Source organism: Micromonospora sp. CPCC 205739 (assembly GCF_036906795.1).
Taxonomy (GTDB): domain Bacteria; phylum Actinomycetota; class Actinomycetes; order Mycobacteriales; family Micromonosporaceae; genus Micromonospora.
Map to the genome: position 1 here is coordinate 109,575 of NZ_JBAKHS010000005.1, position 113,395 is coordinate 222,969.

103 protein-coding genes, 2 pseudogenes and 1 riboswitch (2 of these 106 only partly in view) are annotated in these 113,395 nt (G+C 72.4%); of the genes and pseudogenes, 66 read left to right on the forward strand and 39 right to left on the reverse strand.

What is annotated here, in order from left to right; all coding sequences use genetic code 11:
* From resB to V6U88_RS10860, 3 genes are all read left to right on the forward strand, one after another.
* A protein-coding gene (gene resB / locus V6U88_RS10850) for a cytochrome c biogenesis protein ResB (protein ID WP_334452072.1) crosses the window boundary here: on the forward strand, positions 1 to 1,610 show its 3' portion. It extends 73 nt beyond the left edge of the window; only the last 1,610 of its 1,683 coding nucleotides appear in the window; its start codon lies off the left edge, out of view; it ends in the stop codon at positions 1,608 to 1,610.
* Positions 1,610 to 2,587, forward strand: coding sequence for a c-type cytochrome biogenesis protein CcsB (ccsB, locus tag V6U88_RS10855; protein ID WP_334452073.1), 978 nt, complete (start codon positions 1,610 to 1,612; stop codon positions 2,585 to 2,587). The genes resB and ccsB overlap by 1 nt, the downstream gene beginning before the upstream one ends.
* 102 nt (positions 2,588 to 2,689) lie before the next feature.
* Positions 2,690 to 2,827: a DUF397 domain-containing protein gene (locus V6U88_RS10860; protein WP_442934612.1), complete on the forward strand. Its 138-nt coding sequence runs from the start codon at positions 2,690 to 2,692 to the stop codon at positions 2,825 to 2,827.
* A gap of 108 nt (positions 2,828 to 2,935) precedes the next feature.
* Here V6U88_RS10860 and V6U88_RS10865 read toward each other — a convergent pair whose 3' ends face one another.
* Positions 2,936 to 3,412: a MarR family winged helix-turn-helix transcriptional regulator gene (locus V6U88_RS10865; RefSeq protein WP_334452074.1), complete on the reverse strand. Its 477-nt coding sequence runs from the start codon at positions 3,410 to 3,412 to the stop codon at positions 2,936 to 2,938.
* A 117-nt stretch (positions 3,413 to 3,529) separates the two neighbouring features.
* On the opposite strand from V6U88_RS10865, the gene V6U88_RS10870 reads away from it, so the two are divergent.
* The gene (locus V6U88_RS10870; protein WP_334452075.1) at positions 3,530 to 4,093 is read left to right on the forward strand and encodes a carboxymuconolactone decarboxylase family protein; all 564 of its coding nucleotides are present in this window, start codon (positions 3,530 to 3,532) and stop codon (positions 4,091 to 4,093) included.
* A gap of 32 nt (positions 4,094 to 4,125) precedes the next feature.
* On the opposite strand, the gene V6U88_RS10875 is transcribed toward V6U88_RS10870, so the two are convergent.
* Positions 4,126 to 4,449, reverse strand: a complete 324-nt coding sequence (locus tag V6U88_RS10875; protein ID WP_334452076.1) for an ArsR/SmtB family transcription factor — start codon at positions 4,447 to 4,449, stop codon at positions 4,126 to 4,128.
* Between the two features lie 132 nt (positions 4,450 to 4,581).
* On the opposite strand from V6U88_RS10875, the gene V6U88_RS10880 reads away from it, so the two are divergent.
* From V6U88_RS10880 to mqnP, 3 genes are all read left to right on the forward strand, one after another.
* Positions 4,582 to 4,875, forward strand: a complete 294-nt coding sequence (locus tag V6U88_RS10880) for a DUF1330 domain-containing protein (RefSeq protein ID WP_334452077.1) — start codon at positions 4,582 to 4,584, stop codon at positions 4,873 to 4,875.
* 108 nt (positions 4,876 to 4,983) lie between these two features.
* Positions 4,984 to 6,444 carry a menaquinone biosynthesis decarboxylase gene (locus tag V6U88_RS10885; protein ID WP_334452078.1) on the forward strand — a complete coding sequence of 487 codons (1,461 nt, stop codon included), beginning with the start codon at positions 4,984 to 4,986 and terminating at the stop codon, positions 6,442 to 6,444.
* Positions 6,444 to 7,355: a menaquinone biosynthesis prenyltransferase MqnP gene (mqnP, locus tag V6U88_RS10890; protein WP_334452079.1), complete on the forward strand. Its 912-nt coding sequence runs from the start codon at positions 6,444 to 6,446 to the stop codon at positions 7,353 to 7,355. The genes V6U88_RS10885 and mqnP overlap by 1 nt, the downstream gene beginning before the upstream one ends.
* 32 nt (positions 7,356 to 7,387) lie before the next feature.
* Here mqnP and V6U88_RS10895 read toward each other — a convergent pair whose 3' ends face one another.
* On the reverse strand, positions 7,388 to 8,353 hold the full coding sequence (locus tag V6U88_RS10895; protein WP_334452080.1) for a terpene synthase family protein: 966 nt from the start codon (positions 8,351 to 8,353) through the stop codon (positions 7,388 to 7,390).
* A 166-nt stretch (positions 8,354 to 8,519) separates the two neighbouring features.
* Here V6U88_RS10895 and V6U88_RS10900 point away from each other — a divergent pair, with 166 nt between their 5' ends.
* The gene (locus V6U88_RS10900; protein WP_334452082.1) at positions 8,520 to 9,149 is read left to right on the forward strand and encodes a UbiX family flavin prenyltransferase; all 630 of its coding nucleotides are present in this window, start codon (positions 8,520 to 8,522) and stop codon (positions 9,147 to 9,149) included.
* A 74-nt stretch (positions 9,150 to 9,223) separates the two neighbouring features.
* Here the strand turns inward: V6U88_RS10900 and V6U88_RS10905 are convergent, their stop codons facing one another.
* On the reverse strand, positions 9,224 to 9,490 hold the full coding sequence (locus tag V6U88_RS10905; RefSeq protein ID WP_334452084.1) for a BldC family transcriptional regulator: 267 nt from the start codon (positions 9,488 to 9,490) through the stop codon (positions 9,224 to 9,226).
* A 268-nt stretch (positions 9,491 to 9,758) separates the two neighbouring features.
* Between V6U88_RS10905 and V6U88_RS10910 the strand changes: the two genes are divergently transcribed.
* Genes V6U88_RS10910 through V6U88_RS10920 form a run of 3 tightly spaced genes read left to right on the forward strand, consistent with a single transcriptional unit; the run spans position 9,759 to position 12,212 of the window.
* Positions 9,759 to 10,217, forward strand: a complete 459-nt coding sequence (locus tag V6U88_RS10910) for an Lrp/AsnC family transcriptional regulator (protein WP_334452085.1) — start codon at positions 9,759 to 9,761, stop codon at positions 10,215 to 10,217.
* A gap of 47 nt (positions 10,218 to 10,264) precedes the next feature.
* Positions 10,265 to 11,098 (forward strand): SDR family NAD(P)-dependent oxidoreductase, encoded by an 834-nt coding sequence (locus tag V6U88_RS10915; protein WP_334452086.1) that lies wholly within the window; start codon positions 10,265 to 10,267, stop codon positions 11,096 to 11,098.
* A 22-nt stretch (positions 11,099 to 11,120) separates the two neighbouring features.
* The gene (locus tag V6U88_RS10920) at positions 11,121 to 12,212 is read left to right on the forward strand and encodes a PLP-dependent cysteine synthase family protein (protein WP_334452088.1); all 1,092 of its coding nucleotides are present in this window, start codon (positions 11,121 to 11,123) and stop codon (positions 12,210 to 12,212) included.
* Between the two features lie 10 nt (positions 12,213 to 12,222).
* Here the strand turns inward: V6U88_RS10920 and V6U88_RS10925 are convergent, their stop codons facing one another.
* From V6U88_RS10925 to V6U88_RS10940, 4 genes are all read right to left on the reverse strand, one after another.
* The gene (locus V6U88_RS10925) at positions 12,223 to 12,843 is read right to left on the reverse strand and encodes a putative glycolipid-binding domain-containing protein (protein ID WP_334452090.1); all 621 of its coding nucleotides are present in this window, start codon (positions 12,841 to 12,843) and stop codon (positions 12,223 to 12,225) included.
* A 98-nt stretch (positions 12,844 to 12,941) separates the two neighbouring features.
* On the reverse strand, positions 12,942 to 14,885 hold the full coding sequence (locus V6U88_RS10930) for a DEAD/DEAH box helicase (RefSeq protein ID WP_442934613.1): 1,944 nt from the start codon (positions 14,883 to 14,885) through the stop codon (positions 12,942 to 12,944).
* 231 nt (positions 14,886 to 15,116) lie between these two features.
* Positions 15,117 to 16,685, reverse strand: a complete 1,569-nt coding sequence (locus V6U88_RS10935) for a hypothetical protein (protein WP_334452093.1) — start codon at positions 16,683 to 16,685, stop codon at positions 15,117 to 15,119.
* 125 nt (positions 16,686 to 16,810) lie between these two features.
* The gene (locus V6U88_RS10940) at positions 16,811 to 18,379 is read right to left on the reverse strand and encodes a C40 family peptidase (protein ID WP_334452095.1); all 1,569 of its coding nucleotides are present in this window, start codon (positions 18,377 to 18,379) and stop codon (positions 16,811 to 16,813) included.
* Between the two features lie 240 nt (positions 18,380 to 18,619).
* Here V6U88_RS10940 and mqnE point away from each other — a divergent pair, with 240 nt between their 5' ends.
* The 3 genes from mqnE to V6U88_RS10955 are packed head-to-tail and all read left to right on the forward strand — an operon-like array spanning position 18,620 to position 20,566.
* Entirely contained in the window at positions 18,620 to 19,789 is a 1,170-nt protein-coding gene (mqnE, locus tag V6U88_RS10945; RefSeq protein ID WP_334452096.1) for an aminofutalosine synthase MqnE, read from the forward strand.
* Positions 19,790 to 19,812: 23 nt separating this feature from the next.
* Positions 19,813 to 20,235 (forward strand): hypothetical protein, encoded by a 423-nt coding sequence (locus V6U88_RS10950; protein WP_334452098.1) that lies wholly within the window; start codon positions 19,813 to 19,815, stop codon positions 20,233 to 20,235.
* Between the two features lie 43 nt (positions 20,236 to 20,278).
* Complete coding sequence (locus V6U88_RS10955) at positions 20,279 to 20,566, forward strand: DUF4229 domain-containing protein (RefSeq protein WP_334452099.1); 288 nt, start codon at positions 20,279 to 20,281, stop codon at positions 20,564 to 20,566.
* 68 nt (positions 20,567 to 20,634) lie between these two features.
* On the opposite strand, the gene V6U88_RS10960 is transcribed toward V6U88_RS10955, so the two are convergent.
* Positions 20,635 to 21,975: a C39 family peptidase gene (locus V6U88_RS10960; protein ID WP_334452101.1), complete on the reverse strand. Its 1,341-nt coding sequence runs from the start codon at positions 21,973 to 21,975 to the stop codon at positions 20,635 to 20,637.
* A 204-nt stretch (positions 21,976 to 22,179) separates the two neighbouring features.
* On the opposite strand from V6U88_RS10960, the gene V6U88_RS10965 reads away from it, so the two are divergent.
* The 4 genes from V6U88_RS10965 to V6U88_RS10980 all read left to right on the forward strand — a co-directional run bounded on the left by V6U88_RS10965 (position 22,180) and on the right by V6U88_RS10980 (position 27,230).
* Positions 22,180 to 24,036 (forward strand): M14 family zinc carboxypeptidase, encoded by a 1,857-nt coding sequence (locus V6U88_RS10965; RefSeq protein ID WP_334452103.1) that lies wholly within the window; start codon positions 22,180 to 22,182, stop codon positions 24,034 to 24,036.
* Between the two features lie 55 nt (positions 24,037 to 24,091).
* Positions 24,092 to 24,231: riboswitch (cobalamin riboswitch) on the forward strand.
* Between the two features lie 86 nt (positions 24,232 to 24,317).
* Positions 24,318 to 25,256, forward strand: a complete 939-nt coding sequence (locus tag V6U88_RS10970; protein WP_334452105.1) for an ABC transporter substrate-binding protein — start codon at positions 24,318 to 24,320, stop codon at positions 25,254 to 25,256.
* A 142-nt stretch (positions 25,257 to 25,398) separates the two neighbouring features.
* Positions 25,399 to 26,457 (forward strand): FecCD family ABC transporter permease, encoded by a 1,059-nt coding sequence (locus V6U88_RS10975; RefSeq protein WP_334452366.1) that lies wholly within the window; start codon positions 25,399 to 25,401, stop codon positions 26,455 to 26,457.
* Complete coding sequence (locus V6U88_RS10980) at positions 26,454 to 27,230, forward strand: ABC transporter ATP-binding protein (protein ID WP_334452107.1); 777 nt, start codon at positions 26,454 to 26,456, stop codon at positions 27,228 to 27,230. Before V6U88_RS10975 ends, V6U88_RS10980 begins: the two co-directional genes overlap by 4 nt.
* An 18-nt stretch (positions 27,231 to 27,248) precedes the next feature.
* On the opposite strand, the gene V6U88_RS10985 is transcribed toward V6U88_RS10980, so the two are convergent.
* From V6U88_RS10985 to V6U88_RS11000, 4 genes are all read right to left on the reverse strand, one after another.
* A complete protein-coding gene (locus V6U88_RS10985) occupies positions 27,249 to 28,019 on the reverse strand; it encodes a VOC family protein (protein ID WP_334452108.1) in 771 nt (256 codons plus the stop codon).
* 95 nt (positions 28,020 to 28,114) lie between these two features.
* Complete coding sequence (locus V6U88_RS10990; RefSeq protein ID WP_334452110.1) at positions 28,115 to 28,852, reverse strand: ABC transporter permease; 738 nt, start codon at positions 28,850 to 28,852, stop codon at positions 28,115 to 28,117.
* Positions 28,853 to 28,863: 11 nt separating this feature from the next.
* Positions 28,864 to 29,760 carry an ABC transporter ATP-binding protein gene (locus V6U88_RS10995; protein WP_334452112.1) on the reverse strand — a complete coding sequence of 299 codons (897 nt, stop codon included), beginning with the start codon at positions 29,758 to 29,760 and terminating at the stop codon, positions 28,864 to 28,866.
* Between the two features lie 97 nt (positions 29,761 to 29,857).
* On the reverse strand, positions 29,858 to 31,978 hold the full coding sequence (locus V6U88_RS11000; RefSeq protein ID WP_334452113.1) for a HelD family protein: 2,121 nt from the start codon (positions 31,976 to 31,978) through the stop codon (positions 29,858 to 29,860).
* 532 nt (positions 31,979 to 32,510) lie between these two features.
* Between V6U88_RS11000 and V6U88_RS11005 the strand changes: the two genes are divergently transcribed.
* Genes V6U88_RS11005 through V6U88_RS11015 form a run of 3 tightly spaced genes read left to right on the forward strand, consistent with a single transcriptional unit; the run spans position 32,511 to position 35,310 of the window.
* The gene (locus V6U88_RS11005) at positions 32,511 to 33,095 is read left to right on the forward strand and encodes an ArsR/SmtB family transcription factor (RefSeq protein WP_334452114.1); all 585 of its coding nucleotides are present in this window, start codon (positions 32,511 to 32,513) and stop codon (positions 33,093 to 33,095) included.
* 40 nt (positions 33,096 to 33,135) lie between these two features.
* The gene (locus V6U88_RS11010; protein ID WP_334452116.1) at positions 33,136 to 34,425 is read left to right on the forward strand and encodes an MFS transporter; all 1,290 of its coding nucleotides are present in this window, start codon (positions 33,136 to 33,138) and stop codon (positions 34,423 to 34,425) included.
* A gap of 33 nt (positions 34,426 to 34,458) precedes the next feature.
* Positions 34,459 to 35,310: a menaquinone biosynthetic enzyme MqnA/MqnD family protein gene (locus V6U88_RS11015; RefSeq protein ID WP_334452117.1), complete on the forward strand. Its 852-nt coding sequence runs from the start codon at positions 34,459 to 34,461 to the stop codon at positions 35,308 to 35,310.
* Between the two features lie 17 nt (positions 35,311 to 35,327).
* On the opposite strand, the gene V6U88_RS11020 is transcribed toward V6U88_RS11015, so the two are convergent.
* Together V6U88_RS11020 and V6U88_RS11025 are read right to left on the reverse strand one after the other, a co-directional pair.
* Positions 35,328 to 36,263, reverse strand: a complete 936-nt coding sequence (locus tag V6U88_RS11020; RefSeq protein WP_334452119.1) for a hypothetical protein — start codon at positions 36,261 to 36,263, stop codon at positions 35,328 to 35,330.
* Entirely contained in the window at positions 36,263 to 37,270 is a 1,008-nt protein-coding gene (locus tag V6U88_RS11025; RefSeq protein ID WP_334452121.1) for a hypothetical protein, read from the reverse strand. The genes V6U88_RS11020 and V6U88_RS11025 overlap by 1 nt, the downstream gene beginning before the upstream one ends.
* 365 nt (positions 37,271 to 37,635) lie before the next feature.
* Between V6U88_RS11025 and paaA the strand changes: the two genes are divergently transcribed.
* From paaA to V6U88_RS11160, 27 genes are all read left to right on the forward strand, one after another.
* A complete protein-coding gene (paaA, locus tag V6U88_RS11030) occupies positions 37,636 to 38,703 on the forward strand; it encodes a 1,2-phenylacetyl-CoA epoxidase subunit PaaA (RefSeq protein WP_334452124.1) in 1,068 nt (355 codons plus the stop codon).
* Positions 38,700 to 38,987 (forward strand): 1,2-phenylacetyl-CoA epoxidase subunit PaaB, encoded by a 288-nt coding sequence (gene paaB / locus V6U88_RS11035; protein WP_334452126.1) that lies wholly within the window; start codon positions 38,700 to 38,702, stop codon positions 38,985 to 38,987. Before paaA ends, paaB begins: the two co-directional genes overlap by 4 nt.
* Positions 38,984 to 39,709: a 1,2-phenylacetyl-CoA epoxidase subunit PaaC gene (paaC, locus tag V6U88_RS11040; RefSeq protein WP_334452128.1), complete on the forward strand. Its 726-nt coding sequence runs from the start codon at positions 38,984 to 38,986 to the stop codon at positions 39,707 to 39,709. Before paaB ends, paaC begins: the two co-directional genes overlap by 4 nt.
* 46 nt (positions 39,710 to 39,755) lie before the next feature.
* Positions 39,756 to 40,232 carry a 1,2-phenylacetyl-CoA epoxidase subunit PaaD gene (paaD, locus tag V6U88_RS11045; RefSeq protein WP_334452130.1) on the forward strand — a complete coding sequence of 159 codons (477 nt, stop codon included), beginning with the start codon at positions 39,756 to 39,758 and terminating at the stop codon, positions 40,230 to 40,232.
* Positions 40,229 to 41,338 carry a 1,2-phenylacetyl-CoA epoxidase subunit PaaE gene (gene paaE, locus V6U88_RS11050; protein ID WP_334452132.1) on the forward strand — a complete coding sequence of 370 codons (1,110 nt, stop codon included), beginning with the start codon at positions 40,229 to 40,231 and terminating at the stop codon, positions 41,336 to 41,338. The genes paaD and paaE overlap by 4 nt, the downstream gene beginning before the upstream one ends.
* Before the next feature lie 76 nt (positions 41,339 to 41,414).
* Positions 41,415 to 41,930: a hypothetical protein gene (locus V6U88_RS11055; RefSeq protein ID WP_334452134.1), complete on the forward strand. Its 516-nt coding sequence runs from the start codon at positions 41,415 to 41,417 to the stop codon at positions 41,928 to 41,930.
* Positions 41,931 to 42,026: 96 nt separating this feature from the next.
* A complete protein-coding gene (mqnC, locus tag V6U88_RS11060) occupies positions 42,027 to 43,217 on the forward strand; it encodes a cyclic dehypoxanthinyl futalosine synthase (RefSeq protein ID WP_334452136.1) in 1,191 nt (396 codons plus the stop codon).
* Between the two features lie 158 nt (positions 43,218 to 43,375).
* On the forward strand, positions 43,376 to 44,569 hold the full coding sequence (locus V6U88_RS11065; protein ID WP_334452138.1) for a hypothetical protein: 1,194 nt from the start codon (positions 43,376 to 43,378) through the stop codon (positions 44,567 to 44,569).
* A gap of 561 nt (positions 44,570 to 45,130) precedes the next feature.
* Positions 45,131 to 46,360 (forward strand): LPXTG cell wall anchor domain-containing protein, encoded by a 1,230-nt coding sequence (locus V6U88_RS11070; protein WP_334452140.1) that lies wholly within the window; start codon positions 45,131 to 45,133, stop codon positions 46,358 to 46,360.
* A 104-nt stretch (positions 46,361 to 46,464) separates the two neighbouring features.
* Complete coding sequence (locus V6U88_RS11075; protein ID WP_334452142.1) at positions 46,465 to 47,175, forward strand: demethylmenaquinone methyltransferase; 711 nt, start codon at positions 46,465 to 46,467, stop codon at positions 47,173 to 47,175.
* An 86-nt stretch (positions 47,176 to 47,261) separates the two neighbouring features.
* Complete coding sequence (locus V6U88_RS11080; protein WP_334452143.1) at positions 47,262 to 47,486, forward strand: hypothetical protein; 225 nt, start codon at positions 47,262 to 47,264, stop codon at positions 47,484 to 47,486.
* Between the two features lie 134 nt (positions 47,487 to 47,620).
* Positions 47,621 to 48,898 (forward strand): geranylgeranyl reductase family protein, encoded by a 1,278-nt coding sequence (locus V6U88_RS11085; protein WP_334452145.1) that lies wholly within the window; start codon positions 47,621 to 47,623, stop codon positions 48,896 to 48,898.
* Positions 48,899 to 49,031: 133 nt separating this feature from the next.
* Positions 49,032 to 49,397 (forward strand): NADH-quinone oxidoreductase subunit A, encoded by a 366-nt coding sequence (locus V6U88_RS11090; protein WP_088977004.1) that lies wholly within the window; start codon positions 49,032 to 49,034, stop codon positions 49,395 to 49,397.
* Positions 49,398 to 49,411: 14 nt separating this feature from the next.
* Positions 49,412 to 50,089, forward strand: a complete 678-nt coding sequence (locus tag V6U88_RS11095; RefSeq protein ID WP_334452151.1) for a NuoB/complex I 20 kDa subunit family protein — start codon at positions 49,412 to 49,414, stop codon at positions 50,087 to 50,089.
* A complete protein-coding gene (locus tag V6U88_RS11100) occupies positions 50,086 to 50,823 on the forward strand; it encodes an NADH-quinone oxidoreductase subunit C (protein ID WP_334452153.1) in 738 nt (245 codons plus the stop codon). The genes V6U88_RS11095 and V6U88_RS11100 overlap by 4 nt, the downstream gene beginning before the upstream one ends.
* Positions 50,820 to 52,145, forward strand: coding sequence for an NADH-quinone oxidoreductase subunit D (locus V6U88_RS11105; protein ID WP_334452155.1), 1,326 nt, complete (start codon positions 50,820 to 50,822; stop codon positions 52,143 to 52,145). The genes V6U88_RS11100 and V6U88_RS11105 overlap by 4 nt, the downstream gene beginning before the upstream one ends.
* Positions 52,142 to 53,281, forward strand: a complete 1,140-nt coding sequence (nuoE, locus tag V6U88_RS11110) for an NADH-quinone oxidoreductase subunit NuoE (protein WP_334452158.1) — start codon at positions 52,142 to 52,144, stop codon at positions 53,279 to 53,281. Before V6U88_RS11105 ends, nuoE begins: the two co-directional genes overlap by 4 nt.
* Entirely contained in the window at positions 53,278 to 54,594 is a 1,317-nt protein-coding gene (nuoF, locus tag V6U88_RS11115; protein WP_334452160.1) for an NADH-quinone oxidoreductase subunit NuoF, read from the forward strand. Before nuoE ends, nuoF begins: the two co-directional genes overlap by 4 nt.
* A 55-nt stretch (positions 54,595 to 54,649) precedes the next feature.
* Entirely contained in the window at positions 54,650 to 57,166 is a 2,517-nt protein-coding gene (locus tag V6U88_RS11120; RefSeq protein ID WP_334452162.1) for an NADH-quinone oxidoreductase subunit G, read from the forward strand.
* The gene (gene nuoH / locus V6U88_RS11125) at positions 57,163 to 58,512 is read left to right on the forward strand and encodes an NADH-quinone oxidoreductase subunit NuoH (protein WP_334452164.1); all 1,350 of its coding nucleotides are present in this window, start codon (positions 57,163 to 57,165) and stop codon (positions 58,510 to 58,512) included. Before V6U88_RS11120 ends, nuoH begins: the two co-directional genes overlap by 4 nt.
* 1 nt (position 58,513) lies before the next feature.
* Positions 58,514 to 59,170, forward strand: a complete 657-nt coding sequence (gene nuoI / locus V6U88_RS11130) for an NADH-quinone oxidoreductase subunit NuoI (protein WP_334452166.1) — start codon at positions 58,514 to 58,516, stop codon at positions 59,168 to 59,170.
* Positions 59,167 to 59,937 (forward strand): NADH-quinone oxidoreductase subunit J, encoded by a 771-nt coding sequence (locus tag V6U88_RS11135; protein ID WP_334452168.1) that lies wholly within the window; start codon positions 59,167 to 59,169, stop codon positions 59,935 to 59,937. Before nuoI ends, V6U88_RS11135 begins: the two co-directional genes overlap by 4 nt.
* Entirely contained in the window at positions 59,934 to 60,233 is a 300-nt protein-coding gene (nuoK, locus tag V6U88_RS11140; RefSeq protein WP_088959269.1) for an NADH-quinone oxidoreductase subunit NuoK, read from the forward strand. Before V6U88_RS11135 ends, nuoK begins: the two co-directional genes overlap by 4 nt.
* Before the next feature lie 10 nt (positions 60,234 to 60,243).
* A complete protein-coding gene (gene nuoL, locus V6U88_RS11145) occupies positions 60,244 to 62,169 on the forward strand; it encodes an NADH-quinone oxidoreductase subunit L (protein ID WP_334452175.1) in 1,926 nt (641 codons plus the stop codon).
* A 61-nt stretch (positions 62,170 to 62,230) separates the two neighbouring features.
* A complete protein-coding gene (locus tag V6U88_RS11150) occupies positions 62,231 to 63,763 on the forward strand; it encodes an NADH-quinone oxidoreductase subunit M (RefSeq protein ID WP_334452177.1) in 1,533 nt (510 codons plus the stop codon).
* Complete coding sequence (gene nuoN, locus V6U88_RS11155) at positions 63,760 to 65,313, forward strand: NADH-quinone oxidoreductase subunit NuoN (RefSeq protein WP_334452179.1); 1,554 nt, start codon at positions 63,760 to 63,762, stop codon at positions 65,311 to 65,313. The genes V6U88_RS11150 and nuoN overlap by 4 nt, the downstream gene beginning before the upstream one ends.
* 91 nt (positions 65,314 to 65,404) lie before the next feature.
* On the forward strand, positions 65,405 to 66,490 hold the full coding sequence (locus V6U88_RS11160; protein WP_334452181.1) for a polyprenyl synthetase family protein: 1,086 nt from the start codon (positions 65,405 to 65,407) through the stop codon (positions 66,488 to 66,490).
* A gap of 120 nt (positions 66,491 to 66,610) precedes the next feature.
* Here the strand turns inward: V6U88_RS11160 and V6U88_RS11165 are convergent, their stop codons facing one another.
* Positions 66,611 to 67,795, reverse strand: a complete 1,185-nt coding sequence (locus V6U88_RS11165) for an MFS transporter (RefSeq protein WP_334452183.1) — start codon at positions 67,793 to 67,795, stop codon at positions 66,611 to 66,613.
* Positions 67,796 to 67,952: 157 nt separating this feature from the next.
* Between V6U88_RS11165 and V6U88_RS11170 the strand changes: the two genes are divergently transcribed.
* Entirely contained in the window at positions 67,953 to 68,735 is a 783-nt protein-coding gene (locus tag V6U88_RS11170) for an IclR family transcriptional regulator (protein ID WP_334452185.1), read from the forward strand.
* A 213-nt stretch (positions 68,736 to 68,948) separates the two neighbouring features.
* Here V6U88_RS11170 and V6U88_RS11175 read toward each other — a convergent pair whose 3' ends face one another.
* A complete protein-coding gene (locus tag V6U88_RS11175) occupies positions 68,949 to 71,057 on the reverse strand; it encodes a PhoX family protein (RefSeq protein WP_334452187.1) in 2,109 nt (702 codons plus the stop codon).
* A 236-nt stretch (positions 71,058 to 71,293) separates the two neighbouring features.
* Between V6U88_RS11175 and V6U88_RS11180 the strand changes: the two genes are divergently transcribed.
* Positions 71,294 to 71,788, forward strand: coding sequence for a sigma-70 family RNA polymerase sigma factor (locus tag V6U88_RS11180; RefSeq protein WP_088959261.1), 495 nt, complete (start codon positions 71,294 to 71,296; stop codon positions 71,786 to 71,788).
* On the forward strand, positions 71,785 to 72,483 hold the full coding sequence (locus V6U88_RS11185; RefSeq protein ID WP_334452189.1) for an anti-sigma factor family protein: 699 nt from the start codon (positions 71,785 to 71,787) through the stop codon (positions 72,481 to 72,483). The genes V6U88_RS11180 and V6U88_RS11185 overlap by 4 nt, the downstream gene beginning before the upstream one ends.
* Before the next feature lie 7 nt (positions 72,484 to 72,490).
* On the opposite strand, the gene rarD is transcribed toward V6U88_RS11185, so the two are convergent.
* From rarD to eccE, 4 genes are all read right to left on the reverse strand, one after another.
* Positions 72,491 to 73,414, reverse strand: a complete 924-nt coding sequence (gene rarD / locus V6U88_RS11190; protein WP_334452191.1) for an EamA family transporter RarD — start codon at positions 73,412 to 73,414, stop codon at positions 72,491 to 72,493.
* Entirely contained in the window at positions 73,411 to 73,896 is a 486-nt protein-coding gene (locus V6U88_RS11195) for a GNAT family N-acetyltransferase (RefSeq protein WP_334452194.1), read from the reverse strand. Before V6U88_RS11195 ends, rarD begins: the two co-directional genes overlap by 4 nt.
* A gap of 112 nt (positions 73,897 to 74,008) precedes the next feature.
* Positions 74,009 to 74,395 carry a phage holin family protein gene (locus tag V6U88_RS11200; protein WP_334452196.1) on the reverse strand — a complete coding sequence of 129 codons (387 nt, stop codon included), beginning with the start codon at positions 74,393 to 74,395 and terminating at the stop codon, positions 74,009 to 74,011.
* A gap of 55 nt (positions 74,396 to 74,450) precedes the next feature.
* Positions 74,451 to 76,388 carry a type VII secretion protein EccE gene (eccE, locus tag V6U88_RS11205; RefSeq protein ID WP_442934614.1) on the reverse strand — a complete coding sequence of 646 codons (1,938 nt, stop codon included), beginning with the start codon at positions 76,386 to 76,388 and terminating at the stop codon, positions 74,451 to 74,453.
* A gap of 148 nt (positions 76,389 to 76,536) precedes the next feature.
* On the opposite strand from eccE, the gene V6U88_RS11210 reads away from it, so the two are divergent.
* Together V6U88_RS11210 and V6U88_RS11215 are read left to right on the forward strand one after the other, a co-directional pair.
* A complete protein-coding gene (locus V6U88_RS11210) occupies positions 76,537 to 76,854 on the forward strand; it encodes a WXG100 family type VII secretion target (protein ID WP_334452200.1) in 318 nt (105 codons plus the stop codon).
* A gap of 25 nt (positions 76,855 to 76,879) precedes the next feature.
* Positions 76,880 to 77,173, forward strand: a complete 294-nt coding sequence (locus tag V6U88_RS11215; RefSeq protein WP_334452202.1) for a WXG100 family type VII secretion target — start codon at positions 76,880 to 76,882, stop codon at positions 77,171 to 77,173.
* A gap of 69 nt (positions 77,174 to 77,242) precedes the next feature.
* Here the strand turns inward: V6U88_RS11215 and mycP are convergent, their stop codons facing one another.
* On the reverse strand, positions 77,243 to 78,466 hold the full coding sequence (gene mycP / locus V6U88_RS11220; protein WP_334452205.1) for a type VII secretion-associated serine protease mycosin: 1,224 nt from the start codon (positions 78,464 to 78,466) through the stop codon (positions 77,243 to 77,245).
* 141 nt (positions 78,467 to 78,607) lie between these two features.
* Here mycP and V6U88_RS11225 point away from each other — a divergent pair, with 141 nt between their 5' ends.
* Entirely contained in the window at positions 78,608 to 81,862 is a 3,255-nt protein-coding gene (locus V6U88_RS11225; RefSeq protein WP_334452207.1) for an SseB family protein, read from the forward strand.
* On the forward strand, positions 81,859 to 82,224 hold the full coding sequence (locus tag V6U88_RS11230) for a hypothetical protein (RefSeq protein WP_334452209.1): 366 nt from the start codon (positions 81,859 to 81,861) through the stop codon (positions 82,222 to 82,224). Before V6U88_RS11225 ends, V6U88_RS11230 begins: the two co-directional genes overlap by 4 nt.
* A gap of 4 nt (positions 82,225 to 82,228) precedes the next feature.
* Here V6U88_RS11230 and V6U88_RS11235 read toward each other — a convergent pair whose 3' ends face one another.
* The 6 genes from V6U88_RS11235 to acs form a co-directional block, all read right to left on the reverse strand.
* Positions 82,229 to 83,161 carry an alpha/beta fold hydrolase gene (locus tag V6U88_RS11235; protein ID WP_334452211.1) on the reverse strand — a complete coding sequence of 311 codons (933 nt, stop codon included), beginning with the start codon at positions 83,159 to 83,161 and terminating at the stop codon, positions 82,229 to 82,231.
* A 76-nt stretch (positions 83,162 to 83,237) separates the two neighbouring features.
* The gene (locus tag V6U88_RS11240; protein ID WP_334452213.1) at positions 83,238 to 83,651 is read right to left on the reverse strand and encodes a hypothetical protein; all 414 of its coding nucleotides are present in this window, start codon (positions 83,649 to 83,651) and stop codon (positions 83,238 to 83,240) included.
* 259 nt (positions 83,652 to 83,910) lie between these two features.
* Positions 83,911 to 86,298: an immune inhibitor A domain-containing protein gene (locus V6U88_RS11245; protein WP_334452368.1), complete on the reverse strand. Its 2,388-nt coding sequence runs from the start codon at positions 86,296 to 86,298 to the stop codon at positions 83,911 to 83,913.
* A 321-nt stretch (positions 86,299 to 86,619) separates the two neighbouring features.
* Positions 86,620 to 88,926 carry an immune inhibitor A domain-containing protein gene (locus V6U88_RS11250; RefSeq protein ID WP_334452215.1) on the reverse strand — a complete coding sequence of 769 codons (2,307 nt, stop codon included), beginning with the start codon at positions 88,924 to 88,926 and terminating at the stop codon, positions 86,620 to 86,622.
* A 370-nt stretch (positions 88,927 to 89,296) separates the two neighbouring features.
* Positions 89,297 to 92,080, reverse strand: a complete 2,784-nt coding sequence (locus tag V6U88_RS11255) for an immune inhibitor A domain-containing protein (protein ID WP_334452217.1) — start codon at positions 92,078 to 92,080, stop codon at positions 89,297 to 89,299.
* Between the two features lie 270 nt (positions 92,081 to 92,350).
* Positions 92,351 to 94,315 carry an acetate--CoA ligase gene (acs, locus tag V6U88_RS11260; RefSeq protein WP_334452219.1) on the reverse strand — a complete coding sequence of 655 codons (1,965 nt, stop codon included), beginning with the start codon at positions 94,313 to 94,315 and terminating at the stop codon, positions 92,351 to 92,353.
* A 320-nt stretch (positions 94,316 to 94,635) separates the two neighbouring features.
* On the opposite strand from acs, the gene V6U88_RS11265 reads away from it, so the two are divergent.
* The gene (locus tag V6U88_RS11265) at positions 94,636 to 95,382 is read left to right on the forward strand and encodes an oxidoreductase (RefSeq protein ID WP_334452221.1); all 747 of its coding nucleotides are present in this window, start codon (positions 94,636 to 94,638) and stop codon (positions 95,380 to 95,382) included.
* A gap of 72 nt (positions 95,383 to 95,454) precedes the next feature.
* On the opposite strand, the gene V6U88_RS11270 is transcribed toward V6U88_RS11265, so the two are convergent.
* Complete coding sequence (locus tag V6U88_RS11270) at positions 95,455 to 96,258, reverse strand: HAD family hydrolase (protein WP_334452223.1); 804 nt, start codon at positions 96,256 to 96,258, stop codon at positions 95,455 to 95,457.
* A gap of 358 nt (positions 96,259 to 96,616) precedes the next feature.
* Complete coding sequence (locus V6U88_RS11275) at positions 96,617 to 96,889, reverse strand: tyrosine-type recombinase/integrase (RefSeq protein WP_334452225.1); 273 nt, start codon at positions 96,887 to 96,889, stop codon at positions 96,617 to 96,619.
* 355 nt (positions 96,890 to 97,244) lie between these two features.
* Here V6U88_RS11275 and V6U88_RS11280 point away from each other — a divergent pair, with 355 nt between their 5' ends.
* The gene (locus V6U88_RS11280; protein ID WP_334452227.1) at positions 97,245 to 98,048 is read left to right on the forward strand and encodes a protein phosphatase 2C domain-containing protein; all 804 of its coding nucleotides are present in this window, start codon (positions 97,245 to 97,247) and stop codon (positions 98,046 to 98,048) included.
* A 75-nt stretch (positions 98,049 to 98,123) separates the two neighbouring features.
* Here V6U88_RS11280 and V6U88_RS11285 read toward each other — a convergent pair whose 3' ends face one another.
* From V6U88_RS11285 to V6U88_RS11295, 4 genes and pseudogenes are all read right to left on the reverse strand, one after another.
* Positions 98,124 to 98,627, reverse strand: a complete 504-nt coding sequence (locus V6U88_RS11285) for a hypothetical protein (protein ID WP_334452229.1) — start codon at positions 98,625 to 98,627, stop codon at positions 98,124 to 98,126.
* Positions 98,628 to 98,751: 124 nt separating this feature from the next.
* The gene (locus V6U88_RS30250) at positions 98,752 to 99,642 is read right to left on the reverse strand and encodes a transposase (RefSeq protein WP_442934616.1); all 891 of its coding nucleotides are present in this window, start codon (positions 99,640 to 99,642) and stop codon (positions 98,752 to 98,754) included.
* Between the two features lie 85 nt (positions 99,643 to 99,727).
* A pseudogene (locus V6U88_RS30255) lies at positions 99,728 to 99,907 on the reverse strand (IS110 family transposase); the annotation flags it as partial.
* Entirely contained in the window at positions 99,873 to 100,019 is a 147-nt protein-coding gene (locus V6U88_RS11295) for a hypothetical protein (RefSeq protein ID WP_334452231.1), read from the reverse strand. The pseudogene V6U88_RS30255 and the gene V6U88_RS11295, both read right to left, overlap by 35 nt.
* A gap of 672 nt (positions 100,020 to 100,691) precedes the next feature.
* Here V6U88_RS11295 and V6U88_RS11300 point away from each other — a divergent pair.
* Positions 100,692 to 101,417, forward strand: coding sequence for a pentapeptide repeat-containing protein (locus V6U88_RS11300; protein WP_334452233.1), 726 nt, complete (start codon positions 100,692 to 100,694; stop codon positions 101,415 to 101,417).
* A 1,408-nt stretch (positions 101,418 to 102,825) separates the two neighbouring features.
* Here the strand turns inward: V6U88_RS11300 and V6U88_RS11305 are convergent.
* Positions 102,826 to 104,007 (reverse strand): low temperature requirement protein A, encoded by a 1,182-nt coding sequence (locus tag V6U88_RS11305; RefSeq protein ID WP_334452235.1) that lies wholly within the window; start codon positions 104,005 to 104,007, stop codon positions 102,826 to 102,828.
* Between the two features lie 174 nt (positions 104,008 to 104,181).
* On the opposite strand from V6U88_RS11305, the gene V6U88_RS11310 reads away from it, so the two are divergent.
* Positions 104,182 to 104,529, forward strand: coding sequence for a hypothetical protein (locus V6U88_RS11310; protein WP_334452237.1), 348 nt, complete (start codon positions 104,182 to 104,184; stop codon positions 104,527 to 104,529).
* Between the two features lie 42 nt (positions 104,530 to 104,571).
* On the opposite strand, the gene V6U88_RS11315 is transcribed toward V6U88_RS11310, so the two are convergent.
* A complete protein-coding gene (locus V6U88_RS11315; RefSeq protein ID WP_334452239.1) occupies positions 104,572 to 105,384 on the reverse strand; it encodes a VHL beta domain-containing protein in 813 nt (270 codons plus the stop codon).
* Between the two features lie 399 nt (positions 105,385 to 105,783).
* Between V6U88_RS11315 and ssd the strand changes: the two genes are divergently transcribed.
* The 7 genes and pseudogenes from ssd (at position 105,784) to V6U88_RS11350 (ending at position 111,101) form a co-directional block, all read left to right on the forward strand.
* Positions 105,784 to 106,887 carry a septum site-determining protein Ssd gene (gene ssd / locus V6U88_RS11320; RefSeq protein ID WP_334452241.1) on the forward strand — a complete coding sequence of 368 codons (1,104 nt, stop codon included), beginning with the start codon at positions 105,784 to 105,786 and terminating at the stop codon, positions 106,885 to 106,887.
* Positions 106,884 to 108,089, forward strand: a complete 1,206-nt coding sequence (locus tag V6U88_RS11325) for a TadA family conjugal transfer-associated ATPase (protein ID WP_334452243.1) — start codon at positions 106,884 to 106,886, stop codon at positions 108,087 to 108,089. The genes ssd and V6U88_RS11325 overlap by 4 nt, the downstream gene beginning before the upstream one ends.
* A gap of 401 nt (positions 108,090 to 108,490) precedes the next feature.
* Positions 108,491 to 109,315 (forward strand): annotated as a pseudogene (locus tag V6U88_RS11330) (hypothetical protein); the annotation flags it as partial.
* Entirely contained in the window at positions 109,312 to 110,049 is a 738-nt protein-coding gene (locus V6U88_RS11335) for a type II secretion system F family protein (RefSeq protein WP_334452245.1), read from the forward strand. The pseudogene V6U88_RS11330 and the gene V6U88_RS11335, both read left to right, overlap by 4 nt.
* A gap of 64 nt (positions 110,050 to 110,113) precedes the next feature.
* On the forward strand, positions 110,114 to 110,242 hold the full coding sequence (locus V6U88_RS11340; protein WP_208418639.1) for a DUF4244 domain-containing protein: 129 nt from the start codon (positions 110,114 to 110,116) through the stop codon (positions 110,240 to 110,242).
* A complete protein-coding gene (locus V6U88_RS11345) occupies positions 110,239 to 110,607 on the forward strand; it encodes a TadE family type IV pilus minor pilin (RefSeq protein WP_334452260.1) in 369 nt (122 codons plus the stop codon). The genes V6U88_RS11340 and V6U88_RS11345 overlap by 4 nt, the downstream gene beginning before the upstream one ends.
* Before the next feature lie 134 nt (positions 110,608 to 110,741).
* A complete protein-coding gene (locus tag V6U88_RS11350; RefSeq protein WP_334452369.1) occupies positions 110,742 to 111,101 on the forward strand; it encodes an Rv3654c family TadE-like protein in 360 nt (119 codons plus the stop codon).
* A 114-nt stretch (positions 111,102 to 111,215) separates the two neighbouring features.
* Here the strand turns inward: V6U88_RS11350 and V6U88_RS11355 are convergent, their stop codons facing one another.
* From V6U88_RS11355 to V6U88_RS11365, 3 genes are all read right to left on the reverse strand, one after another.
* Entirely contained in the window at positions 111,216 to 111,794 is a 579-nt protein-coding gene (locus V6U88_RS11355) for a hypothetical protein (protein WP_334452262.1), read from the reverse strand.
* 47 nt (positions 111,795 to 111,841) lie between these two features.
* A complete protein-coding gene (locus tag V6U88_RS11360; RefSeq protein ID WP_334452264.1) occupies positions 111,842 to 112,048 on the reverse strand; it encodes a hypothetical protein in 207 nt (68 codons plus the stop codon).
* 158 nt (positions 112,049 to 112,206) lie between these two features.
* Positions 112,207 to 113,395, reverse strand: the 3' end of a protein-coding gene (locus V6U88_RS11365) for a DEAD/DEAH box helicase (protein ID WP_334452266.1). The gene runs 1,286 nt beyond the window's last position; only the last 1,189 of its 2,475 coding nucleotides appear in the window; the start codon falls outside the window, past its right edge; it ends in the stop codon at positions 112,207 to 112,209.

Below are 113,395 nucleotides of genomic sequence, written 5' to 3' on the forward strand. Positions count from 1 at the left end.
CCCTGCTGCGCAACTCGTGGCGGCAGCTCACCAGCATGCGTACCGCCCTGGTGCTGCTCTTCCTGCTCGCGGTCGCCGCCATCCCCGGCTCGGTGCTGCCCCAGCGCGGCGTCAACCCGGAGGACGTGCGGGACTACTTCACCGCGCACCCCGACCTGGCCCCGGTGCTCGACCGGATCGGCGCCTTCGAGGCGTTCGGCTCGGTCTGGTTCTCCGCGATCTACCTGCTGCTCTTCACCTCGCTGATCGGGTGCATCACCCCCCGGCTGCGCGACCACTTCCGGGCGCTGCGGTCGAAGCCGCCGGCCGCGCCGAAGCGGCTGGACCGGCTGCCGCAGCACACGGTGTTGCCGTCGCACGCGCCCACCGATCCGGCGGCGATCGCCGCCGTGCTGCGTCGGCGTCGCTGGCGGGTCGAGGTACGCGGCAACGAGGTCTCCGCCGAGAAGGGCTACCTCAAGGAGACCGGCAACCTGCTCTTCCACAGCTCGATGGTGGTCGTGCTGGTCGGCGTCGCGCTCGGGTCCTGGTACGGCTGGAACGGCAACCGGCTGCTCGTGGCCGGCGAGGAGAACGCGTTCTGCAACACCCGCCAGCAGTACGCCGAGGCCAAGCTCGGCCCGCGGGTGGGCAGCGAGGACCTGCCCGGCTTCTGCATGCGACTCGACGAGTTCCAGGCCCGGTTCCTGGAGTCCGGGCAACCGGAGTACTTCAACGCCACGGTGACCGTGGACGAGCCCGGCGGCGAGGGGCGGCAGGCCGACTTCTCGGTCAATTCCCCGCTGCGCATCGACGGCGCCAGCGTCTACCTGCTCGGCCACGGCTACGCCCCGGTGATCCGGTACACCGACCGGTACGGCCGCAGCCAGACCAGCACCGTGCCGTTCCTGACCACCGGCGACGCCGGGCTGACCAGCGAGGGCCTGGCCGCCTTCCCGGACGCCAACGTCGACCCGGCCACCGGCCGACGCGACCCGGACCTCCAGATGGCGTTCACCGGCCTCTACCTGCCGACCGCCCCGCAGACGGCCCCCTTCGTGCGGTCCGAGTACCCGACCGAGCGCAACCCGGCGCTCAACCTGACGGCCTACCGGGGCAACCTGGGGCTGGACGCCGGCATCCCCGGCTCCGTCTACCAGCTGGACCAGCGGCAGGTGCGCGCCGGCAAGCTCAAGGAGGCCGGGACCAAGCTGCTGAAGCAGGGCGAGACCTGGACGCTGGACGACGGCACCAAGCTCGAGTTCCTCGGCACCGAGCCGTACATCACCCTCTCCGTGCGGTACGACCCCGGCCAGGCGCTGTTGCTGGTCAGTTCCGGATTCCTGCTGGTCGGGCTGATGGGTTCGCTGTTCGGCCGACGCCGTCGGGTCTTCTTCCGGGTGCTCCCGGCGGGTGCCGGCGACGCGCCCGCGGCCGGTGCCGCCGACCCCGCGGGTGGATCTCCGACGAGCGGTAGTAGCTTGGTTGAGGCTGGTGGGTTGCCGCGCACCGACCATCCAGGGTTCGCCGACGAGTTCGCGCAGCTCGTCGCCGCGGTCAGTGGTGACGGGCGGGCCGACCGGGAGCGCGAGGAAAGCGACCCGGCCGGAGCGCGAGAAGGAGCCGAGTGATGTCCGCACTCTCCGACCAGCTGGTCACGTTCACGATCCTGGCGTACCTGGTCGCGATGATCAGCCACGCCGTCGAGTACGCGCTCGGTAACGCCCGCGCCCGCATCGTGGCGGCCCCCGCCCGGGAGCTGGTCGGCGCCGGAGTCGGCGGGTCCGGGGGCCTGGCCCCGCAGCCACCGGCGGCGACCGGTGCGGCGGCGGCCGAACGCACCGCCCGGCGCGCCCGGCTGGCCGGTCTGACCGCCGTCGTCGCCACCGCGCTCGGCGCCCTGCTGCACCTCGGCGCCCTGGTCACGCACGGCATCGCCGCCGACCGGATGCCCTGGGGCAACATGTACGAGTTCGTGCTGACGGTCTCGTTCATCGGCGTTGCGGCCTGGCTGGTGGTGCTGGTGAAGCGGCCGTCACTGCGCCGCCTCGGGCTCTTCCTGACCCTGGTGATGGTGCTGCTGGTGGCGACCGCCGAGCTGGTGCTCTACGTGCCGATCGTGCCCCTGGTCCCCGCGCTCAACTCGTACTGGTTCATCGTCCACGTCTCGACGATCGTCTTCTCCTCGGGCATCTTCCTGCTGGGCGTGGTGCCGGCGGTGGCGTACCTGATGCGGGCCGGCCACGAGCAGGGCAAGCGGAGCTTCCCGTACACCCTGGCGAAGCGGATGCCTGCGGCGGCGGCCCTGGAACGACTGACCTTCGTGCTGCACGCCTTCGCGTTCCCGATCTTCACCTTCGCGGTGATCGCCGGGGCGATCTGGGCCGAGGCGGCCTGGGGCCGGCCCTGGGGCTGGGACCCGAAGGAGACCTGGGCGTTCATCTCCTGGGTGGTCTACGCCGGCTACCTGCACGCACGGGCCACGCCGAGCGTGAAGCGCAACGTGGTGGCCTGGCTCGCCGTGCTGGGCTTCCTCACCGTGCTGATGAACCTGTTCGGGGTGAACATCTTCTTCGAGGGCCTGCACTCCTACGGCGGCCTCGACTGACCATCGAGCGCCAGTGTGACTAGGGAGTACGGCGCCACTCCTCCACAGAATGTAGAACCACACTTCTAAGAACTGTGGTTCTACGAAATGCGCGCGCCGGCTATGCAGGTACCTCGGCGTGAGAGGCGACGCCTGCCCGGCCGGGTGCACGTCCGGGATTCCAAGGATCGTGACGGCGGGGTGTTGACCTTCTCGGCGAGTGCCTGGCGGGATTTCGTGGAACTGGCCCGCAGCCGCTGACCATCCGTCACCCGCGCGACACGCCCTCCATGATCGTCAGCAATCGTCCGGCGGTCCCGCCGGTGTTCCAGAGCGGAAAAGGGCAGAGGATCAACAGTGGCGGGCCGGTCAGCCGCCGAACCAGCCGGGGACGTCGAGGCGGAAGAAGTGGGCCGGGGTGACCCGCCGTAGGTCGTCCTCCATCGCGTCGACCCGGTCCGCGCCGAGGGTGGCCGCCCAGCGTGCGCGCAGCTGGTCGAAGACCGCCGCCGAGCGGCGCAGCCCGTCGACGCCCCGCTCGGTCGTCCGGACCAGCTTCCGCCGCGCGTCGCGCGGGTCGTCGGCGCGTTCCAGGTAGCCGAGGGCGACCAGCCGGTCCACCGTCTTGCCGGCGGCCTGCTTGGAGATGCCGAGCCGCTGGCCCAGCTCGGTGGCGGTGGTGCCGTCGGCGCCGACGGCCTGGAGGACGAAGCCGTGCAGGGGCCGCAGGTCCGGGTGCCCCTGCCGAGCCAGTTCGGCGTGCAGGTCGTCGATGAGCGTACGGAAGCCGGCCAGCAGCAGCAGGGGCAGCAGGAAGCCGGGCCGTTCCGACTCAGGCGTTGCCACGTTCGACAACCAGGTTTACGATTTGGACAACCACGTTGACGATCGTACGTCACGCCGATGCCCGGTCGCGCGCCGCCGCTCGGGCGCGCCCCGACCCGACCAGGAAGCAGGTTCCCCGTGTCCCGACGGGTCTTCACCGCCCACACTGCTGACACCGCGCCCGCCGCCGCCCGACCGACCGTGGCGGGAGTGCAGAAGAGGTTCGGCTACCTGCCCGCGCCGGTCGCCCTGATGGCCGAGTCCCCGCAACTGCTCCAGGGCTTCCTCTCCGCGAACAGCATCTTCGAGTCCGGCAGCCTCGACCCGCTGGAGCGCGAGGTCGTGGTGCTGACCGTCGCGACCCGGAACGAGTGCCACGTCTGCGTCGCGATGCACACCCCCACGCTCGCCCGGCACGGCGGCACGCCGGAACTGGTCGAGGCGTTGCGGGCGGCCGCGCCGCTGCCCGATCCGCGGCTGGAGGCGTTGCGCCGCTTCACCCTGGCCGTGCTCGACCACGCCGGCGCCGTCCCCGACGACGAGCTGCACGCCTTCCTCGACGCGGGCTACCAGCCACGACACGCCCTGGACGTGGTGCTCGGGGTCGGGACGTACACCATCTCCACCTTCGCCAACCGGCTCACCGACGCGCCGCTCGACCCGCCCCTGGCCGCGTACGCCTGGGGGCCGGCCGCCGCCTGAGGGCTCGCGGCAGGTCGCGACGTCCGGTGCGGTCAGCGGGTGGGCGCCGGACTGTCGGGCACGGCCGCGAGGACCGAGTCCAGGAGGCCGGGGAACCGGGCGTCGAGGTCTTCCCGGCGCAGGGTGTGCAGGATGATGCGGCCCTCCCGCCGGGCCCAGAGCACGCCGCCCTCGCGCAGGACCCGCCAGTGGTGGCTGGCGGTCGAGGGGGATACGTCCGGCAGGGTCGTGGAGCAGGTGAGTTCCTCGCCGCCGGCCAGCCGCTTGATGATCCGGAGGCGGATCGGGTTGGCCAGCGCCTCCAGCACCGAGTCGATGCGGAGGTCCTCGCGCGCCGGGTGAACGAAGCCCTTCATGCTTCGACTGTACGCGAACCGGGAGACAATCGAACTGTCGTGACCCAGGTCATCGTCCGACCGGTTGCCGGATCGCTCTCGACAATTCTAATGTTCACGAAGTAACGAACAATAGCCAGAGGGAGTCGAGCAGTGAGCGCTTACATGATCATCAGCGTCACCCCGGAGGACGCGGAGAAGATGGCGGACTACGAGGAGCGGACGCTGGCGGTGGTGGCCCGGTACGGCGGCCGCCCGGTGGCCCGGGACACCGACCCCGTCGTGCTGGAGAGTGACCACAAGCCCGCCATCGCGGTGGTCCTCGAATTCCCCGACAAGCAGGCGGTGCTGGACTTCTACCACTCGCCGGAGTACGCGCCGCTCAAGGAGTTCCGGCACACCTTCGCCCGGGCCAGTGCCCTGGTGATGGACGTGGCCGTCGCCTGAGGCCCGGGCTTGCGGGCAGCGGGCGTGAGCCGGGGCGTCAGGCGCCGATGCCCCGGCTCACACCACCCGGAGTCGTCGTCGCCGCACCCGGTGCGGGAGACTGGCCGCATGGCGGCTCGTGGCTTCCCGTACACCGATCTCAAGGACTTCCTCGCGGCGCTGGAGCGCGCGGGCGAGCTGCGGCGGGTCAAGGTCCCGGTCGACCCCACGCTGGAGATCAGCGAGGTGGTCACCCGGACCGTCCGCGCGGGCGGCCCCGCGCTGCTCTTCGAGCGGCCCACCCGGGGCGAGATGCCGGTGGCGATCAACCTCTTCGGCACCGAGAAGCGGATGGCGATGGCGCTCGGCGTCGAGTCGCTGGACGAGATCGGCGACCGGATCGGCGCGCTGGTCAAGCCGGAGCTGCCGGTCGGCTGGTCCGGCATCCGCGAGGGCCTCGGCAAGGTCATGCAGCTCAAGTCGGTGCCGCCGCGCAAGGTGAAGACCGCCCCCTGCCAGCAGGTGGTCTACCGCGGCGACGACGTCGACCTGAACCGGCTGCCCGGTCTCCAGGTCTGGCCCGGCGACGGCGGGATCTTCCACAACTACGGGCTGACCCACACCAAGCACCCGGAGACCGGCAAGCGCAACCTCGGCCTCTACCGCCTTCAGCAGCACAGCCGCAACACGCTGGGCATGCACTGGCAGATCCACAAGGACTCGACCGCGCACCACGCCGTCGCCGAGCGGCTCGGGCAGCGGCTGCCGGTGGCCGTCGCCATCGGCTGCGACCCGGTGGTCAGCTACGCGGCGAGCGCCCCGCTCCCCGGCGACATCGACGAGTACCTGTTCGCCGGCTTCCTGCGCGGCGAGCGGGTCGAGATGGTCGACTGCCTCACCGTGCCGTTGCAGGTGCCCGCGCACGCGCAGGTGGTGCTGGAGGGCTACCTGGAGCCCGGCGAGCGGCTGCCCGAGGGGCCGTTCGGCGACCACACCGGCTACTACACCCCGGTCGAGCCGTTCCCGGTGCTGCACATCGAGACGATGACCATGCAGCGTGACCCGGTCTACCACTCGATCGTCACCTCCAAGCCCCCGCAGGAGGACCACGGCCTGGGCAAGGCCACCGAACGGATCTTCCAGCCGCTGCTCAAGCTGCTGATCCCGGACATCGTCGACTACGACCTGCCGGCCGCCGGGGTCTTCCACAACTGCGCCATCGTGTCGATCCGCAAGCGCTACCCGAAGCACGCGCAGAAGGTGATGAACGCGATCTGGGGCGCGCACCTGATGTCGCTGACCAAGCTGATCGTGATCGTCGACGAGGACTGCGACGTGCACGACTACAACGAGGTCGCCTTCCGCGCCTTCGGCAACGTCGACTACGCCCGGGACCTGCTGCTCACCGAGGGCCCGGTGGACCACCTGGACCACTCGTCGTACCAGCAGTTCTGGGGCGGCAAGGCGGGCGTCGACGCGACCCGCAAGCTGCCCGCCGAGGGCTACACCCGGGGCTGGCCGGAGGAGATGACCATGTCGCCGGAGGTCGCCTCGCTGGTCGACAAGCGCTGGAAGGAGTACGGGATCTGATGGCGGTCCTCGACGCGCCGGCCGAGAAGCCGGGCCGGATCAAGTCGTTCCTCAAGCTCGTCGCCATCGAGCACTCCGTCTTCGCGCTGCCGTTCGCGTACCTGTCGGCGCTGACCGCGATGCAGGTCGACGGCGGGCGGGTGCGCTGGCTCGACCTGCTGCTGATCACCGTGGCGATGGTCGGGGCGCGGACCTTCGCGATGGCCGCCAACCGGATCCTCGACCGGCGGATCGACGCCCGGAACCCGCGTACCGCGAACCGGGAACTGGTCACCGGGGCGGTGAGCGTACGCACGGCCTGGACCGGCGCGGCCGTCGCGCTGGTGGTCTTCCTGGCCGCCGCCGCGCTGCTCAACCCGCTCTGCCTGGTGCTCGCGCCGCTGGCCGTGATCCCGCTGGTCGTCTACCCGTACGGCAAGCGGTTCACGAACTGGCCGCACGCCATCCTGGCGATCGCCCAGGCGGTCGGCCCGGTGGGCGCCTGGCTCGCGGTCACCGGCACCCTGGACGGCTCCTGGCCGGCCTGGCTGCTCGGCGCGGCGGTGGGGCTCTGGATCGGCGGTTTCGACCTGATCTACGCCTGCCAGGACGCCGACGTCGACCGGGAGATCGGGGTGCACAGCGTCCCGGCCCGGTACGGCCTGCGCTTCGCGCTGCACGCCTCCACCGTGGCGCACGTGATCACCTTCGCGCTCTTCATCTGGTTCGGCGCGCTGATCGGCTTCGGCTGGCTCTGGTGGATCGGCCTGGCCCTGACCGCCGTCGCCTTCGGCTACCAGCACGTGGTGGTCAGCCCCACCGACCTGAGCAAGGTCAACCGGGCCTTCTTCACCGCGAACGGCTTCGTCGGCATCGCCCTCTTCCTCTTCGCCCTCCTCGACCTCACCATCCGCCTCAACCTCCACCCCTGACGCCGGCTTTCCCGCCGCCAACGCGACGGGGGTCAGCTGGTGTGGGGGGTGGGGTAGCGGGCGCTTTCGAGGGTCCAGTCGAGGGTGCCGCGGACGGCGTCGGCGATGCCGTCGAGGTGGGTGGTGACCGCCGCGTCGAGGGCGGGGCCGAACGACGGCGCCTCCGCGCGCAGGGCCACGAAGAGGTCCATCGTCGCCCGCCACCGCTCGGCGACCAGGTCCACGGCGGTGTCCAGCGGCACCTTCCGCTCGGCGGCCACCGCCAGCACCAGGTTGTGCCCGCCCGAGGTGGCCCGGTCCCGCTCCAGCGACGCGAGGTCGTTGTACCAGGAGAGCAGGTCGTTGCCGAGGTCACCGATCCGGCGCAGCGACGGGTGGTGGTAGACCGGGTCCGGCAACGGCCGTCCGGTCGCGAACTCGATCAGCGGGTACGAGACGTACGCCGCCGACGTGGCCCGGCGCAGCTCGACGTACTCGGCCACCGAGGGCTGCCGGCCGAGGTCCTTGGCGACCGACTCCCGCCACGTGCCGTCCAGGTGGTGGCCGACCGCGTCGGCGAAGCGCAGCCGCCAGCGGGCCGGCATCCGGCGGCGGGGCACCCGCCAGGCCTCCACCAGCAGCCGGCGCAGCGGCCCGCCGAACCCGGGGTGCCGCCCGCGCGGGCCCTCCCGCAGCAGGCTCAACGCCCCGGCCCGCAGCGCCCTGATCTGGTCCGGGCTGAGCCGGTCCGGCCCGTCGCAGGCGTCGTCGACCAGGAAGAACCAGGTGAAGAGGGTGGCCAGGGTACGTAGGTCCGGCTCGGTGGCGTCCGGGTAGAGCCGGCCCGCGTACCGGGCGAAGCCGGCCCGGTTCAGCCGCTTGCGGGCCGCGTCGTCCAGCGGCAGACCCAGCCGGGGCAGCCGGTCCAGCAGCCAGCCCTGCACCTGGTCCGCGTGCGGCGAGAGCCGGGGCGGGATCGGGCACGCGGCCCGCAGCGACCGGAGAACCTCCTCGATCATGGTTTTCGATCCCTCCCGTACGGCGTGGATCGCCGACGGCAGCATGGCAGGTCCGCTCCACCGCCGTCGTCCCGGCGGACAGCGGGGCACCCCGGCGACACGCTGTGCGGTGGTGGGACGGGGGTCGCCGGGCGGGGCGCTAAGGCGACCAGGCAGGCTGGACGACATGCGCGAACCATGGGTGGTCGGGGTCTCCGGCGCGTCGGGCACGCCGTACGCGGCGGCGGTCGTCAACGGGCTGCTCGACGCCGGCGAGCCGGTGGACCTGATCGTCTCCCGGGCCGCCCGGCTGACCGTGCTCGACGAGACCGGCCGCCCGTTCCGGGACGGCCACTGGGCCGAGGATCTGGCCGCCTGGCTGGGCCGTGACCTCGCCGACGCCGACGTGCGGCACTGGCCGGCGGGGGACATCGCCGCCGGCCCCAGCAGCGGCTCCTACCGGGTACGCGGGATGGCGGTGGTGCCGGCGAGCACGGCGGCCTGCGCGGGCATCGCGATCGGGCTCTCCAAGGATCTGTTGCAGCGCGCGGCCGAGGTCAACCTCAAGGAGCGCCGGCCGGTGGTGGTGGTACCCAGGGAGACGCCGGTGACCCGTAGCCACCTGGAGCACCTGATCGCGCTGCACGACGCCGGTGCGGTGGTGCTGCCGGCCAGTCCGGGCTTCTACGGCTCCGGGGCCGCGGCCACCGCGCAGCAGTTGGTCGACTTCGTGGCCGGCAAGGTGTTGGACGCCCTCGGCGTGCCGCACACGTTGTTCCGGCGGTGGTCGGGGCAACTGGCCGCCGACCGGTCGTAGCGAAAGCGGAAACTCACCTCAGACGGGGCGCGGACCGGACCTGTCGGCCGGCCCGCGTATCCGTCTCGCACCATTCAGTACATGCCGGCGTTGGCCGGGCCCGGTCCGGTCGAGGCGGCGGGACCGACATTTCGCGGCTTGCCCATGTCTTCCGCCTCGTCCAGCATGCCCTCCCCTTCCAGCAGGGCCCGCACCTCGGATTCCCGAAACCGGCGATGCCCGCCTGGAGTCCGGATGCTGCCGATCCGGCCGGCCGCCGCCCAACGCGTCACAGTCTTCGGGTCAACCCGAAACAACGCAGCGACCTCACCCGGTGTCAGCAGGCGATCTCCAGTGTCCACAGCCCCCTCCTCGCGTCGACGAAGCCCCCGGCTGAACACACTGCCCCCGGCCGGTGCGAGCCCAGAGCCGTCATGAGGGACGTATGGCAATTACAGCACCAGCGACATGGCCTGTCCGCCAAACGCGAAAAACGCACTGAGTGGGAAGTTAGTAAATGGTACCGGTGCGGAGCCCCTTTCACCGCATGTCTGCGAACTGTGACGCGCTGTCATGTTCAACGGGTGCCGGCCGTCCGACGTTACGCCCGGCCAGCTAGGGTCACACTCCGTGGACGCCATCGACCTCAGCCTCGTCGACCTGCTGCGCGGCAACGCCCGCCTGTCGTACGCCGAACTCGCCCGGCAGGTCGGCCTCTCCGCCCCGGCCGTGCACGAGCGGGTCGGCAAGCTGGAGTCCGGCGGGGTGATCCGGGCGTACCGGGCGGAAGTGGAGCCGGAGGCGGTCGGGCTCGGGGTGACCGCGCTGATCGGCATCGTCGAGGACTCCGGCGGGGACGCCGAGGACGTGCTGGAGGCGTTCCGGCAGATGCCCGAGATCGAGTCCTGCTACTTCATGGCCGGTGTCGAGTCCTTCCTGCTCAAGGCGCGGGTCGGCACCATCGCGGAGCTGGAGCAGCTGATCGTGCGGCTCAACCGCACCCCGGGCGTGGCGTCCACCCGGACCGGCATCGCCCTGTCGACCAAGTGGGAGAACCGCCCGCAGCCGCTCGGTCCCCCCGGCACCTGACCGTCGGGGGTCTGGCGCCGCCCGCCCGACGGCGATACCTTGCGCCGATGACGACCCCCGTACGCGGCACCGCCGTGGTCACCGGCGCTGCCGGTGGACTGGGCCGGGCCATCGCCGCCACGCTGCACGCCGACGGCTGGGCCGTACTCCTGACCGACCTGGACGCCGGTGCGGCCGCCACCGCCGCCGCGCCGCTCGGGGGCTGGTCCCGGGCGCTGGACGTGCGCGACGAGGCCGCCTGCGCCGAGGTCGCCGCCGAGGCGGCCGGCGCGAGCGCCGACGGGCTCGGGCTCTGGGTCAACAACGCCGGCATCCTGGTCACCGGGCCGTCGTGGGAGCACGACGCGGCGACCCGACGCCGGGTGGTCGAGGTGAACGCGCTCGGCGCGATGACCGGCACCCTCGCCGCGCTGGCCGTGATGCGCGCTCAGGGGCACGGGCACGTGCTCAACGTCGTCTCCCTCGCCGGCCTGATCGCCGCGCCCGGCGAGACCGTCTACGCGGCCAGCAAGCACGCGCTGCTGGCGTTCAGTCTCGGTACCCTGGCCGACCTGCGGATGGCCGGCCTGGCCGACGTACACGTGTCGTGCCTCTGCCCGGACGGGATCTGGACGCCGATGCTGCACGACCGGCTCGACGACCCGGAGGCGGTGGCCTCCTTCACCGGGACGATGCTGACGCCGGAGCGGGTCGCGGCCCGGGCCGCCCGGCTGGCCCGCCGCCCCCGCCCGGTGGTCAGCCTGCCGCGCTGGCGCGGCGCGCAGGTACGACTGCTGGACGCGCTGCCCCGGCTGGCGCTCGCGCTGACCCCGGTGATCCGGGCGACCGGCCGGGCCGGGCAGCGCCGGCAGCGGCACCGGGCCGGGCCGGACGGGAGCTGAGCTCGCTTGTAACGTTGCCGGCGTGACTCATCTCGACCGGTGCGACGAGGCCAGCCGGACGTGGGTGACCGAGGCGATCGCCACGGTCGAGGCGGACGCCAACCGCTCCGCCGACACCCACCTGCTGCCCTTCCCGCTGCCCCGGGCGTGGGGGATCGACCTCTACCTCAAGGACGAGTCGGTCCACCCCACCGGCTCCCTCAAGCACCGGCTGGCCCGCTCGCTCTTCCTCTACGGGCTCTGCAACGGCTGGATCGGCCCGGAGACCACGATCATCGAGGCGTCCTCCGGCTCCACGGCGGTCTCCGAGGCGTACTTCGCCCGGATGCTGGAGCTGCCCTTCGTCGCGGTGATGCCCGCCTCCACCTCGCCCGAGAAGATCGCCCAGATCGAGTTCCACGGCGGGCGCTGCCACCTGGTCGAGGACCCGGCCAAGGTGGTGATCGAGGCGCGCTGGCTGGCCGAGGACAGCGGCGGGCACTACATGGACCAGTTCACCTACGCCGAGCGGGCCACCGACTGGCGGGGCAACAACAACATCGCCGAGTCGATCTACGCGCAGCTCTCGCTGGAGCGGCACCCGATCCCGGCGTGGGTCGTGGTGGGCGCCGGCACCGGCGGCACCAGCGCCACCATCGGCCGGTACGCCCGTTACCGGCGGCTGCCCACCAAGCTCTGCGTGGTCGACCCGGAGAACTCGGCGTTCTACCCGGCCTGGCAGGCCGCCGACTGGTCGGTGCGCACCGGTCGCGGCTCGCGGATCGAGGGGATCGGCCGGCCGACGGTCGAGGCGTCCTTCCTGCCCTCGGTGGTGGACCGGATGACCCAGGTCCCCGACGCCGCCTCGCTGGCCGCCATGCGCGCCGGCTCGGCCGTGCTCGGCCGCCGGGTGGGTGGCTCCACCGGCACCAACCTCTGGGGCGCCTTCGGGCTGATCGCCGAGATGCTCGCCGCCGGGCGGACCGGCTCGGTGGTCACCCTGATCTGCGACGCCGGAGAGCGGTACGCCCACACCTACTACGACGACGGCTGGGTGGCGGCGCAGGGGCTGGACCTCGCCCCGCACCTGGCCACCATCGAACGGTTCCTGACCAGCGGCGCGTGGCCGGCCTGAGCCGGGCGACTCAGCGGGCGTCGGCCCGCTCGGCCAGCCCGGGATAGCGCAGCACCAGGCCGTCGGCGTCGAGCACGATGTCGGCGCGGAAGGTGTCGCTGGCGAACCGGATTCGCCCCGGCCCGAGCGGGGTGTAGACCTGCTCGGCGGGGACCACCTCCAGGCTGGGCGTCCGCACCCAGGCGACGGTCACCGTGTGCGCGAGGTCCGGCGCCCCCGTGGCCAGCCCCAACCGCCGGATCGGCAGCGTGTTGAAGAGCGGCGACCCGCTCAGGTCGACGTCGAGGGCGTCGTGCAGCCGGTCCGGGTCCTCGGCGCCGGGCAGCCCGGCCGGCGGGTGCCCGGCGGCCCGCAGCGCCGCGTCCAGGTCGCCCTGCTCGGCCGTGGTCACCCGCCAACCGTCCGCGCGGCGCTCCAGCCGTACGTTGCGCGACCAGCCCGCCCCCTCGACCGCCACGTGCAGCGAGGTGGTGGCCCCGTCCGCGCCGGCCGTCAGCTGGTAGCGGCACGTCCAGGGGACGGGTTCGACGGCGACCTGGGTGCCGTGCGCGACGAAACCGGGGCCGTCGTCGAGGACGGTGTGCTCGGCGCCCGCGACGTCCGTCCGGCTCCAGAAGAGTGACCTCGGCATGATGCGGACGTTACGCCAGCCGGCCGAGGTCGGCAGCGCATGCGGAAACGCCGCCGCGGAGCGCGAGCTCCGCGGCGGCGTGCCGGGTGGTCGGTGGATCAGTGGGTACGCGCCGGCGGCCGGCCGCCGAAGCCACGCCGCTCGTCGCGCGGCCGCTCGTCCCGGCCCCGCCCCTCGGAGCGGAACCCGCCCCGGCGGTCGGTGCCGCGCTGCTCGCCGCCGAAGCGCCGCTCGCCCTGCGGCCGGTCGCCGAAGCGAGGCTCGCCCCGGTCGCCGGCGCGCTCGCCCCGGTCGCCGTAGCGGTGCTCGCCGGTCGGGCGGTCGGTGCGGTCGCCGAAGCCCCGCTGGCCGCGCTCGCCGAACGAGCGGTCGCCGGCCGGCCGGTCGCCACGGCCGTCGAAGCGCCGCTCACCCCGGTCGCCGAAGCTCCGCTCGCCGGTCGGGCGGTCACCGAAGCGCTCGCCGCGCCCGTCGTAGCGGCGCTCGCTCTGGGGGCGGTCGGAGTGGCCGCGGTCGCCGAAGGAACGCTCGCCCGCCGGGCGGTCGCTGCGGCCGTCGAAGCGGCGCTCACCGAAGCGCTCGCCGCGTGCCTCGCGGTCGCCGAACCGGCGCTCGCCGGTCGGCCGATCGCCGTAGCGCTCGCCGGTGGGGCGGTCGCCGTAGCGCCGCTCGCCGGTCGGCCGGTCACCGTAGCGGCGCTCGCCCCGGTCCGGGCGGTCGCCGAAGCGGCGCTCCCCGGTCGGGCGGTCGCCGTAGCGGCGCTGCCCGCCGGAACGGCGCGGCTCGGGCTCCTCGCGCACCGGGACGCCGCTCGGCTCGCGGGCACCGGTCAGCTCGGCCAGCGTCGGGTCACCGGCGCGTACCCGGGTCTCGGCCGGCGCGACGCCGGCCTTCTCCATCATGGCCAGGGTGGTGCGGCGCTGCTTCGGCAGCACCAGGGTCGCCACCGCGCCGGACTCGCCGGCCCGAGCGGTACGCCCCGCGCGGTGCAGGTAGTCCTTCGGGTCCTTCGGCGGGTCGATGTGCAGCACCAGGGTGACCCCGTCGACGTGGATGCCCCGGGCGGCCACGTCCGTGGCGACCAGGACGTTCATCCGGCCCTCGCGGAACTCGGCGAGCGTCTTGGTGCGCATCCGCTGGGTCTTGCCGCCGTGCAGGCCACCGGCCCGTACGCCCACCGCGGCGAGCTGCTCCACCAGCCGGTCCACCCCGAGCTGGGTACGCGCGAAGAGCATGGTCCGGCCGGACCGGGCCGCGATCGACGCCGCCACCGCGAACTTGTCGTGCGGCGGGATCAGCAGCATGTGGTGGTCCATGGTGGACACCGAGGCGGTCGACGGGGCGGTCGAGTGGGTCACCGGGTCGGACATGAACCGCTTGACGAGCGAGTCCACGTCGCCGTCCAGGGTGGCCGAGAAGAGCAGCCGCTGGCCGCCCGCCGGCGTCTTCGCCAGCAGCTCGGTCACCTCGGGCAGGAAGCCCATGTCGGCCATCTGGTCGGCTTCGTCGAGGACGGTCACCTCGACGTCGTCCAGGTGGCAGACGCCCCGGTTGATCAGGTCGCCGAGCCGGCCCGGGGTGGCCACGACGATCTCCACGCCACGGCGCAGCGCGTCGATCTGCCGGTCGTACGGGACACCGCCGACGGCGGTCTTCAGGAAGATGCCGACGGCCTTGCCCAGCGGCATCAGGGCGTCGTTCACCTGCATGGCGAGTTCCCGGGTGGGGACCAGCACCAGGGCCCGGGGGTGCAGCGGACGGGCCCGGTTGCGGTCGGCGAGCCGGGCGATCAGCGGCAGCCCGAAGGCGAGGGTCTTGCCGGAGCCGGTCTGGCCCCGGCCGAGCACGTCCCGGCCGGCGAGGGCGTCGGGCATGGTGGCGCGCTGGATCTCGAACGGGGTGGTGATGCCCTGTCGGGCGAGCGCCTCGACCAGCGGCCGGGGCAGGCCCAGGTCGGCGAAGGTCACGTCGGCGACGGGGGCGTCGCCTTCGGTCTGGTCGAGGACGGACGGAGTGGTGCCGGGGTCAGCGGAGATGGTCAAGAAATGCCTTTCGAGCGGGGCGCATCTTCGCGATGGCCCGCTGCGGCTGCACGCCGCCGAATCGCCCGCAAGATCGCCCATGGGCGCGCACCACGCGCGCCAGGTCAATGATCTCTACCAGTGTACGGCGGCCCGGCGAGGCCGCCAGTCGATCGCGAGGGGGTAGTGGGCGGGCTCACCCTCGCCCGGCGTACGACCCGCCCGGCGGGAGGGGCGCGCCCCCGCTCCGGCTCACTTGTTCAGGATGCTGCCCACCAGCCCGTCCATGGCGTCGTTGGCGAGCAGGACGACCAGCACACTGATCGCCACCAGCAGCCCCAGGGAGGCGGCCAGGACGACCACCACCCGGGCCGTACGGGACCGTTCGGTCGGCGTGTCGGCCCAGCCCTGGGCCAGGATGTGGCCGGTCAGCGAGCCGGAGTTCTCGAGCGGGTTGCCGGCCGGGAAGGAGACCGTCGCGAAGCCGGGCCCCTCGGTGCCGCCGTAGACGGTGCTGGCCAGGTCCGGCCCGCCCCGGTAGGGCGTACCGGGCCGGGCGGAGCCCCCGGCGGCCGGGGTGCCCCAGGCGGGCCGCTGGACGGCCGGCGGGACCGGTGTGGCGGGTGGGGCCGAGGCGGGCGCCGCGGCCCGGGCGGGCGGTGCGGAGACCGGCGCGGCGGCCCGGAACGACGGCGAGGCGGGCGGGGCTGCGGCCGGCGGCGTGGAGATCGGCGGGACGGTGAAGGAGGGCGTCGAGGCCGGCGGAGCGGAGAACGGTGGGGCCGAGGCCGGCGGGGCGGTGGCGGGTGGTGCGGAGACCGGTGCCGTGGCGCGGGCCGACGACGTGCCTGCGCCCGGCATGGCCGGCGGCGGCGGGAACGGCGGGGCCGGCATCGGGCCCGGCGGGGGCGGGGGCGGCGGCACCGGGGGCCCGGGCGGAGGTACCGGCGGGCCGGGCACGGGCGGGATCGGACCGGGCGGGGTCGGGCGCGGCCCCGGCGGGGTCGGGCTCGGCAGCGGCGGCACCGGCGAGGGGAACGGCCCGGGGGCGGGCGGCTCCGGGATCGGCGCGGGCGCGGGCGGGGTCGGGCCGGGCGGGGCAGGGCTCGGGGCGGGCTCCGGCTCCGGCGTCGGCGGGGTGGGCGGCTGGGCCGGCTCCGGAGGCTGGGCGGGCTCGGGCGGCTCCGGGTTGACCGGGGTCGACCGGTAGACCGTGGCGGCGCCACCACCGGCCCGGGCGACCGCACCGGCGGCGGCGTCCTCGGCCGAGATCCGGCTCAGCCCCGGCACGGAGGCGCTGGCCCGGGTGCCCGGCGTCGAGCCGCCGGCCCGCTGCCCCGGTACGGACGCGGCCCCGACGACCGGCGCGGCGGCGGCCGGCATGCCCGCCGGCCGGGCGGCCTCGGCCCGTTCGACGGAGCTCTCCGCACCGGCAGGGGAAGCGACGGCCGGGCTCTCCTCGCCGACGGGGTCCGGTGCGCCGCCCCGGTAGGTGGTGCCGGCGGCGGGCGGCGTCGGCAGGTGGCCGTCCTGCGGTGGCGCGGCCACGGTGGCGACGCTGGCCCGGGCGCGGGCCGGCGCGGCGGACGACTCCGCCGTGGCCGGCGACGGGTCCACGCTCGCGCGGCCGGCCGGGCCGTCCCCGGGCGGCGAGGCGTCGGTCGCGGCAGGCGAGCCGTCGGTCGCGGTCGGGGTGGCGTCCGTGCCCGGGTGCGGGGCGTCGACACCGGACGGTCCGGTCGGCGCGGAGCCGGTCGTGGTGGCCGGTTCGGGCACGGATCCGCGGTCGACGGTCTCCGCCGGAATCTGTCGCTCGCCCATGCTCGCCCTCCGCGCCGCGCTCGCACCCGTACCCGTGACACCGGACCGGATGTGCCTGGGTGTCACGGTGCCACATTCCACCCCGCCGGCACAGCCGGAGCGGCGTACCGCAGTGTGCCGTCCGGTCAGGCGCCGGTGCTCGCCGAGGCCGAGGCCGGGGCGCTGCTCGCCGGAGCGCTGGTGGCCGGGGCCAGGCTGCTCGGCGCGGTGCTCGGCTCCGCGCCGCCGGTCGGGCTCGGCGCAGCGGAGCTCGTCGCGCTCGCCGTCGGCGACGGGCTCTGCGACGGCGACGGCGAGGGCGACGGCGACGTCGGCGGGGTGGTCGGGCGCGTCGGCGGCCTGGTGGGCGCCTTGGTGGCGGTGGGCGAGGGGTTCGGCGCCGGGGTGGTCGGCTTCGGCGACGTCGAGCCCGTCGGCTTGGGGGCCGGCGTGGTGGGTGCCGGCGGCGGGGTGGCCGGCGCGGGCACCGCACCGACGACCCGGGTGGCGGCGTAGAGGCCGGACCACCGGACGGTGGAGATCTTGACCACGTCGCCGGTGGAGGGGGCCTGCACCATCTTGCCGCCGCCGATGTACATCCCGACGTGGTGGATGGTCGTCCAGCTGCTGCCCGAGGCGAAGAAGAGCAGGTCGCCGGGGAGCAGGGCGCTGCGGTCCACGGAGCGGGCCCGGGTGGCGTAGTACTGGTCCCGGGAGACGCGGGGCAGGTCGTAGTAGCCGGCCGACCGGTACGCGGCCCACATCAGGCCGGAGCAGTCGAACCGGTCCGGCCCCTCGGCCGACCACAGGTACGGGTCGCCGAGCTGCGCCAGCGCGTAGCGGACGGCGGCGAGGGCCTGCGGGCTGGCGATCAGGCCGGTGGCGCTCTGCCCCTCGACGTAGCCGGCCCCGAGCTTCTGTTCGGCGGCCTCCTGCTGCCGTTCCAGCTCGATCAGCTGGGCCTGGTTGTCCGCGCGGAGCTTGACCAGCTTGCGCTCGTTCTCCCGCAGCGCCCTCTCCACCGCGGTGAACTGCTCCTCCGCCCGGCGGACCCGGTCCCGCGTGGCGGCGGCGGCCTGGGTGGCGACCTGCTCGGCCGTACGGGCCCGGGAGAGTTCACCGGCCGCGGCGGTGGTGGAGCCCTCGGCCTGCTCGCCGCGGGAGATCCGCGACAGGTCGCTGAGCCCCCGCAGGTCCTCGGCGATCTGGCCGGGTGGCAGGGCGGCGGCGGCCTTGAAGGCGTCGGCGGCGACGGCGTCGGCGCGCTGCTGGGCGGCGGCCAGGGCGTCGCGGGCGCGGGCCAGCTCGCCCTCGGCGGCGGTGAGCTGCGTCCGGGCGTCGTCGCGCTGCTGGCGGAGCCCGAGCAGCTGGTCGCCGAGCTGGCCGTTCTGCGTCTCCAGGGCGGTGATCTGGGTCAGCAGCGGGCTGGTGACGACGCCACCGACCGGCAGGGTCGGCCCCGCGGTGGGCAGGCCGGTCACGCCGCCGGAGAGGCCGGGTGCCGCGCCGGGCAGCCGCAGGCCGCCGGTGGCGACCGGGCGGGAGCCGGTGTCGGGCACGGCGTTGGGCAGCGCGGGATCGGCGTACGCGGGGGTGGCCAGGGCCATCGCGGCGACGGCGCCGAGCAGGGCCGACCAGAGCGCGGGGCGCAGCACCGGCGAGATCACCGGGCTCCTGCGTCGTCGCTGCCGTCGCCCGTGCCCGCTGTCGACCATTCCGCTCCCCGTCCGGCGCGCTCGTGCCGCGCACGGTGGGCGCGGCGACCGGGACGCTACCAGTGTGTGTCGCGCCCCACCCTGTCTTACCGCACCGAGGCAGCGATGTCGATGCGTGGCCCGGTCACGGGAACCTGAGAGTCCGGTGAAGTACGTCGCGGGCGGTGCCCGTGCTGCCGGGTCGTCGGCGGGCCGACGTAGGCTCGACGCGGACCGTAGCTGGAAGGGACGTGGCTTTCGATGGACGCCGGACTCAAGCGCGAGCTCGAAGCGAAGGTGTACGCCGGTGAGCGGCTGACCCGGGAGGACGGGATCGCGCTCTACGACAGCGACGACCTGGCCTGGCTGGGGCGGCTGGCCCACCACCGCCGCACCGAGCTCAACGGCGACCGGGTGATGTTCAACGTCAACCGGCACCTGAACCTGACCAACGTCTGTTCCGCCTCGTGCGCGTACTGCTCGTTCCAGCGCAAGCCGGGCGAGAAGGACGCGTACACGATGCGCATCGACGAGGCCGTGCGCAAGGCCAAGGAGATGGAGGACGAGCAGCTCACCGAGCTGCACATCGTCAACGGTCTGCACCCGACCCTGCCGTGGCGCTACTACCCGAAGGTGCTGCGTGAGCTGAAGGCGGCGCTGCCGAACGTCAAGCTCAAGTGCTTCACCGCCACCGAGGTGCAGTGGTTCGAGAAGATCAGCGGGCTGAGCGCCGACGAGATCCTCGACGAGCTGATGGACGCCGGCCTGGAGTCGCTGACCGGCGGCGGCGCGGAGATCTTCGACTGGGAGGTCCGGCAGCACATCGTCGACCACGAGTGCCACTGGGAGGACTGGTCGCGGATCCACCGGCTGGCCCACTCGAAGGGCATGAAGACCCCGTCGACGATGCTCTACGGCCACATCGAGGAGCCCCGGCACCGGGTCGACCACGTGCTGCGGCTGCGCGAGCTGCAGGACGAGACGGGTGGCTTCGCGGTCTTCATCCCGCTGCGCTACCAGCACGACTTCGTCGACTCGGCGGACGGCAAGATCCGTAACCGGATCCAGGCCCGCACCACGATGGCGTCGCCGGCCGAGTCGCTGAAGACCTTCGCGGTCTCCCGGCTGCTCTTCGACAACGTCCCGCACGTGAAGTGCTTCTGGGTGATGCACGGCCTCTCGGTGGCCCAGCTCTCGCTCAACTTCGGCGTGGACGACCTGGACGGCTCGGTCGTGGAATACAAGATCACCCACGACGCCGACTCGTACGGCACCCCGAACACCATGCACCGGGACGACCTGCTGCACCTGATCTGGGACGCCGGCTTCCAGCCCGTCGAGCGGGACACCCGCTACAACGTGGTCCGGGAGTACGACAAGGCCCCGTCGCTGGCCGAGCGGCGTTCCGAGCCGCAGCAGGTCTGGGCCTGAGCCGGCCGTATCCTCGTAACACGATGACCGAGCAGCGGAGCGGGTTCCCCCGGCGCGACGCCGAGGGGCGCGTCCTCACCCTGGGCGACCTGCTCGGGGTCAGCCTCGCCGGGTGGGTCATCGGGGTGCTGGCGCTGGTGCTCTTCGACTGGGCCTTCGCGTCGATCGGCGCGGGGGAGTTCGGGCGCACCAACGGCTGGCTGGCGGTGATCCTGCCCGCGTGGCTGTTCTGGGACGACTTCCGGGCCTGGGAGTTCGGCGCCGCCCGGGTGGTGGCGGCGCTGTTCGCCGCCGTCGTCGCGGTGGTCGGCGGGCTGCTGGTCGCCGGGGTGGCCGACGGCCTGGCGCCGCTGCTCACCGGCGGCCTGGCCGCCCTCGCGTTCACCCTGGTGTACGCGGTGCTCTGGTTCCATGGCGTGCACTGGCTGGCCCGACGCACGGGCTGAACCCCGCCCGGGTCATGCCGGCGGCGGAGAACGGAGTGGGAACGTGAGCGCGGCGGTCAAGTACACGCTGGGCCGGATCGGGCTGTTCGTCGTGGTCGTGCTGGCCCTCTGGCCGGTCGAGATGAACGTCTTCCTCAAGCTGATGCTGGCGCTGGTGTTCTCCGCCGCCGCCTCGTTCTTCCTGCTGAAGGGCTGGCGCGACGAGATGGCCGAGGAGATGGCCGTGGCCGCCGAGCGGCGGCGCGCGGAGAAGGAGCGGCTGCGCTCGGCGCTGGCCGGCGAGGACCAGCCGACCGAGGGCGAGCCCGGCGACCGGCGCGCGGACGGCTAGCACCGACGATCCGGCGGGCGGGCCGGCACGGTCCATCAGGAGCGTGCCGGCCCGTTCCGTCGGAGCGGTTACCAGTTGGTGGAGCCCGGCACCGTCGGCCACGGCCGATCCGCCGGCTTGATCAGGTACGCGATGCCGCCGGAGCCGCCGGCCACCGTGCCGTTTGCCCGGTAGCGCTTGGTGCGCAGCCAGATCTGCTCGAACTGCTCCCGCTTGTAGACGTTGCGCACCTCCGCGTTCGACGAGGAGGCCGGGTCGTTGACGATCACGTCACCGTCGGCGGTGAAGCCCACCACCACGAAGAGGTGGCCCGAGGTGCCGTAGTTGGAACCGTCCAGTTCGGTGCCGAGGAAGGACTGCGAGGTGACGACGGGGATGCCGGCGGCGATGAAGCGCTCCACCTCGTCCAGCGAGTGCAGCCGGGTCACCCGCGCGTCGATCCCGGGGAAGCCGGCCGCGTACGCGGTGTTGTAGGGCCAGTTGCCGGCGCCCGCGTACTCGTAGTCCCAGGTCATCCGCGCGGCGTGGGCGACCTGCGGGTCGGTGTAGCCGGGGGTGACCCAGGACAGGTCCGCGGCCGACGGGCCGCGGCCGTAGTACTCCAGCACCATCGTGGTCGAGGTGGGGCTGCACCAGACCTGCCCGCCGCCGCCCCACTCGGGGTAGTTGCCCCGGTGGATCATCTGGGAGCGGGCCGGCACGGGCAGTTCGGTGCCCCAGGCGATGCCGCCCTTGCTGGGGGTGACGGTGAACCGGTCCGGCACGTGCGAGCTCATCGCGCCGAGCATCCGGACCCGGGGCGACGCCGTCTGGCCGGGTGCCCGGTAGAGGTTGAGCCGCAACTGGTACGACTCCAGCAGCACCCCGGCCTTGGCGTCGTCGATCGAGAAGGTGTCGGTCCAGATGGTCGACCAGGGGTCACCCTGACCGTCCAGGGTGGCCCGCTTTATGTCCTGGTCGCCGGAGGCCCAGCGCCCCATCACGTACCAGGGGGTCGCGGTGCCGGTGTTGTAGGTGCCCTGGAGCTCCACCTGGATCCAGGTGCCGGCCGGGGTGTCGGCGTTCCAGGAGGCGACCAGCTCCGTGGCGGCGAAGCCGATCTCGGTACGCGGCGAGGTCCAGGTGGCGTACTCCCAGGTGCGGGTGGCGCCGCCGTGGGGGTCGGTGACCGTGGTGGTCCCGACGGGCCGGTCGATGGTGATGCCGGTGCGGTGGCCCGGCACGGCGTAGGTGCCCTGGTGGGTGCCGGAGCGCCAGTCGGGGTGACTGGACCACTCCTGGAAGGTGATCTGCTCGTCGTGCGCGACGACGGGCAGGTTGTTGTCGGCCTGGGCCGGGACCGTGGTGCCGACGAGGGTGAGCGCGGCGACGCCGGCGAGGGCGACGGCGCGCAGGGATGTGCTGGCCATGGCAACTCCGCGAGGTGGGGAATCGTTGCCGTTCACTGTCCCGCTTGGAGGGAACTTCCGCCAGATGTGAAGACATGGAAAATAATTGCCGACGGGAGGATGCGGCCGGGATGGACCATGACAATGATGAACGTTGATATGACCATGTGACTCCTGGTGAAGTGTGCGGACAGCGGGATCTCCCGTACTCCGAGGAGGTTGTCCATGGCCCTCCGCACGTCCCCACTCCGCCGCCGGCTGGCGCTGGCCGTCGCCGTCGGGCTCGGCTTCGTCACCGTCGCCGCCGGGCCGGTCTCCGCCCGACCCGCCCCCGACCCGGAACCGGCCGCCGCCAGCTACCGGGTGCTCGGCCCGCGCACGGTGGCCGACCGGAACGCCGTCGCCCGCACCGGCGCGGCGATCGACTACTCCGAACACGGCGTGCTGCACGTCTCGGCCACCCGGGCCGAGGCGGCGGCGATCACCCGGCTGGGCTTCCGGCTGGAGTCCGACCCCACCCCGACTCCCCACGACCATGCCGGCACCCTCGCCTTCCCGCCGGCCGACTCCAACTACCACGACTACGCGGAGCTGACCGCCGTCGTGAACCAGGCGGTCGCGGACCATCCGGCCATCGCCCGCAAGATCAGCATCGGTACGTCGTACGAGGGCCGCGACCTGATGGCGGTGAAGATCTCCGACAACGTCGGCACCGACGAGAACGAGCCGGAGATCCTCTTCAACGCCCAGCAGCACGCCCGGGAGCACCTGACCGTCGAGATGGCGATCTACCTGCTCAACCTCTTCACCGACAGCTACGGCAGCGACTCCCGGATCAGCAACATCGTCAACTCCCGGGAGATCTGGATCGTGCCGACGGTCAACCCCGACGGCAGCGAGTACGACATCGCCACCGGCTCGTACCGCTCCTGGCGCAAGAACCGGCAGCCCAACAGCGGCTCCACCGCCGTCGGCACCGACCTGAACCGGAACTGGTCGTACCAGTGGGGCTGCTGCGGCGGCTCGTCCGGCACCACCTCGTCGGACACCTACCGCGGCCCGTCCGCCTTCTCCGCCCCGGAGACCCAGGCCCTGCGCAACTTCGTCAACAGCCGGGTGGTCGGCGGGACGCAGCAGATCAAGGCCAACATCGACTTCCACACCTACTCGCAGCTGGTGCTCTGGCCGTTCGGCTACACCACCGCGAACACCCCCACCGGGATGAGCGCCGACCAGTACAACACCTTCGCCACCATCGGCCAGCAGATGGCGAACACCAACGGCTACACCCCGGAACAGTCCAGCGACCTCTACGTCGCCGACGGCACCAGCATCGACTGGATGTGGGGCGCACACGGCATCTGGGCGTACACCTTCGAGATGTACCCGGGCTCGGCCACCGGCGGCGGTTTCTACCCGCCGGACGAGGTGATCCCCGCGCAGACCTCCCGCAACCGCGACGCCGTGCTGCTGCTCTCCGAGTACGCCGACTGCCCGTACCGGGCGATCGGCAAGCAGGCGCAGTACTGCGGCGGGGGCGGCGGGACCACGGTCTGGTCGGACACCTTCGAGACGGCCACCGGCTGGACCATCAACCCGGCCGGCACGGACACCGCCACCACCGGGGCGTGGGAGCGGGGCGCCGCCCAGGCGACCAACTCCTCCGGGGCCAAGCAGCTCGTCCCGTACGCGGGCGCCAACGACCTGGTCACCGGTCGGCTCGCCGGCACGGCGGCGGGTGACTACGACGTCGACGGCGGGGTGACCAGCGCCCGTTCCCCGGCGGTGACCCTCCCGGCCACCGGCACGCTCACCCTCTCGCTCGCCTGGTACCTGGCGCACGGGTCGAACGCCTCGTCGGCGGACTACCTGCGGGTCAGCGTGGTGCACAACGGCGGCACCACCACCCTGCTCAACCAGGCGGGTGCGGCCACCGACCGGGACGCCGCCTGGGCGGTGGCGAACCTCAACCTGACGCCGTACGCCGGGCAGTCGGTGCGGATCGTGGTGGAAGCCGCGGACGCCTCCGGCGCGAGTCTGGTCGAGGCGGCTGTGGACAACGTCACCATCACCAGTTCCTGATGCCCGGGTGGGGCCCCGTTCCGCCCCCGACGGGGCCCCACCCGCCCCTCCCGTCCGGACGATCTCCGCTGGTCGTGCGCTACCGTGGCGTCGACCAACCGCAGCGAAGCCGGTGTGAAACCGGCGCTGTCCCGCAACTGTGATGCCCCGCCCGTCGGGGACGAGCCAGGTCGCCTGCGTCAGTGGTCGCGACACGCGCTCTCGAGGAAGGGCGCCTCGCGGACGGGTACGCAAGGTCCCTGTCGGCGAAGCACCAGGCTCCTCGACCGACAGGAGGACAGATGTCCGGACGTACCCCCCGGCTGCTCGCCGCGACCCTCGCGGTGGCGGCGCTGACCCTCGGCGCCTGCGCCGAGAAGACCTCGAACGACACCCCCGCCGCAGGCAGCAGCGGCTCGGCGGCCACCTTTCCCGTCACGGTCGGCAAGCTGACGCTGGAGAAGCGCCCCGAGAAGATCGTCTCGCTCTCGCCGAGCGCGACCGAGATGCTCTTCGCCATCGGCGCCGGCAAGCAGGTCACCGCCGTCGACGACAACTCCAACTACCCGCCGGAGGCGCCGAAGAGCGACCTCTCCGGCTTCCAGCCCAACGCCGAGGCGATCGCGGCGAAGACGCCCGACCTGGTGGTGCTCTCCAACGACACCAACAAGATCGTCGACCAGCTCACCACGCTGAAGATCCCGGTGCTGCTCACCCCGGCGGCGGCCACGCTGGACGACTCGTACCGGCAGATCACCGACCTGGGCGCGCTGACCGGGCACCCGGCCGAGGCCGCCGACGTCACCAGGCGGATGAAGGACGACATCGCCAAGCTGGTCAAGGACCTGCCGCAGCGGTCGGAGAAGCTGACCTACTACCACGAGCTGGGCCCGGAGCTGTACACCGCGACCAGCAAGACCTTCATCGGCTCGATCTACGCCCTGGCCGGCCTGGAGAACATCGCCGACGCCTCCGACGCCGACGGCAAGAGCGGCGGCTACCCGCAGCTCTCCCAGGAAGTGATCGTCAAGGCCGACCCGGACTTCGTCTTCCTGGCCGACACCAAGTGCTGCCAGCAGACGCCGGAGACGGTCAAGGCGCGCAGCGGCTGGGCCGGGATCACCGCCGTGAAGAACAACCAGGTGGTCGTCCTCGACGACGACATCGCCTCGCGCTGGGGCCCGCGGGTGGTCGACCAGCTCCGCACGGTCGTCGACGCGGTCGCCAAGGTGCCGGCGTGACCGTCCCCCGCCCGTGACCGTACGACCCACGCAACCCCGACCGGCCGGGACGCCCGAGGCGTCCCGGCCGGCCGGCGTGCCCGCCGCCCGCGACCCCGCCCCGGCTCCGGACCAGCCGGGCGACCCGTCGGCGGCGCGGCCGGTGACCGTCGGTACGGCCCGACCGGCCGGGCTGCGCCGACGCTGGCTGGCCGCCGGGCTGGGCGCGGTGCTGGTCGCCCTGATCACCGGGGTGTCGCTCGGCCCGGTCAGCCTGCCGCCCGGCAGCGTCGCCGCTGAGCTGCTGAACCTGCTGCCCGGGGTGCACCTGGACAGCGGCCTGACCGCCGGCGAGATCGCCATCGTCACCGAGCTGCGGCTGCCCCGGGTGGTGCTCGGCCTGCTGGTCGGTGCGCTGCTCGCCCTGGCCGGCGGCGCGTACCAGGGGGTGTTCCGCAACCCGCTGGCCGACCCGTACCTGCTGGGCGTGGCGGCCGGGGCGGGGCTGGCGGTCACCGCGGTGATCGCCCTCGGCGCGGCTGGTACGGCGCTGACCGGGCTGCCGCTGACCGTGCCGCTCGCCGCGTTCGCCGGCTCCCTCGGCGCGGTGGCGATGACGTACCTGCTGGGGGTGGCCGGCGCGCGCGGCCGGTCCCCGGCGACGCTGATCCTGGCCGGGGTGGCGGTCTCGGCGTTCCTCTCGGCCGGGCAGACGTACCTGCTGCAACGGCACTCGGACAGCATCCAGCTGGTCTACTCGTGGCTGCTCGGCCGGCTCGCCACCGCCGGCTGGCACGACGTGCTGCTGGTCCTGCCGTACTTCGCGCTGACCGCGGTCGTGGTCCTGCTGCACCGTCGCGAGCTGGACGTGCTGTCGCTCGGCGACGACGAGGCCAGCAGCCTCGGGCTGCACCCGCAGCGCTCCCGCTACCTGCTGATCGCCGCCGCCTCGCTCGGCACCGCGGCGGCGGTCTCCGCCTCCGGGCTGATCGGCTTCGTCGGCATCATCGTCCCGCACACCGTGCGGCTGCTCGCCGGCTCCAGCTACCGGGTGATCCTGCCGCTCTCCATGCTCTTCGGCGGCGCGTTCCTGGCGCTGACCGACGTGGCGGCCCGGACCGTCGCCGCCCCGGCCGAGATCCCGATCGGCGTGGTCACCGCGCTGCTCGGCGGCCCGTTCTTCGTCCTGGTGCTGCGCACCTCCCGGCGGGTGCTCTCGTGACACCCGCGGTCGAGGTGCGCGACCTGCACGTCAAGCTCGGCGGCGTGCCGATCCTGGCCGGGGTCGACCTGACCGTCGCGCCCGGCGAGTGGGTCACCGTGATCGGTCCGAACGGCGCCGGCAAGTCGACCCTGCTGCGCGCCGTCGGCGGCCTGCTGCCCGCACCGCACGCCGTCTCCCTCTTCGGTACGCCGCTGCGGGCCCTGCGTCCCCGCGAGCGGGCCCGGGTGGTGGCCACCGTCGCCCAGTCCCCGACCGTGCCGGCCGGGATGTCGGTGCTCGACTACGTCCTGCTCGGCCGCACCCCGTACATCCCGCCGCTGGGGCGCGAGTCCGCCGCCGACCTGGCGGCCGTGCACGAGGTGCTGGACCGGCTGGACCTGGCCGCGTTCCACGGCCGCGAACTGGCCACCCTCTCCGGCGGTGAGCGGCAGCGGGTCTTCCTGGCCCGGGCGCTCGCCCAGGGTGCCACCCTGCTGCTGCTGGACGAGCCGACCAGCGCGCTGGACATCGGCCACCAGCAGGAGGTGCTGGAGCTGGTCGACCAGTTGCGTCGGGCGCACGGGCTGACCGTCTTCGCCACCATGCACGACCTCTCCGTCGCCGGCGAGTACGCCGACCGGCTGGTGCTGCTCGCCGACGGGCGGGTGGTGGCGGCCGGCCCGCCCCGCGAGGTCCTCACCCAGGAGCTGCTCGCCACGCACTACCGTGCGCACGTCCGGGTCATCGACGGCGACCACGGCCCGCTGGTGGTCCCCATCCGCCCCCACTGACCCGGCCCTGCGGCCGGATCACGCCGGGGCGGACAGGGTGATGACGGAGAAGAGGGCGCCCTGGGGGTCGCGGAGGGCGGCCAGCCGGCCCTGCGGGACGTCCCGGGGCGGAACGAGGATGCTGCCGCCCATCTCGGCGGCCCGGGCGGCGGTGGCGTCGGTGTCCGCCACCGCGAAGTAGACCGACCAGTAGGCCGGCATGTCGGCGGGGAAGTCGTCGCCGAGCGGCGGCATCATGCCGGCCACGATCCGCGCCCCGCACCGCCAGCCGGTGTAGGTGATCGGCCCCATCGGCTGGTCCTCCGGATGCCAGCCGAAGACCAGCTCGTAGAAGGCCTTCGCGCCCTCCGGGTCCGGGGTGACCAGCTCGTTCCAGCTCATCGCGCCGGGGACGTTGAACAGCTCCGCCCCGGTCATCGCCATCGGCTGCCAGACGCTGAACACCGCGCCGGCCGGGTCCGCGAAGACCCCCATCCGCCCCTGGTCGAAGACGTCGAACGGGGGGACCAGCACCTGCCCACCCGCCGAGGAGACCCGGGTGGCAGCCAGGTCGGCGTCGTCGGTGGCGACGTAGGTGGACCAGATCGGCACCTGGTCCGGGGTGGCCGGCGGCCCCGCTCCCGCCACCGCCCGGCCGTCCTTGAGGAAGATGGTGTAGCCGCCCGCCTCCGGCTGCGGCGAGACCCGGCCGGTCCAGCCGAACAGCTCCGGGTAGAAGCGCTTCGCGCCCTCCAGGTCGGGGGCGGCCAGGTCGGTCCAGCAGGGCGTGCCGGGCTCGACACCGCTCACGGTGGCCCCTTCCGCCGGTGGCGGCCGCCGACGGCACGCCCTGCGGGCATCCTGGCACCGTCCCGCCGTCGGGTGCGGGGGAAACGGACGAAAGGTCAGCCGTACCGGCGACCCTCGTCCCGCCGGTACGCCCAGCCGGCGATCGCCGCCAGCGCCACCACCCAGACGCCCAGCGAGACCAGCGCCCGCGGGTCCGGCGACCAGTCGGTGACCGCCGCCCACATCAGCTCCACCGCACCCCGGGTGGGCAGGTACGGGGCGATCGCCCGGATGAAGCCGGGCGCGGTGTCGGGGCCGGAGAGCAGCCCGCCGCCGAAGGCCAGCGGGAAGAAGACCACCTGCGCGACCACGATCGCCGCCTTGCTCGGCAGTGCGTACCCGATGGCCAGGCCCATCAGCGTGAACGGCACCGAGATCACGGCCACCGTGGCGGCGCCGAGGAGGAACTGCGCCGCGCCGACCCGGGCCGAGGTGGCCACCGCCGCGATCACCACCACCGGCAGCATGGACAGGTACGTCAGCACCAGGCCGGCCAGCACCCGCCCGGCGAAGCGCGCCGCCGGACCGGTCGGCAGCGTCCGGGTGTACGGGTTCCACGGCAGCGCGCGGTCCTCGGAGACCCCGACGCCGTACTGGAAGATGTTGGCGGTGAGCACCGAGAAGGTGACCATCGCGGCGGTGGCGTAGGTGGCGGCGGTCGGGTCGTCCCCGGTGAACGGCACCACGAAGAAGAGCATCGCGGCGGCGGGGAAGAACGCGCTGCCCACCACCGCGACCGGGATCCGCATGATCTCCAGCAGCTGGTAGCGGGCGTGGACCAGGGCGAGCTGCACGGGTGCCCCTCTCAGACCGTGGTGGGTTGGGCGGGGGCCGACCCGTCGTCGGCGGTGATGGCCAGGAACGCCTCCTCCAGCGAGGTGGGGCGCACCTCCAGGTCGCGGAAGGCCACCCCGGCGGTGACCAGGTCGCGCACCAGCTGGTCGGCGTCCGTGGTGAGCAGGTGGGTACGCCCGTCGGTGTGGGTGGTGCCGACCACGCCGGGCAGCGCGGGCAACGCCTCGGCGACCAGGCTGACCCGTCGTACGCCGACGATGCCGCGGATCGCCGCCACCGTGTCGTCGGCGAGCACTCGGCCCCGGCCCATCACCACCACCCGGTGTGCCAGCGCCTCCACCTCCTCCAGGTAGTGGCTGCTCAGCAGCACCGTCCCGCCGTCGGCGTGGAAGGCCCGGATCGCCTCCCAGAGGGTGTGCCGCGCCTCGACGTCCAGCCCGGTGGTCGGCTCGTCGAGCACCACCAGCCGGGGCCGGCCGAGGAAGGCCAGCGCGACGGCGAGCCGCCGGCGCTGGCCGCCGGAGAGGCCGCCGGTCTGTCGTTTCACCTGCGCGGTGAGGCCGAAGCGGTCCAGCAGTTCGGCCTTGGGCACCGGGTCGGGGAAGTGCGCGGCGACGAAGTCGACCACCTCGCCGACGCGCAGCGTGCCGGGCAGGCCCGTCTCCTGCGGAGTGACGCCGAGGTGCCGGCGGGACGCCGGGTCGCGGGGGTCGCCGCCGAAGAGTTCCACCCGGCCCGCGGTGGGGCGGCGCAGCCCGACCAGCAGGTTGATCAGGGTGCTCTTGCCGGCGCCGTTCGGCCCGAGCAGGCCGACCAGTTCGCCGGCGCGTACCTCCAGGTCGAGCCGGTCGAGGGCGAGCACGTCGCCGTACCGGCGGGTGGCCTGTTCGGCGCGGGCCAGGATCATCGGGGCTCCTCGCGGTTGCGGACCCGGACGGACGTACCGACTCCCGTTGTACCCCTCGGGTGCCAGCCCGCCGCCCCGCGCGCCCGCGTCGGCCCGCTCAGCCGGCCGGGTTGGTCAGCGGGGCGGGCAGCGGCGCGGTGTGCAGTACGGCGAGCCGGGAGACCGCGCGGGTCAGCACCACGTAGAGGCGGTGCAGGCCGCGCGGCTCGGCGGCCACGATCGCGGCCGGCTCGACGACCACCACGTGGTCGTACTCCAGGCCCTTGACCAGCGTCGCGGGGACCACGGTGACCCGCGCCGCGGTGTCGACGTCGTCGGCGGTCGCGGTCTGGACCCCGGCGGCGGCCAGCGCCGCGCGCAGCCGCTCCACCGCGTCGTCGGCGGCGATCACGCCGACGGAACCGTCGTGCGGGAGCGCCGCCCGCACCTCGGCCACCGTCGCCGCGTCCAGGTCGGCCACGGTACGCACGTCCAGCGTGCCGTCGCGCCGCAGCGACCGCGCCGGGGGTACGTCGACGGCGAGCGCGGGCAGCAGCCGGTTGGCGAACGCCACCACCACCGCGGGCACCCGGAAGCCGACGCTCAGCGGCACCACCGCCGCGTCCGGCTTGCCCAGGTGGGTCAGGGACTCCCGCCAGTCGGTGGCGGCCCACGGGGCGGTGCCCTGGGCCAGGTCGCCGAGGAGGGTGATCGAGCCGTGTTCGCTGCGCCGGGCGATGGCCCGGCACTGCATGGGGGAGAGGTCCTGCGCCTCGTCCACCACCACGTGTCCGAAGCCGCCGGGCCGCTCGATCAGCCCGGCCGCCTCGTCGATCAGCACCGCGTCGGCGGCGGTCCACCGCGTCGCCTTCGGGGTGCGCGCCAGTTTCGTCCCGGTCCGCGCGGTGGCGCCGGCGCCGATCAGCAGCGCCTGTTCCTCGGCGGTGAGCAGCCCGTCGGCGGCGGCGGCGAGCACCTGCGGGTCGCCGAGCAGCGTGTGCACCAGGCCCTCCGGGGTGAGCGCCGGCCAGACCGCGTCCAGGAAGGCGGCGACCGGCCGGGCCTTGCCCGTCCGGCGCAGCCAGGCGTCGCTCGGCGACTCGGCCCGGCGCGCCTCGGCCTGGCGTTGCAGCAGCCCCACCACCCGGGCCCGGACGCGCTCCCGGCCGGTGGCGTACGGCAGCCCCTCCCGGCGGGTCTCCTCGACCACCCGGTGCAGCGGGTCGAGGCCGATCCGCCAGCGGAACGAGCCGTCCGACACCATGATCGGCTCGGTGGGCGCGCCGATGTGCGCGTCGACGGCCCGGCGCAGCACCTCGGCCATCCGGACGTCGTGCTTGAGGGTGGCGACGGCGGGGTCGTCGACCGCGCGCACCGGCACCCGGGTGACCAGGTCCTCGACCGTGGCCTGTTCGACCTCGACCTCGCCGAGCGCCGGCAGCACCGCCGCGATGTACGACAGGAACGCCCGGTTCGGTCCGACGATCAGCACGCCGGAGCGGCGCAGTCGTTCCCGGTGCAGGTAGAGCAGGTACGCGGCCCGGTGCAGCCCGACGGCGGTCTTGCCGGTGCCCGGCGCGCCCTGGACGCAGATCGAGTCGGCCAGGTCGGCCCGGACCAGCTCGTCCTGCTCGGGCTGGATGGTGGCGACGATGTCGCGCATCGGGCCGACGCGGGGGCGCTCGATCTCGGCGGTGAGGATCCGGCTGGCCGTGCCCAGCTCCTCACCCCGGTCCAGGTGTTCGTCCTCGAAGCTGGTCAGCGCCCCGCCGCTGAACCCGAAGCGCCGCCGGACGGCGACGCCCTGCGGGTCGCGGGCGCTGGCCCGGTAGAACGACCGGGAGACCGGGGCCCGCCAGTCCAGCACCAGCGGTTCGCCCCGCTCGTCGGTGACGTGCCGCCGGCCGACGTGGTACTCGCGCCCGGCATGGTCAGGATCCGTGTGGCCGAAGTCGAGCCGGCCGAAGAAGAGCGGGGTGGTCGGGTCGTCGGCCAGCTCCTTGACCCGCCGGGCCATGTGCCGGCCGAGCTGCTCGGCGGTGTATGCGTCCCCGGCGACCCTGTCGCCGGTGGCGAAGAGCGCCTCGGCGCGCTCGCGCATCCGGCGCAGCGCGGCGCGGGAGGTGTCCAGGTGGGCCCGCTCGGCGGTGAGCTGCGCGTCGAGGGCGTCGGCCGGGTCGGGGTCGGCGGCTTCTGGCAGTCGGTCGGGGTCGGCGGTGGGCGTGGCGGCACGGGTCATCCGAGGCGACCTTCCGGTGGCGTTCGTGTGATCGGTTGACCTGGGCCGCCCGGCGCTCCGTCAGACGCGGTACCGGCTGTGCCCGGTGAAGAGAGGCGCGCGGTCCGCGCGCGGCGCTCCACGTTACGCCTCACCGTCGGTGGCGGCCACGCATTTCCCCCGACCCCCCGGGTCGCACCTGCCACGCCCGCCGGTCCGGCGCCTGCGCCCGAGCTGCCGGCCGGCGTCCGGAGCCGGGCGGCAGCCGGGCCCTCGGGCGGCAGCCGGGCCCTCGGGAGGTTGCGGTGCTCTACACGTCGCTGTGGAGTTGATGTCGCAAACGATTCGGTCCTGGGGCACGGCCTTGGCATCGCACATCGCGGGCGACAGTCGTGACGGCACCCGGTCCGGTGAATCGTTTGCATCATCAGGTCCACAGCGTGCTGCGAGGACCCAGCCGGTGGGTGCGGGCAGGCGGCAGAGGTGCGGGCGGCAGTGTCGGGCGGACGAACGGCGCTGGTCGCGCCGGCCGTCGGGGCGGGATCATGGGGGGATGACGGAGGCGCGGCCCGAGCAGCGCCGGATGACGATCAGCGACCCGCAGGTGATGCGGGCGCTGGCCCATCCGGCCCGAATCGCGATCATGGAGTACCTGAGTACCCGGGAGGGCGGCGCGACCGCCACCGAGTGCGCCGAGCTCGTCGGCATGTCACCGAGCGCGACCAGCTACCACCTGCGGGCGCTGGCGAAGTCCGGCCTGGTCGAGCAGGCGCCCAGCCGGGGCGACGCGCGGGAGCGGCTCTGGCGCACGTTCAGCCAGAACTGGTTCGTCGACCCGGGCCAGGACGCGGGCCCCGAGGCCCGCGCCGCCGAGCAGGCGCTGGTGGAGGCGCACGCCGCCCGGGACATGGAGCGGACCCGGGACTGGTTGCGGCGCGCCGGGGGCGAGCCTCCCGAGTGGTACGACGTGGCGTTGTTCAGCGACAGCATGCTGCTGCTCACCGCCGCTGAGCTGGCCGAGCTGAACGAGGCGGTGCTGGCCCTGCTCCGGCCGTACCGGCAACGGAACCGGCAGGCCGATCCGCCTGCCGGGGCGCGGTCGGTGGCGGTGCAGTACAAGGTGGTGCCGTTGGCGTAGGGGGTTGAGTCGATCAGGTGTGAAGGATTATTTTCGAAGTATGTCCTTCACATCTGACGGTTCACGGTGGTCCGACGTCTGGTTGGCCGCCGGGGCGCGCGGCACCACCATCTGCGGTGACTTCCTCGCTGCCACCGCGCTCGCGCTCGCCCTCCAGGCCGCCGGCGCCAGCGGTCTGGCCGTCTCCGGGCTGCTGCTGGCGGCCACCCTGCCCCTGGTGGTGCTCGCCCCGCTCGCCGGGCGGCTCGCCGATCGGGTGGACAGCCGCCGGCTGCTCGTCACCGTCGGGCTGGTGCAGGCCGCGCTCTGCGCCCTGCTCGCCTTCGCCGAGCATCCGGTCCTGGTGATCGGGCTGGTCGGGCTGCTCGCCTGCGGGCTCGCGGTCACCCAGCCCTGCCTGGCCGCGCTGCTGCCGGCGATGGTGCGCCCCGGTGACCTGCCCCGGGCCAGCGCGATCAGCCAGACCGCGGTCTCCCTCGGCGCGCTCGGCGGGCCGGTGCTCGCCGGGCTGCTGGTCGGGCAGTTCGGCACCCGCGTACCGCTGCTGCTGGACGCCGCGAGCTACCTCGCGCTGGTCGCCGCCGGCCTGCTGCTGCGGACCCGCCGGGGTGGCCGGCGGACCGCGACCGCCACGGCCGCGACCGCGCCGCCGGCCGCGCCGGCCTGGCGGCTGCGGCGCGACCCGCTGCTGCTGGCCATGGTGGTCACCACGGCGGCGGTGATCGCCGCGATCGGCGGCATCAACGTGATCGAGGTGTTCTTCATCCGCGACACGCTGGACGGGTCGGCCACCGTATACGGCCTGGTCGGCGCGGCCTGGATGGCCGGCATGCTGCCGGGGAGCTGGCTCGCCGCCCGGCTGGCCCGCCGGCTCACCGACGACGGCGCCCTGGTGTACGGCGTGCTGGCCACCCTCGGCGGCTGCTGCCTGATGGTGGTCCTCGCGTCGGCCGTGCCGTCGGCCGGGCTGCTGGTCCCGCTCTGGCTGGTGGCGGGCGCGGCGAACGGCGGCGAGAACGTCTTCGCCAACGTGCTGACCGCCCGGCGGGCCCCCGAGGCGCTGCGCGCCCGGGCGTACGCCGCCTACGGCGCGGCCGTCCAGGGCGGCTCGATGGCCGGGTACCTGGTCGGCGGGGCGCTGCTGGCGGTGCTGCCGCCGCGACCGTTGATCGCGCTGGCCGGGGGCGCGGGCCTGCTGGTCGTCCTCGCGTTCGTGCCCGTCGTCGTCCGCGCCGTCCGGCACGACGCCGCCGGCCCGGTCGAGCCGGCAGCGGCGGCCGGCGACCGGATCCCGGCTGCGGAGTTGGCCACTCCGGGGCCGGGCCGCTGAGCCGGCCGGGGAGCACGGGGATACCGTCGGGTCATGGTTGAACGCGTGGCGCGCCCCCGGGTCGGACACATCCAGTTCCTCAACTGTCTGCCCATCTACTGGGGGCTGATGCGCTCCGGCGCGCTGCTCGACGTCGACCTGCACAAGGACTCCCCGGACCGGCTGAGCGCCGCGCTGGTCGCCGGTGACCTGGACATCGGGCCCATCTCGCACGTGGAGTACCTGCGCCACGCCGACGAGCTGCTGCTCCTGCCCGACCTGGCGGTCGGCAGTGACGGGCCCGTGCTCTCGGTCAACGTGGTCTCCACGAAGCCGCTGGCCGAGCTGGACGGCGGCCGGGTCGCGCTCGGCTCCACCTCGCGTACCGGGGTGCTGCTCGCCCAGCTCCTGCTCGCCGATCGGTACGGCGTCCGCCCGGACTACTTCCGCTGCCCGCCGGACCTGACCCAGATGCTGCTGGAGGCCGACGCGGGCGTGCTCATCGGCGACGTGGCGCTGCGCGCGCTCTACGAGGCGCCGCGTCGGGGGCTGGAGGTCACCGACCTCGGGCAGGCCTGGCGGGAGTGGACGGGGCTGCCGATGGTCTTCGCCGTCTGGGCGGTACGCCGTGACTTCGCCGCCGCCCATCCGGGCCTGGTCAAGGAGGTGCACGAGGCGTTCCTGCGCTCCCGTGACCTGTGCCTGGCCGAGCTGGACCAGGTGGCCGAGGCGGCCGCCCGCTGGGAGCCGTTCGACGCGGCGACGCTGGCCACGTACTTCCGTGCCCTCGACTTCTCGCTCGGCGACCGGCAGGTGGCCGGGCTGCGGGAGTTCGCCCGGCGGGCCGCGGCGATCGGCGAGGCCCCGGCGCTGCCGGACGGCGGCCCCGAGTTCTTCGCCGGCTGACCGCGCCCGGGGCGCGGTCAGGTGGCCGGGCGGAGCACCGCCTCGGTGATCTTCTGGCAGTTCTTCATGCCGTACTCGTAGCCCATGCCGATCGGGTAGCGGACCATTACGCCCATCGTCCAGGTGTCGCCGATGGCGAGGCAGTTGACGTGCATCTCCTGCTCGCGGGTCCGGTCGACCCAGCCGTTCTTGATGGCGATGGTCTTCCGCTCGGCGGCCGGGAACGCCTTGCGGATGCCGAAGTCGCCCGTGCCGCGCACCAGCCGCATCTCGCCCAGCAGCCACTTGGTCCACTTCGGACCGGCGGCGCGGCCGTCGGCGATGCACGCGCCCAGGCGGGCGGTGTCCCGGGGGGAGAGGTTGGTCCGGCTCCAGCCGCCGTCGGCGGCCGGGCTGCTGTCGGTGGTCTCGCAGATGGAGATCAGCCGCTTGATGGACGCGGACCGGCCGATGCTGGTGTAGAACTTCTCGGCCCGGATGTTGTCGCTGTCCCGGATGATGCGGGTGGCGTCGGCGAGCTTGGCGTCGCTCGGGGTCTGCCCGTCCTCGGCGGCCTTGCGCAGGTAGTCGGCGACGATCCAGGACTTGATCAGCGACGCGGTGGTGCTGGTCTCGGCCATGTTCTCCGAGCCGATGATCTTTCCGGTCCGGGTGTCCAGGACGCTCCAGGCGTACCAGCCCTTGAGGTCGAGGTCGATCTGCTCGTCGGAGAAGGGCAGCGGCTCCGGCGCTGGGGTCGGCTTCGGCTTCGGACGGTTGCTGCGGTCGGTGGGCTCGGCGGTGGAGCGATCCGTCGTGGGGGGCTCGCCCCAGTGCGAGGCGGCGGTTGACGCCAGCGGTGAGCCGGGCAGCAGCCGCAGCGACACCAGCACCAGGCCGATCAGGATGGCGGCGAAGGCGGCCAGCTTCAGCGGCGCGGCGTCCCGCCGGTCACCGCGGCGGCTGCCAGCCATCAGAGCTCACCGGCCGGCTGGGGCGGCAGCCCTGGCCCCTGGTTCAGCTGCTGGGGCACCTTCAGCGCCGCGCCGGGCTGCGGCGACACCAACTGGGTGGCGACGCTGCCGCAGACCTTGGCGCCGTAGTCCAGCTTGCTGCTCTGCGGGTAGCGCAGCATCACCGCGAGGCTCCACTTGTCCGTGACGGCGAGGCAGCTCACGTGCCAGTTGCCGTCGTAGTTGAGGGGGGTCCAGCCGTTCTTGATGGCGACCGGGCCCTGCGCCTTGATCGCGGCGGGCAGGCCGTCGACGATGCCCCACTTGCCGCCGCCGGACCTGGCCTGCTGGGACTTGACGCTGCCGCGGACCTTGCTCATCTCGTCCAGCACCCACTTGGTCCACCTGCGGCCGGCCGCCTTGCCGTCGGCGATGCAGTCGCCGAGCCGGGCGGCGTCCTGGGGGGACATCCGGGTGAAGCTCCAGTAGCCCTCGTAGCCGGCCACGTTGCCGCGCTTGGTGTCGGTGAGGCCGCAGATGCTGATCGCCCGCTTGATCACCGGGCCCGGCTGACCGCCGGCGGGCACCTTGTAGGAGCCACCCGCCGCGGCGTAGACCTGGTTGGCCGCGGTGTCGTTGCTGTCCCGGATGGCCAGGCTGGCGGCCTTCTTGAGCGCCGCCGTCGGCTGCTTGTCGCCGAGCTGGCGCAGGTAGTCGGCGACGATCCACGCCTTGATCATCGACTCGGTCGAGCTGGTCGACGCCATGTTCTTCGAGCCGGCGATCTTGCCCGTCCGCCGGTCCATCAGGGCCCAGCCGAAGAACTCGCCCTTGAAGTTCACCGACACCGGGCCGGCGGAGAGCGTCGGCGGCGGGGGCGCGGTGGGGGTCGGGACGGGGACCTGTTCCGCGCCGCCACCGAGGCCGCCACCGTCAGCGGCCAGCTTCGCGTACGCGGTCGGCACCAGCAGGCCGGCGCCGAGCAGGACCGCCAGGACGGCGAGCACCATGGTCACGCGAGATCGCATGAGTGGGTGAACTCCAGATGTCAGGGCCGGGGGGCCGGTGTTTCCGCGTGGTCGACTCGACCGCCGAGGCCGGGGGAGTGGCCGTCGTCGTGGTGCGATCGTCAGCAGCCGATCGGTGTGACCGGGGGAAGTCTACGTCCGGACCGGCGACTCGCCAGAACCCGACGCTCGGCAACTTGCCGTTAAGCCGTGATAAAGAGCCGGTATGCCGCTCTTAGGGGGATTCATCTTCTGCAAGTGACGCATGTCATAGCCGTGCCCGGGCGCAGGTGTCGACGGAGAGCGGCTGTCCGGTGACGCAAAGCCCTCTCGGAATCCTGTTACACCCTCTGGTGTCGCAGGGGTCGAGCTGTAACACTTGGGCCATGTATGGCAACGACTTCGCCGCCGAGGGGGACGCCCCCGGCGGTGACCTGCTCGGTCAGGTCGAGGCGGCCGAGGCCGCGCTGCGGGAGGCCGCGGCGCGCGGCCGGCGTGGCGCGCCGGAGCCCGGTGCGGACCTGGCGGCCTACTTCGCCGAGGTCATCGACGCGGACCAGAAGATCGAGCCGCGCGACTGGATGCCCGAGGCGTACCGCAGGACGCTGATCCGGCAGATCGCCCAGCACGCGCACTCCGAGATCATCGGCATGCAGCCCGAGGGGAACTGGATCAGCCGGGCCCCGTCGCTCAAGCGCAAGGCGATCCTGCTGGCCAAGGTGCAGGACGAGGCCGGCCACGGGCTCTACCTCTACGCGGCGGCGGAGACCCTCGGCATCAGCCGGGACGAGCTGGTCGAGATGCTGCTCAACGGGCGGCAGAAGTACAGCTCGATCTTCAACTACCCCACCCTGACCTGGGCCGACGTGGGCGCCATCGGCTGGCTGGTGGACGGCGCCGCGATCGTCAACCAGGTGCCGCTCTGCCGCTGCTCGTACGGGCCGTACGCGCGGGCGATGATCCGGGTCTGCAAGGAGGAGTCGTTCCACCAGCGGCAGGGCTACGAGATCCTGCACACGCTGGCGCACGGCACCCCGGCGCAGAAGGCGATGGCCCAGGACGCCGTCGACCGCTGGTGGTACCCGTCGCTGGCGATGTTCGGCCCGCCGGACGGGGACTCGACCCACTCCGCGCAGTCGATGGCCTGGAAGATCAAGCGCTTCTCCAACGACGAGCTGCGCCAGCGCTTCGTGGACATGTGCGTGCAGCAGGCCGAGATCCTCGGCCTCACCCTGCCCGACCCCGACCTGCGCTGGAACGACGAACGGCAGTCGTACGACTACACCCAGCCGGACTACGACGAGCTGATGCGGGTGATCAAGGGCGAGGGCCCGTGCAACCGGCAGCGGATGGAACACCGCCGCCGCGCCCACGACGAGGGCGCCTGGGTACGCGAGGCCGCCGCGGCGTACGCCGCCAAGCGGGCGCAGCAGAGGGAGAAGGTGGCCGCATGAGCAGGGAATCCTCGCCGCTGTGGGAGGTCTTCGTCCGGGCCCGGCGCGGGCTGTCGCACACCCACGTCGGCAGCCTGCACGCCCCGGACGCCGAGCTGGCCCTGCACAACGCCCGCGACCTCTACACCCGCCGCCAGGAGGGGGTGTCGATCTGGGTGGTGCCGGCGAGCGCCATCACCGCGTCCAGCCCGGACGAGAAGGACGCCTTCTTCGACCCGGCCGCCGACAAGGTCTACCGCCACCCCACCTTCTACGAGGTGCCGGACGGGGTGGCGCACCTGTGAACGGCCCCTTCGACTTCACCCTCGCGCTCGCCGACGACGCCCTGGTCGCCGCGCAGCGGCTCGGCGAGTGGGCCACCCGCGCGCCGGAGATGGAAGAGGACATCGCGCTGGCCAACATCGCCCTCGACCAGCTCGGCGCGGCCCGCCTGCTGCTGTCGTACGCGGGCGAGCTGGAGGGCGCCGGCCGGGACGAGGACGCGCTGGCGTACCTGCGCGACGACCGCGAGTTCCGCAACTGTCTGCTGGTGGAGCTGCCCAACGGCGACTTCGCGGTGACCATGGTGAAGCTGCTGCTGCTCTCGGCGTACCAGCTGCCGCTCTACACCGCGCTGGCCGGCTGCGCCGACGAGCGGCTCGCCGCGATTGGGGCGAAGGCGCGCAAGGAGTCGGCGTACCACCTGGACCACAGCTCGCTGTGGGTGAAGCGGCTCGGCGACGGCACCGAGGAGTCGCACCGGCGGGCCCAGGCCGCGCTGGATCAGGTCTGGCCGTACCACCACGAGTTCTTCACGGCGAACCCGGCGGCGCCGGTCGACCCGGCCACCCTGCGGGCCGACTTCGACGCCGTCGTGTCCGCCGTGCTCGACGAGGCGACGCTGACCCGGCCGCAGACCGGCTGGGCGCCGGCCGGCGGGCGCGACGGCGTGCACACCGAGCACCTGTCGTACCTGCTCGCCGAGATGCAGGTGCTGCACCGCGCGCATCCGGGGGCGAAGTGGTGAGCGCGGCGCGGCGGAGCTTCGCGGCCGCGGACGGACGGTGGCACCGGTGACCGACCCCAGGGCGGCCGTGGCGGCGGTGGTGGACCCGGAGATCCGGGTGATCACCATCGACGAGCTCGGCATCCTGCGGGCGGTCGACGAGGAACCGGCCACCGGCCGGGTCGTGGTCACCATCACCCCCACCTACACCGGCTGCCCGGCGATGGACGTGATCCGCGCCGACATCCGCCGGGCGCTGGCCGCCGCCGGCCACCCCGACGCCGAGGTGCGCACGGTCTACAGCCCGGCCTGGAGCACGGACTGGATCTCCGAGCGCGGCCGGGCGAAGCTGGCCGCCGCCGGCATCGCCCCGCCGGCCCCGGTACGCGCGGGTAACCTGGTTCCCCTGTCGCTGTCCGTGCGCTGCCCGCGCTGCGGCTCCCCGGAGACCGAGCAGGTCAGCCGGTTCGGCTCCACCGCGTGCAAGGCCCTGTGGCGCTGCCGCTCCTGCTCCGAACCCTTCGACCACCTGAAGGCGCTGTGACTGTCACCATCACCCGACCGGTCCGCCGCCGGCCGGCCTTCCACCCGCTGCACGTCGCCGCCGTCGACCGGCTCACCGAGGACTCCGTGGCGATCACCTTCGCCGTGCCCGAGGAGCTGCGGGAGGCCTTCGCGTTCTCCGCCGGCCAGCACCTCACCGTGCGCCGGGTGGGTGCGGACGGCGCGGACGTGCGGCGGTCGTACTCGATCTGCTCCACCCCCGACGACCTGGCCCGGCACGGCCGGTTGCGGGTCGGCGTGCGGGAGATCCCCGGTGGGGCGTTCTCCGCGTTCGCCTGCGGGGCGCTGCGCAGCGGCGACACCGTCGAAGTGCTGCCCCCGCTGGGGCACTTCACCACGGCGTTCGCGCCGGACCGGGTCCGGCACTACGGCGCGGTGGTTGCCGGTTCCGGCATCACCCCGGTGCTCTCGCTGGTCGCGACCGCCCTGGCCGTCGAGCCCGCCAGCACCTTCACCCTGGTGTACGGCAACCGCACGGCCAACACGGTGATGTTCGCCGAGGAACTGGCCGACCTGAAGGACCGTTACCCGACCCGGCTGCACCTGGTGCACGTGCTCTCCCGCGAGCAGGGCGAGTCGCCGCTGCTGTCCGGGCGGATCGACGCCGAGCGGCTGGGCCGGCTGCTGGAGACGATCGTGCCGGGCGACGCCATCGAGGAGTGGTTCCTCTGCGGCCCGTACGGCATGGTGGTCGCCGCCCGCGAGCTGCTGACCGGCCGTGGCCTGCCGGAGTCGGCCGTGCACACCGAGTTGTTCCACGTCGACGCCCCGCCGGAGCCGGTGCGCCGCCCCGGCGACGAGCCGGGTGCCGGGGCGGAGGTGACGATCCTGCTCGACGGCCGCTCGTCGCGCTTCACGATGGGACGCGACGAGCGGGTGCTGGACGCGGCGCTCAAGGTCCGCGGCGAGCTGCCGTACGCCTGCAAGGGCGGCGTCTGCTCGACCTGCAAGGCCAAGGTCGTGGACGGGGCGGTGACGATGGCCCGCAACTACGCCCTGGAACCCGACGAGGTGGCCGCCGGGTACGTCCTGACCTGCCAGTCCAGCCCGACCACCGACAAGCTCACGGTCGACTACGACGCCTGACGACCCCGCGCCGCCGCCCGCTGACGCATCGACGGTGATAGCTGGGTGGCACCCGCTCGGCGTGCCATGATGGGCCATGGCCCGCCCGTCCGGATCGATCGTCGTCGCGGTGGCCCTGGTGGTTGCCGCGCTGGCGGTGCTGGTGGTGATCAACCTGCCGACGGGCGCCGCACCGCCCGAGGGCCGCCCGACGGGTGCCGGGCCGACTGCGCCCGCCGGCTGGGTACGGGTGGGCGGCGGCGAGCGGCTCACCCTGGCCGACGGGCAGAGCTTCCACCTCGGCGACGGGGTCGCGGGCGGCGAGCTGGCACCCGGCGCCGATCTGCTGCTCTCCCAGCGGGCCGACCGGCTGGGCGTCCGTGAGCCCGGTGAGCTGGCCGTCGTCGTGCCCGGGGCGGGCCACGAGGTGCGGCGGTGCCTGGAGGCCGACACCTGGGACGACACGATCGACGGCGTACACGGGCCGACGGCCGGAGCGGATCTCTGCGTACGGACCGCGGACGGTCGCTGCGCGATGCTCACCGTGGAGAGCCCGCCGGACGCCGTGACGCGCGTCCTCACCTTCCGCTACACGCTGTGGGAGCGCCGCTGAGCCGGGCGCGCCGACCCGCTCGCCGCTCGTGGGGCGCGGGTCACCGGGGGCGGTGCCCGGTGCGGTGCCGCCGCAGCCCGACGTAGGCTCGGGGGCGTGACGGTGAGCCGGGAGATCGACGACATCCTGCAGCGCGGCGCGGACGGCGGGCGGATCACGCCCGAGGAGGCCCTGCTGCTCTACACCGAGGCGCCCTTCCACGCGCTGGGCGAGGCGGCGGACGCGGTGCGCCGGCGGCGCTACCCCGACAACATCGTCACGTACCTGATCGACCGCAACATCAACTACACCAACGTCTGCGTGACGGCGTGCAAGTTCTGCGCGTTCTACCGGGCCCCCAAGCACAAGGAGGGCTGGACCCACCCGACCGAGGAGATCCTGCGCCGCTGCGGCGAGGCGGTCGAGCTGGGCGCCACCCAGGTGATGCTCCAGGGTGGCCACCACCCGGACTACGGCGTCGAGTACTACGAGGAGCTCTTCTCCTCGGTCAAGCAGGCGTACCCGCAGCTCGCCATCCACTCGATCGGGCCGAGCGAGATCCTGCACATGGCGAAGGTCTCCGGCGTGAGCCTGGACGAGGCCATCGCCCGGATCAAGGCCGCCGGGCTGGACTCGATCGCCGGCGCCGGCGCGGAGATGCTGCCCGACCGGCCGCGCAAGGCCATCGCCCCGCTCAAGGAGTCCGGCGCGCGCTGGCTCGAGGTCATGGAGCTGGCCCACCGGCAGGGCATCGAGTCGACCGCGACGATGATGATGGGCACCGGCGAGACCAACGCCGAGCGGATCGAGCACCTGCGGATGATCCGCGACGTGCAGGACCGCACGCGGGGCTTCCGGGCGTTCATCCCGTGGACGTACCAGCCGGAGAACAACCACCTCAAGGGGCGCACCCAGGCCACCACCCTGGAGTACCTGCGGCTGGTCGCGGTCTCCCGGCTCTTCTTCGAGACCGTGCCGCACCTGCAGGCGTCCTGGCTCACCACCGGCAAGGACGTCGGGCAGCTCGCGCTGCACATGGGCGTGGACGACCTGGGCTCGATCATGCTGGAGGAGAACGTCATCTCCTCGGCCGGCGCGCGGCACCGCTCCAACCTGCACGAGCTGATCGGCATGATCCGCTCGGCGGGCCGGATCCCCGCGCAGCGGGACACCCTCTACCACCGCCTCGCGGTGCACCACACCCCGGCGGACGACCCGACCGACGAGCGGGTGGTCTCGCACTTCTCCTCGATCGCCATGCCGGGCGGCGGCGCCGGGAAGTCCCTGCCGCTGGTCGACGCCCGCTGACGCTCGCGGCGACCCGAGCTGACCCCACGGGGTACGGAAGGGGCGCGGGCACGGGCGGCCGTCGGGATGGCGACTGGACGGCGTACGGGGCAGCGCGGCGGATGATCCGCCGCTAACCTGCGCCGTACCTGTCGTCTTCCCACGGGGGGAACCCTTCCATGATCTTCCGTAACCGGCCGCTGGCGCGGCTGGGCGCCGCCGCGCTGCTCGCCTCCGGCGCGTTCACCGTCCTCGGCACCCCGGCGTACGCCGCCAACCCGGCCACCGACCTGTCGCTGGACGTCGCGGGCACCCGCGTCGCGGCGGGCACCCACGGCAAGATGGCCTTCGTCAAGCTCTCCAACAAGGGTGAGAACACGCCGACCGAGGTCGTGCTCGCCGTCGACGTGTCCAAGCTGGACCCGACCAAGGTGGAGGTCGCACCCCTGCTCGAGCAGTGCGAGGAGGACACGGTCGAGGGGCGGCGCACCTGGCTGTGCCCGCTGACCGAGCAGGAGATCCCGACGCCGGGCGCGACCCTCGAGCTGCCGGTGATCGTGTTCAAGGCCACCGACGCCATCAAGGGCGAACACGCGGCGCCCGTCACGTTCCGCGTCCTCTCGGCCAACGACACCGACACCGGGAACAACTCCCGGACCACCCAGGTGGAGTTCACCACCGAGAACGGCGTCGACCTGCTGGTGCTGGCGCCGGACGTCCGTGCCCAGGTCGTCTGGCGGGCAGACGGCGAGCCGGACGTGAAGAAGCCGACCCTGAACCCGGGCGACGAGACGACCGTCTTCGCGCTCATCGTCAACCAGGGCGACATGATCGCCGACGGGGTCGACCTGAAGATGTCCCTGCCCAAGGGCGTCACCTTCAGCAAGGACCTGAAGGAGTGCAAGTACACCGCCGACCGGCGTACCGCCGACTGCGAGAGTGGTCTCACCCGGCTCAAGCCAGGCGGCGACCTGTACGGCTTCTTCCCGGTGAAGGTGGCGGCCGACGTCGACGCTCCGGTCAGCCTGACCGGCGGCGCCGTCGAGGTCAGCTCCCGGGGTGCCCTGCCGGCCACCGAGCGGAGCCTGGCCAACACCCCCAGCGAGCTGCCCTCGTTCCTCACCACGACCGCGCCGGCCGGGCTGGCGAAGGACGTGGACCCGAGCGACAACAGCGACAACTTCGCCGTGATCGTGGCCGCCCCGGCCGGCGGCGAGGGTGGCGGCGGTGGTCTGCCGGTGACCGGCCCGCAGGCGGGCCTGATCGGTGGCGTCGGCGTGGCGGTGCTGGCCGCCGGTGGCGCGCTGTTCGTGCTGGCGCGTCGTCGCCGGGTGGTCCTGGTGACCCCGGGAGACGAGAAGCCGGCCGCCTGACCGGCGGGAGTGGACTGACCGGCCCGCGACGCGGCCGGTAGTGGTGGACGCGGGGTGGGACGGGCGACCGTCCCACCCCGCGCCGCGCCAGGGGGCTTCCCGTCGCGGCCGATCGGAAGTCCTGCTCGCGGCGGTCGGAAGGACATCCATGGCGACCGTTCGGACGACGGCTTGCGGGTGAGCATCCGGCACAAGCCCGGTGATCCGGACAATCGCCTGGTGGCGGCTGGGGCACAGCTCGGAAACGATCGGCGCACGGGGATGGCGGGGCCCCGCCGGCGAGGGCTAACGTGCGGCCGGCGCACCTGCTGTTCGTCGGGATTCGCCGGCGGCGGGAAGCGGGCAGGCCGGGGGTACGTCCTCCATCGGCCCATGAGGGCCGTTCACATATAACGCACGGCAGTGGGGGCGGGATGGGCGACCATCCCGCCCCCACTGTTTCGTCCGTCCGGACACCGATGGACGCGAATCGCATGGCTGCGCTGGCGTACGTGCGTCGATCTCCGATACCGTCCGCTCGGTCCGCAACCCATTCCACCGTCCCTAATCCCCGGGGGATCGATGACACTGCTCCACCGCTCCGCCCTGGCACGCGCCGGCGCCGTGGTCCTGCTCGCCGCCGGTGGCCTGGCCACCGTCGCCGCCCCGGCGCACGCCGCCGACCAGGCGGATCTCGCCCTCGTCCCGGTCAGCTCCCAGTTGGCCAAAGGCGTCAAGGAGGCGAAGGCGAAGCCGTTCAAGTTCGCCGTCCACAACCTGGCTCCGGCGGTCGACGCCAAGGCGGTCGTCGTCACCGTCGACACCGCGGGTCTGGACCCGAAGAAGGTCGGCTTCGTCAAGCCGGCCGGCTGCGACATGAAGGGTACGAGCTTCACCTGCCTGCTGGGCGACCTGCGCGGCGGCACCAGCGAGGACTTCGGCATTCCGCTGTTCAGCACCGGGGGCAGGGGCAAGGCGGGCACGTTGCAGGTGTCCATCAGCTCTGCCACCGGCGACCCCGACAAGGACAACAACCAGGCTGACGTGGACGTCCGGGTCACCCGGCCCGGCTACGACCTGACCGCCTGGGTGCAGGACGTGCAGGCCAACGTCGTCGTCGACGGCGCGGCCGGCGACGAGCCCGACCTGAAGCCGGTTCCGCGTGGCGCGACGGTGCCGCTGGACTGGGCGGTCTACAACGACGGCAGCCGCAGGGCGACGGGCATCTTCTACGGTCTGGCCCTGCCGGCCGGGGTGCGCTTCGCGCAGAAGCCGGAGGGCTGCCTCGAGCAGGTGTTCCAGGGCAAGGCCCAGCTCTTCTGCGAGGACGCCGGGGCGGTCGTCAAGCCCGGGCAGTACTACACGGCGGACGTGCGGGTGACCGTCGGCGAGGACGTGACCCAGCCGGTGCTCCGCGAGGGCGACCTGTTCGCCATGGGCCTCGACGGCGTCGAGGGGCAGCCGGAGGAGGAGCCGGAGGTCGCCACCCAGGCGCAGCGCAAGGCCTTCACCGAGGCCGACGAGCTGGACAACCACACGACCTTCGAGGCCTTCGTCGACCTGATGGCGCAGCCGACGCCCACCCCGACCGCCACGCCGAGCGGCCAGCCGACCGCGACCCCGACCGCGACCCCGACCTCCGGGGGCGGCAGCGGTGGCGGTGACGGCGGGCTGCCGGTGACCGGCGTGCAGGTCGGCGTGATCGGTGGGATCGGTGCCGGCGTGCTGCTCGCGGGCGGGGCGCTGCTGGTGCTCTCCCGCCGGCGCAAGGTGGTGCTGGTGGCCCCAAGCGACGAGAAGTCCGAGAACTGATCCGACGCGAAGGGCGGGGTGGGCGACCACCCCGCCCTTCTGCGTACCAGTGGACGGGCCGACCCTGCGACCACCGGGCGGAGCCCGGCTGGCAGAGTGGAGGGGTGAGCCGTACCCCGCAGGGCCAGCGCGCCAGCCTGGACAAGCAGCCGCACGAGGTCGCCGCGATGTTCGACGACGTGGCCGCCCGCTACGACCTGACCAACACCGTGCTCTCCTTCGGGCAGGACCGGTCCTGGCGGCGGGCGACCCGGGCCGCGCTCGACCTGCGGCCGGGGGAGCGGGTGCTGGACGTGGGCGCGGGCACCGGCGTCTCGACCGAGGAGCTGGCCCAGTCCGGGGCGTACGCGGTGGGCGCCGACCTGTCGCTGGGCATGCTGCACGCCGGCAAGCGGACCCGGCCGGGAGTGCCGCTACTGGCCGGGGACGCGCTGAAGCTGCCCTTCGCCGACGCGAGCTTCGACGCGGTGACGATCTCCTTCGCGCTGCGCAACGTCAACGACACCGACGCGGCCCTGCGTGAGCTGGCCCGGGTGACGAAGCCGGGTGGCCGCCTCGTGGTCTGCGAGTTCAGCACGCCGGTCAACCCGGCCTTCCGCACGGTCTACCTGTCGTACCTGATGCGGTCGCTGCCGGCGGTGGCGCGCGCGGTGTCCAGCAACCCCGACGCGTACGTCTATCTCGCCGAGTCGATCCGGGCCTGGCCGGACCAGGCCGCGCTCGCCGCGCGGGTCGGCGCGGCCGGCTGGGGGCGGGTGGCCTGGCGCAACCTGACCGGCGGCGTGGTGGCGCTGCACCGGGCGGTCCGCGACTGAGTCGGTCGGCGGCCCACAACCCGGCCGTCCCGGCTTCTTTCGTGAATATCCGATTTTGCTCCACTTTGCCCCGTAGGCTCGCCTCCATGACGGGACCAGACCAGGTGGGCGGAGCCACCGACGACGACGCCGCCGAACTCATCGCGCAGCTCAAGGAGCTGGCCGGCGCGGATCCCGCGGACGTCCGTCAGGTGGTCGCCGAGGTGCTCGCCGCGCTGGACCGCGCCGCCGGCGGGGCGCTGCGCGAACACCTGCCCGAGGCCATCCGCGTCGATGCCGGCCTGGACACCGCCGCACCGGCCCGTCACTGACCCCGAAGTGGACGCCGACCGGCGAATTTCCGGCAAGTTAGGTACCCCTCATCCGGCACGGGTGTAACGCCGGTCATAGACTCCAACCCGATCGGCTTGTGAAGCATTTCACGAGCATGCGGGAGGAGGCGCAGATGACCGCGGTGGAGAACGACGCCGACGTGATCGTCGTGGGCGCCGGTCCCGGAGGATCGGCGACCGCGTACCACCTGGCGCGGCACGGCGTGCGCGTGCTGCTGCTGGAGAAGACCGAGTTCCCTCGGGAGAAGGTCTGCGGCGACGGGCTGACCCCGCGGGCCGTGCGGCAGCTCATCCGGATGGGCGTGGACACCTCGCCCGAGGCGGGCTGGCTGCACAACAAGGGCCTGCGCGTGATCGGCGGCGGGGTCCGCCTCGAACTGGACTGGCCCGACCTGGCCAGCTTCCCCAACTACGGCCTGGTCCGCACCCGGCTGGACTTCGACGACCTGCTCGCGCAACGCGCGATCGCGGCCGGCGCCAAGCTGCGCACCAGCGTCAACGTGGTCGGCCCGGTGCTCGACGCCGACGACCGGGTGATCGGCGTGCAGGCTGAGGTCGGCCCGGACAAGGAGCCGGCCACCTTCCACGCGCCGCTGGTGGTGGCCGCCGACGGGGTCTCCGGTCGGTTCCCGCTCGCCCTCGGGCTGGCCAAGCGCGAGGACCGGCCGATCGGCGTGGCCGTCCGGCGCTACTACCGCTCGCCGGCCAAGCACGACGACAACTACCTGGAGTCGTGGCTGGAGCTGCGCAGCAAGGACAGCGGCGACAACCTGCTGCCCGGCTACGGCTGGATCTTCGGCCTCGGCGACGGCCGGGTCAACGTCGGCCTGGGCGTGCTCAACTCCTCCTCGGCCTTCGGCAAGACCAACTACCGCCGGCTGCTGACCGACTGGCTGGCCAACACCCCCGAGGACTGGGGGATGACCGACGAGGCGAACGCCGAGGGGCCGATCCTCGGCGCGGCGCTGCCGATGGGCTTCAACCGGGTCCCGCACTACACCCGGGGCGTGCTGCTGGTCGGCGACTCCGGCGGCATGGTCAACCCGTTCAACGGCGAGGGCATCGCGTACGCGATGGAGTCCGGCGAGCTGGCCGCGGAGGTCGTGGTGCAGGCGCTGGCCCGGCCGGCCGGCCCGGAGCGGGAGCGCGCGCTGGCGGCGTACCCGACGGAGCTGAAGGCGCGCTTCGGCGGCTACTACCGGCTCGGCGGGATCTTCGTGAAGCTGATCGGCCGGCCGGAGATCATGCGCATCGCCACCAAGCACGGCATGCCGCACCCGACGCTGATGCGGTTCGTGCTCAAGCTGCTGGCCAACCTGACCGACCCGCGGGGCGGGGACGCGATGGACCGGGTCATCAACGCGATGACCAAGGCGGCGCCGGCCGTCTGAAAGACCAGGTCCGAGCCGGTGTCGGCCCGGACGGGGACAAAGATCGACCCCCGCTGAAGAAGCCGGCGAGGGACGTGAATAGTGTGATTTTCGTCAAGCACCAGGGGCAGGGGAAGGACGAGCAGGAGAAAAGATGTCGCTCTCGCCTTACGCACCGATCATCGGGCTGTTCGCCCTCGCCGCGGGGTTCTCGCTGTTCTCCGTGGCCGCCGCCCGCTTCGCCGGTCCCCGGCGCTTCAACAAGGCCAAGCTCGAGGCGTACGAGTGCGGCATCGAGCCGAGCCCGCAGCCGGTCGGCGGCGGTCGGTTCCCGATCAAGTTCTACCTGACGGCGATGCTCTTCATCGTCTTCGACATCGAGATCATCTTCCTCTACCCGTGGGCGGTCTCGTTCGACGCCCTGCCGATCTTCGGCTTCGTGGAGATGGTCCTGTTCATCGTCGCGGTCTTCGTCGCGTACGCCTACGTGTGGCGGCGCGGCGGCCTGGACTGGGACTGAGGGAGGTACGTCAGATGGGCATCGAGGAGAAGCTCCCCGCCGGCGTCCTGCTCACCTCCGTGGAGAAGCTGGTCAACTGGTCGCGGAAGTCGTCCGTCTGGGGCGCCACCTTCGGCCTGGCCTGCTGCGCCATCGAGATGATGGCCGCCGGTGGCCCGCACTACGACATGGGCCGCTGGGGCATGGAGGTCTTCCGGGCCTCGCCGCGCCAGGCCGACCTGATGATCGTGGCCGGCCGGGTGAGCCAGAAGATGGCTCCGGTGCTGCGCCAGATCTACGACCAGATGGCGGAGCCCCGCTGGGTGCTCTCCATGGGCGTCTGCGCCAGCAGCGGCGGCATGTTCAACAACTACGCGATCGTCCAGGGCGTCGACCACGTGGTGCCGGTGGACATGTACCTCCCCGGCTGCCCGCCCCGGCCCGAGATGCTCATCGACGCGATCCTCAAGCTCCGCGAGAAGATCATGTACGAGCCGCTGGGCCCGAACGGCCGCAAGATGCTCCAGGCCCGCCAGGAGCGCGGCGACGTCCCGGTCGTGCCGTACGGCTCGATGCCGTCCTCGTACCGCAACGACAAGGCCCGGCGTGCCGAGTGGACGAAGGCCGTCCGCGAGGGGCGCGAGGAGCAGCTGCGGATCGAGAACTGGATGAACGCCCAGAACCACCTCCAGCCGCACGGGGGCCCGAAGTGACCGCACCGAACGACAGGAACGACGACGGCGGGGTGCCGGTACCGGTGACCCCGGCGGGGGCCAGCAGTGGCGCCCCGGCGGAGTACCCGCCGTCCAGCCCCGCCGGCCGTGGCATGTTCGGCATCCAGGGCAGCGGCGACGTCTCCGGCTTCGGTGGCCTGGTCCGCCAGCGCCGGCCGATCGAGGAGACCCCCCGGCCGTACGGCGGGTACTTCGACGAGGTCCGCGACGCGCTGGAGGAGGCGTACCCGGCCTTCGGCGAGGCGATCGAGAAGGTCGTCGTCGACCGCGGCGAGCTGACCCTGCACGTGCGCCCGGAGCGGATCGTCGAGGTCTGCCAGGTGATGCGGGACGACCTCGCGCTGCGCTTCGAGCTCTGCTCCTCGGTCTCCGGGGTGGACTACCTGGGCGCCGACGACCGGCGGCTGCACGTGGTCTACCAGCTCACCTCGATGACCTACCGGCGTCGGGTCCGGCTGGAGGCCGCCGTCTCCGCCGAGCACCCTCACCTGCCGAGCGTCACCGCTGTCTACCCGACCGCCGACTGGCAGGAGCGGGAGGCGTACGACATGTTCGGCATCGTCTTCGACGGTCACCCCAACCTCACCCGGATCCTCATGCCGGACGACTGGGAGGGGCACCCGCAGCGCAAGGACTACCCGCTCGGCGGCGTGCCCGTCGAGTACAAGGGCGCGGAAATCCCCCCGCCGGACCGTAGGAGGTCCTACCAGTGACCACGTCCAACTACGCGACCGAGCGCGAGACCACCGAGGGCAGGGTCTTCACCGTCACCGGTGGGGACTGGGACCAGGTCGTCTCCGGCACCGACCCGATCAACGACGAGCGGATCATCGTCAACATGGGTCCGCAGCACCCGTCCACGCACGGCGTGCTCCGGTTGATCCTGGAGCTGGAGGGCGAGACGGTCCGCGAGGCCCGCTCGGTCGTCGGCTACCTGCACACCGGCATCGAGAAGAACCTCGAATACCGCAACTGGGTCCAGGGCTCGACCTTCGTGACCCGGATGGACTACCTCTCCCCGCTGTTCAACGAGACGGCGTACAGCCTGGCGGTGGAGAAGCTGCTGGGCATCGAGGAGCAGATCACCGAGCGGGCCACCACCATCCGGGTCCTGATGATGGAGCTGAACCGGATCTCCTCGCACCTGGTCTGGCTGGCGACCACCGGCATGGAGCTGGGCGCGATCTCGATCATGCTGTACGGCTTCCGCGAGCGGGAGTACATCCTCGACATCTTCGAGACCATCACCGGCCTGCGGATGAACCACGCGTACGTCCGGCCGGGCGGCGTCGCGCAGGACGTGCCGGACGAGGCGATCGGCAAGATCCGCGACTTCCTGAAGATGATGCCGAAGAAGCTCAAGGAGTACGAGGACCTCCTCTCCGGACAGCCGATCTGGACCGAGCGGACCCAGGGTGTGGCGGTCCTCGACGTGACCGGCTGCGTCGCGCTCGGCGTGACCGGCCCGGTGCTCCGCTCCGCCGGCCTGGCCTGGGACCTGCGCAAGACCATGCCGTACTGCGGGTACGAGACGTACGAGTTCGACGTCCCGACCCACCCGGACGGCGACGTGTGGGGCCGCTACCAGGTCCGGCTCGCCGAGATCCGCGAGTCGCTCAAGCTGGTCGAGCAGGCGCTGGACCGGTTGCGGCCGGGCCCGGTGATGGTCGCCGACCGCAAGATCGCCTGGCCGGCGCAGCTGGCCATCGGCGTGGACGGCATGGGCAACTCGCTGGAGCACGTCGCCAAGATCATGGGTCAGTCGATGGAGTCGCTGATCCACCACTTCAAGCTGGTCACCGAGGGCTTCCGGGTTCCTCCGGGCCAGGTGTACGTCGCCGTCGAGTCGCCCCGCGGCGAGCTGGGCGTGCACGCGGTCTCCGACGGCGGCACCCGCCCCTACCGGGTGCACTACCGGGAGCCGAGCTTCGTCAACCTCCAGGCCCTCCCGGCGATGGCCGAGGGCGGCCTGATCGCCGACGTGATCGCCGGTGGCGCCTCGCTGGACCCCGTGATGGGTGGATGTGACCGATGAGCGTTTTCACTGAGCAGACCCGGGAGCGGGCGCGGGAGATCATCGCCCGGTACCCGGCGGACCGGTCCCGGTCCGCGCTGCTGCCGCTGCTGCACCTGGTGCAGTCCGAGGAGGGCTACGTCTCCCCGGCCGGCGTCGAGTTCTGCGCCGAGGTGCTGGGCCTGAACAAGGCCCAGGTCGGTGCGGTGGCGACCTTCTACACCATGTACAAGCGCAAGCCGACCGGCGACTACCTGGTCAGCGTCTGCACCAACACCATGTGCAACGTGCTCGGTGGCCAGGAGGTCTACGACACCCTGGCCGAGCACCTGGGCGTGGGACACGACGAGACCACCGCCGACGGGAAGATCACCCTGGAGCACGCCGAGTGCCTCGCGGCCTGCGACTACGGCCCGGTGATGACCGTCAACTACGACTTCTTCGACGGCGTCGACCCGCAGGGCGCGCTCGGGGTGGTCGAGGAGCTGCGCGCCGGCGGACGGCCGATGCCGACCCGGGGCGCCCGGCTCTGCACTCTGAAGGAGATGGCGGTGCAGCTCGCCGGCTTCGCCGACGAGCGGGAGGGCGCGGTCGCCGACGGCGGCCCGGGTGAGCCGACCCTGCGTGGCCTGCGCCTGGCCCAGCAGCACGGCATCTCGGTACCGGGCTTCGACCCGAACACCCCGATCCGGAGCAAGGCCGAGGCCGACAAGGCCACGGAGCAGGCCAAGGCCGCCCAGGCGGCCAAGCCGGCGCCCGCCCCGGCCGCGACCGGCAACGGCGCCAAGCCGGGTACGCCCGGCAACGCCGGCACCGGCGAGCCGGCTCCCGCCGCGGCGGCGACCGGCAGCACCGCCCCGGACGTGAAGGCGCCGGACGACAAGTCGCCGCAGGTGCGTACCGCCGAGACCCGGCAGCCGGACGCGCAGACCGCCGTGCCGGACGCCCCGGGCACCAAGGTCCCGACGGACACCACCGCGCCGGCGCCGCGCGACGCGCAGAAGGCGGCGGCCGCCGGTGCGGCGGCCAACCCGCCGGCCGGCGACGGCAAGCCCGCCGGCGACGCCACCGGTGCGCAGGAGCGCAACCTCAAGGAAGCGGAGGCGGGAGCCAACGCGGGCCCCGCCGTCGCGAGCGAAACGGGGGGCCAGAAGTGACCACGCCTCGGCCGGAGACGCTGGCCAAGCTGACGCCGGTGCTCACCAAGCGCTGGCTGTCGCCGGACGCCTGGCGGATCGGCACCTACGAGAAGCTCGACGGCTACGCGGCGCTGCGCAAGGCGCTCAAGGCGCACCCGGACGACCTGATCCAGCTGATCAAGGACTCCGGCCTGCGCGGTCGCGGCGGCGCCGGCTTCCCCACCGGTCTCAAGTGGGGCTTCATCCCGCAGGGCGACGGCAAGCCGCACTACCTGGTGGTCAACGCCGACGAGGGCGAGCCGGGCACCTGCAAGGACCTGCCGCTGATGACGCACGACCCGCACTCGCTGGTCGAGGGCGTGATCATCGCGTCGTACGCGATCCGGGCCAACCGCGCCTACATCTACATCCGCGGCGAGGCGGTGCACGCCGCCCGGCGGCTGCGCAACGCCGTGCAGGAGGCGTACGCCAAGGGCTACCTCGGCCGGAACATCCGGGGCAGCGGCTTCGACCTCGACCTGGTGGTCCACTCCGGCGCCGGGGCGTACATCTGCGGTGAGGAGACCGCGCTGCTGGACTCGCTGGAGGGCTTCCGGGGCCAGCCCCGGCTGCGCCCGCCGTTCCCGGCGACCCACGGCCTGTACGCCAGCCCGACCGTGGTCAACAACGTCGGCACCATCGCCAGCGTGCCGTACATCGTGCTGGGCGGCGCGGACTGGTGGAAGACCATGGGCACGGAGAAGTCCTCCGGCCCGATGATCTACTCGCTCTCCGGCCGGATCGCCAACCCGGGGCAGTTCGAATGCTCGATGGGGATCACCCTGCGCGAGCTGATCGAGCTGGCCGGCGGCATGCAGCCCGGGCACAACCTGCGGTTCTGGACGCCGGGCGGCTCGTCGACCCCGCTGCTGACCGCCGAGCACCTGGACGTGCCGCTGGACTTCGAGGGGGTGGCGGCGGCCGGCTCGATCCTGGGCACCACGGCCACCCAGATCTTCTCCGACCAGGACTGCCCGGTCTACGCGACCTACCGGTGGCTGGAGTTCTACCACCACGAGTCGTGCGGCAAGTGCACCCCGTGCCGGGAGGGCAACTACTGGATGGTCCGGGTCTACCGGCGCATCCTGGCCGGTCAGGGCACCCACGAGGACCTGGACACCCTGCTCGACACCTGCGACAACATCCTGGGCCGCTCGTTCTGCGGCCTCGGCGACGGTGCGACCAGCCCGGTGACCTCGTCGCTGAAGTACTTCAAGCAGGACTACCTCGACTACATCGAGGGACGTACCGCGCCGAAGCTCTCCGACAAGCAGTTGGTGGGGGCTCACTGATGAGCGCGAGGAATGAGCTTGCGAGTCCCGCAGTCGCGAATGAAAGGCGGCTCTGATGACGGACGTAGCCAAGCAGACCGAGACGGTCACGCTCACCATCGACGGCGTCGAGGTCACCGCCCCCAAGGGCGCGCTGCTGATCCGGGTCGCCGAGCAGCTGGGCACCGAGATCCCCCGGTTCTGCGACCACCCGCTGCTGGCCCCGGCCGGCGCCTGCCGGCAGTGCCTGGTCGAGGTGGAGGGGCAGCGCAAGCCGGTCGCTTCCTGCACCCAGACCGTCGCCGACGGCATGGTGGTGCGCACCCAGCTCACCTCCCCGGTCGCCAAGAAGGCGCAGGAGGGGGTCATGGAGCTGCTGCTGCTCAACCACCCCCTCGACTGCCCGATGTGCGACAAGGGCGGCGAGTGCCCGCTGCAGAACCAGGCCATGTCCACCGGCCGCACCGACTCCCGGTTCCACGAGCACAAGCGGGAGTACGAGAAGCCGATGCCGATCAGCACCCAGGTGCTGCTCGACCGCGAGCGGTGCGTGCTCTGCCAGCGCTGCACCCGGTTCTCGGAGGAGATCGCCGGCGACAAGTTCATCGACCTGATGGGCCGGTCGTCCGCCGAGGAGATCAACATCTACCGGGACGACGCGTACGGCGCGGAGAGCGGGGACGACAGCGGCGACGTGCCGTTCAACTCCTACTTCTCCGGCAACACCGTGCAGATCTGCCCGGTGGGCGCGCTGACCGGCGCGCAGTACCGGTTCCGGGCCCGCCCGTTCGACCTGGTCTCCAGCCCGAGCGTCTGCGAGCACTGCTCGGCCGGCTGCGCCCAGCGCACCGACTGGCGGCGGGGCAAGGTGCTGCGCCGGCTGGCCGGCGACGACCCCGCGGTGAACGAGGAGTGGAACTGCGACAAGGGGCGGTGGGGCTTCCAGTACACCCGCGCCTTCGACCGGCTCACCACCCCGCTGGTCCGCGACGAGCGCAGCGGTGAGCTGCGCGAGGCGTCCTGGAGCGAGGCGCTGACCCGGGCCGCCGAAGGGCTGCGCGCGGCCCGCGACTCCGGCCAGGGCACCGCGGTGCTCACCGGCGGCCGGCTGACCGTCGAGGACGCCTACGCGTACGCGAAGTTCGCCCGGGTGGCGCTGCGTACCAACGACATCGACTTCCGGGCCCGGCCGGTCTCCCGCGAGGAGTCCGACTTCCTGGCCAGCACGGTCGCCGGGGTCACCGAGGTGACCTACGCCGACGTGGAGAAGGCGCCGGCGGTGGTGCTGGTCGGCCTGGAGCCGGAGGAGGAGTGCCCGATCCTCTTCCTGCGGCTGCGCAAGGCGTACCTGAAGAAGAAGCTGACGGTCTACGCGATCGCCCCGTTCGCCACCCGCGGCCTGGAGAAGCTCGGCGCCAAGCTGGCCCGGGTGGTGCCGGGCGAGGAGGCGAGCGTGCTCGCCGAGCACGACACGGTGGCCGAGGCGCTCAGCGCCGAGGGGGCGATCCTCTTCGTCGGTGAGCGGCTGGCCGGCGTGCCCGGTGCGCTCTCCGCCGCGGCGGACGTCGCCCGGCGTACCGGTGCGCGGCTGGCCTGGGTGCCGCGGCGCGCGGGCGACCGGGGTGCGGTCGACGCGGGCTGCCTGCCCAACCTGCTCCCCGGCGGGCGTCCGGTCACCGAGCCGGCCGCCCGCGCCGAGCTGGGCGAGACCTGGGACATCCCGGCCGGGGTGATCCCCAGCCAGGCCGGGCGGGACACCGACCAGATCGTCGCGGCGGCCGCCAACGGCCAGCTCGGCGCCCTGGTGGTGGCCGGTGTGGACCCGGCCGACCTGGCCGACCCGCGCCTGGCCGAGCAGGCCCTGGACGCGGTGCCGTTCCTGGTCAGCCTGGAGCTGCGCAACTCGGCGGTGGCCCGCCGGGCGGACGTGGTCTTCCCGGTCGCCCCGGTGGTGGAGAAGGCCGGCAGCTTCCTGGACTGGGAGGGCCGGCTGCGCACCTTCGAGGCGGTGCTGCACACCGCTGCGATGACCGACGGCCGGGTGCTGGACGCCCTCGCCGCGCAACTCGACGTCCGGCTGGGCACGGGTGACGTGCCGAGCGTCCGCCGCGAGCTGGGCGGCCTGCCGCCGACCCGGGTCGAGCGCCCGGCCGCGCCGTCCGTCGCGCCGGCCGCGGTGCCGCAGCCCGGCGCCGGCGAGGCGGTGCTCGCCACCTGGCACCAGCTGATCGACCTGGGCAGCCTGACCGACGGCGACGAGCACCTCGCCGGCACCGCCCGCCCGCCGGTGGCCCGGCTGGGCAAGGGCACCGCGGAGGCGCTCGGCGTCGCCGACGGCGACCCGGTGACGGTGGGCACCGACCGGGGGGCGCTGACCCTGCCGGCGGAGATCACCGAGATGCCGGACGGCGTCGTCTGGCTGCCGACCAACTCACCCGGTTCGACCGTCCGGCGCAGCCTCGGCGCGACGTCCGGCGCGGTCGTACGGCTCTCCGTCCCCGCCGCGACCGGCGCGGCCATCCCGGCCGGACGGATCGCGGCGGACGAGGCCGGTCGCCCGGGTCCGCTCCTCAACTCCGGGGGTGTCGCATGACCTTCCTCGCGCAGGACCCGACGCTGGCCGACTTCGGCAGGGACCCGTGGTGGCTGGTCCTCGGCAAGATCGTGTTCGCCTTCGTCTTCGGCCTGCTGGCCACGCTGCTCGGCGTCTGGTTCGAGCGGCGGGTCGTCGGCTACATGCAGGTCCGGCCCGGCCCCAACCAGGTCGGCCCGTTCGGCCTGCTGCAGACCCTCGCCGACGGTCTGAAGATGGCCTTCAAGGAGGACATCCTCCCGCGGGCCGCCGACAAGGTCGTCTACTTCTTCGCGCCGACCATCTCGGTGATCTGCGCGGTCACCGCGCTGTCGGTGGTGCCGTTCGGCCCGATGGTGAGCATCTTCGGCCACTGGACGCCGCTGCAGGTCACCGACGTGCCGGTGGCGGTGCTGGTGCTGCTGGCCTGCTCGTCGATGGGCATCTACGGCATCGTGCTCGGCGGTTGGGCCTCCGGCTCGACGTACCCGCTGCTGGGCGGCCTGCGCTCCAGCGCCCAGATGATCTCGTACGAGGTCGCGATGGGGCTGAGCATCGTGGCGGTGTTCATGACCGCCGGCACGATGTCGACCAGCGGGATCGTCGCCGCCCAGGCGAACGGCACCCAGCTCAGCATCGGCGGCTTCGACCTCCCGGCCCCCGGCTGGTACGCGATCCTGCTGCTGCCGAGCTTCATCATCTTCTTCATCTCCACCGTCGGTGAGACCAACCGGGCGCCGTTCGACCTGCCCGAGGCGGAGTCCGAGCTGGTCGCGGGCTTCATGACCGAGTACAGCTCGCTGAAGTTCGCGCTCTTCATGCTCTCCGAGTACGTGTCGATGGTGACCATGTCCGCGGTCACCACGACGCTCTTCCTCGGCGGCTGGCGGGCACCCGCGCCGATCACCACCTTCTGGGCCGGGGCCAACTCCGGCTGGTGGCCGATGCTCTGGTTCTTCGGCAAGGTGCTGATCCTGGTCTTCGTCTTCGTCTGGCTCCGGGGCACGCTGCCCCGGCTGCGCTACGACCAGTTCATGCGCTTCGGCTGGAAGGTCCTGCTCCCGATCAACCTGGTCTGGATCCTGGTGCTCTCCGGGCTGCGCTCGATCGAGGACTGGCAGTCGCGCGACCGGCTGCTCGCCACCGCCATCGGGGCGGGCGTGCTGCTGCTGGTGACGCTCTTCTGGCCCAGCCGCCGGCCGGAGCCGAAGCAGACCGTGCAGGAACAGGTCAACAGTCGGCCGCACGGCAGCTTCCCGCTGCCACCGATGGACCTTCAGGTACCACCGAGCCCGCGCACCAAGCGCGTGGTCGCCGAGCGGGAGCCGGCCAACATCGCCACCGGCTCGGACTCCAGGGAGGTGTGACGTGGGCGCGATCACCGGAACGTTCAAGGGCTTCGGGGTCACCTTCTCGCACATGTTCAGGAAGGTCGTCACCACCGACTACCCGTTCAAGCCGCCGGTGTCGGCGCCGCGCTACCACGGGCGGCACATCCTCAACCGGCACCCGGACGGCCTGGAGAAGTGCATCGGCTGTGAGCTGTGTGCCTGGGCCTGCCCGGCGGACGCGATCTTCGTCGAGGGTGGCGACAACACCGACGAGCAGCGCTTCTCGCCGGGTGAGCGGTACGCCAGCGTCTACCAGATCAACTACGCCCGGTGCATCTTCTGCGGGCTCTGCATCGAGGCCTGCCCGACCCGTTCGCTGACCATGAGCAACGAGTACGAGCTGGCCCGGGACAACCGGCAGGACCTGATCTTCACCAAGGAGCAGCTGCTCGCGCCGCTGCTGCCGGGGATGGAGCAGCCGCCGCACCCGATGCGGCTGGGCGACAGCGAGAAGGACTACTACGTCGGCGCACTGGAGAACCCGGGCACCTCGGCCGGTGCCGAGCACGCGGCCAACAACCCGGGCCGGTACCAGGTGGAGGAGCACCCCGGGGTGACCTTCCCCGGCGCCGAGCAGCACGCCCAGCGGGCCGCCGCCGACGGGTCCGCGGCAGGCAAGGGAGCGGGAGCATGACCACGCAGACGGTGCTCGCCGCGGCGAGCCAGGTGTCCGGGGGTGAGGAGGTCACCTTCTGGATCCTCGCCCCGCTGGCGCTGATCGGCGCGATCGGCATGGTGTGGGCCCGCAACGCCGTGCACTCGGCGCTCTGGCTGGTGCTGACCATGCTCTGCCTGGGTGTGTTCTACGTGCTCCAGGCGGGCCCGTTCATCGGCATGGTGCAGATCATCGTCTACACCGGCGCGATCATGATGCTCTTCCTCTTCGTGCTGATGCTGGTCGGCCGGGACGCCTCCGACTCGCTGATCGAGACGCTGCGCGGCCAGCGGGTCGCCGCGGTGCTGCTCGGGCTCGGCTTCGCCGGCCTGGTCGGCACCGGCCTGTCCCGGGCGCTCGACGGGGTCACCGCGGTCGGCCTGGAGCAGGCCAACGCCGAGGGGAACGTCCAGGGCATCGCCCGGCTGCTCTTCACCAAGTACGTCTTCGCCTTCGAGCTGACCTCCGCGCTGCTGATCACGGCGGCGGTGGGCGCGATGGTGCTGGCGCACATCGAGCGCAACCGCGAGGACAAGCTGGACCAGGTCGCCACCATGAAGGCGCGGTTCCGGCCCGGCAACTACCCCGGCCCGAAGCCCGGGCCCGGTGTCTTCGCCACCTCCTCGTCGGTGGCCACCCCGGCCCGCCTGCCCGACGGCCGGCTGACCGACCGCAGCACCCCGGCGATCCTGCCGCAGCGCGAGATGACCGCCGAGGAGACCACGTTGAAGGGGACGGACAAGTGACCCCGGACTACTACCTGATCCTCGCCGCGGTGCTCTTTACCATCGGCGCCGTCGGCGTGCTCGTCCGGCGGAACGCGATCGTGCTGTTCATGTGCGTCGAGCTGATGCTCAACGCGGCCAACCTGACGCTGGTCACCTTCAGCCGGATCAACGGTGACCTCAACGGCCAGATCATGGCGTTCTTCGTGATGGTGGTGGCCGCGGCCGAGGTCGTGGTCGGGCTCGCGATCATCATGTCGATCTTCCGGACTCGGCGCTCCGCGAGCGTCGACGACGCCAACCTGCTGAAGTACTAGAGGGGTCCCGGTGGAAGAGACCGTTCGATACGCCGAAGCCTCGGGGCTCCTCGGCAGCGTCTGGCTGCTGGTGGCGATCCCGCTGGTCAGCGCGGCGATCCTGCTGCTGCTCGGCCGGCGGGCCGACCGCTGGGGGCACTGGCTCGGCGTGGCGGCGATCGGCGCCGCGTTCGTGCTCGGGCTCAGCTACTTCTTCCAGCTCCGCGGCCTGGACAACAAGTCCGTCGAGCTGAGCCTGTGGGACTTCATCACGGTCGGCAACCTGAAGGTGGACTTCGGTCTGCTCTTCGACCCGCTGGCCGCGGTCTTCGTCCTGCTGATCACCGGGGTGGGTTTCCTGATCCACCTCTACGCGGTCGAGTACATGGCGCACGACGAGGGCCGGCGACGGTTCTTCGGGTACTTCAACCTCTTCGTCGCCGCGATGCTGCTGCTGGTGCTCGGCAACAACTACGTGATGCTCTACTTCGGCTGGGAGGGCGTCGGTCTGGCGTCGTACCTGCTGATCTCCTTCTGGTACGGGCGGCCGAGCGCGGCCACCGCCGGCAAGAAGGCGTTCCTGATGAACCGGGTCGGCGACGCCGGCCTGGCGATCGGCATCTTCATCATGTTCGCCACCCTCGGCACCACCCAGTACGACGAGGTCTTCAACGGCGTCGGCGCGCTCCAGGCCGGCACCGTGCTGGCGCTGGGCCTGCTGCTGCTGCTCGGCGCGGCCGGCAAGTCCGGTCAGTTCCCGCTCCAGGCCTGGCTGCCGGACGCGATGGAGGGCCCGACCCCGGTGTCGGCGCTCATCCATGCCGCCACCATGGTCACCGCGGGCGTCTACCTGATCGCCCGCTCCAACCCGATCTTCTCGGCCAATGCCACGCTCCAGCTCGTCGTGGTGAGCGTCGGCGCGCTGACCCTGCTGATGGGCTGCGTCATCGGCGCCGCCAAGGACGACATCAAGCGGGTGCTGGCCTGGTCGACGGTGAGCCAGATCGGCTACATGTTCCTCGGCGTCGGCCTGGGCGGCGCGGCGTACGCGCTGGCCATCGTGCACCTGCTGGCGCACGGCTTCTTCAAGGCCAACATGTTCCTCGGCGCCGGCTCGGTCATGCACGGCATGAACGACCAGGTGGACATCCGGCGCTTCGGCGGCCTGTCGAAGTACATGAAGGTCACCTGGATCACCTTCATGATGGGCTGGCTCGCCATCATCGGCATGTTCCCCTTCTCCGGCTTCTTCTCCAAGGAGCCGATCATCGTGGCCGCCTTCGAGCGGGAGGGCTGGACGGCCTGGCTCTTCGGTGGCGCCGCGCTGCTCGGCGCCGGGCTGACCGCCTTCTACATGACGCGGCTCTTCGTGCTCACCTTCCACGGGCCGAAGCGGTGGACCGAGGAGATCGAGCACCCGCACGAGTCGCCGAAGCTGATGACCATCCCGCTGATCCTGTTGGCGATCGGCTCGGTCGGGGCCGGCTTCCTGATGGCCACCTCGGTGCCGGACTGGCTGGAGGCCACCGCCGGTCTCGGCGGCCAGGAGGAGGGCCACCACGCGGTGCTGTCGCACGGCGTGATCACCGCGCTGTCGCTGCTGATCACCGTGCTCGGCGCCGGGCTGGCCTGGATGCTGTTCCGCAACGGCACGGCCACCGCCCCGCAGCCGGCCGGCGTGCTGGTCACCGCGGCCCGGCGCAACCTCTACACCGACGCCTTCAACGAGGCGGTCTTCGAGAAGCCGGGCATCTTCCTCACCCGGGCGTTGGTCTTCCTCGACAACCGGGGCGTCGACGGTCTGGTCAACGGCCTCGCCGCGGCGGTCGGCGGTGGCTCGGGCCGGCTCCGGCGGCTGCAGACCGGCTTCGTCCGGTCGTACGCGACGTCCATCCTCACCGGCGCGCTGCTCGTGATGGCGGCATTCCTGGCCGTGCAGGCGGGGTGGCTGTCGTGATCGACCTCTTCCCGGCCGCCGCCGGCGGACCACGCAGTGACGACGGAGGTAAGGCCGAATAATGTCCAACTTCCCGTTCCTCTCGGTGCTGACCGTGGCACCGCTGGTCGGCGCCCTGGTGGTGGCCTTCCTGCCGCGTCGCCGGCCGGAGCTGGCCAAGCAGGTGGCGTTCGGCTGGTCGCTGCTGGTGCTGGTGCTCTCCGTGGTCATGTGGATCTCGTTCCAGACCGGCGGCGACCGGCTCCAGTTCCGTGAGTCGTACCCGTGGATCCCGAACTGGGGCGTCAACTTCACCTTCGCCGCCGACGGCATCGCGCTGGTCATGCTGATGCTGATCGCGGTGCTGGTGCCGCTGGTGATCCTGGCGTCCTGGCACGACGCCGAGGCGTCGAAGCGGTCGGTGCCGGTCTACTTCGCCCTGCTGCTCATCCTCGAGAGCACGATGATCGGCGTCTTCGCCGCCGCCGACGTCTTCCTGTTCTACGTGTTCTTCGAGGTCATGCTGGTGCCGATGTACTTCCTGATCGGCAGCTACGGCGGCCACCAGCGGCAGTACGCGGCGGTGAAGTTCTTCCTCTACTCGCTCGTCGGCGGTCTGTTCATGCTCGCCGCGGTGATCGGCCTCTGGGTGGTCGGCGGGAAGACCTTCGACTGGCAGGCGCTGACCCAGGTGGACATCTCCACCGGCACCGAGCGCTGGCTCTTCCTCGGCTTCTTCCTGGCCTTCGCCATCAAGGCGCCGTTCTTCCCGTTCCACACCTGGCTGCCGGACGCCGGTGGCGCCGCCCCGGCCGGGGCGGCCGCCCTGCTGGTCGGCGTGCTCGACAAGGTCGGGACGTTCGGCATCCTGCGCTACTGCCTGCCGCTCTTCCCCGAGGCGTCGAAGTGGTTCGCCCCCTGGGCGCTGGCGCTGGGCCTGATCGGCATCATCTACGCGGCGCTGCTGGCGGTCGGCCAGTCCGACCTGAAGCGGCTGGTGTCGTACACCTCGATCGCGCACTTCGGCTTCATCGGCGTCGGCATCTTCGCCTTCACCACCCAGGCCGGCACCGGTGCGGTGCTCTACATGCTCAACCACGGGCTCGCCACCGGCCTGCTCTTCCTGGTGGTGGGCATGCTGATCGCCCGCCGCGGCTCGGCCCTGATCAAGGACTTCGGCGGGGCGGGCAAGCTGGTGCCGCTGCTGGCCGGGGTGCTCTTCTTCGCCGGTCTGGCCTCGCTGGCGCTGCCCGGCACCGCGCCGTTCGTCTCCGAGTTCCTGGTGCTGATCGGCACCTTCACGGTGAACAAGCCGGTCGCGGTGATCGCCACGCTCGGCATCATCCTGGCCGCCGCGTACGTGCTCTGGATGGTGCAGCGCACCACGCAGGGCACGCTCAACCCGGAGCTGACCGAGGTCGAGGCCATGCGCCGTGACCTCAGCCTGCGCGAGAAGGTCGTGGTCGCACCCCTGATCGCCCTGATCGTGCTGCTCGGCTTCTACCCCAAGCCGGTCACCGACGTCATCAACCCCGCCATCCAGGCGACCATGAACGACGTCGGCCGGACCGATCCCGCCCCGACGGTCGGCAGCGTCCAGGAGGCCGCAAAATGACCGAGCTGAAGTTGCCGTCGATCGACTACGCGGCGCTCGCTCCGATCCTGATCATGCTGGGCGCCGCCCTGCTCGGCGTGCTGGTGGAGGCCTTCGTGCCGCGCCGCCGCCGGCACGTGGTGCAGCTGTCGCTCGCCCTGCTGGCGGTGCTCGCCGCGCTGGTGATGGTGGTGCTCAACGCCGACGACCGGCTGCTCACCGCCGGCGGGGCGATCGCGGTGGACGGCCCCACCCTCTTCCTCCAGGGCGCCATCCTGGTGCTCGCCGCGATGGCGCTGCTGCTGATCGGCGACCGCACGGTGGAGCGCGGCGGGGCGTTCGTCGCCCAGGCCGCGGTCACCGCCGAGTCGGCCGACGACCGGCGGCAGGCCGAGGGGAGCAACGGCGCCACCGAGGTGTACCCGCTGACCACCTTCGCGATCGGCGGCATGCTGATCTTCGTGGCGGCGAACGACCTGCTGACCATGTTCATCGCGCTGGAGGTCTTCTCCCTGCCGCTCTACCTGCTCTGCGCGCTGGCCCGTCGCCGGCGGCTGCTGAGCCAGGAAGCGGCGATGAAGTACTTCCTGCTCGGGGCGTACGCGTCGGCGTTCTTCCTGTTCGGCGTGGCGCTGATCTACGGCTTCACCGCCGGGATGCCGGGCCGGTCGGCCGGCGTCGACTTCGCCACCGTGCACGCCGCGGTGAAGGAGTCGCCCGCCAGCCCGGTGCTGCTCTTCGCCGGCATGGCCCTGCTCTCCATCGGCCTGCTCTTCAAGGCCGCCGCGGCGCCGTTCCACGTCTGGACCCCCGACGTCTACCAGGGCGCCCCGACGCCGGTCACCGGCTTCATGGCGGCCTGCACCAAGGTGGCCGCCTTCGGTGCGCTGCTGCGGGTGTTCCACGTGGCGTTCGCCGACGCGGCCTGGGACTTCACCCCGGTCCTCGGGGCGGTCGCGGTGCTCACCATGTTGGTCGGCGCGGTGCTGGCGGTCACCCAGACCGACATCAAGCGGCTGCTGGCGTACTCCTCGATCGCCAACGCCGGCTACCTGCTGGTCGGGGTGCTCGCCCCGACCGGTGAGGGCGTCTCCGGCACGATGTTCTACCTGGCCGCATACGGCTTCTCGGTGCTCGCCGCGTTCGCCGTGGTGACCCTGGTCCGGGACGCGGACGGGGAGGCCACCCACCTGTCCCGCTGGGCGGGGCTGGGCCGCCGGTCGCCGTTCTACGCCGGCATCTTCACCTTCATCCTGCTGGCCTTCGCCGGTATCCCGCTCACCAGCGGCTTCACCAGCAAGTTCGCGGTCTTCGGCCCGGCGCTGGAGAGCGGCCACGCCTGGCTGGTGGTGGCCGGTGTGCTGACCAGCATGGTGCTGGCCTTCCCGTACCTGCGGGTCGTGGTGATGATGTGGCTCTCCGAGCCGGGCGAGACCACCCCGACCGTGGCGGTGCCGGGCGGGCTGACCGCGACGGCGCTCATGATCGGCGTGGTGGCCACCCTGGTCCTGGGCGTGGCCCCGGCCCCGCTGCTCGACCTGGCCACGGACGCCGCCGCGTTCGTACGGTGAGACGCCTGCGTGACGATGCGGGGCCGGTGCGCGGTGGCGCGCCGGCCCCGCGCCTGTATCCCCGCCCCGGAGCAGGTCGAACGGGTGTGGCATGGTTGATGGCGTGGTGATTCCGGCTGGCGAGCGTTCAGGCGTCGTCGGCTCCGGCGGTCGTCGGAGCCGGGCGGGCACGAGTCAGGTCGGCGCGCTCGGCGTCTATCTCGCCGATCCGCGCGTCGAGGCCTCCGTGCTGGGCCTGCTCGACTCCGTCGAGGCCGAGCTGCGGGCCAGTGTGGCCAGCGCCGACCCCTTCGTCACCGAGGCCGCCCGGCACCTGGTGGAGGCCGGCGGCAAGCGGTTCCGGCCGCTGCTGGTGGCGCTGGGCGCCCAGTTCGGTGACCCGGAGGGCCCGCAGGTCGTCCCGGCCGCGGTGGTGATGGAGCTCACCCACCTGGCGACGCTCTACCACGACGACGTGATGGACGAGGCGGCCGTGCGGCGGGGCGCTCCGAGCGCCAACTCCCGCTGGACCAACTCGGTGGCGATCCTGGTCGGCGACTACCTCTTCGCCCGGGCCGCGGACATCGCCGCCGACCTGGGCACCGAGGCCGTCCGGCTGCAGGCGCGCACCTTCGCCCGGCTGGTGCACGGGCAGATCGCCGAGACCGTCGGCCCGCGGGCCGGCGAGGACCCGGTCGCGCACTACCTGCACGTGATCGCCGAGAAGACCGGCTCGCTGATCGCCACCTCCGCCCGCTTCGGCGGCATGTTCGGCGGGGCGTCGGCCGAGCACACCGAGGCCCTCGCGGGCTACGGCGAGACCATCGGGGTGGCCTTCCAGCTCTCCGACGACCTGCTCGACATCGCCAGCGAGTCGGTGCAGTCGGGCAAGACGCCCGGCACCGACCTGCGCGAGGGTGTGCCGACGCTGCCGGTGCTCTACGCCCGGGCCGCCGACGACTCCGACGCCGCCTCGGTGCGGCTGCGCGAGATCCTGGCCACCGGCCCGCTGGTCGACGACGCGCTGCACGCCGAGGCGCTCGGCCTGCTCCGCGAGTCTCCGGCGCTCAAGCGCGCGCGGGAGACCGTCCGCAGCTACGCCGAGGACGCCCGCTCGCAGCTCGCCCCGCTCCCGCAGGGCCCGGCCCGCCGCGCCCTCGAATCCCTCTGCGACTACATCGCCGACCGCACCAGCTAACCCCCCCCGGGACCCCCCCGCGCGCTCATCCTCCGCGTCGATCATGAAGTTGGCGGCACTCTTCGCGATCCACTTCGCCGTCAACTTCATGATCAACGGACAGGATCGGGGGCGGGTCAGTCAGCGGGGGTGGGTGAGCATGCGGCTGCCTAGGAGCATGAGGGCGGCGGCGGCCAGCATCGCGGCGGCGGCGGTCAGCCACATGGTGGGGTAGCCGGCGGTGGCGGCGGTTGCGCCGAGGGCGAGCGGGCCGAGGCAGCCGCCCGCGTACACCCCGGTCTGGGTGATCGAGGTGGCGGCGGCCGGCGCCTGCGGGTGCAGCTTGACCACCGCGAAGTTCATCAGCCCCGGCCAGGCCCAGCCGAGGCCGAAGCCGAGCACCACGCCGACCATGAGCGGCACCGCGCCGGTCAGGGCGAGCAGCCCCAGCCCGCCCGCGCCCACCACCAGCATCCCGGCGATCACGGCCACGTGCCCCTCGGCCCGCCGGTCGGCGAGCCAACCCGCCCCGACCCGGGCGGTGACGCAGACCGCGCTGCCCAGGGTGAGGGTCAGCCCGGCCAGCCCCGGCGCCAGACCGCGCGCCACCGACGAGTCCACCACGAAGGTGCCCAGGGCGTTGGCCGCCGCCGCGGCGAGGGTCGCGGCCACCCCGACCACCACCAGGGCCGCGGTGGCCCGCCCGCCGCGCGCTGCGGCGGCCTTCCGGGCCGGTCCGGCCTCCCCCGGGGGTACGGCGGGCAGGGCGGCCAGCGCGGCGCCGGCCGCCGCCACGAACGCCCAGCGCCAGCCGGCGGTGAGGGCGATGGTGGGCACCGCGGCGCCGGCCAGCAGGGTGGAGACCGGGATGGCCGCCTGCTTCACCCCGAACGACAGGCCCTGCCGCCGGGCCGGCACGTGCCGGGCCAGCGCCGCGTTGCTGGCGAGCTGCCCGAGCGCGTTCGCGGCGGCGCTCAACCCGAGCAGGGCGACCAGCACCGGGTACGACCGGGCGCCCACCGCGATGGCGAGCAGGCAGCCGGCCGCCAGCAGGATGCCGGCGCGGGCCACCACCGCCGGGCCGTACCGCTCGACGAGGCGGCCGGACGGCACCGAGGCCAGCGCGCTGATGCCGAAGTAGACCGACACGGCCAGGCCCAGACCGGCGGGGGAGAAACCGAGGTCGTCACCCATCTGCACGGCCAGGCCGCCGACGAGGAAGACCGGCAGGACCGAGGCGATGGTGGTGGCGATGGCGCCGGCACCGGCCCGCAGCGGGGGTACGGCCGGCCGGCGGGGCGAGGGGGTGAGCGCGGTGTCGGTCATCGTCCGGCCAACCTACGTGAGCCCAGCTCACGGGGGCTCGGCGTGTCGCAGCGATACACGCCACATGCGACCAGATCCGGAATCCTCGACCCGAACGGGCGTTCCGTCCCCGGGCGGTTTTTCATATGGTGTAAGTCCCCCGGCTGCGGAGGTGGTTGTGCGCGACCCCCTGGCGGAGCCTTCGGATCTCATCCGGAGCGTCTCCCGCGCGCTACGCGTTCTCGAGTCGGTCGGTCGCGCCCCCAAGGGACTGACCGTCAAGCAGATCGCCCGGCGCTGCGAGCTGACCGTGGCCACCACCTACCACCTGGTCCGCACCCTGGCCTACGAGGGCTACGTGATCCGGCGCGAGGACGGCACGTACATCGTGGGTCTGGAGATCGCCGACCGGTACCGGGAACTGGTCACCGCCTTCCGGGGGCCGCCAGCGGTCGGGGAGACGCTGCGCCGGGCCGCCGCCGACACCGGCTGGAGCCACTACCTGGGCCGATTCGTCGGCGGCCAGGTGGCGGTCACGGCGGTCGCCGAGGGGCCGCGCTCGCCGCACCTGGAGGATCTGGTCCCCGGCTTCGACGAGGGGGCGCACGCCACCGCCCTCGGCAAGAGCCTGCTCGCCACCCTCACCGCCGAGCAGCGCTTCCGCTACCTGCGCGAGTACGGCATGCGCCCGTTCACCACGGCCACCCTGACCAGTGTCGAGGCGTTCGAGGCCGACCTGGCCGCCGGGGACCGGCGCGGCATGCAGCTGGAGCTGGGGCAGTTCCGGCAGGGAGTGGCATGCGCCTCGGTGCTGGTCACCCCGGACAAGGACATGGAACGCCGGGTCGTGCTCGCCTGCGCGCTGCCGGCCAGCGAGATGATGACCTCCGCCCGGGTGGTCCGGGCCAAGCTGCTCACCGTCGCCCGCGCCGTAGCCGACGGCATCGCCGCCGACGTCTGACCTTCCCACGCCCCCGCCACTGCCCCGCGCCGTGCTGCTCCGCGCCGTGCGCGCCCCGTTTGCGGCGTGTCGGGGTGACCGACGGCCGGGACACCCCGACACGCCGCAAAGCGGGGGCGGCGGGGGTGGCAGGCCCGGGGCGAACGCCGAAGGGCCCCTCCGCACCGGAGGGGCCTTTCGCGGACGGTCCGAGGCCGGGCCGCCGGGGTGGGGTCAGCTGCCGATCGGGCCGCCGTCCAGCCGCCAGGTGACGACCACGCCCGGCTTGGCGTAGTCACCGTCGGGCCAGGTGGACGCCGGCTTCTCCACGGAGGCGCCGGTGATCTCACCGGGGTGCTGCACGGCCACGAAGACCGAGCGGTTGTCGCCGGTGATGAACGGGCCGCAGGTCTCGGCGCCGACCGGCACGGTGAGGAACTGCTTCAGGTGCCCCCGCTCCGGGCCCTCGATCGCGGTGGCGAAGAGGCCGTCGTTGCTGCCCAGCGCGTTGCCGTCGGTGGAGATCCAGAGGTTGCCGGCGGCGTCGAAGGCGACGTTGTCCGGGCAGGAGATCGGCGAGACCTTGGTCTTGTCGTACCCGGCGAAGTAGGTCGACGGGTCGCTCGGGTCGCCGGCCACGATCGGCAGCGACCAGGCGAAGCTCTCCGCGGTGTTGTCGCCCCGGTCCTCGACCAGCTCCAGGATCTGGCCGTGCTTGTTGAGGTTGCGCGGGTTGGCCTCGTCGGCTCCCGGCTTGCCCGGCTTGCCCCGGTCGGTGTTGTTGGTCAGCGCCACGTACACCTTGCCGGTGAGCAGGCTCGGCTCGACGTCCTCCGGCCGGTCCATCTTGGTCGCGCCGACCTTGTCGCCGGCGAGCCGGGTGAAGGTGAGCACCTCGGCGGCGGTCATCCCGTCGACGTACGAGCGGCCGCCGCTGACCAGCTTGATCCACCGGCCGCGGCCGTCGAACGCGCCGTCGGCCGGGAGCTTGCCCGAGCCGTCGATCTCGGCGGCGCTGGTCTGCGCGAACTGCGCCACGTAGAGCGTGCCGGACTCCAGCAGGGTCAGGTTGTGCTTGCGGGCCACCCACGAGTCGCCCGGCAGGAACTTCTTGTCGGAGACGAACTTGTAGAGGTAGTCGAAGCGCTCGTCGTCGCCCATGTACGCGACCACGTGCCCGCTCTTCGCCACGATCACGTTGGCGCCCTCGTGCTTGAACCGGCCCAGCGCGGTGTGCTTGCGCGGGCGGCTCTCCGGGTCGAACGGGTCGATCTCGACGATCCACCCGAAGCGGTGCGCCTCGTTGGGGTGCTTCGACAGGTCGAAGCGCTCGTCGGCCCGCTCCCACTTGCGGCTGCCGCTGGGGTAGCGGGCGGTGGTGGTGATGCCGTAGCGGGCCAGCTTCGGCTTCAGCTCCTCCGCAGCGGCGTCCGCCCCGACGAAGTACTGGTTGAAGTTCTCCTCGCCGGAGAGCACCGTGCCCCACGGGGTGACCCCGCCGGCGCAGTTGTTCAGCGTGCCCACGACCGTACGACCCTTCGGGTCGGCGGCGGTGCGCAGCCAGGCCGAGCCGGCGGCCGGCCCGGTCAGCTCGAACTTGGTGGCCAGCGCGGTGACCCGCCGGTTGTACGGCCGGCGGCCGCTCGCGACCGGACGCCACTGCCCGGTGCCGTCGACCCGCTCCAGCTCCACCACGGACATGCCGTGCGCGGCCATCGCCGTGCGCAGCTGCTCCACGGTCAGCGCGTCGAGGCCGGTGAAGCCGGGGAACATCAGGTCCTCGTTGGTGTACTCGTGGTTGACCACGAGCAGCGCCCGCCGGCCCCGCCGGTCCAGCGACAGCACCCCGACGAAGTCGTTGTTGTAGCCGAACTGCTTCGACTGCGCGGCGGCGTGCTGCCCGTGCAGGTCGAACTCCGGGGCGCCGGGGACCACCGGGTCGCCCCAGCGGATGACCACCGCGTGGTCGTACCCGTTGGGGACGACCAGGGTGTCGAGCTGGTTCGGCGGGATCGGCGTGAAGGTCAGCGCGCCGGTGGACGGCTGCGGGCGGCCGAAGTCGGTCGCCTCGGGCACCACCGGTGTGCCGGGGGCGGCGGCGGCCGGGGCGGCCCCGGCCAGCGCGCCGCCGAAGCCGAGCACCAGCGCGCCGGCCGCGCCGGCCCGGACCACGCCGCGCCGGGACACCTCGGCGGAGACCAGGTCCCCGAAGTACGCGTTGTCGGAGGAGTTGGGCACCGGGTGGTCGCAGGCGTTGCCGCACCGGTACAGGCAGGTCATCGCATCGCGGCTGCCGTGGCGGGTGGCATCCAGCAACGGAAGCAGCCGGGGACGGTTGCTCATTTCAGGAGCCTCCTGGAAGCAAGGTCGGTGGCACGCCGGATCACCCCCGATCGACGTGCGTACCGGCCGGAGGCTGCCAGGGCCCGGTGAGCGGTCGCCGGACTCGGTGTGAACCGGATGTGAACAGCGGTCGCAGGTGAACCGATCGGCGTGACGGCGCGTATCCACGGGCGAACGCATTCGCCGCACTCGCCGCGGAGAGCGAGGGGATCACCATCAGCGACCACGACGCCCAACTGCTGCGCGCGCTGCACGACGAGCACGCGGAGGCGCTGTACGCGCACGCGCTCCGGCTGGTCAACGGCGACCGGACGCGGGCCGAGGACCTGGTGCAGGAGACCCTGCTGCGGGCCTGGCGCCACCCCGAGTCGCTCGACCCGCGGCGCGGCTCCGTGCGCGCCTGGCTCTTCACCACCGCACGGAACCTGGCGATCGACGCGTGGCGCCGCCGGTCCACCCGGGTCGGTGAGGTGTTCACCGACGACCTGCCCGAGCCGCCGGAGGCGGTCGACGAAGCGGAGCGCGCGGTGGAGGCGTGGACCGTCGCCGAGGCCCTGAACCGGCTCAGCCCCACCCACCGGGAGGTACTGGTCGAGTGCTTCTACCAGGGGCGTTCGGTGGCCGAGGCCGCCGCCCGGCTCGGCGTCCCGCCGGGGACGGTCAAGTCCCGCACCCACTACGCGCTGCGCTCACTACGGTTGGTCCTGGCCGAGATGGGGGTGACCGGATGACCCGCTGCGAGTTCGCGCACGACGACGGCGCGTACGTGCTGGGCGCCCTCGCTCCCGCCGACCGCGCCGCGTACGAGCGGCACCTGGCCGGCTGTGCGGCCTGCCGGGAGGCGGTCGCGGAGATCGCCGTGCTCCCCGGACTGCTCGGCCGGCTCGACCCGGCCGCGCTGGACGAGTTCCTGCCCCCGCCGCAGGAGCCGAACCGGGTCCCCACGCTGATCGCCGCCGCACGGGAGCGCCGGCGCCGCGAACGCTCCGGCGCGCGCCGGCGGTACGCGCTCACCGCCCTGGCCGCCGCCGCGCTCGCCCTGGTGGTGGGCGTCGGCGGTGCGGCCGTGCTGCGCCCTCCCGCGCCGCCGCAGCCGACCGTCCAGGCGGTGCGGATGGTCGCCATGCAGCCGGTGGCGGCGAAGGTGCCGGTGCACGCCGAGATCGGGCTGACCGGCACCGACTGGGGTACCGAGGTCACCATGCGCTGCGGGTACGACGCGACCGCCGGCTACGGCAAGGCGTACACGTTCCGGCTGGTGGCGCACGGCCCGGACGGCGCGACGGAGCAGATCGGCTCGTGGCTGGCCGCGCCCGGCGACGACGTGCGCCTCACCGGCGCGACCCGCTTCACCGACGCGGAGCTGGTCCGGCTGGAGCTGGTCCGCGCCGACGGCACCGCCGTCCTCGGCTACGACGTGCGCTGATCCCCGGTCACCGCCCGGCGGCGGTGACCGGGACCGGGGTGCGGGTGGCGGCGCGGGTCCGGCGGGTGTGCCGCACCGCGTCCACCGTGAAGACGATCAGCGCGACCCAGACCAGGGTGAAGCCGGCCAGGCGCGCCGGCGGCATCGGCTCGTGGAAGATCAGCACCCCGCAGCCGAGCTGAAGGATCGGGGCGAGGTACTGCAACATGCCCAGGCTGGAGAGCGGGAGCCGGTTGGCCGCCCCGGCGAAGAGCAGCAGCGGCACGGCGGTGGCCGCGCCGGCCAGCACCAGCAGCAGGGTGTGCCCGACCGAGACGTGCCCGAAGGTCGACTCCCCGCCCCGCGCCAGCCACCCCAGGTACGCCACGGCGGGCAGCGCCAGCACCGCCGACTCGACGAAGAGCCCTTCCGCGGCGGGCAGCCCGAGCCGCTTCTTGACCAGGCCGTAGCCGGCGAAGCTGAAGGCCAGCGTCAACGCCAGGTACGGCAGCCGGCCGTAGTCGACGGTGAGCACGACGACGGCCGCCGCGCCGACGCCGAGCGCCGCCCACTGCGCTGGGCGCAGCCGCTCACGCAGCACGAAGACGCCGATCAGCACCACGACGAGCGGGTTGATGAAGTAACCGAGCGCGGTCTCCACCACCCGGTCGGAGTTGACCCCGTAGATGTAGGTGCCCCAGTTGACCGCGATCAGCGCGGCCGCGACGGCGATGCCGGCCAGCGTCCGTGGCCGACGGGCCAGCGCGCGCAGGAAGCCGATGTTGCGCATCGCGGCCAGCAGCAGCGCGACGAAGAGCACCGACCAGACGATCCGGTGGGCCAGGATCTCCACCGGCCCGGCCGGGCGCAGCAGCTTCAGGTAGATCGGGAAGAAGCCCCAGAGCAGGTACGCACCGAAGCCGTACAGGTAGCCGAGCCGGACCGCGTTCACCCCTCCACCGTAAGGGGCGGAACGGGTGTCTGTTCCTTTCCGGTGACCTGGTTCACCGGACGGTGGTCCAGTTCCATCCAGTGGCCCGGCTCGACCGGGTGGAAGCCGACCTTCGCGTACACCCCGTGGGCGTCGAGGGTGGCCAGCAGGATCCGGCGCACACCCAGCCCGGCCAGGTGGTCCCGGACTGCGGTGGCCAGCCAGGTGCCCAGCCCGCGTCCGCGCTCCTGCGGTGCCACGTAGACGTCGCAGAGCCAGGCGAAGGTGGCCCGGTCCGTGATCACCCGGGCCACCGCCACCTGCTCGCCGTCGCGGTGAATGCTGTACGGGATCGAGCCGGCGAAGGCGCGCGCCACCGTCTCCCGGCTCCGCCCGAGCGCCCAGTACGCGTCGGTGGAGAGCCAGCGGTGCACCCGGTCCAGGTCGATCCGGTCGGGGTCGGTGCTGAGCAGGTAGCCGTCGTCACGGGTCAGGGTGAACACGCCGGCCACGCTAATCCGGTCCACCCCGGACCGCGCGAGCCAATTCCCGGCCGCTGGCCGTCGCTCGCGCCCGGGCGTCGCGCCTGCGCGTCCCGCCCGGGCGTCGCCGGGGTCAGTCGCGGTCGAGGATGGCGCCGAGGATCCAGGTCACGATGCTGACGAAGAGCGCGCCGAGCACCGCCTCCGGCCAGAAGCTGTCGACGTGGAAGGGTAGCCCGGCCTCACCGGCGATCCAGCTCGTCAGCAGGAAGAGCAGGCCGTTGACCACCAGCGCGATCAGACCGAGCGTCAGCAGGTAGAAGCCGCAGCCGACAGACTTGATGATCGGCTGGAGCACCGCGTTGACCACACCGAAGATCACCGCCACCAGCAGCAGCGTGGTGACCGTCTCGACGGCCGAGTCGGAGTCCAGGGTGATGCCCGGGATGAGCAGCGTCGCCAGCCAGAAGGCGACCGCCGTGGAGCCCAGCCGGATCAGGAGGCCCTTCAGAAAACTCATGGCGGGGATCGTGCCACGCAAGGTCCACCACGGGAACCCTCCGCGTGCCCCGGCTTCAGCTGCGGGCCGGCCGGCCGATCAGCTGCGACTCGATCGGGGTGGGCGAGAGCAGCGCCCAGCGCAGCGCCCGACGGTTCACCACCGCCACCATGTCGTCCCGGATCCGGGTCAGCCACTCCGCCGAGCCGCCGAGGCCGAGCGCCGCGCCGGCCAGCGTCGCCTCCCGCTGGTCCAGCGGTTGCAGCACCGCCAGGTCGGCCCGGCCCAGGACGTCCGCGTCGGCCGCGGTCAGCTCGTCCCGCACCACCAGGGTCGCCTGCCAGGCCGGGCCGGGACCGGGATCGTCGGCCGCCGCGCCCGCGTCGACCACCAGCAGCAGGGGAGACAGCGGTGAGCCCGGTGCCCCGGCCAGCGGGCGGCCCGGCGGGAGGACCGCGATGCCGCCTCCGGTGCCGCCCACCCCCCGCACGAAGGGCTCCCAGACCCGCGGCCGGCCGGTGCGTACCGCCACCCGGGCGCCCAGCGCCATCGCCCGCAGTACCAGCAACTGCGCCGCGCGGACCCCGCCGACCAGCACCAGCCGGGTGCCTTCGGCGCGGAACAGGCGCAGGGTCACCGCGCCGCCGTGCCGGTTGGCGCCCACCATCAGACCGGCGTCGCCGAGGGACAGCTCCAGCGGCTCCGGGTCCGGGCCGGGCGGGACCGGGCCGCCGGTCACCGCGAGCGGCAACGTGGCGGCCAGGGCGTCGAGGTGCGCACCGTCGAGCCGGCGTACCTCGCCGCCGGCGTCGGCGACGAGCCGGTGCAGCGCCTGGTCGGCCAGCGCCAGCTCGTCGGGGGTCCGGGCGGTCAGCCGTACCGTCAGCTCGGCCGGCACCGGCGCGGCGTCGGCGCCGGTGCGCGGGCCGGCGCAGAGCGACACGCTGGTCGCCGTGGCCGGCAACGCCAGCAGCCGGGACACCAGCCGCCGGCCCAGGTCCGTGCGCGGGTCGGGCCAGCGAGCCAGCCGGAAGCCGGCCTGGAGGAGGTCGGCGGAGCGCACCGCCGGCCAGGTCTCCCGGGTCGGCCGGGCACCGTCGTGGTGGGCCAGTTCCCCGAGTACGCGCAGCGCCGCGTGCTCGCCGAGCGGTCGGGCGCCGACCGGGCCGAGTCGCCGCACGATCCGGCGCACGGTGCCGGAGAGGGCCCTTCGCAGCTCCTCGTCCGACCAGCCGTCCACCCGCAGCGCCCGCACGGCGAGCAGCGCCCGTTCCTGCCCCGGCAACCGCCCCTCGGTCAGCTGCCGGTACGAGGTCCCCACCGTCCCGCCCGCCGCGCCGGGCGCCGGGGCGGGAGCGGCGTGCAGCAGGAGCTGGACCCGCACCGGCGGCTGCTCGGTCGCGGCCGGGGGCAGCAGCGCAGCGGGCCCCGGCAGCGCACGAGGGCCGTCGCCGAGCAGGTCGCCGAGATCGCCCAGCTCGATCAGCGCGGCCAGCCCGGTGGCGTCGTCGACCACGGCGGCGGGCCCGCCGGCCAGCTCCGCCGACCGCACGGTGGCACCGGGAAGCACCAGGTCCAGCAGCGCGGCCGGGCCGGCTGCCGGGGCGAGCAGCCGCCGCCGGGTCGCGTACGCCAGGCCGGTGCCCAGCCACTCGAACAGCCATCGGCCCCGCCGGCGCACCCAGGCGGCGGCGAGCAGCAGCCCGGCGGCGACCAGGGCGAGCGCGGTCGCCACCACGCCCCGGCCGAGGGCCGCCACCGGCAGCGCCACCGCGACCTGCGCGGCGACGATCTGACCGGCGCGGACGGCGGTCGACCGACGGGCGGCGACCGCACTCCACTGTGGCGGAAGGGGCTGGCGGGAGGTCGGCCGCGCCGTCGTGCTCGCCGTCACCGCGTCTCCTCCGCTCGACGTGCCGGACCGCCTCGCGGGGCCGCCGGACTCCCGGCGCGCACCGTACCGCGACGGCGGCGTGACCCATGGTAAGGGTCCTCCCCGTTGCCCGTTGTCCACAGGGGAACCCGAGGGGGTAGCACAACCGCGATCGGGCCGCTACCGTCAGCGACGAGTTCGGCTGACCGTACCGCCGTGGGCCCCCGCCCAGAGGCGTCCATGGATCGTCCGACGGCAGCCACGACCCCAGAGACGAGGTGACGTCCGGGTGGCGCAGACCCAGGCAGAAGCCGCGGTGATGCAGCAGACCGCCGCGAAGTTCGAGCAGGTGGACCAGTCGCTGCAGAGCATGCTCAGCGGCCTGATGGCCGAGCTGGAGGTGTTGCAGCAGGCCTGGCGCGGCGCCGGTGGCCGCTCGTTCGAGCAGGTCAAGCAGCAGTGGTCGCAGGACCAGGCGGCCCTGCAGCGGGCCCTGCGGGAGACCGCGTCGGCGATCCGCACCGCCGGTCGGCAGTACGACGTGTCCGACGACGAGGCGGCCGGCCGGATCGCCGGCACCAACCGCGGCATCCAGTTGCCGCTCTAACCACACGCAGGGGGAGGAGCACCCGATGGACCACGGTGTCCTGGTCGTCAACTTCGCCGCGCTGCAGCAGGCCAGCGCGGACATCCAGAAGGCGTTGAACACGCTCGACTCGCAGCTCGGTCAGTTGGAGCGGGACGCCGCCCCACTGGTGGCGAACTGGACCGGCGAGGCGCAGCAGGCGTACGAGCAGCGGCAGGCGCGGTGGCGGTCCGCCTCGCAGGACCTGCAGGCCATGCTGCGCGACATCAAGCTCGCGGTGAACGACTCCGCCACCGACTACCTCGACACGGAGAAGAGGAACGTCGGCCTGTTCCAGTGAGCCCGGCCGCACGGCGGCGCCGACCATCGGAGTGGGCGCCGCCGTCGCCGTGCCCGGACCGGGGAAGGCTCAGGCCGGTCCGGCCGGACGCCAGCCCCGCCGGGTGCCGCGCGGCAGCACCAGGGCGAGCAGCACCGCCGCCGCGACGGCCGTACCGGTGACCCCGGCGACCAGCAGGGCCTTCTCCCGCGCCGCCGCACGCCGCGCCCGCTGGGCCAGCAGCGCCGGGTCGGGCCGGTCCGCCGGCAGGGCGGCCGCCGCGCGTACGCCCGTCGTCGGGGCCGCCCCGGTCTCGGTGACCGCCCGGTACGGGTTCAGCACGCCCGCGCCGTACCCGCCCCGACCGTCACCCGGCGCCGGGTCGGTGCTGCCGACGATCCGCCGCGCCACCTGCGCCGCGGTCAGGTCGGGTCGATACTGCCGGACCAGCGCCGCGGTGGCGGCCACGAAGGGCGTCGCGTAGCTGGTGCCCTCGGCCCGATGGTGCCCCTGCTCCGGCGCGGCCATCAGCACGTCGCTGCCGGGCGCCACCAGGTCGACGTAGGAGCCCGTCTGGGAGAAGGCGGCGCGGCTGCCGTCCGGGGCGATGGCACCGACCCCCAGCACCCCCTCGTACGACGCCGGGTACGGGCGGGGGTCACCGCTGTCGTGCAGATTGCCGGCGGCGGCCACCACCACCACGTCCCGGCGCACCGCGTACGCCACCGCCTCCCGGACGGCGGGATTGTCCGCGTACAGCACGACGGAGAGGTTCAGCACGTCGGCGTCGTGGTCCACCGCCCACCGGATGGCCCGGGCGAAGTCCGCCGCGCTGACCGTGCGCCCCGACTCCCGACCCTCCACCACCTGCTGCTCGCTCACCCGCACCGGCAGGATGCGGGCCCGGGGCGCCAGCCCGTGGAAGGCGATGCCGTCGGTGGACCCGGCCGCGACGATGCTGGCCACCCCGGTTCCGTGGCCGGCGCAGTCGCGGGTGCCGTCGCCGCCCGGGTCGAGGAAGTCCGCGCCGTCCAGCACCCGGCCACGCAGTTGCGGGTGCCGCCGGTCCACCCCCGAGTCGATCACCGCGACGGTGACCCCCGCGCCGGTGGCGAGCGGCGCCAGCCGTTCCGGCGCGTACCGGCGCTGGGCCCACGGCACGGCGGTGACCGAGCGGGCCGGGGCGAGCGGGGCGGAGCAGGCCGGTGCGGCGGCCCGGGCGGAGGTGCCCGACGACACGGCGAGCGCCGGCAGGCCGGTCAGCAGGACCGCCGCCAGACCGGCGAGGGTCGATCGCGCGCTGGGCCGGTACATCGACCGCCTCCGTATCGTGTCGACTCCGGAACGCGATGTTATCGCCTCACGGACCGCCTGCGGCCAGCCCATTGTGATCTTGTTCGTACCTTGTAGGTTGTACGCGATGCCTATGGCCTGTTAGCGGGAGGAGAGGTGGCCGTGACCGACTGGGAGCCGGCTACCGAGGCCGAGACGGCGATGCGCGACGCGCTGCACGCCAACGACCAGGAACTTTACTTCCGCATCCTGGCCGGCACCGAACTTCTCCTGCCGGTCTCCGCGCAGGCGCTGGCCGGCGAGGCGCCGATGGGCTGGGGCACCTGGACCACGGGTGGCCGGACCCACGTGCTGGCCTTCACCTCCGACGCCGCGCTGCGCGCCTGCCTGGGTGCCACCGCGGGCCCCAGCCGCCGCGCCCCGTACACCGAACTCGCCGCCACCTGGCCCAACCACGAGTGGTGGCTGGCGGTCAACCCGGGGCTGCCCGTCGAGGGTTACCTGCCGGCGTGGTTCGTCTCGCAGCTCTCCCGTGGTGACGTGCGCCTGCCCGGTCGCACCATGGGCGCTCGGGCCCGGCTGGAGCAGGTGGAGTCGCTCACCCGTGACCGGGCCGAGGGCACCGGCCCCGCGCCGGCCACCCGGGCGCCGGATCCCGCCACGGACGCGCGGGCGCAGCCGCGCCCGATGCAGCCCCCCACGGCCGCCATCGGCGCGGGTCCGGACGCCTCGACCGCCCGCCCCGGCGTCCCCGGGCCGCCCCCGGCTCGCCCCTCGGCCGCGCCGTACCGGCCCGAATCGCACGTACCCCGCCCGGCCGGCGGCCAGCCGGTCGTGCCGGCCGCCGCTTCGTACCCGGAGGCGGTGCCGGCCGACGGCGGGGCGCGACCCGGCGGCGAGCCGCGGCCACCGGCGGACCCGGTCAACGGCCGACCCGCCGCCGCGCCCCCGTCCGATCGCGACGGCACCGCTCGGCAGGCCGTCCCGCCCTGGATGGCCTCGCCCCGGCGGCGGCTCCTCGGCGAGGGCCTGGGCGCGCGACCCTCCACGGACGGCGGCCCGCCCAACGGGCGCAGCTCGTTCTTCGAGCCGGCCTCCGAACGCGGTGCGGCGGCCCGGGCGTCGCGGGATCCGCTGCGTGCCGGTGAGCGCGCCGCACCGGCACCGCGACCCGGGCTCGGCGGGCAGGCGTTCCCCCGGCGCCGTCCGGCGACCAGCCGGCCGGGGGAGGAGCAGACCAGGGCGTTCCAGTTCGACCGTTCCGAAGGGCCACCGCCCCCGGCGGACCGGCGCGCCGACCCGTTGGCGGAGGAGCCCACCCGGGCGTTCCGGGTGCCGGCACCGGACGCCGAGGCGACCCAGGCGCTGCCGCGACGCCAGCCAGTGCCCGAGCCGCCGTCCGCGCCGTCGTCCGACGAGGAGCAGACCCAGCGCCTGCCCGATCCGTCCGCGCGGTCCGCGCCCCCGGCGGCGGAGGAACTGCCGGTGTCGATCGCCGAGCCGGTCTCCGCGCCGCCGGCACCGCGTCGCGGCTTCACGCCCATCGTCATCGAGGGCACCGTCATCGCGTCCCGGGACCTGCCCGTCACCCCGGAACCGGACCCGGTTCCGCCGGCCACCGTCGGCCCGGACGCCGGTGCCGCCAGGAACGGCACCGGCGGGTTCGCCTCCTCCGGCGCGGCGGGGACGGCCTTCCCCCGGTCGCCCTTCGCCGGACCGTCCACTGCGTCCGCCGACGACCGCACCGAGCCGATCCCGTCCGCCCCGGAACAGCGCGCCGATCCCGTCTTCCCGGCTCCCGAGCAGCGCACCGAGCCGGTCTTCACCGCCTCCGAGCTGCGGACGGAACCCATCCGGGTTGAGCGGGCCGATCCGGTCTTCCCGGCCCCCGAGCAGCGGACCCAGCCGCCCGCGCCGGTGTCCGACGGACCGGCGGCACCGGCCACCCCGGGCGGGGATGGACCCACCGAGCCGTTCGCCGCGGTCCCCGACGACCGCACGGAATCGCTCTTCACGCCCCGGGCCGCTCCCGTCTCACCCGCCTTCGACGGGCGGTCCCAGGCGACGCCCTCGTCTCCCGCCGCACCCGTCTCACCGGCCTTCGGGGGCCGGCCCGAGGCCACGCCATCCGTCTCCGTCTCGCCGGCCTTCGGCGGGCGCGCCGAGGGGATGCCGTCGTCTCCCGCCGCGCCCGGCTCGCCGGCCTTCGGGGGTCGGCCCGAGGCGACGCCCCCCGCCCCCGGCTCGCCGGCCTTCGGCGGCCGGCCCGAGGCCGCGCCGCCCACTGGCGTCTCGTCGGCCACCGGCGGCCGGGTCGAGGCGCCGCCGGCCGCGCACGCCGCGCCGACGTTCGCCGCGCCTCCGGTCGACGACCCCACCCCGCCGAACGGGATCTTCACGGCCGGCGGCGGCGTCACCGCGGCCGAGACGTCGGCCCGGGCGGCCGAGGCGTTCCAGCCCGCCAACTCCGTCGAGGAGGATCTGCTGGACGCCGCCGGCTCCGGCAGCACCGACACCTTCCTCTCGACCCTGCTGCTGGCCCGGGTGCTGCTGCCGGTGGCACCGGACTCGACGCCCGGCAGCCGTCCCGGCGACCCCGGATTCGTCTGGCGTACCGAGGAGCTCGACGGCGAGCCGTACGTGGTGGTGCACACCTCGCCCGAGCGGCTGGCCGACCACTGCCCGGAGCCGGTGGAGACGGTCGAGGTCCGGTTCGTGCAGCTGATCCGCCGCTGGCCGGACGAGGCGTGGTCCTTCGCGGTGAACCCGGGCAGCCCGGTCGGGGCGAAGCTGCCCGGCGAGCAGATCGTCGGCCTGGCCAACTGGGCGGCCGAGGTGGGGCTCGGGGACGAGGTGGAGGCCGAGCCCGAGCCGGTCGCGGCCGAGGAACCGGCCGAGCGGACCCGGTACGCCCCGCAGGTCACCGACCCGACGCGGCCGGTGACCATGCAGAAGGCGGTGGCGCCGAGCCAGCTCGCCTACTACCTGGAGCGTGGGTACGACCGGGTCTCCGGTTTCGTGCACCGGGCCAACGAGCTGGCGCACCTCAACAGCCCGGCCCAGTTGCACGACGCGCTCGGCCTCGGCTACCCGGACTCGCCCTTCGCCCGGGACGCCGACCGGATCTACGTGCTCCGCTGGCCGGCGTACCGGCCCAGCCTCTACCGGATCCCGTACGGCGGGCAGAACGAGGCCGCCATGCGGGCGATGGAGGGCTGGGTCATCGAGCGCCCGCCGTTCCGGGGCAACGGCTTCGCCCCCGGCGACAGCAGCGAGGTGGTGGCCGAGTTCAAGGTGGACAGCGCCCGGCTGCCGCACGGCGCGCAGCTGTGGCGGATCGGCGCGGACGGCACCGAGCGGGTGATCGCCCTCCTCGACAGCGACGCGCTGCTCTGGCGACAGGTGGGTGAGCCGTGATGCGCGACGGTTACGTGGCCCGGTGGCGCGGGCGGGAGTACCAGGCCAGCCCGGACGGCGACGACGTGCGCATCTACCAGCCCGAACCGGGTGACGGCTTCGAGGAGGTACGCCCCGGCCGGCACGTCCGGGTGGTCCCGGCCGCCGAGGTCGAGGACCTGGCGTACGTGCGCACCACCTGCACCTGGCAGGGGCAGCCGTTCGTGGTGCTCGGTGAGCACGACGGCTGGCTGCGGGTGGAGTACACCGGCGGGCGCTGGCCGGTGGCCCGGGCGATGGGCCTGGAAGTGTTCGACTTCGGTGTCTACCAGGGCTGGGCGCCCGCCAACGAGGTGGCCGACCTGCGCGAGCAGCGGGTCTGACGGGTCAGGACTTCGACCAGCGGAGGATCTCGCCGATCACCGTCTCCGGTGCCTCGACGTGCGGGAAGTGTCCCACCCCGTCGAGCAGCCGCCACTCGTATTCAGCGGTGACGTACCGTCCGGAGCCCTGGGCGGTACGCGGCAGCGAGGCGGCGTCCAGCGCCCCGTGCAGTTGCAGGGTCGGGGTCACCAGCGGCTTCTGCATCAGCCGGACGAACCGGTAGCCGTGCAGCCGCAGCACCGATCGGAACGCCCAGCGGTAGCCCTCCAGCGCGCAGAACGCGGCCTGCGGGATCTGGATCGCCTCCCGGCAGCGCCGGGCGTACGCGTCGAACTCCGGTCCCCGGGTCCAGTGCGGTCCGCCCCAGCGGCGCAGCATCTCCTCGACGGCGGCCCCGCCGTCGCGGGTCAGCAGGTGCTCGTAGCGGGGGAGCTGGAACTTCAGGGTGGGCGTGGAGGCGGCGAACTGCCCGCGCGGATCGGCGAAGATGGCGGCCCGCAGGCGCAGCGGGTGCGGCGCGCCGAGCACCACCAGCCGGCGGACCAGGGTCGGGTGGAACGAGGCCGCCGTCCAGCCGATCAGACCGCCCGCGCCGGTGCCGACCACGGTCGCGGACCGTTCCCCGAGCGCCCGGATCAGCCCGGCGACGTCGGCGGCGAGGGTGTAGCCGTCGTACCCCCGGGGTGGCTTGTCGCTGGCGCCGTAGCCGCGCAGGTCGACCGCGACCGCCCGGAAGCCGGCGTCGGCGACCGCCGGCAGCACCTGGTGCCAGGCCCACCAGTACTCGGGGAAGCCGTGCAGGAACAACACCATCGGGCCGGCGCCGGCCTCGACGACGTGGAACCGGCTGCCGTTCGCGCCGACGAAACGGTGCGCCCACGGCCCCTCGGTCAGGACGCAGGACTCGTCGACGGGTCCGCCACGCTGCTCGGTCATGTGCCACAGCCTAGGACCCCGGTGCAGGCTGGCCGTCCCGCCGACCCTGCGGCTGACCGGGACCGTCGGGCCCCGGTCAGCCGACCGGGTCGATTTTCACGATGCGCGCGGCGTCGCCCGGCCCGCAGTCGTGCGCCGGGTCGGCCGGCGCGATGGTGACCCGCACGGTGGTGCCGGCGGCGAAGCTGCCCATCCCGGGGCCGTGCAGGGCGTACTGCCGGCCGTCGTCGGTGACCAGGCCGTAGCAGGGCCCGGGGCCGCCGCGGTTGATCCGCCCGGCGACCACGTTGGTCGGCCGGTTGTCGGTGGGCTTCTTCGGCAGGCCGGTCGGCGGTGGCAGGGTCGGCAGCTCGGTCGCGGAGAGCGGGGTGGGCCGGTCGGCCGGCGGTACCGGGGTGCCGGACGCGATGCCGGGCGGGGTCGGCGGCGGGGACGCCGCCGCGGCGGAGCCGGGTGGGGTGCCGGGGGTCGTCGGATCGTCGTCGGACACGGGGCCTCCGTTCCCGCCGCAGCCGGCGAGGGGGACGAGCAGGGCCAGCGCGAGGGCGGCCGGCAGGACGCCGGTACGTGGTGTCACACCGATGGGACGTGCCGGGATCAGGTGGGGTTCCCTCCCGCCGGGCGCCGCGCTCGGCCGGGCCGGGCCGGCGCCGACGGGGCGGGTAGGCGCACACCGGTCACCGGCCCGGGAAAGGGCGATGCCCGGGCAGGTGACCTGCCCGGGCATCGGTGGAGCGCTGATCAGTGGCTCAGGAGAAGCGGACCTTCAGCGAGGTGCCGTTCTGCTCCAGGACACGGATCTTGGTGCCGGTGGCCGGGAGCTTGACGCCGTGGTTCGGCAGCTCCGCGTACCAGTACTTCTGGGTGTCGTCGAACAGCGGCTGCGCGGCCTGGCCACGGATGTACTGCGGCTGGCTGTTGAGGTGCAGCGTGAACGAGTCGGCCTTCTTCAGGCTGAACGGCGCGTCGTAGACCTGGACGCGGGCCCGCCAGGGATTACCGGTCAGGTTGTAGATCGGCCGCGGGTGCGCGTCGATGATCATGTTACGACCCTCGCCCGGGTGGACGAACGTGTCGTTGTCGGCCCACCGGAGGTTCCAGTAGGAGATCAGCAGACCCTCCTGGTACGCGTAGTGGTCCACGTAGTCCGGGCGGGTGTTCGCGTAGCCGAAGAAGTACGGGCCGGTCTTGAGGTACTGGTCGTACGAGACGTACGACCGGTGGCCGGCGATGTAGTAGTTGTCGAACTTGCGCTTGTAGGTCTCCTCCACCACGGTGAACCCGTTCAGGGTCCAGCCGGTGGCGCCGGCCTCGGCACCGTCGCTGAGCACGGTCTGCCCGTCGGCGGTGACGGTGATCGCGTCACCGTAGAAGCCACCCGAGGAGACACCACCGTCGGTCTGGTAGCGCAGCCGGAACTGCACGACCTTGCCGGCCGCGGCGTCCATCGGGATGTTGACGTCGACCCAGTTGTCGCCGCTGGAGCCGTCCAGGGCGAAGCGCCCGGGCGAGATCTCCTTGAGGGCCTTGCCGTTGGCCGTACCCGGCAGCGTCGCCCAGGTCTGGCCGTTGTCGGTGGACGCCTCGAAGAAGAGGTAGTCGTAGTCCTCTTCGATGTTGTAGCGACCCTTCATCGACAGCGCGGCGCTGGTCTTCCCCGTGAGGTCGATGGTCCGCGTCATCGTGGTGTTCAGGTCGTCGTCGTTGCCAGAGAAGAACTGCTTGGTGCCCTCGAACGGCTTGCCGTTCTGGAAGGTGTACTCCCGCTGCGGCAGCACCACGACGGCGCCCTGGGCCTTGGCGGTGTTGTACTCCTGCGGCCCGAGCTCCAGGGTGCGCTTCTGGCCGGCCACGATCACCTCGTAGTCGAGCCAGCCGAGCTGGAGCTTGTTCCAGGCGCCGAGGTCGCCGCCCCGCTCGCCGATGCCACCGTCGTTCTTGGCGCCGAGCCGGCTCTGGGCCATCAGGGTCCAGTGCTCGTTGTTGTTGTCCCCACCACTGGTGACGTTGTAGTCGTCCGGCAGACCGAGGTCGTGGCCGTACTCGTGGTAGAAGACGCTCCGGCCGCCGTTCTCCGGCTGGATGGTGTAGTCACCGATCCACACGCCCGTGTTGCCGATCTGGGTACCGCCGGCCGGGAAGTTGTCCGGGCCGGTGTTGCCCTGGTCGGAGGCGAAGGCGTACCAGCGGTGGCTCCAGATGGCGTCCTCACCCTGGTGCGGGTCACCGTCGGCCTCGTCACCGCCGGAGTGGACGATCTGGAAGTGGTCGATGTAGCCGTCCGACTCGTTGAAGTTGCCGTCGGCGTCGAAGTCGTAGCGGTCCCACTGGTCCATCGCCTTGACGTCGGCGGCGATCTCCTCGTCGGAGCGCCCCTGCGCCTTCTGGTCGGCGACCCACTTGTTGGCGGCGTCGCGGACCAGGGCCCAGGTGTTGGTGCAGACGTTCGAGCCACACGGGTAGCCACCCGAGCGGCCGTACCGGGCCTCGTTGTACTGCACCTTGACCCAGTCGGTGACCTTGCCCTCGACGCTGTAGCGACCCGAGGACTGGGCCTCGTAGTACTGCTTCAGCGACTCGTCGCCCTGACCCGTCCCGAAGTAGAGCTTGCGGAAGTAGTCAGCGCTGTAGTCGGCCTGCCAGACGGTGGAGTTGTCCACCGCCCGGTTGGGGGCCGGAATCTCGTTGTGCAGCGGCCCGTCGAACCGGGTCGGACCGGGGGTGTTCGGGTTGGTGTCCTGGTCCGGGTAGCTCGGGTGCCGATCGTTGCCGAACTCCGCGAGGATCACGAAGATTCGGTCGGTCTGCTTGCGGGAGAGCTCGACGTACTGGTCCTGGGTCGGGGTGGAAGCCCCGAACGTCCGGGCGCTACGCCCCTCGGCCTGGGTCTTGCCCACCTTGACGACCGTGCTGCCGTTGATCTTCTGCGCCTTGGCCTTGCCGGAAAGGACCTCGCTCAGGCCCTCCTGGCGCAACGCCCGCCGCTTGTCCTCGAGCGGGTTGGGCAGATCGTGGTCGACATGGGCGGGCTCGGCGACCGACGGGGCGGCCGCCGGCAGCTTCGGCGTCGGCGCGGCGCTGGCGGACGTGCCCGTCACCAGACCTGTCGCCGTCAGCGAAAGCCCGAGCAGACCCACTGCGACTTTGCGCACGTGGTACCTCCGGTGTGAGGGAACCGGCCCAACGGGGGTACGGGCCGGTGAAGACGTCCCACTAGTGGGACTGAAGGTGAACATAGACACTGCCGGGACGGCTGTGAAGATGCGTACGTCGATTTGTTGCAAGATTTTGTTGGCAATGCTTTTCACCGTCACACCCGAGCGGTTCATTAATGCGGATGAGCAGGGCGCATCCACGAGCGCCACGCCATAGTGACAGATTTCGATCAGATTGCGGCGGGGCACAAAACAGTGGGGCCGGTGGCGTCACCGCCACCGGCCCCACTGTTAACAAATTGGTCAGTTGCTGACCTTCACCACCATGTCGTCGGTGGGGTTGGTGCCCTGCTTCAGGATCTCGATCTTGGTGCCGGTGCCGGCCACCTTCACCGAGTTCCACGGGTTGCTGCTGTTCCAGTACTTGTTCGGCCCGCTGTCGGTGAAGAGCGGGTTCGCCTCGAGCGCCGGGACCGTGACCGGAACACCGTTGCGGTGGAAGGTCTGGGCCGGCTTGGCGTACCGGCTGAAGGTCGCGTCGTAGCCGTTGCGGCGGTTGCTGATGGTGCCCACGCCGTCGACCTTGATGTGACCCGGACGGACGTCCACCGGGAGGTTCAGACCGTAGCCCGGGTGCTGCGAGGTGTTGTTGTCGCCGTACGCGTAGTTCACGTACCAGACCAGCATGCCCTGGTGGTTGGAGAAGCGCTCCACCCAGTTCGGGCGGGTGTTGGCGAACCCGAAGTTGTACCCACCGGTCCGCAGCGTGTCGTCGTACCCGACGTAGGTACGGTTCTCCGCGATGTAGAAGCGGGGATAGGTGTCGGTCACCGAGCCGGTCATCCGGGTGAAGCCCTTGGCGGTCCACGCCGCGTCCAGCGTCTCCGCGTCGTCGGTCCAGGCGGCGGAGCCGTTCTTGACCAGCGACACGTTGTCCAGGAACGCGCCGGCGAGGTGCACGCCGCCGTCGGTCTGGTAGCGGTAGCGGAACTGCACGGTCTGCCCGGCGTACGCGGACAGGTCGTAGCTCAGGTCGACCCAGTTGCCGCTGGTGGAGCCGTCGACGCCGGTCTCACCGGAGTCGATCGACGAGTTGCTCAGCGGGGCCCAGGTGGCGCCACCGTTGGTGGACACCTCGGCGTAGAGGTAGTCGTAGTCCTCTTCGATGTCGTACCAGGCCTTCGCGGTGATCGACGCGGACGTCGCACCGGTCAGGTCCAGCTGACGGGTCAGCGTGGTGTTCAGGTCGTCCGCGCTGCCGCCCCACCACTCGTACGAGCCCCCGAACGGGGTGTTGTACGAGGTGGTCTGGGTCTGCGAGGGCAGGTTGACCACGACCGCCTGGGCCTTCGGCCCGTCGCTGTCGCCGGCCGGCCCGAGCGTCACCTGGGTGCTGCCCTTGCCGTACTCCACCGTCGAGTAGTTCAACCAGCCGAGGAAGAGCTTCGAGTACGGGTCCATGTAACCCGGGGTGGAACCGATGTCGTCCTTGCCGTGGCTGAGCCACGACCCGGACGCCATCAGGCTCCAGAAACCGACGCCGTTGTCGCCGCCGGCGGTGTCGTAGTAGTCCGGCAGACCGAGGTCGTGGCCGTACTCGTGGGCGAACACGCCCAGACCGCCGTTCTCCGGCTCCGTGGTGTAGTCCCGGATCCACATGCCGGTGTCGCCGATCTGCACGCCACCGGAGAGGTTGCCCGCCGGACCCGCGGAACCCGCGAGGTTCGGGAAGGCGGCCCACCGGTGCGACCAGATGGCGTCCTCGCCCTCGGCGCCGCCGCCGGCCTCCTCGCCCTCACCGGCGTGCACCGCCTGGAAGTGGTCGATGTAGCCGTCGGCCTCGTTGAAGTCGCCGTCGCCGTCGAAGTCGTACCGGTCCCAGATGTCGAACTGGGCCAGGTACTGCTTGATCTGGGCCGGGGTCTTGCCCGCCGCGATCTGGGCGTCGTACCAGGAGGTGGCGCTGTCCTTGACGAAGTTCCAGTACCCGTCGGCCTCGGAGATGGCGTTGCTGCCGTACCGGGCCTCGTTGTAGGGCACCTTCACCCAGTCGCTCACGTCACCGTTGACGGTGTAGCGCCCGCCGGACTGCTGGAAGTAGAAGTCCCGCATCGACTCGCCAGGACCGAACATCATGTCCTGGAAGTGGGCCCGGTTGAAGTCGGACCGCCACAGCGTGCTGTTGTCGTCGGTGGCGCCGCCGTCCCAGTTGCGGTCCGGCTGGGGGATCTGGTTATGGAGCGGGCCGGCAGCGCCACCGGTCCGGGGATCCGTCTTGTCGCCGAACTCGACCAGCATCGTGAAGATCGGGTCCGTCTTCGGCGCCTGCTGGTACTCGACGAACAGGTCGTCCTTGACCTGGATGACCTTCGAGCCGTTGCGCGTCTGAAGCTTGGCCTTACCGGAGAGCAGGTCGGCGATGGCCTGCTTCTTGAGCTCCCGCTGCTGATCCGCCTTCGGATCCGGGAGGTTGTCCTTGCCGTGCTTCGCCTTGTCGGCGCCGGGGGCGGGCTCCGCCGCCGGGGCGGCGGACGCCGGCGCCGTGACCACACCGGCCGCCAGCAGCGCGGCTGCGGCCGAAGCCAGACCGGCTGTGACTCGTCTCCTCAAAGGTCCTCCTCCTTTGTGGATCTGTTACATGACGGGGACAACCATGGCCGTCTCTGTCATGTCATGCGTCACTCACCATGACAGAGGTTCACACAATTGTCACGGGGCAATTACCGCGAGAAGCCCCCATCATCACGGGGCAAAACGCCACCAAAGCACCCGCCGATCGGCCGCCGATTCACGTTACGGTTTGGCCACGATCACTTACAGTGACGGCGATTATGGAGTCCCCAACATGGAGCGCTGGCGTTCACGAAAATGTCACACCGCGCGGCCGGAGGCGCAGGAGGGCGTAAGAGAGCGGGGCCCGTCCGGAGCAGTGTGCTCCGGGCGGGCCCCGCCGTGTGTCCCCTCAGACGAATCGGGACGATCAGTTAGCCGGGGTCACGTGGACCGTGGCGTACGAGTTGTCCTTCGCCGTCTGCTTGATGGTGATGGTGACGCCGTAGGCGGCACCCTGGTCACCCGGGTTGCCCGAGCCCAGCACGGTGAACCCGAGGTTCGTGCCGTACAGGCCGGTGGCCGGGCTGCCGTCCGGGTTGGTGACCCGGGTGGTGTAGGCCGCGTTGCCCTTCGACGGGATCACCACGGAGGCGTCGTTGTCCCGGGCGAAGAGCGAGCTACCCCGCACCTCGATGCCCGGGTACCAGCCCTTGGCGTCGGTGAAGCCCGGCACCGCCGGCTGGGCACCGAAGGTGGTGCAGTACTCGCTGTACGGCTCGTTCGCCGCCTCCAGGCACTCCTTGAAGCCGTACGTGGGCTTCAGCGAGAAGGCCGCGTTGGCGGACTGCGGACGGCTGGGCAGGTTGTCCAGCGTCGACGGGTCCTTGACGGCCGCCGCACCCTGGCGGCGGTACGGGTCGAAGTGCGAGTCGACGATCAGCAGGCCACCCTTGGCGCCGTAGCTGGGCAGCGCGGTCATCTGCGCGGTGACGTGGTTGACGTCGCCCAGCGCGGTGTCCCGGTACCAGACCAGCATGCCCGGCGCGTTGTAGGAGAGCTTGTCGACCTTCCAGGCGTCGCGCGAGTACACCGTGTCGTACGCGTACTTCAGGCCGTTGTCGAAGCCGTCGAAGTTGCGCCACTCGGCCAGGTAGTAGTGCGCCTGGTTGGTGGTGCCGCCGTCGATCCGCCAGCCCGGGCCGGTGGTGTCGACGAAGGTGCCGCCGGTCTGGGTCCAGCCGTTGGCTCCGCCCTCGACGTTGTCGCTCCAGGTGGTGGCGCCACCGCCGGTCACCGAGAAGTCGTCGGCGAACCAGCCGCGCTCCAGGAACGCCTCGTCGGTCGCCTGGCGCAGCCGCAGCTGCACCGTCTTCCCGGCGTACGCCGACAGGTCGACGTAGTCGTGACGCCAGCCGTGGGAGTCACCCGTCAGGCCGTACTTCTTGTTGCCGAAGTCCACCATCCGGCCGTTCGGGTCGGCGTAGCCGTCGTTGGTGCTGACCAGCTTGCCGGTCGAGTCGTAGACCTTCTGCTCGGCCCAGGTCGTCCCACCGTCGGTGGAGACCTCGACGAAGCCGTAGTCCCAGTCCTCCTCGATGACGTAGTTGTTCCACATCCAGAACTTCGCGTCGGCCGCCGCCGGCACCGCCACCGAGCGGGTCAGCTTGACGTCGGCCCAGTCCTGGTCGGCGCCGGTGTACCACATGTTCGCGCCGCTGTGCGGCGTGGCCAGCGTGATCACCTTGTTCGGCAGGTTGATCTTGATGCCGTCCTTGGTGCCGACCGGGGTCCGCGAGGTCTGGCCCAGCTGCACGTCACGCGGTGTGGCACCCGGGTTGACGTTCAGCGGGTCCGCCCAGCCGAGCACCCACTTGTCCCACAGGCCCATGTGCGTCGGCAGCGCCTGGAAGATCTCACCCGAGTGCGACCCGGAGGCCATCAGGTCCCAGAAGTCGACGTCCGAGTCGGCGTTGCCGGAGGTGTCGTAGAGGTCCGGCAGGCCCAGGTCGTGACCGAACTCGTGGGCGAAGACACCGACACCGGCGTCCTCGGGCTGCACGATGTAGTTCGAGACCTGCAGGTCGGTGCCCGGGATCCGGTAGCCGCCCGGAACCGACGAGGAGTGCGCCCAGACCGCGTACACGCCCTCGGCGCCGCCGCCGCGGGACTTGCCCTGGCCGGCGTGCACCAGTACCAGGTGGTCGATCACGCCGTCCGGCTCGAAGACGTTGCCGTCACCGTCACGGTCGCCCTGGTCCTCGATGTCGTAGTCGGCCCACGGGAAGTCCGGGTCCATCTTCGCGAGCGTGGCGACCGCGTCGGTGGCGAGCCGGCCCGCGCCCTGCGGGTTGTCCGGGTGGCCGTTCATCGACTGCTGACGCCCGGCGACCCAGTTGCCGTTCTCGTCCTGGAAGCAGCGCGAGGCCGCGTACCAGCCCTCGGAGTGCGGCACGGTGATCCACGGGCTGGCCTGCCCGTCCACCGTGTACGCGCCCTTGGACATCTCCAGGTACATGTTGTGCATGGTGCGGCCGGCGAGGTCGACGCCCGGCTTGCCGTCCGGCCCGGTCAGGTCCTTGCGGACCCGCTCGGTGATGCCCTCCTTGGTGTAGAGCATCTTGTTGAAGTGCTCCGGGGAGAAGTCCGGGACCCACATCGAGTTGTTGTCCTCGTGCGGGAGGGCGGCCGGGTCGGGGATGTTGTTGTGCTTCGGTCCGTTCTGCACGGTGCCGAGGACACAGCTCCGGTCCTCGAAGACCGACTTGGGGACCATGACGTCGGTGAAGTCGTCGTTCGCCTGGTCGTTGAACTCCACCAGCAGGGTCAACAGCTTGGCGGTCTGGGTGCCCTTGGCCTGCTTGATCTGCCGCGGATTCTTACCCGTCTTGATCGCCTCGGCCTCGGTCTTCGCCAGCTGCTTCGCCGTGACGGGGTTACCGCGAGCGAACTTGCGGTCGTACGTCCGCGCCTCCTCGACCGCCGGGGCGTGGATGCCACCCTTGCCCTTGACCTCGCGGCCGTCGCTGTCCGGCTGGACAGCCGGCTCGGAGTAGTTGATGTAGAACTCGTCGGCCCCGATCGTGGCCCGGGCGGGACCGGACGTCTGGGCGGCCGCGCTGCCGGTCACGGTCAGTGACGTGGCAGCGAGGGCGATGGCGGGCAGCGCGACGAGTAGGCGTCGGCGCGACCCGGATTGCGGAAATGTGTTCATGCCGCTCCGTTTCTCGGGCATGGGGAGGGAGGTGCCGGTCGGCGCGCTTCATCGATGCGATGTCCATCGAACCGACCTGACCTGCGTGAAACTAAATGAGAAAGAGAATGAACGACAGGGGTCAGTCGTCTGCTGTGGCCGTTCAGCTTTCCGACCTCATCCGACCGACCGATGTGACGCCGGTCGGCACCGTCGGCGCGTACTCGTCAGAAACGACGGTGGGTGACGGTCCGCGCGGACCGTCACCCACCGATCGAAGTACGTTTCTGATCAGTCCTCGTCGGACTTGCCGCCACCCATCCCGGAGGAGATCAACTCCATCACCGAGGAGTCCTGGAGCGTGGTGACGTCACCCAGCGAGCGGTGCTCCGCCACGTCCCGCAGCAGCCGGCGCATGATCTTGCCGGAGCGGGTCTTCGGCAGCTCCGGCACCAGCATGATCTGCCGGGGCTTGGCGATCGGGCCGAGCGTCTTCGCCACGTGGTTGCGCAGCTCGGTGATCAGCTTCTCGCCCGCCTCGCCCGCCGTGTCCGCGGTGCCGCGCGGGATGGCGAACGCGACGATCGCCTGGCCGGTGGTCGGGTCGGTGGCGCCGACGACCGCCGCCTCGGCCACCGACGGGTGCGACACCAGCGCCGACTCCACCTCGGTGGTGGAGATGTTGTGCCCGGACACCAGCATCACGTCGTCGACCCGGCCGAGCAGCCAGATGTGCCCGTCGTCGTCCTTCTTCGCCCCGTCACCGGCGAAGTACATCCCCTCGAACCGCGACCAGTACGTCTCGATGAAGCGGTTGTCGTCGCCCCAGATGGTGCGCAGCATCGACGGCCACGGCTCGCGCAGCACCAGGTAGCCACCGCCGCCGTTCGGCACCGACCTGCCCTGGTCGTCGACCACGTCGGCGCTGATGCCCGGCAGCGGGGTCATCGCGGAGCCCGGCTTGGCCTCGGTGACGCCGGGGAGCGGCGAGATCATGATCGCGCCGGTCTCGGTCTGCCACCAGGTGTCCACGATGGGCAGCTCACCCCGGCCGACGTGCTGCCTGTACCACATCCAGGCCTCGGGGTTGATCGGCTCACCGACGCTGCCGAGCAGGCGCAGCGAGGACAGATCGAAGCCGGCCGGGATGTCCTCGCCCCACTTCATCATGGTGCGGATCAGCGTCGGCGCGGTGTAGAGGATGGTGACGCCGTACTTGTCGACGATCTCCCAGAACCGGCCCTTGTGCGGGGTGTCCGGGGTGCCCTCGTACATCACCTGCGTGGCGCCGTTGGCCAGCGGACCGTACACGATGTAGGAGTGCCCGGTGACCCAGCCGATGTCGGCGGTGCACCAGTAGACGTCCGTCTCCGGCTTCAGGTCGAACACGGCGTGCGCCGTCCAGGCCGTCTGGGTCAGGTAGCCGCCGGTGGTGTGCAGGATGCCCTTCGGCCGGGCCGTGGTGCCGCTGGTGTAGAGGATGAAGAGCGGGTGCTCGGCGTCGAACGCCTGCGCGGTGTGCTCGGCCGAGGCGGTCTCCACCGTCTCGTGCCACCAGTGGTCCTTCGCCGACCAGGCGACGTCCTCGCCGGTGCGGCGGACCACCAGCACGTGCTCGATCGACGGGCAGTTCGCCACCGCCTCGTCCACAATCGGCTTCAGCGCCGACGGCTTGCCCCGCCGGTAGCCGCCGTCAGCGGTGATCACCACCTTGGCGCTGGCGTCCTGGATCCGGTTGGTCAGCGCGTCGGCCGAGAAGCCGCCGAAGACCACGCTGTGCGTGGCGCCGATCCGGGCGCAGGCCAGCATCGCCACCGCGGCCTCCGGGACCATCGGCATGTAGATCGCCACCCGGTCGCCGGCGGTCACGCCCAGCTCGGTCAGCGCGTTCGCCGCCTGGCAGGTCAGCCTGTGCAGATCCGCGTAGGTCAGGGTGCGGGTGTCACCCGGCTCGCCCTCCCAGTGGATCGCCACCTTGTCGCCGCGACCGGCCTCCACGTGCCGGTCCAGGCAGTTGTACGCCACGTTGAGCCGGCCGCCGACGAACCACTTCGCGAACGGCGGGTTCGACCAGTCGAGCACCTGGTCCCACTGCTTCGTCCAGGCCAGCCGCCCGGCCTGGCGCTCCCAGAAGGCCAGCCGGTCCTCGGCGGCCTCCGCGTACGCGTCGGCGGTGACGTTGGCCTCCGCAGCGAGTGCGGCCGGCGGCGGGAACTGGCGCGTCTCGTTCAGCAGGTTGGCCAATGCCTCGCTCATGCGGTGACTCCTTCTACGGGTGACCTGCGTCGCCTACCCGGCTGAGGGTAATCGCGGGGCGGTGCGCACGCGACAGCCCGGCGGCCGCTCGCGCGCCCAGCGGCCCCCACCGCGCGCCCGACGGCCCGCCCGCCCCGCGCCCGGGCCGGTTGCCGCCGCCCCGGTTTGCGGCGGGTCGGGGTGTCCGGACGACTCGTCACCCCGACATGCCGCAAACCGGGGTCGATCAGCGAGGCCGGATGCGACCGGCGCGGGTGGCCCGGGTCGCCCTGTCGGCGGGTGGCGGCCGGCCGGACCGGGCGGGTCGCTAGCGTGACAGCGTGACCACCGATCCGCTCGCCCCGCTGCTCGCGCTCGCCGACATCGCACCCGCCGTCGAGCGGGCCCGCGAGCGGGTCGACGAGGCGATGCGGCACCGCGCGCTGCGCCGGCACGGCGGCCAGGTCGCGGCCGAGGTCAGCCTCCGGTCCGCGGTGGCCAGCGCGGCCCTGGAGGGGTACGCCCACGAGCGCGAAAGCGTTCGCGCCGGCACCGTCACCGAGCCGGTGCTCCAGGGCGCGCTACGGGTGGCCGGGGCGCTGCCCGGGCTGACCGAGCTCTGGCCGAAGGCGCCCCGGCAGGCGCTGGCCAAGCTGCACGTGCTCGCCGCCCGCAACGTGGTGAGCGAGGACGAACTGGGCCGCCCGGTGGCCGACCCGGTGGTGGGCGCGCGGCTGGACGGCCTCGCCGGGCTGATCGCCGGCGGCACCAAGGTCCCGCCGCTGGTGCTGGCCGCCGTCGTGCACGGCGAACTGCTGAACCTGCGCCCGTTCGCCGGCCCGTCCGGCGTGGTGGCCCGCGCGGCCGCCCGGCTGGTGCTGATGTCCAGCGGCTTCGACCCGCGCGGGCTGGTCGCCGTCGACGTCGGTCACCGGGAGCGGGAGCCGGAGTACGTCGGCTCGGCCGGCGCGTTCGCCACCGGCACCCCCGACGGGCTGCGCTCCTGGCTGCGGCACTACATGTCGGCCGTCGAGGTCGGTGCCGAGCAGCTCCCCGTCATCGGCGACGAGGTCCTCGCCGCCTCCTGACCTCGCTGCCTCCTGGCGTCGAGGCCTTCTGGCTTCGTCGCCTTCTGGCTTTGTCAGCCGGAGGGGGTCTGGTCAGGCGGCCGGGGTGACCTTGGCGCGGCGGTGTCGGCCGTACCAGGCGATGCCGATGGCCACCCCCACGCCGACACCGAGCGCCGCCGCGGCCACCGGCACGGCCGGGCGCTCCCGCAGCCGGCGGCCCAGCGGGATCGGGTGCCGGAACTCCAGCACCGGCCAGCCGTTCTCCACCGCGAGCTTGCGCAGCGCCCGGTCCGGGTTGACCACGCTGGGGTGCCCGACGCACTCCAGCAGCGGCCGGTCGCTGTACGAGTCGGAGTAGGCGTACGAGTCGGCCAGGTCGTACCCGCGGGCGGTCGCCAGCTCGCCGACCGCGTCGACCTTGCTCGGGCCGGCGGCGTAGAACTCCACCTCGCCGCTGTAGCGCCCGCCCTCGACCGTCATCCGGGTGGCGATCACGTCGGTCACGCCCAGCAGCGCCCCGATCGGGCGGACCATCTCCTCGCCGGAGGCGGAGACCAGCACGACGTCCCGGCCGGCGGCCTGGTGCTCCTCGATGAGGGCGGCGGCCTCGGCGTACACGTAGGGGTTGATCAGTTCGTGCAGTGTCTCCGCGACGATCTGGCGGACCTGTTCCACCTGCCAGCCCTTGCAGAGAGTGGCGAGATAGTCCCGGGTTCGGGCCATGGTCTGCTCGTCGGTGCCGCCCAGCCGGAACATCAGCTGCGCGTACGCCGACTTGACCACGTCACGCCGAGTGATCAGCCCGTCCCGGTAGAACGGCCGACCGAACGCCAGGGCGCTCGACTTGGCGATGACGGTCTTGTCCAGATCGAAGAAAGCGGCACTTCGGCCCACGGCGCGAAAGTCTAGCCCGATGGTCTAAGGTCGGCGGGTGCCCGGGGTCACCAGCCCCTCCGACCTGCGGGTAAGCCGTTGCAACCCCTGCTTTACGTGACGGCGATCACACGCTGTGGTCACATTTTCGCACTGAGTGGGGTCGACACCACTCGACGTGAACACTCTGCTCGGGCATGCTTGTCCTCACGACGAGTATTCATATCTCGGACAACACAACTCGCAGGCCCTCGGCGGTTGCACCCCCCGTGACCGCTGAGTGGGTTCGGCTCAACCCCCCCGGAGCCGAACCTCCCGACGACCCCCGTCTCCCCCCGACGGGGGTCGTCCCTTTCCGGGGTCAGCGCTGCGGCCCAGGTCACAGGTCGTCTCCGTCCCCGTCGAAAGGGCTCTCCGAGGGCATTTCTCCGGCCAGAGGCAGCAGAGAGGCAGCAGAGCTGTCGAGAGCTGCCAGGACGCGGGCGGCGTAGTCGTCCGGGGTGTGCGTATAACGATTGAGCGTCGTGGACGCCTGCTCGTGGCCCATGACCCGCTGCACCAGGTTGATCGGGACGCCGTCAGTGACCAGCCAAGTGGCGTAGGCGTGCCGCAGGTCGTGGAACCGCATCCCGCCGACAGCCTTGGCGGCCACGCAGGCGACAGCCTCCCGCTCTGTGGTGAACTCCGCCGACCACTCGACGCCCTCCCGATCCGGCCAGACCGTCCGGTGCCGATGCGGTCCGGCGTCGACGACCTGGGCCGAGCAGCGCCGCGCGAACCAGCGAGGGCAGCCAGATCCGACGCCCGGAGTTCGACCGCCGCAGTGGCCGTCCCACCCGGTCGCTCGGTGCTGCCCACTTCGTCGCCACCAACCTGGCAGAGCTGTACAAGGAGCTGAAGAACCGCCGGTTCTCGACGGTCATCAAGTGCGTCTATGACCCGAAGGACCGGCGGAAGATCCTGTCGACCGAGCGGCTGACACCGCTGTACCGCCCCGACGGTGCCTGATGCGGGTAGCGACCGCGACTGACCCGGGTCACTCGCTACGGCCCAACGAGGACTGGGTTGCCGCCGCGCAGGGGCTGATCGTCGTCCTGGACGGTGCGACCGCTCGCACGGATACCGGCTGTGCGCACGGGGTGGCTTGGTACGCGGCGAAGCTGGGATCCACCATCACCGGCCTGGCCGTCGAGAATGACCGCAAACTGGGTGACGTGCTGACCGATGCCATCGGGATCACGGCGAGGATGCATCCAGAGTGCGACCTGCGCCATCCCGCTACCCCGTCGGCGACCACCGCGCTGATCCGGCTGACCGAGGACGCGTTGCAGTACCTCGTGCTCGGCGATACGACGGTGGTGGTCGACACCACCGATGGGATCGAGGTCTTCAACGACGACCGGGTCGACACGACGGCCCAGGCCGAGCGAGCCGAGGCCAACCGGTACCCGTTCGGCTCCGCTCAGAAGCAGGCGGCCCTGCTGCGGATGAAGCACGCCGAGTTGGCGTTGCGGAACCAGCCAGGAGGCTTCTGGGTAGCTGCGGCCGACCCGACCGTCGTCACCCACGCGATCACCGGACAGATCCCGCTTACGGCTGTCCGACGGCTGGCCGTGCTGACCGATGGCGCCGCACGCCTGGTCACGATGTTCGACCTGCTCGACTGGCGAGGGGTGCTCGACGTCCTGGACGAGCACGGCCCCACCGAGCTGATCCGACGGGTCCGAGCGATCGAGGCAGCCGACCCGAACGGCACCAAGTGGCCCCGCAACAAAGGCAGCGACGACGCCACGGCGGTCTACGCCAACTGAGGCGGCCGGCGCCAGCGATGCGGGTCTCAGCACCTGCGTGACAGATCAGTATCGGAACGTGGGTGACACGACCGGCTAGACGGTCTTCGTGTCGGTGCTATTGGACGGGGAGTACGGCGTCCATGACTGATCGACGAACTGCACAGGCCTCCCGATCGGCGGATGGGTCTCCCGGATTTCCTTATCCTCGGCGACAAGAGGACTCGGCGAAGTAAGGGCGAGGTGGTACTCCGCCCAGTAGACCGCGCTGGCTACGACGTAGTCCTCGATCGAGTTCGGCTTCAACAGGTAGACATTCGTGTTGCGGGTCGGTCCGATCCTCGCCTGGATGGCGGCCTGTTCGTCGTCCGTGGGGTGTCGCAGATGGATCGGCCCTACACCGGACCAGCAAGAAATCCGCTCGATGTTCATGAAGCAGATGTCGAGCATCCGGAACTCGCTGTCGCCGTAACTATCCTCGATATCCGCAGAGGAAGGGAATCCACGGAACAACGCGTACCCGTGGCCGCCGTACCGATAGCCGATGAGGCTGAAGGACCTGGGATCGGTGAATCCCAGCTTGCCGCGTACAAGGGTCAACGGAAGACCGTCCTTCTGCCCGAGCTCACTCCACCCTATCTGACGTGTCACGCAGGTCCCGAGACCGGACAGCCGGCCGCCGGCGATGTTGACGCTCCTATTTTCCGCAAGTCCTGGGCCGGTGTCAGACGGGATAGTCGGTCCGATGAGCGTAGGTGAGCTGGCTCGGATCGATGCCCCACGCTGTGAGCACCTGGTTGAGCTTCATCTCGTCGTGAGCGTGCGCGGTCCGCACGTCGGCCATGCCGTCACCTGGCCCCACGCACCAGCCGTTGTCGATGTAGCTGGCTTCGAACTCACGGTGGAAGAGGTTGAATCGCTGGTCGGTGGTGGCAGCGGCAGGGGTCTGTAGGGGGTAGATCGCGATCCAGGCGCGGCGGTCGGACCGGGAGGCGGGAACCTCTGCCACGAGTAGTTGCCCGCGCCGGAGCGCGGTGCGCAGTGCCATGGGCCAACTGTCGGTCACGGCGATGATTGAAGCATCGCTGGCTCGCTGACGAGGTGGGTGAAGGCTTCGCGAGCAATTGCTGTTGGCGTCGCGATCGCCGCCGCGGTGCAAGCGATGCCGGTCGGTGCGACCGGAGCTGGCGGGGATGGGTGCTGCTCCGCAGAGTCGCGCGAAGGCGGCTTCGGAGTGCAGCCGGTGGGGGTTGTCGCCGGCGGTGACGAGGAGTTGTCCGGCGGTGTCGACGCCGACGCCGGGCAGCGCGACCAGGCCCGGAGCCACGGCGGTGACGAGAGCGGTCAGGTGACTGTCGAGGTCGTTGATCTCGGCTTGAAGAGCGAGCCAGCGGCGGGCGAGGCTGCGCAGGGCCACCTTCGTGGCGGCTGCCGGATCGGTCGCCGCGCCTGGTCTGAATGCGGCGCAGGCCCGGATGCGGTGTTTGCCGGCCAAGCCGCGGAGGATCTGTCGGACTGCATCGGGCGCGGAGACGACGAGCGCCTCGCTTTGGCCGCCGGCTTGGATGCGGGCCTTCATCGCGCCACGGCGGGCGACGCGCAGAGCCCGGATCATCTCGACTTGGGCGTGGCGAGCCTTGGGAGTGCCGCTGGCGCGACCGGACAACACCGCGGGCTGCCGACTCAGCGTCGATGGCGTCGGTCTTGCCGACGCGGCGGCGGGTGGAGCGATCCGGGCGATCAACCTCCACGACGATCAGGCCGTAGTCAGTCAGGAATCGAAGCAACCCGGCGCCGTAACTGCCGGCGCCTTCCACTCCGACCTTGACGACCCTGCCGAAGGACTCAGCCCAGGTCGCCAGCTGCGCATAGCCGCGCATCGTCGTCGGAGCTTCTGCTGCCCAGCACCCTGCCAGCTTGGTCCAACACCGCCGCGACGTGCACGTCCTTGTGGGTGTCCACTCCGACAGTCACGTCCTGGTCCTCGCTCATCCTGTCTCCCACCTGCTGCATGAACGGCATGACTCGGCCGCTGAGCACGAGGAGAACGCTGGACAGAACGGGGATGAGGGACGAACCCAAGCTCCTAATCAGGTCACCACGCCGGCCCGTGCGCGCCGAGATAGGCGCCCCCCGCCGACCGGGTCGACGGGTCCACATGAGGCCACGGAGCCAGTTCAAAGTCGGGTCAGGCCCGGCCGGCGGGGACGCCGTCACCAGAATCCCCGTGCTCCTATTGATAGTGGCATCACAGGCGGCGTCACAGCCGGTGGAGTTGGCAAAGCTCCGCATCGAATCGATCAAGTATGGCCTCGGGGCAGTGGCTGCCGGTGGTGCGGCTGCGGCATTGTTGCTGGCGATACGTCGGCAGCGACATACCGAACAAGACGCAATTGAGAGGCATATAACGAGCTTTACAACGCGGCGGCCGAACAGCTTGGCCATGCCGAGGCAGCGGTACGTTTGGCGGGCCTTTATGCACTGGAGCGAGTCGCCCAAAACAATCCCGACTAACGTCAGACCGTTGTTGATGTCATCTGCGCCTACCTGCGTATGCCCTATTCTCCACCCGCCGCGGTTAGCTCTGAATCGCAAGTCTCTTCGCTTAATGAACATGCGCCTTCGGACGAAAGTGCGGAAAGAAGCTGTTATCAAGAGTGTGAGGTGCGACGCACTGCCCAGCGCATACTATGTCGCCATCTCGTCGTCTCGGATAAGGGGGACGACGGCGGGGTCGCCCTAAGTGAGACGCAAATCGCAACCATAAGACCGACGGCGTTTCACGCCTTCTGGCCAGGCATTGGCATTGATCTGACCAGCGCAACGCGCAACTACTGGGATCTGAGCCGGGCCCATCTCCGCTATGGGCGGTTTGGGGGCGCAAGATTCATTGGATATACAAATTTCAGTAAGACTACCTTCACTCGTTACGTCGAATTCAGCAATGCTCGCTTCTCCTTGCGCGCCGAATTTCAAGGAGCAACCATCGCCGGTAGCGCCTGGTTCGGCGGGGCTACCTTCGAGGGTGAGGCGAACTTCGCCCAAGCGAGCTTCGGCGATCACATCTGGTTTAGCCATGCCACCTTCAACGACAGGGCCAACTTCAGGAGTGCCAAATTCGCTGGAGACCCGTGGTTCGGTGGACCCGACGCAATCTTTTCAAACGCCGAATTCGACGGGGCAACCTTTATTGGAGCTGCAATCTTCGACCAAGCGGAATTCGCCAGTGGGGCCGAGTTCAGAGGAGCACGGGCGGCCTCACAAGCGGAGAGATCAGATGTGTGGCCGGAGGGGTGGAGGACTGTTCCTTCAAGTGAATCGGCTTGGCTGCTGGTGACCCGAGCGGATCCCGATCGAGAACCCGTCGCCGAACCCAAGGCAACGCGCTGAGCTCTGCTCTGTGTGCTGCAAACCCCTTCCGGCTGAGTGACAACCTGAGTGACGATGGGTACACACAGAGTTGGACGTGCAGGGACGGCACTGGACTTTTCCGCAGCTCACGCTGAGTCGAGTGCCTGGCCAGTGAGCCATGATCGTTCTTTCGGGACGAAGGAGTCGGCTCCACCAGCGAGTTGGCGGCGGAGCTCGACATCCATAGGAGCATCGGGATGGCGGCAGGTGAGGGCGACGCGGGGCTGCTGCCGACTCACTCCAGACCCTGTTCGGGCGCGAGAATGCGGTCCGCCAAATCCGCTGCATCAACTGTGCCATCGGGGTCAACGCTGATCGGAGTAGCTCGACCATCACTATGGATAAGCCAAGCAAGTACCGCCTCAGTTAGCGGCGTGCTGCCGTCGTACCCAGTGTTCCAGTGGGCACGCCATCCACCCCCAGGTATGACGCCCACAACACGCTCTCCACGTTCCAAATGGGAGAAATCCGGCCAGTCGGTGACGGGTCGCAGCGCGCCACGTTGAGGATCCACGACAAGCGCCAGCCCAGTAGCCGGATCCCACGCCTCCACTGGTCGCATGCGTCCGCTCTCGGTCTCCGTCCCGGTAAAGATCGCCGTCCAACCAGTCGCACTGAAATACCGCATTGATCAATTCTCGCACTACTGGTCCCTCCGCAGCCCTCCGCCAGCAGCCGGGCGAGGCTGACGACCTGCGTACCGGACCGTCAGAAGCCACCTTGCCGGCGGCGGTGGATGTAGCCGCCGTCAGCGAGAAGTCAGCGAAAGCATGACAGCGACCCACAACCGCTGGCACAGGAGCACACTGTCCCTGACTCCAACGCCAGTCGTTGCCATCGATCGGCCTGCGGCGACTACATCGAGCCGCCTTTGCAAGGCAGTGTCCGGCGACGCGGCGACGGTGGCTGCCGACCGCAGCCCAGGCAGCGAGGCAGCAAGGAGGCAGCACGAGCCTTGAGGCGGGTCGGTCCGGAACATCAACCGACGATGTCCGGCACCTGCTCGTCGACGTGGGTCACTACCAACCGGCAGCAGGCGACAGCCTGAGACCGCATCCCCCCGACGGGGGTCGTCCCTATTCGGGGTAAGCGTTCCGGACCAGCTCACAGACCCTCCTCGCTCTCGTCCAACGCGCTCTCAGAGGGTGTTGCCCGGTCCGGTGTCAGTAGATCGTCAGCAGGCAGCGTGAAGGCATCCAAGGCGCGCCCCCGCGGCTGCGGAGACGATCGCCCGATGCCGGGGCGGTACGGCGGGGAGCAGCTTGCCGAAGAAGTCCTCTCACCTGATCGTCACCGGCTTGACGTCCCGCGACCGGCCGGCTGCCGGCCTATCGGGTCTCAGGACCTGCGTGACGGAACAGTCTCAAGAGATGGGTGACGCTTCCGGCTAGCCGGGTGGTGACGGCGGCTCGGACGGGCGTCTGCGGGCGCGGGCTGCGTCGGATATGGCGATCCCGGTCAGGACGAGGGTGGCAGCGGCGGCGACCACGAGTGGCGGCAGGGGGAGCATCGCCGGTGTCAGGGCGGCCAGCGCAAGGACGCCGATCGGTCGGGACCGGGACACGCGGCCGAATACCGCGTGCTCGAAGCGGGCGCGCCCGGCCAGGTACAGCGCGGGTCCGCCGAGGATGACGGCGATCCAGGCCGGTGGGGTGTGCCCGAGTGGATGGGCGATGACGAGTTCGGCGCCGACGGCTGCAGCGACCACGCCGACCACCATGGCCAGGTGGGCGTATGACGCCGATCGGGCGAGGCGGACCGGGTCGGCAGAGACGGCAATCGCTTCCGCCAGGACTTGCCCAGCGCGGTATATGTAGATCCGCCACAGCAGCACGGTGGTCGCGATCGACACTGCGAACGCGGCGACCACGTCCGGCGCGAAGCCGCTGCTGCTCAGCGCCAGTCCGGTAACCAGGATCAGCTCGCCGAGCGCGATGATGAAGAACTGCCGGTAGCGCTCGGACAGGTGCTCGCCCGAGATCACAAGGTCTTGGCTGGACGTTCGGCCCGCCCCCGGGGTGGGGAAGCCGATTGTGCCTGCCGTGTGGTCAAGGAGCACCGCGAGTGCCCACAACGCGCCACGCGCCGTGCCGTGCATGAGCGCCCCCGCGATCCACGGCAGCGCCGACAGGCCGTACCAGAACAGCCCGCGCATGCCGTGGCGCTGCAGTTCGTGGCCCCGCAGAACGGTCACGAGGACGAGCCCGCGGCCGAACTGGATGGCGACGTAGGCGCCCGCGAAGATCAGGCCCGTGTCGCCGAATGCCTCGGGCACCGCGGCCGCCATCACCAGGCTGCCGACCATGGTCGCGATGACCAGCGCCTGGAATACCGGTCGTTGCGGGTCCGTCCGGTCGGTTAGCCACGCGGTGCTGGACCAGATCCACCACATGGCCCCCAACAGCACCAGCGTCCGGAAGGCACCGCTCCACCCGAGATCCTCGGCCAGGCCGCGCGAGAGCTGAACGAGCGCGAGGACAAACACCAGGTCGAAGAAGAGTTCCAGGAACGTAGCCCGCTGTGGATCCCCGGCTTTCCGCAGCAGCTCGGCGGTCCTGCTCGTCGTCATCGGCTCGCCCGTTCTGCCAGCTTTGCCCAGTCTATGGCATTCTGTCATGCGGCAGCGGCCGGCCGGAGCGTGCTGGCCCTCATGCGACCGGCCCGCCAAGCGCTACGTATCAGATGGTCGCTGTTGAGGGGTTGGTCGCGACGGCGCGAGCGCCCGCCGACAGCAACGCTGACAGTGACCGTCCCGGAACTGCTCAAGGTCAGGTACGGCGCGGGCGCCGCGAGCAAGGAGGTCAGCACCGTGTACGGGCGGTACGTCGTGCCGCGCCGGACCCGTGCGGAGATCCTCCGTGTCCTCGCGGATGTTCCCGGATTCCTGTGGCGAGGGCAGGTGACCGATCGTGCCGGACGCAAGGGCGTAGCCGTGACCTTCGACGACCGCGAGCACCACGCTCAATCCCTGTTGATCTTCGATCCGAACACGGGCGAGCTGCTCGCCCACGAGCTGCTGACGCTCGCACCCGTTCGCCTCAGCGCGTACCAGTTGGTCCTCGATACCGCCTGGACCGATCGAATCGGCTGATCCGCCGGTGCCCGGGGCCGCTCCCTTTCGATGGGGGCGGCCCTACCGGGCCACCGCTTTCCTGGTCTCCGGCGCGGGCAGGAAGCAGGCCAGTGCGCGCCCGCCGGCGTCGGTGACCACCCACGGGTGACCCACGTAGGTCTGCTGCCGGTACGACCGGCCCGGTTCCAGTACCGCGTACCGCCGCCGCTGGCCGTGGTAGTCGAGCCAGTACACGACGACCTGCCCATCGCGGTCGTTGACGAAGTCGACGAACGTCTCGGCACCACCACCGCTGGAGCGCAGCGAGCGTTCCTGCGATGCCGGCAGCGGCGGGAGCTCGTCCGATCGCGGCTGCGCCCGCGGCGTGGTCGACGGGCGGGAGCTGGTCGTCGTACCCCCGGTGGGAGTGCGCGGCCGGTCGGTGGGCGAGGCGGCGGGAGTGGGCGACCGCAGCGAGGCCCGGGTGGAGAGCGACACGGGCGCTCGGGAGAAGGTGGCGGTGGGCTGGGTCGCCGAAGGGGTGTCGTCCGCCTGATCGAGCGGGATGGTCGGCGCGGCGGCCGCCGGTCCCTCCTCCGGCCGTGGCGGCGCCGTCCAGATCGGCGACGACGCCACGGCCAGGGTGGCGAGCGCACCGACCACAGCGCAGCCCAGCAGCAGCGACCGCTTCGGGCCGCCGGGGCGGGGCGCCGGCTGGTGGGCCGCCGGCACCGACCGCTCCGGCCCGGGCGGTGGGCCGGCGCCGGGCCGCCCGTCCCGGGGTTCGATCGACGGGTACGGCGAAGGTGGCCCCGCCTCGCGCGGTGCGGGCAGCCAGCCGCCGATCCGGAGGGTGGTGTCGGGGTGGTGGGTCTCGTCGGACGGATCGGCCATGGCCCCGTTCCCGGGAAGCGCAGCCACCTTGGCCGGTGGCAGGGGAGAACCGATTATCGGCGGGCCAGGTCGTCGGCCGTCAATGGGTTGCGAGGTGGCGGACGGGACCATTTTGACCGGCGTTTTCGCGCCCTCCCGGTGCCAACGGTGAGGCGCGAACGGTCGATCGGCCATTTGTGCGCCACGCCGCGTCGATGATGTGACGGGTGCCCGCCGGACGGCGCTGTTTGCGCTTCGTCAGGCCACCGTCCATTGCACATAACAGATCGACCGGCGGTCGAGTGGGTTGTCCACAGGTCCTGCCGTTGTCCACAGGCGGCGGTGCGAGGGCGGCGGGCGGGGTGGAGCGGGGAGCAGGGTCTGGGCCAGCACCCCCGAGCCGGACCGCTGGAGGCCGCAATGCCACCCCGTACCTCACTGCCGCCGCACCGGCGGCTGCCGCTCCTGGTGACCTCGGACGGCGACCTCCTCGACGAACTGCTCCGGCTCGCCGCCGCAGGCGGTACGGAGGTCGAGCTTGCCGCCGATCCCGCCGCCGCGCGGGCCCGGTGGCTGCCCGCACCGCTGGTGCTGGTCGGCCGTGACCAGGCGCAGGCGTGCCTGCGGGCGAGGCTGCCCCGACGCCCCCGCACGGTCCTGGTCGGTCGCACCGGGGAACTCGACCCGGGATGGGAGATCGCCGAGCTGCTCGGCGCGGAGCACGTCGCCACCCTCCCGGCGGCCGAGCCCTGGCTGGTCGACCGGTTCACCGAGTGCGGCGCCGACCGCCCGTTCGGCGAGCCGGCACGGACGGTCGCGGTGCTCGGCGGCCGGGGCGGCGCGGGGGCCAGCGTGTTCGCCGGCGCCCTCGCGGTCACCGCCGCCCGGGCCCGCCTGCGCACCCTGCTGGTCGACGCCGACCCGCTCGGCGGCGGCCTCGACCTCGTCCTCGGCTGGGAGGAGCTGGACGGCCTGCGCTGGCCGGCGCTCACCGACGCCGACGGCCGGGTGGACGCGCCGGCACTGGTCCGCGCGCTGCCCAGCCGGGGTGACCTGGTGGTGCTCTCCTGGGATCGGGGAGACCTGCTGTCCCTGCCCGCCCAGGCGATGGCGGCCACGCTCGACGCCGCCCGCCGGGGCCGGGACTTCGTGGTGGTCGACGTGCCCCGCCAACTCGACGACGCGTCGGTGGTCGCCTTGCAGGCGTCCGACCAGGCGTACCTGGTCGTACCGGCCGAGCTGCGGGCGACGGCAGCGGCGGCCCGGGTGGTCGCCGCGGCGGCCCCGCACTGCGCCGCGCTCGGCGTGATCGTGCGCGGGCCGGCACCCGGCCGGCTGAAGGCGGCCGAGGTGGCGCGCGCCCTCGGCCTTCCGCTCGCCGGCACGCTGCGGCCCGAGCCGGCGCTGTGCCGGGGGCTGGAACGCGGCGAGGCACCGGCCGGGGCCGGGCGCGGCCCGCTCGCCGCGCTCTGCCGGCGGATCGTCACCGAGCTGACCGGCCTGCCCGTGCCGGGTGCGGCATGACCGGCCACCCCGACGACCTGTCGGCCCGGGTGCGGCAGCGGATGGCCGGCAGTGCCACCCCGGTCACCCCGGCCGCGATCGTCTCCGCCGTACGCGCCGAACCCACCGCCGCCGTCCTCGGTGACACCGCCGTGCTGCGGATGGCCGACCGGGTCCGCGACGACCTGGTCGGCGCCGGGCCGCTCGCTCCGCTGCTGGCCGATCCGCAGGTCACCGACGTGCTGGTCAACGGGACCAGGGTGTGGGTCGACCGGGGCGAGGGACTGCGCCAGGTGGCGGTGCCGCTCGGCTCCGTCGACGACGTACGGCGGTTGGCGCAGCGGCTCACCGCGGCCGCCGGCCGCCGGCTCGACGACGGCTCCCCGTACGCGGACGCGCGGCTGCCCGACGGCACCCGGCTGCACGCCGTGCTGCCCCCGGTGGCGACCGACGGCCCGTACCTCTCCCTGCGGACCTTCCGCCAGCGGCCGTTCACCCTCGACGAACTGGTACGTCAGGGCACCGTCCCGCGACCGGTCGCCCCGGTCCTGGCGGCCGTGGTGGCCGCCCGGCTGGCGTACCTGGTCACCGGCGGCACCGGCTCGGGCAAGACCACGCTGCTCAACACGCTGCTCGGGCTGGTGCCGTCGACCGAGCGGATCGTGCTGGTGGAGGACGCCGCCGAGCTGCACCCGGTGCATCCGCACGTGGTGGGGCTCCAGGCCCGGACGGCCAACGTCGAAGGCACCGGCGCGGTGGGCCTCAGCGAGCTGGTCCGGCAGGCGTTGCGGATGCGCCCCGACCGGCTGGTGGTCGGCGAGTGCCGGGGCGGGGAGGTGGTCGACCTGCTCGCCGCCCTCAACACCGGCCACGACGGGGGCGCCGGGACGTTGCACGCGAACACCCCGGCCGACGTGCCGGCCCGGTTGGAGGCGCTCGGCTTGCTCGGCGGGCTCCCCAGGGCCGCGTTGCACGCCCAGGTGACCGCCGCGCTCCAGGTGCTGCTCCAGGTACGACGAGGCCCGCGCGGCCGGGTGCTGGAGTCGATCTGTCTCCTGCTCCCGGAGGGGGCCGACCGCCTGGTCACCGTCGTGCCCGCCTGGATACGCGGGAGGGGGCTGGGTCTCGCCGGTCGGGCCCTCGCCACGCTGCTGCGGGACCGTGGCGTGGCCGTGCCGCCGATCCTGTGCGAGCCATGGCCCGGGTCGGCGGGGCCGGCATGAGTCTGCCGATCTGGCTGGTGGCGGCACTGCTGGTGTTCGCGGCAGCGGTGGTGGCCTGGCCGGCCCGCAGCAGCCGGCGGCGACGCCGCGCCCTGTTCGGCGTCGGCGCATCCGGGCAGCCCGTGCTCACCGCTCACGACGCCGAGCCGGTTCGCACTGCCTCCTCCGTCTTCCTGGCGTCCGAGCCCTCCACCCGGCTGTCGGCTGAAGCGCCCTCGCCTGGACCTGGCCTCTCGCCGTCTGCCGAACCAGCCTCCGCGCCCGCTGGTCCGCCATGGGCTGGCCCCGTCACACCGGCGACGACTGCGCCAGGCCCGCGCCGCATCGGCACGACGCAGGCGTCGAGCCAGCTCGCATCGGCCCCGGACCGCCGCTGCGCCGTGGCGACCGCGCCCATCGCGGGCCCGACCCCTTCTCCCATGGCCGGTGGCCGGCTCGCCAGTCCGGCGGCGGCTCTGACCAGGCCACCGTCGTTCCGCCCGCCCGGTCGGCGCGACTCCCGTCGACCGTCGGGACTGCTACGGCTCGGTGCGAGCGAGATCCGCCGACTGAACCACGCCGCCACCTCCCCGGGATCGGACGGCGTCCGCACCGCCGGACCGGCCGCCCGATGGTCGTGGCTCCTCCCGCCGCTGATCGGTCGCCCGCGCCGGACGCTTCTCCTGGTCGGACTCGTGGCAGCGGCACTGGGCGGGCTCGCCGCCGGGCCCGTCGCCGGGGTCCTCCTCGGCGGGTACGGCGTGCTCGGTGCCCGGGCCGTGCTCCGGCACCGGGCGACCCGGCACGCGGTCGGCCAGCGCCGTCGCCGGTTGGACCAGCTCTGCGGTCTCGCCGCCGACCTGCGGGCCGGCCTGCCCGTCCCGACGCCCGACGACGACGGCGACCGCCTCGGGAGCCTGACCCGGGCCGCCGTGCGGCTCGCCGACCGGACCGGTGCGCCGCTGGCCGAACTCATCGAACGGGTCGAGGCCGACGCACGGGCGATGGACCGGGGACTGGCCGCCGCCTCGGCCCAGGCCGCCGGCGCCAGGGCCACCGCCCTGCTGCTCGCCGCCCTCCCGCTCGGCGGGATCGGTCTCGGCTACGGCATCGGCGCCGACCCGGTGGCGGTGCTGCTGCACACCCCGGTCGGGGCGGCCAGCGCGGTTACCGCCATGGCGTTGCAGATCGCTGGCCTGCTCTGGGCCGAGCGGCTCGGTGGCACGCCGGACACGAGCGCCCGATGAACCGGCAGCACTGGATCGCGGCGTGTCTCGTCGTGGCGGCGCTGCTGCTGGCGGTCCGTACGCCCGGAGTCCGCCCCTCCCGACGGCTGCGCAGACTGGGTGGCCGGGCTCGATCGGCCGAAGACCGCCGTCCCCGGTGGTGGCCCGACCGGGTACGGCTGGGTGCCGGGCTGGCCGGAGTGGCGGTGGCGGTACTGCTCGGCGGGGCACCGGGTTGCCTCGCCGGGGTGGTGGCCGCGCTGGTGGCGGACCGCCTGCTCCGGCGGATCGAATCCCCCGCCGCCCGCGACCGCCGGCTGCGGGAGGCCGCGGACCTTCCCCTGGCCGCCGACCTGCTGGCCGCGGCGTTGCGCGCCGGCGCGCCGGTCGACCGCTCGGTGCTCGCGGTGGCCGACGCGCTCGGCGGACCGCTGGCCGAGCGGCTCCACCGGGTCGGCCGGACGCTGCTGCTCGGTGGGCAGTCCGACGAGGCCTGGTCGCATCTCGGCGCGGTACCGGGGGCGGACCGCCTGGTCACCGCCGCCATGCGCACCTCGCGCAGTGGGGCGGCGCTCGCCGGGGCGCTGACCCGGGTCGCCGACGACCTGCGGGCCGACCGGTCCACCGCCGCCGAGGCGGCGGCCCGCCGCGCCGGCGTGCTCATCGTGCTGCCGCTGGGGCTCTGTTTCCTACCGGCCTTCATTCTCGCCGGCCTGGTGCCGGTGATCGTCGCCGTCCTCGGCGACGTCCTCTGATCCACCATCGAGAAGGGACACGCCAGTGCGCAAACTCCTCGCCCGGCTCCGCGGGGACGCCGGGATGAACACCGCCGAGTACGCCGTCGGCACCCTCGCCGCCGTCGCCTTCGCGGGCATCCTGCTCAAGGTGCTCACCTCCGGCAACGTGCAGTCCGCCCTGACTGCGGTCATCGACCGGGCGTTGAAGTGAGCCGGCGCCGGCTGGCCGGCCGTGACCGGGGTTCGTTCACCGCCGAGCTGGCGGCCGGCCTGCCGGCGCTGCTCCTGCTCCTGCTCGCCGGTCTTACCGCGGTCGACGCGGTCACCACCAAGGCCGCCTGTCTGGATGCGGCCCGGGAGGCGGCGCTCGCCGCCTCCCGGGGCGAGAGCGGCACGGCGGCCGGGGCGCGGATCGCACCACCAGGGGCGGACGTCTCGGTGAGGGTGGACGGCGACCGGGTCACCGCGACGGTGCGGGCACCGGTCCGAGCGCTCGGCGCCCGCCTGCCCCGGATCACCGTGGCGGCCACCACGGTCGCCGCCGTCGAGCCGGGCTCCCCGGCGGCGCAACCGTGAGGCGGGCGCGGTCCGTGGTCGTCGGGCTCCGCAGAGGGCGGGCCGTGATGCCCTCGCGATCCCGGGTCGTCGGGCTTCCCGGCGCTGCCGCGACGCGGGGGCGGTCCGGGCTTCCCGGCGGCGCAGCCCTGACGCTGAGGCGACCCGGTGCGTCCGACCGGGGTGGGGCGACGGTGTGCCTGCTCGTCGTCGGCCTGGTGTTCGTCCTGGTCGGGGTCTTCGGCGCGGCGATCGGCACCGCCCGGACGGCTCGGCACCAGGCCCGGGTCGGTGCCGACTTCGCGGCGCTCGCCGCAGCGGGCTGGGCGCTGGACGGTGACGGGGTGGCCTGCGCGGCGGCGGCCGAGTTCGCCCGGGCCAACGGCGCATTCCTGGCCGGTTGCCACCTGGACGGCCTCGACGTGCTGGTGACCGTGGAGGTGCCGGTCACCCCGCTGCCCGGCTTTCACCGGGTGGCCACGGCCACCTCGCGCGCCGGCCCAAGCCGCGACTGACCGGGGCCGACCTGATCAGCGGACGCGGTAGCGTTGACAAGCGAGGGCACGAGCCGTGCGGCGGCACGCCGGCCGGGCGCGCGCCCACAGGACGCACCCCGGCCGGTCAACTGGTCAGCGGCTCTGCAGCGCGTCCAGCCCGATCGCCATCGCGATCACCAGGCGGCGGTCCACCTGCGGGTTCTGCACCTCGACGACGTACTTGTCGCGCAGGCCCCACTTCTTGACGACCGAGAAGACCGGCTGGCCGTCGGCGACGAAGTCGAAGTGGTACGGCAGCCAGGACAGCGAGTCCACGAAGCGGCGCAGCAGCGCCACCGGCAGGCTCCGCTCCTGACCGGTGATCTGCGGCAGGCCGGCCTGCTCGACGTGCCAGGTCGAGCGCAGCAGCGACTGGGCGAAGTCCTTGCGGAACTGCCCGATCGGGGTGCCGGCCGCGTCGGTCACGTCGTACGTGGCGCCGAGGTCGAGCCGCTGCCGTGCCTTGAACCCGAGCAGGGGCTGCTGCTTCGAGTCGTCGGTGTAGATGGTGACCTGCTCCTTGAAGGCGAGCCGCTTCTGCTGCGCGAACGCCAGCAGCTCCCCCTCGGTGCCGTCCGGGGCCACGGCGCGGACCTCGTACTGGTTGACCATCATCCGGATCCGCTGCCGGACGTGGAACTGGTGCTGCGTCTGCAAATTGTCGAGCTGCATGTATGTCTCCTCCGAAGTGTGCGCCGGAGTCTCGCACAACCTGCGGCTCAGCGTCCGCCCTCGACCGTCGCCTTCAGCGCCCAGGCGTTGAGCACCTGGTGGATACCGCGTAGCCGCTCGTTGATCTGTTCGAGGCGTTCCGCCTGCGCCAGGCCGGCCAGGGCGATACCCAGGGCGATCTGCTGGTCGGGGGTGAGCTTCTCCTGGTCGATCGTATAGAGCAGGTCGACGGTTTCGGCGATGGTGTCGGCCACGGCTCCTCCTCCGGTACGGCAATGGCGGGTTCGGCTGGTGTGGTGAGCGCTACCGGTGGACCGAAGGGCGTCCATGGAAGCGCTCCCACTCATCAATGCCCACCGGTCGACCCGGTCATGCACGTGTCCCGGATAGCGAACGGACTCAGCTCGCGCCCTTAAGTGACCTCGGCGTCCGTGCCGGACCGCGCGTCGGTCCGATCGTCCTGACGCGGCAGGAGCGGCGCGGCCGGCAGCTCGACCGCCGCGGGTGCACCCTCACCCGATCCGGCCGGCACGCCACCGTCGGGCAGGTTGGCGAGCACCACGTCGAGGACCCGGACGGCGTCCGGCTTGGAGAGCGGGTTGTTGCCGTTGCCGCACTTCGGCGACTGCACGCACGACGGGCAGCCCGCCTCGCAGCCGCACTCGGCGATCGCGTCCCGGGTGGCGCACAGCCAGGCCGCCGCCGTCCCGTACGCCCGCTCGGCGAAGCCCGCCCCGCCCGGGTGCCCGTCGTACACGAAGACGGTCGGGGCCTCGGTGTCCGGGTGCACGGCGGTGGAGAGACCGCCGATGTCCCAGCGGTCGCAGGTGGCCATCAGCGGCAGCAGCCCGATCGCGGCATGCTCGGCGGCGTGCAGTGCGCCCGGAATGTCGGCGGCCTCCACCCCGGCGGCGGCCAGGGACTGCGGGGAGAGGGTGAACCAGACCGCGACGGTGCGCAGTTCCCGGGCCGGCAGGTCCAGCGGCCGGGTGTCGATCACCTCGCCGGAGGCGATCCGCCGCCGCTGGTACGACACCACCTGGCTCGTCACGTCCACCTCGCCGAGGAAGAGCCCGACCGGCCCCGCGTCCACGTACGAGCGCACCGACACCACCGACAGCGAGGTGACGTCGCGGGCGTGGGTGGACCAGTCCGGCTCCTCGGCGTGCACCAGCGCGCACCCGTCGTCGAGGTCGAGCGAGTCGACCACGTACGAGACGCCCTGGTGCAGGTAGACCGCGCCGGGGTGGATGAGGAAGTGCGAGGAGCCGCCGTCGACGGTGCCGAGCAGCCGACCGGTCGAGGCCTCCACCACGCAGACCGGCGCGCCGCCCTCGCCGCGCAGGTCCACCTCGGGCCGCTCCCGGTGCCGCCAGTACCAGCCGGTGGGCCGCTGCCGCAGCGCCCCCGCCGCGACCAGTTCCTCGACCGCCTCCTTCGCGCCGTCGCCGAACAGCTCCAGGTCGGCCGGGGTGAGCGGGGCCTCCGCCGCCGCGCAGGCGAGCTGCGGGGCGAGCACGTACGGGTTGGCCGGGTCGAGCACGGTCGCCTCGACCGGCCGCCCGAACAGCGCCTCCGGGTGGTGCACCAGGTAGGTGTCC

What these genes read in the sequence shown, in the direction of transcription:
- V6U88_RS11095 (WP_334452151.1), top strand. Translation starts at nt 49,412, where the DNA reads ATGGGCATCGAGGAGAAGCTCCCCGCCGGCGTCCTGCTCACCTCCGTG.
- V6U88_RS11010 (WP_334452116.1), top strand. Translation starts at nt 33,136, where the DNA reads ATGTCCTTCACATCTGACGGTTCACGGTGGTCCGACGTCTGGTTGGCC.
- V6U88_RS11055 (WP_334452134.1), top strand. Translation starts at nt 41,415, where the DNA reads ATGGCCCGCCCGTCCGGATCGATCGTCGTCGCGGTGGCCCTGGTGGTT.
- ccsB (WP_334452073.1), top strand. Translation starts at nt 1,610, where the DNA reads ATGTCCGCACTCTCCGACCAGCTGGTCACGTTCACGATCCTGGCGTAC.
- V6U88_RS11065 (WP_334452138.1), top strand. Translation starts at nt 43,376, where the DNA reads ATGATCTTCCGTAACCGGCCGCTGGCGCGGCTGGGCGCCGCCGCGCTG.
- V6U88_RS10900 (WP_334452082.1), top strand. Translation starts at nt 8,520, where the DNA reads ATGCGCGAACCATGGGTGGTCGGGGTCTCCGGCGCGTCGGGCACGCCG.
- nuoN (WP_334452179.1), top strand. Translation starts at nt 63,760, where the DNA reads ATGACCGAGCTGAAGTTGCCGTCGATCGACTACGCGGCGCTCGCTCCG.
- V6U88_RS11020 (WP_334452119.1), bottom strand. Translation starts at nt 36,263, where the DNA reads ATGGCTGGCAGCCGCCGCGGTGACCGGCGGGACGCCGCGCCGCTGAAG.
- V6U88_RS11150 (WP_334452177.1), top strand. Translation starts at nt 62,231, where the DNA reads ATGTCCAACTTCCCGTTCCTCTCGGTGCTGACCGTGGCACCGCTGGTC.
- V6U88_RS11070 (WP_334452140.1), top strand. Translation starts at nt 45,131, where the DNA reads ATGACACTGCTCCACCGCTCCGCCCTGGCACGCGCCGGCGCCGTGGTC.
- V6U88_RS11200 (WP_334452196.1), bottom strand. Translation starts at nt 74,395, where the DNA reads ATGAGTTTTCTGAAGGGCCTCCTGATCCGGCTGGGCTCCACGGCGGTC.
- V6U88_RS11025 (WP_334452121.1), bottom strand. Translation starts at nt 37,270, where the DNA reads ATGCGATCTCGCGTGACCATGGTGCTCGCCGTCCTGGCGGTCCTGCTC.
- V6U88_RS10885 (WP_334452078.1), top strand. Translation starts at nt 4,984, where the DNA reads ATGGCGGCTCGTGGCTTCCCGTACACCGATCTCAAGGACTTCCTCGCG.
- V6U88_RS11340 (WP_208418639.1), top strand. Translation starts at nt 110,114, where the DNA reads ATGAACACCGCCGAGTACGCCGTCGGCACCCTCGCCGCCGTCGCCTTC.
- V6U88_RS10895 (WP_334452080.1), bottom strand. Translation starts at nt 8,353, where the DNA reads ATGATCGAGGAGGTTCTCCGGTCGCTGCGGGCCGCGTGCCCGATCCCG.
- V6U88_RS11315 (WP_334452239.1), bottom strand. Translation starts at nt 105,384, where the DNA reads ATGGCCGATCCGTCCGACGAGACCCACCACCCCGACACCACCCTCCGG.
- V6U88_RS11185 (WP_334452189.1), top strand. Translation starts at nt 71,785, where the DNA reads ATGACCCGCTGCGAGTTCGCGCACGACGACGGCGCGTACGTGCTGGGC.
- mqnE (WP_334452096.1), top strand. Translation starts at nt 18,620, where the DNA reads ATGGACGCCGGACTCAAGCGCGAGCTCGAAGCGAAGGTGTACGCCGGT.
- V6U88_RS11015 (WP_334452117.1), top strand. Translation starts at nt 34,459, where the DNA reads ATGGTTGAACGCGTGGCGCGCCCCCGGGTCGGACACATCCAGTTCCTC.
- V6U88_RS11090 (WP_088977004.1), top strand. Translation starts at nt 49,032, where the DNA reads ATGTCGCTCTCGCCTTACGCACCGATCATCGGGCTGTTCGCCCTCGCC.
- V6U88_RS11280 (WP_334452227.1), top strand. Translation starts at nt 97,245, where the DNA reads ATGCGGGTAGCGACCGCGACTGACCCGGGTCACTCGCTACGGCCCAAC.
- V6U88_RS11005 (WP_334452114.1), top strand. Translation starts at nt 32,511, where the DNA reads ATGACGGAGGCGCGGCCCGAGCAGCGCCGGATGACGATCAGCGACCCG.
- V6U88_RS11235 (WP_334452211.1), bottom strand. Translation starts at nt 83,161, where the DNA reads ATGACCGAGCAGCGTGGCGGACCCGTCGACGAGTCCTGCGTCCTGACC.
- V6U88_RS11175 (WP_334452187.1), bottom strand. Translation starts at nt 71,057, where the DNA reads ATGAGCAACCGTCCCCGGCTGCTTCCGTTGCTGGATGCCACCCGCCAC.
- V6U88_RS30250 (WP_442934616.1), bottom strand. Translation starts at nt 99,642, where the DNA reads ATGATCCGGGCTCTGCGCGTCGCCCGCCGTGGCGCGATGAAGGCCCGC.
- V6U88_RS11085 (WP_334452145.1), top strand. Translation starts at nt 47,621, where the DNA reads ATGACCGCGGTGGAGAACGACGCCGACGTGATCGTCGTGGGCGCCGGT.
- V6U88_RS11120 (WP_334452162.1), top strand. Translation starts at nt 54,650, where the DNA reads ATGACGGACGTAGCCAAGCAGACCGAGACGGTCACGCTCACCATCGAC.
- V6U88_RS10940 (WP_334452095.1), bottom strand. Translation starts at nt 18,379, where the DNA reads ATGGTCGACAGCGGGCACGGGCGACGGCAGCGACGACGCAGGAGCCCG.
- V6U88_RS11135 (WP_334452168.1), top strand. Translation starts at nt 59,167, where the DNA reads ATGACCACGCAGACGGTGCTCGCCGCGGCGAGCCAGGTGTCCGGGGGT.
- V6U88_RS11355 (WP_334452262.1), bottom strand. Translation starts at nt 111,794, where the DNA reads ATGCAGCTCGACAATTTGCAGACGCAGCACCAGTTCCACGTCCGGCAG.
- V6U88_RS10935 (WP_334452093.1), bottom strand. Translation starts at nt 16,685, where the DNA reads ATGGGCGAGCGACAGATTCCGGCGGAGACCGTCGACCGCGGATCCGTG.
- V6U88_RS11165 (WP_334452183.1), bottom strand. Translation starts at nt 67,795, where the DNA reads ATGACCGACACCGCGCTCACCCCCTCGCCCCGCCGGCCGGCCGTACCC.
- V6U88_RS10970 (WP_334452105.1), top strand. Translation starts at nt 24,318, where the DNA reads ATGTCCGGACGTACCCCCCGGCTGCTCGCCGCGACCCTCGCGGTGGCG.
- V6U88_RS11325 (WP_334452243.1), top strand. Translation starts at nt 106,884, where the DNA reads ATGACCGGCCACCCCGACGACCTGTCGGCCCGGGTGCGGCAGCGGATG.
- V6U88_RS11255 (WP_334452217.1), bottom strand. Translation starts at nt 92,080, where the DNA reads ATGAACACATTTCCGCAATCCGGGTCGCGCCGACGCCTACTCGTCGCG.
- V6U88_RS10950 (WP_334452098.1), top strand. Translation starts at nt 19,813, where the DNA reads ATGACCGAGCAGCGGAGCGGGTTCCCCCGGCGCGACGCCGAGGGGCGC.
- mycP (WP_334452205.1), bottom strand. Translation starts at nt 78,466, where the DNA reads ATGTACCGGCCCAGCGCGCGATCGACCCTCGCCGGTCTGGCGGCGGTC.
- mqnP (WP_334452079.1), top strand. Translation starts at nt 6,444, where the DNA reads ATGGCGGTCCTCGACGCGCCGGCCGAGAAGCCGGGCCGGATCAAGTCG.
- V6U88_RS10915 (WP_334452086.1), top strand. Translation starts at nt 10,265, where the DNA reads ATGACGACCCCCGTACGCGGCACCGCCGTGGTCACCGGCGCTGCCGGT.
- V6U88_RS11000 (WP_334452113.1), bottom strand. Translation starts at nt 31,978, where the DNA reads ATGACCCGTGCCGCCACGCCCACCGCCGACCCCGACCGACTGCCAGAA.
- nuoE (WP_334452158.1), top strand. Translation starts at nt 52,142, where the DNA reads ATGAGCGTTTTCACTGAGCAGACCCGGGAGCGGGCGCGGGAGATCATC.
- V6U88_RS10965 (WP_334452103.1), top strand. Translation starts at nt 22,180, where the DNA reads ATGGCCCTCCGCACGTCCCCACTCCGCCGCCGGCTGGCGCTGGCCGTC.
- nuoH (WP_334452164.1), top strand. Translation starts at nt 57,163, where the DNA reads ATGACCTTCCTCGCGCAGGACCCGACGCTGGCCGACTTCGGCAGGGAC.
- V6U88_RS10860 (WP_442934612.1), top strand. Translation starts at nt 2,690, where the DNA reads ATGCAGGTACCTCGGCGTGAGAGGCGACGCCTGCCCGGCCGGGTGCAC.
- V6U88_RS11160 (WP_334452181.1), top strand. Translation starts at nt 65,405, where the DNA reads ATGGTTGATGGCGTGGTGATTCCGGCTGGCGAGCGTTCAGGCGTCGTC.
- V6U88_RS10995 (WP_334452112.1), bottom strand. Translation starts at nt 29,760, where the DNA reads ATGATCCTGGCCCGCGCCGAACAGGCCACCCGCCGGTACGGCGACGTG.
- V6U88_RS11305 (WP_334452235.1), bottom strand. Translation starts at nt 104,007, where the DNA reads ATGACGACGAGCAGGACCGCCGAGCTGCTGCGGAAAGCCGGGGATCCA.
- ssd (WP_334452241.1), top strand. Translation starts at nt 105,784, where the DNA reads ATGCCACCCCGTACCTCACTGCCGCCGCACCGGCGGCTGCCGCTCCTG.
- V6U88_RS11080 (WP_334452143.1), top strand. Translation starts at nt 47,262, where the DNA reads ATGACGGGACCAGACCAGGTGGGCGGAGCCACCGACGACGACGCCGCC.
- V6U88_RS10925 (WP_334452090.1), bottom strand. Translation starts at nt 12,843, where the DNA reads ATGCCGAGGTCACTCTTCTGGAGCCGGACGGACGTCGCGGGCGCCGAG.
- V6U88_RS11215 (WP_334452202.1), top strand. Translation starts at nt 76,880, where the DNA reads ATGGACCACGGTGTCCTGGTCGTCAACTTCGCCGCGCTGCAGCAGGCC.
- paaB (WP_334452126.1), top strand. Translation starts at nt 38,700, where the DNA reads ATGAGCAGGGAATCCTCGCCGCTGTGGGAGGTCTTCGTCCGGGCCCGG.
- acs (WP_334452219.1), bottom strand. Translation starts at nt 94,315, where the DNA reads ATGAGCGAGGCATTGGCCAACCTGCTGAACGAGACGCGCCAGTTCCCG.
- V6U88_RS11335 (WP_334452245.1), top strand. Translation starts at nt 109,312, where the DNA reads ATGAACCGGCAGCACTGGATCGCGGCGTGTCTCGTCGTGGCGGCGCTG.
- V6U88_RS10875 (WP_334452076.1), bottom strand. Translation starts at nt 4,449, where the DNA reads ATGAAGGGCTTCGTTCACCCGGCGCGCGAGGACCTCCGCATCGACTCG.
- paaA (WP_334452124.1), top strand. Translation starts at nt 37,636, where the DNA reads ATGTATGGCAACGACTTCGCCGCCGAGGGGGACGCCCCCGGCGGTGAC.
- V6U88_RS10960 (WP_334452101.1), bottom strand. Translation starts at nt 21,975, where the DNA reads ATGGCCAGCACATCCCTGCGCGCCGTCGCCCTCGCCGGCGTCGCCGCG.
- V6U88_RS11295 (WP_334452231.1), bottom strand. Translation starts at nt 100,019, where the DNA reads ATGAGCGAGGACCAGGACGTGACTGTCGGAGTGGACACCCACAAGGAC.